The organism is Wolbachia endosymbiont strain TRS of Brugia malayi, from assembly GCF_000008385.1.
Taxonomy (GTDB): Bacteria; Pseudomonadota; Alphaproteobacteria; order Rickettsiales; family Anaplasmataceae; genus Wolbachia.
In genome coordinates, this window is record NC_006833.1 from 1 (window position 1) to 115,343 (window position 115,343).

At 34.4% G+C, this 115,343-nt stretch carries 111 protein-coding genes, 3 tRNA genes and 6 pseudogenes (1 of these 120 running past the window's edge); 65 read left to right on the forward strand and 55 right to left on the reverse strand.

From position 1 onward, the window contains the following. Positions 1–110: 110 nt before the first annotated feature. The 3 genes from hemE to WBM_RS05975 all read left to right on the forward strand — a co-directional run bounded on the left by hemE (position 111) and on the right by WBM_RS05975 (position 2,600). The gene (hemE, locus tag WBM_RS00005) at positions 111–1,154 is read left to right on the forward strand and encodes a uroporphyrinogen decarboxylase (RefSeq protein ID WP_011256203.1); all 1,044 of its coding nucleotides are present in this window, start codon (positions 111–113) and stop codon (positions 1,152–1,154) included. Positions 1,155–1,215: 61 nt separating this feature from the next. Next, a complete protein-coding gene (locus WBM_RS00010; RefSeq protein ID WP_011256204.1) occupies positions 1,216–2,409 on the forward strand; it encodes a pyridoxal phosphate-dependent aminotransferase in 1,194 nt (397 codons plus the stop codon). Between the two features lie 77 nt (positions 2,410–2,486). Continuing rightward, on the forward strand, positions 2,487–2,600 hold the full coding sequence (locus WBM_RS05975) for an SMR family transporter (RefSeq protein ID WP_225416123.1): 114 nt from the start codon (positions 2,487–2,489) through the stop codon (positions 2,598–2,600). A gap of 320 nt (positions 2,601–2,920) precedes the next feature. Here WBM_RS05975 and WBM_RS05980 read toward each other — a convergent pair whose 3' ends face one another. Then, on the reverse strand, positions 2,921–3,112 hold the full coding sequence (locus WBM_RS05980) for a hypothetical protein (protein ID WP_011256205.1): 192 nt from the start codon (positions 3,110–3,112) through the stop codon (positions 2,921–2,923). 713 nt (positions 3,113–3,825) lie between these two features. On the opposite strand from WBM_RS05980, the gene WBM_RS00020 reads away from it, so the two are divergent. The 3 genes from WBM_RS00020 (at position 3,826) to WBM_RS05985 (ending at position 7,056) form a co-directional block, all read left to right on the forward strand. After that, positions 3,826–5,037, forward strand: coding sequence for an MFS transporter (locus WBM_RS00020; protein WP_011256206.1), 1,212 nt, complete (start codon positions 3,826–3,828; stop codon positions 5,035–5,037). 49 nt (positions 5,038–5,086) lie between these two features. Further along, entirely contained in the window at positions 5,087–6,364 is a 1,278-nt protein-coding gene (gene glyA / locus WBM_RS00025; protein WP_011256207.1) for a serine hydroxymethyltransferase, read from the forward strand. Between the two features lie 551 nt (positions 6,365–6,915). After that, a complete protein-coding gene (locus tag WBM_RS05985) occupies positions 6,916–7,056 on the forward strand; it encodes an excinuclease ABC subunit C (RefSeq protein WP_167895696.1) in 141 nt (46 codons plus the stop codon). A 415-nt stretch (positions 7,057–7,471) separates the two neighbouring features. Here WBM_RS05985 and WBM_RS04970 read toward each other — a convergent pair whose 3' ends face one another. After that, entirely contained in the window at positions 7,472–8,665 is a 1,194-nt protein-coding gene (locus WBM_RS04970; protein ID WP_011256208.1) for a hypothetical protein, read from the reverse strand. 160 nt (positions 8,666–8,825) lie between these two features. Between WBM_RS04970 and era the strand changes: the two genes are divergently transcribed. Next, positions 8,826–9,710, forward strand: coding sequence for a GTPase Era (gene era, locus WBM_RS00035; RefSeq protein WP_011256209.1), 885 nt, complete (start codon positions 8,826–8,828; stop codon positions 9,708–9,710). Then, on the forward strand, positions 9,703–10,530 hold the full coding sequence (locus WBM_RS00040; protein ID WP_011256210.1) for a 3'-5' exonuclease: 828 nt from the start codon (positions 9,703–9,705) through the stop codon (positions 10,528–10,530). Before era ends, WBM_RS00040 begins: the two co-directional genes overlap by 8 nt. Positions 10,531–11,372: 842 nt before the next feature. On the opposite strand, the gene WBM_RS05990 is transcribed toward WBM_RS00040, so the two are convergent. Then, entirely contained in the window at positions 11,373–11,558 is a 186-nt protein-coding gene (locus WBM_RS05990; protein WP_011256211.1) for a hypothetical protein, read from the reverse strand. A gap of 569 nt (positions 11,559–12,127) precedes the next feature. Here WBM_RS05990 and WBM_RS00050 point away from each other — a divergent pair. The 6 genes from WBM_RS00050 (at position 12,128) to WBM_RS06005 (ending at position 16,134) form a co-directional block, all read left to right on the forward strand. Next, positions 12,128–14,086, forward strand: coding sequence for a WD0745 family porin (locus WBM_RS00050; RefSeq protein ID WP_011256212.1), 1,959 nt, complete (start codon positions 12,128–12,130; stop codon positions 14,084–14,086). A 425-nt stretch (positions 14,087–14,511) separates the two neighbouring features. After that, positions 14,512–14,733, forward strand: a complete 222-nt coding sequence (locus WBM_RS05995) for a baseplate hub protein (protein ID WP_225416125.1) — start codon at positions 14,512–14,514, stop codon at positions 14,731–14,733. 443 nt (positions 14,734–15,176) lie between these two features. Further along, positions 15,177–15,290 carry a phage BR0599 family protein gene (locus WBM_RS05905; protein WP_233417531.1) on the forward strand — a complete coding sequence of 38 codons (114 nt, stop codon included), beginning with the start codon at positions 15,177–15,179 and terminating at the stop codon, positions 15,288–15,290. 68 nt (positions 15,291–15,358) lie between these two features. Beyond that, positions 15,359–15,444 (forward strand) — tRNA-Ser (locus tag WBM_RS00060). A gap of 199 nt (positions 15,445–15,643) precedes the next feature. Continuing rightward, the gene (locus WBM_RS06000) at positions 15,644–15,910 is read left to right on the forward strand and encodes a hypothetical protein (protein WP_225416126.1); all 267 of its coding nucleotides are present in this window, start codon (positions 15,644–15,646) and stop codon (positions 15,908–15,910) included. Positions 15,911–16,083: 173 nt separating this feature from the next. Continuing rightward, positions 16,084–16,134, forward strand: coding sequence for a hypothetical protein (locus WBM_RS06005; RefSeq protein WP_233417532.1), 51 nt, complete (start codon positions 16,084–16,086; stop codon positions 16,132–16,134). Positions 16,135–16,617: 483 nt separating this feature from the next. Here WBM_RS06005 and WBM_RS00070 read toward each other — a convergent pair whose 3' ends face one another. Both WBM_RS00070 and aspS read right to left on the reverse strand, forming a co-directional pair. Continuing rightward, a complete protein-coding gene (locus tag WBM_RS00070) occupies positions 16,618–17,880 on the reverse strand; it encodes an MFS transporter (RefSeq protein WP_041571337.1) in 1,263 nt (420 codons plus the stop codon). 54 nt (positions 17,881–17,934) lie between these two features. Next, positions 17,935–19,737: an aspartate--tRNA ligase gene (aspS, locus tag WBM_RS00075; RefSeq protein WP_041571526.1), complete on the reverse strand. Its 1,803-nt coding sequence runs from the start codon at positions 19,735–19,737 to the stop codon at positions 17,935–17,937. A gap of 198 nt (positions 19,738–19,935) precedes the next feature. Between aspS and WBM_RS00080 the strand changes: the two genes are divergently transcribed. The 3 genes and pseudogenes from WBM_RS00080 to WBM_RS06010 all read left to right on the forward strand — a co-directional run. Further along, complete coding sequence (locus tag WBM_RS00080; protein WP_041571339.1) at positions 19,936–20,367, forward strand: hypothetical protein; 432 nt, start codon at positions 19,936–19,938, stop codon at positions 20,365–20,367. Between the two features lie 3 nt (positions 20,368–20,370). Next, positions 20,371–20,991 (forward strand): heme ABC exporter ATP-binding protein CcmA, encoded by a 621-nt coding sequence (gene ccmA, locus WBM_RS00085; RefSeq protein WP_011256216.1) that lies wholly within the window; start codon positions 20,371–20,373, stop codon positions 20,989–20,991. A 147-nt stretch (positions 20,992–21,138) separates the two neighbouring features. Next, positions 21,139–21,344 (forward strand): annotated as a pseudogene (locus WBM_RS06010) (transposase); the annotation flags it as partial. Between the two features lie 51 nt (positions 21,345–21,395). Here the strand turns inward: WBM_RS06010 and rodA are convergent. Both rodA and WBM_RS00095 read right to left on the reverse strand, forming a co-directional pair. Next, on the reverse strand, positions 21,396–22,517 hold the full coding sequence (gene rodA / locus WBM_RS00090) for a rod shape-determining protein RodA (RefSeq protein WP_011256217.1): 1,122 nt from the start codon (positions 22,515–22,517) through the stop codon (positions 21,396–21,398). A gap of 51 nt (positions 22,518–22,568) precedes the next feature. Then, a complete protein-coding gene (locus tag WBM_RS00095; protein ID WP_011256218.1) occupies positions 22,569–24,032 on the reverse strand; it encodes a proton-conducting transporter membrane subunit in 1,464 nt (487 codons plus the stop codon). Between the two features lie 64 nt (positions 24,033–24,096). Between WBM_RS00095 and WBM_RS00100 the strand changes: the two genes are divergently transcribed. Together WBM_RS00100 and mlaD are read left to right on the forward strand one after the other, a co-directional pair. Continuing rightward, a complete protein-coding gene (locus tag WBM_RS00100) occupies positions 24,097–24,411 on the forward strand; it encodes an NADH-ubiquinone oxidoreductase subunit NDUFA12 family protein (protein ID WP_011256219.1) in 315 nt (104 codons plus the stop codon). A 2-nt stretch (positions 24,412–24,413) separates the two neighbouring features. After that, the gene (gene mlaD, locus WBM_RS00105) at positions 24,414–24,869 is read left to right on the forward strand and encodes an outer membrane lipid asymmetry maintenance protein MlaD (RefSeq protein WP_011256220.1); all 456 of its coding nucleotides are present in this window, start codon (positions 24,414–24,416) and stop codon (positions 24,867–24,869) included. A 159-nt stretch (positions 24,870–25,028) separates the two neighbouring features. On the opposite strand, the pseudogene WBM_RS05220 reads toward mlaD, so the two are convergent. The 6 genes and pseudogenes from WBM_RS05220 to WBM_RS06020 all read right to left on the reverse strand — a co-directional run. Then, positions 25,029–25,543 (reverse strand): annotated as a pseudogene (locus WBM_RS05220) (phage portal protein); the annotation flags it as partial. Positions 25,544–25,804: 261 nt separating this feature from the next. Then, positions 25,805–28,072, reverse strand: a complete 2,268-nt coding sequence (pnp, locus tag WBM_RS00110; RefSeq protein WP_011256221.1) for a polyribonucleotide nucleotidyltransferase — start codon at positions 28,070–28,072, stop codon at positions 25,805–25,807. Between the two features lie 14 nt (positions 28,073–28,086). Further along, positions 28,087–28,359 (reverse strand): 30S ribosomal protein S15, encoded by a 273-nt coding sequence (gene rpsO / locus WBM_RS00115; RefSeq protein ID WP_011256222.1) that lies wholly within the window; start codon positions 28,357–28,359, stop codon positions 28,087–28,089. A 119-nt stretch (positions 28,360–28,478) separates the two neighbouring features. Continuing rightward, positions 28,479–28,634, reverse strand: coding sequence for a hypothetical protein (locus WBM_RS06015; protein WP_225416127.1), 156 nt, complete (start codon positions 28,632–28,634; stop codon positions 28,479–28,481). A gap of 69 nt (positions 28,635–28,703) precedes the next feature. Continuing rightward, positions 28,704–28,868 carry a hypothetical protein gene (locus WBM_RS06795; RefSeq protein ID WP_225416128.1) on the reverse strand — a complete coding sequence of 55 codons (165 nt, stop codon included), beginning with the start codon at positions 28,866–28,868 and terminating at the stop codon, positions 28,704–28,706. A 271-nt stretch (positions 28,869–29,139) separates the two neighbouring features. After that, complete coding sequence (locus tag WBM_RS06020; RefSeq protein WP_225416129.1) at positions 29,140–29,358, reverse strand: hypothetical protein; 219 nt, start codon at positions 29,356–29,358, stop codon at positions 29,140–29,142. 146 nt (positions 29,359–29,504) lie between these two features. On the opposite strand from WBM_RS06020, the gene WBM_RS05225 reads away from it, so the two are divergent. Further along, positions 29,505–30,155, forward strand: a complete 651-nt coding sequence (locus WBM_RS05225; protein WP_083750406.1) for a hypothetical protein — start codon at positions 29,505–29,507, stop codon at positions 30,153–30,155. Between the two features lie 584 nt (positions 30,156–30,739). Here the strand turns inward: WBM_RS05225 and WBM_RS00135 are convergent. Further along, positions 30,740–31,900 carry a cysteine desulfurase family protein gene (locus WBM_RS00135; protein ID WP_011256223.1) on the reverse strand — a complete coding sequence of 387 codons (1,161 nt, stop codon included), beginning with the start codon at positions 31,898–31,900 and terminating at the stop codon, positions 30,740–30,742. Positions 31,901–32,033: 133 nt separating this feature from the next. On the opposite strand from WBM_RS00135, the gene WBM_RS00140 reads away from it, so the two are divergent. Further along, positions 32,034–32,732, forward strand: coding sequence for an alpha/beta hydrolase (locus WBM_RS00140; RefSeq protein ID WP_011256224.1), 699 nt, complete (start codon positions 32,034–32,036; stop codon positions 32,730–32,732). A 200-nt stretch (positions 32,733–32,932) separates the two neighbouring features. Here WBM_RS00140 and WBM_RS00150 read toward each other — a convergent pair whose 3' ends face one another. Continuing rightward, positions 32,933–33,607 carry an ABC transporter ATP-binding protein gene (locus WBM_RS00150; protein ID WP_011256225.1) on the reverse strand — a complete coding sequence of 225 codons (675 nt, stop codon included), beginning with the start codon at positions 33,605–33,607 and terminating at the stop codon, positions 32,933–32,935. Between the two features lie 39 nt (positions 33,608–33,646). Next, positions 33,647–34,096 (reverse strand): HesB/IscA family protein, encoded by a 450-nt coding sequence (locus tag WBM_RS00155; RefSeq protein ID WP_011256226.1) that lies wholly within the window; start codon positions 34,094–34,096, stop codon positions 33,647–33,649. A 47-nt stretch (positions 34,097–34,143) separates the two neighbouring features. On the opposite strand from WBM_RS00155, the gene WBM_RS00160 reads away from it, so the two are divergent. Both WBM_RS00160 and ribD read left to right on the forward strand, forming a co-directional pair. Further along, positions 34,144–35,343: a deoxyguanosinetriphosphate triphosphohydrolase gene (locus WBM_RS00160; RefSeq protein ID WP_011256227.1), complete on the forward strand. Its 1,200-nt coding sequence runs from the start codon at positions 34,144–34,146 to the stop codon at positions 35,341–35,343. Continuing rightward, positions 35,343–36,479 carry a bifunctional diaminohydroxyphosphoribosylaminopyrimidine deaminase/5-amino-6-(5-phosphoribosylamino)uracil reductase RibD gene (ribD, locus tag WBM_RS00165; RefSeq protein WP_011256228.1) on the forward strand — a complete coding sequence of 379 codons (1,137 nt, stop codon included), beginning with the start codon at positions 35,343–35,345 and terminating at the stop codon, positions 36,477–36,479. The genes WBM_RS00160 and ribD overlap by 1 nt, the downstream gene beginning before the upstream one ends. Before the next feature lie 205 nt (positions 36,480–36,684). Here the strand turns inward: ribD and WBM_RS06690 are convergent, their stop codons facing one another. Together WBM_RS06690 and WBM_RS05650 are read right to left on the reverse strand one after the other, a co-directional pair. Continuing rightward, a complete protein-coding gene (locus WBM_RS06690) occupies positions 36,685–36,816 on the reverse strand; it encodes a hypothetical protein (protein ID WP_255324090.1) in 132 nt (43 codons plus the stop codon). 63 nt (positions 36,817–36,879) lie between these two features. Further along, entirely contained in the window at positions 36,880–37,053 is a 174-nt protein-coding gene (locus WBM_RS05650) for a hypothetical protein (protein WP_158676315.1), read from the reverse strand. 542 nt (positions 37,054–37,595) lie between these two features. Here WBM_RS05650 and WBM_RS00175 point away from each other — a divergent pair. From WBM_RS00175 to WBM_RS05655, 3 genes are all read left to right on the forward strand, one after another. Then, complete coding sequence (locus WBM_RS00175; RefSeq protein ID WP_041571528.1) at positions 37,596–38,837, forward strand: IscS subfamily cysteine desulfurase; 1,242 nt, start codon at positions 37,596–37,598, stop codon at positions 38,835–38,837. A 374-nt stretch (positions 38,838–39,211) separates the two neighbouring features. Beyond that, positions 39,212–39,460, forward strand: coding sequence for a hypothetical protein (locus WBM_RS00180; RefSeq protein WP_011256231.1), 249 nt, complete (start codon positions 39,212–39,214; stop codon positions 39,458–39,460). Positions 39,461–39,872: 412 nt separating this feature from the next. Then, complete coding sequence (locus WBM_RS05655) at positions 39,873–40,064, forward strand: hypothetical protein (RefSeq protein ID WP_136132025.1); 192 nt, start codon at positions 39,873–39,875, stop codon at positions 40,062–40,064. Positions 40,065–40,245: 181 nt separating this feature from the next. On the opposite strand, the gene WBM_RS00190 is transcribed toward WBM_RS05655, so the two are convergent. Further along, positions 40,246–41,400, reverse strand: coding sequence for a SurA N-terminal domain-containing protein (locus tag WBM_RS00190; protein WP_011256233.1), 1,155 nt, complete (start codon positions 41,398–41,400; stop codon positions 40,246–40,248). A 225-nt stretch (positions 41,401–41,625) separates the two neighbouring features. Between WBM_RS00190 and mnmE the strand changes: the two genes are divergently transcribed. Continuing rightward, the gene (mnmE, locus tag WBM_RS00195) at positions 41,626–42,954 is read left to right on the forward strand and encodes a tRNA uridine-5-carboxymethylaminomethyl(34) synthesis GTPase MnmE (RefSeq protein ID WP_011256234.1); all 1,329 of its coding nucleotides are present in this window, start codon (positions 41,626–41,628) and stop codon (positions 42,952–42,954) included. A 47-nt stretch (positions 42,955–43,001) separates the two neighbouring features. Continuing rightward, positions 43,002–43,089: transfer RNA gene (locus tag WBM_RS00200), tRNA-Ser, on the forward strand. Between the two features lie 390 nt (positions 43,090–43,479). On the opposite strand, the gene WBM_RS06025 is transcribed toward WBM_RS00200, so the two are convergent. Further along, the gene (locus WBM_RS06025) at positions 43,480–43,590 is read right to left on the reverse strand and encodes a DUF4143 domain-containing protein (RefSeq protein ID WP_233417512.1); all 111 of its coding nucleotides are present in this window, start codon (positions 43,588–43,590) and stop codon (positions 43,480–43,482) included. A gap of 1,285 nt (positions 43,591–44,875) precedes the next feature. On the opposite strand from WBM_RS06025, the gene WBM_RS00205 reads away from it, so the two are divergent. From WBM_RS00205 to topA, 5 genes are all read left to right on the forward strand, one after another. After that, complete coding sequence (locus WBM_RS00205) at positions 44,876–45,070, forward strand: hypothetical protein (RefSeq protein ID WP_011256235.1); 195 nt, start codon at positions 44,876–44,878, stop codon at positions 45,068–45,070. A 233-nt stretch (positions 45,071–45,303) separates the two neighbouring features. Continuing rightward, a complete protein-coding gene (locus WBM_RS05660) occupies positions 45,304–45,474 on the forward strand; it encodes a hypothetical protein (protein WP_158676316.1) in 171 nt (56 codons plus the stop codon). A gap of 516 nt (positions 45,475–45,990) precedes the next feature. Continuing rightward, positions 45,991–46,203: a hypothetical protein gene (locus WBM_RS00215; protein WP_011256237.1), complete on the forward strand. Its 213-nt coding sequence runs from the start codon at positions 45,991–45,993 to the stop codon at positions 46,201–46,203. Between the two features lie 392 nt (positions 46,204–46,595). After that, positions 46,596–46,871 carry a hypothetical protein gene (locus WBM_RS00220; RefSeq protein ID WP_011256238.1) on the forward strand — a complete coding sequence of 92 codons (276 nt, stop codon included), beginning with the start codon at positions 46,596–46,598 and terminating at the stop codon, positions 46,869–46,871. Between the two features lie 156 nt (positions 46,872–47,027). Continuing rightward, entirely contained in the window at positions 47,028–49,478 is a 2,451-nt protein-coding gene (gene topA / locus WBM_RS00225) for a type I DNA topoisomerase (protein WP_011256239.1), read from the forward strand. Between the two features lie 63 nt (positions 49,479–49,541). Here topA and WBM_RS00230 read toward each other — a convergent pair whose 3' ends face one another. Then, positions 49,542–50,351: a rhodanese-related sulfurtransferase gene (locus WBM_RS00230; RefSeq protein WP_011256240.1), complete on the reverse strand. Its 810-nt coding sequence runs from the start codon at positions 50,349–50,351 to the stop codon at positions 49,542–49,544. Between the two features lie 121 nt (positions 50,352–50,472). Between WBM_RS00230 and WBM_RS00235 the strand changes: the two genes are divergently transcribed. Next, on the forward strand, positions 50,473–52,071 hold the full coding sequence (locus WBM_RS00235; protein ID WP_011256241.1) for an ABC transporter permease: 1,599 nt from the start codon (positions 50,473–50,475) through the stop codon (positions 52,069–52,071). A 23-nt stretch (positions 52,072–52,094) separates the two neighbouring features. On the opposite strand, the gene apaG is transcribed toward WBM_RS00235, so the two are convergent. Continuing rightward, positions 52,095–52,499, reverse strand: a complete 405-nt coding sequence (gene apaG, locus WBM_RS00240; protein WP_011256242.1) for a Co2+/Mg2+ efflux protein ApaG — start codon at positions 52,497–52,499, stop codon at positions 52,095–52,097. 104 nt (positions 52,500–52,603) lie between these two features. Between apaG and WBM_RS00245 the strand changes: the two genes are divergently transcribed. Further along, complete coding sequence (locus WBM_RS00245) at positions 52,604–53,677, forward strand: 5-(carboxyamino)imidazole ribonucleotide synthase (protein WP_011256243.1); 1,074 nt, start codon at positions 52,604–52,606, stop codon at positions 53,675–53,677. Positions 53,678–54,208: 531 nt separating this feature from the next. On the opposite strand, the gene WBM_RS00250 is transcribed toward WBM_RS00245, so the two are convergent. Continuing rightward, the gene (locus tag WBM_RS00250; RefSeq protein WP_011256244.1) at positions 54,209–55,252 is read right to left on the reverse strand and encodes an aspartate-semialdehyde dehydrogenase; all 1,044 of its coding nucleotides are present in this window, start codon (positions 55,250–55,252) and stop codon (positions 54,209–54,211) included. A gap of 142 nt (positions 55,253–55,394) precedes the next feature. Here WBM_RS00250 and WBM_RS00255 point away from each other — a divergent pair, with 142 nt between their 5' ends. Further along, on the forward strand, positions 55,395–55,808 hold the full coding sequence (locus WBM_RS00255) for a hypothetical protein (protein ID WP_011256245.1): 414 nt from the start codon (positions 55,395–55,397) through the stop codon (positions 55,806–55,808). 34 nt (positions 55,809–55,842) lie between these two features. Here WBM_RS00255 and WBM_RS00260 read toward each other — a convergent pair whose 3' ends face one another. From WBM_RS00260 to ispH, 3 genes are all read right to left on the reverse strand, one after another. Then, positions 55,843–57,120 carry an APC family permease gene (locus tag WBM_RS00260; protein WP_011256246.1) on the reverse strand — a complete coding sequence of 426 codons (1,278 nt, stop codon included), beginning with the start codon at positions 57,118–57,120 and terminating at the stop codon, positions 55,843–55,845. Positions 57,121–57,221: 101 nt separating this feature from the next. Continuing rightward, a complete protein-coding gene (locus WBM_RS00265) occupies positions 57,222–58,496 on the reverse strand; it encodes an APC family permease (protein ID WP_041571348.1) in 1,275 nt (424 codons plus the stop codon). A gap of 312 nt (positions 58,497–58,808) precedes the next feature. Continuing rightward, positions 58,809–59,738 (reverse strand): 4-hydroxy-3-methylbut-2-enyl diphosphate reductase, encoded by a 930-nt coding sequence (ispH, locus tag WBM_RS00270; RefSeq protein ID WP_011256248.1) that lies wholly within the window; start codon positions 59,736–59,738, stop codon positions 58,809–58,811. A gap of 352 nt (positions 59,739–60,090) precedes the next feature. On the opposite strand from ispH, the gene WBM_RS06030 reads away from it, so the two are divergent. Together WBM_RS06030 and WBM_RS06695 are read left to right on the forward strand one after the other, a co-directional pair. Beyond that, entirely contained in the window at positions 60,091–60,342 is a 252-nt protein-coding gene (locus WBM_RS06030; RefSeq protein WP_225416131.1) for a hypothetical protein, read from the forward strand. Next, positions 60,343–60,465: a hypothetical protein gene (locus WBM_RS06695; RefSeq protein ID WP_255324091.1), complete on the forward strand. Its 123-nt coding sequence runs from the start codon at positions 60,343–60,345 to the stop codon at positions 60,463–60,465. It begins immediately after the preceding gene. 861 nt (positions 60,466–61,326) lie between these two features. Here the strand turns inward: WBM_RS06695 and WBM_RS00280 are convergent. Together WBM_RS00280 and elbB are read right to left on the reverse strand one after the other, a co-directional pair. Next, a complete protein-coding gene (locus WBM_RS00280) occupies positions 61,327–61,674 on the reverse strand; it encodes a hypothetical protein (protein ID WP_011256249.1) in 348 nt (115 codons plus the stop codon). Positions 61,675–61,802: 128 nt separating this feature from the next. Then, entirely contained in the window at positions 61,803–62,495 is a 693-nt protein-coding gene (elbB, locus tag WBM_RS00285; protein ID WP_011256250.1) for an isoprenoid biosynthesis glyoxalase ElbB, read from the reverse strand. A 395-nt stretch (positions 62,496–62,890) separates the two neighbouring features. Between elbB and WBM_RS06035 the strand changes: the two genes are divergently transcribed. Next, positions 62,891–63,058 (forward strand): hypothetical protein, encoded by a 168-nt coding sequence (locus tag WBM_RS06035; RefSeq protein WP_225416132.1) that lies wholly within the window; start codon positions 62,891–62,893, stop codon positions 63,056–63,058. Positions 63,059–63,446: 388 nt separating this feature from the next. Continuing rightward, positions 63,447–63,587, forward strand: a complete 141-nt coding sequence (locus WBM_RS06040) for a hypothetical protein (protein WP_225416133.1) — start codon at positions 63,447–63,449, stop codon at positions 63,585–63,587. Between the two features lie 123 nt (positions 63,588–63,710). On the opposite strand, the gene ffh is transcribed toward WBM_RS06040, so the two are convergent. The 9 genes from ffh to rseP all read right to left on the reverse strand — a co-directional run bounded on the left by ffh (position 63,711) and on the right by rseP (position 77,151). Further along, a complete protein-coding gene (gene ffh / locus WBM_RS00295) occupies positions 63,711–65,054 on the reverse strand; it encodes a signal recognition particle protein (protein WP_011256251.1) in 1,344 nt (447 codons plus the stop codon). Next, on the reverse strand, positions 65,039–66,589 hold the full coding sequence (locus tag WBM_RS00300; RefSeq protein WP_041571351.1) for a proton-conducting transporter membrane subunit: 1,551 nt from the start codon (positions 66,587–66,589) through the stop codon (positions 65,039–65,041). The genes ffh and WBM_RS00300 overlap by 16 nt, the downstream gene beginning before the upstream one ends. A 1,627-nt stretch (positions 66,590–68,216) precedes the next feature. After that, a complete protein-coding gene (locus WBM_RS05240; RefSeq protein ID WP_083750408.1) occupies positions 68,217–68,438 on the reverse strand; it encodes a DUF6444 domain-containing protein in 222 nt (73 codons plus the stop codon). A 591-nt stretch (positions 68,439–69,029) separates the two neighbouring features. Then, entirely contained in the window at positions 69,030–69,155 is a 126-nt protein-coding gene (locus WBM_RS06700) for a hypothetical protein (RefSeq protein WP_255324092.1), read from the reverse strand. 145 nt (positions 69,156–69,300) lie between these two features. After that, positions 69,301–72,618, reverse strand: a complete 3,318-nt coding sequence (locus WBM_RS00310) for an FAD-dependent oxidoreductase (protein ID WP_011256253.1) — start codon at positions 72,616–72,618, stop codon at positions 69,301–69,303. A gap of 45 nt (positions 72,619–72,663) precedes the next feature. Next, positions 72,664–73,104, reverse strand: coding sequence for a 3-hydroxyacyl-ACP dehydratase FabZ (fabZ, locus tag WBM_RS00315; protein WP_011256254.1), 441 nt, complete (start codon positions 73,102–73,104; stop codon positions 72,664–72,666). Positions 73,105–73,121: 17 nt separating this feature from the next. Next, complete coding sequence (locus WBM_RS00320; RefSeq protein ID WP_011256255.1) at positions 73,122–73,682, reverse strand: OmpH family outer membrane protein; 561 nt, start codon at positions 73,680–73,682, stop codon at positions 73,122–73,124. Beyond that, positions 73,683–76,019, reverse strand: a complete 2,337-nt coding sequence (gene bamA / locus WBM_RS00325; RefSeq protein WP_011256256.1) for an outer membrane protein assembly factor BamA — start codon at positions 76,017–76,019, stop codon at positions 73,683–73,685. A 7-nt stretch (positions 76,020–76,026) separates the two neighbouring features. Next, complete coding sequence (gene rseP / locus WBM_RS00330; RefSeq protein ID WP_011256257.1) at positions 76,027–77,151, reverse strand: RIP metalloprotease RseP; 1,125 nt, start codon at positions 77,149–77,151, stop codon at positions 76,027–76,029. A gap of 102 nt (positions 77,152–77,253) precedes the next feature. Here rseP and WBM_RS00335 point away from each other — a divergent pair, with 102 nt between their 5' ends. Further along, on the forward strand, positions 77,254–77,529 hold the full coding sequence (locus WBM_RS00335; RefSeq protein ID WP_041571530.1) for a succinate dehydrogenase assembly factor 2: 276 nt from the start codon (positions 77,254–77,256) through the stop codon (positions 77,527–77,529). Here the strand turns inward: WBM_RS00335 and WBM_RS00340 are convergent. The 3 genes from WBM_RS00340 to WBM_RS00350 all read right to left on the reverse strand — a co-directional run bounded on the left by WBM_RS00340 (position 77,507) and on the right by WBM_RS00350 (position 79,851). Further along, positions 77,507–77,824, reverse strand: coding sequence for a cell division protein ZapA (locus WBM_RS00340; protein WP_011256259.1), 318 nt, complete (start codon positions 77,822–77,824; stop codon positions 77,507–77,509). The genes WBM_RS00335 and WBM_RS00340 overlap by 23 nt on opposite strands. A gap of 72 nt (positions 77,825–77,896) precedes the next feature. Then, positions 77,897–78,175 carry an HU family DNA-binding protein gene (locus WBM_RS00345; RefSeq protein WP_011256260.1) on the reverse strand — a complete coding sequence of 93 codons (279 nt, stop codon included), beginning with the start codon at positions 78,173–78,175 and terminating at the stop codon, positions 77,897–77,899. Positions 78,176–78,198: 23 nt separating this feature from the next. Beyond that, on the reverse strand, positions 78,199–79,851 hold the full coding sequence (locus WBM_RS00350; protein ID WP_011256261.1) for a 30S ribosomal protein S1: 1,653 nt from the start codon (positions 79,849–79,851) through the stop codon (positions 78,199–78,201). Between the two features lie 315 nt (positions 79,852–80,166). Here WBM_RS00350 and WBM_RS00360 point away from each other — a divergent pair, with 315 nt between their 5' ends. Beyond that, positions 80,167–80,397, forward strand: coding sequence for a hypothetical protein (locus WBM_RS00360; protein WP_041571355.1), 231 nt, complete (start codon positions 80,167–80,169; stop codon positions 80,395–80,397). Positions 80,398–81,070: 673 nt separating this feature from the next. Here the strand turns inward: WBM_RS00360 and WBM_RS00365 are convergent. Continuing rightward, positions 81,071–81,143 (reverse strand) — tRNA-Ala (locus WBM_RS00365). A gap of 732 nt (positions 81,144–81,875) precedes the next feature. On the opposite strand from WBM_RS00365, the gene typA reads away from it, so the two are divergent. The 4 genes and pseudogenes from typA (at position 81,876) to ubiH (ending at position 86,817) form a co-directional block, all read left to right on the forward strand. Further along, on the forward strand, positions 81,876–83,705 hold the full coding sequence (gene typA, locus WBM_RS00370; RefSeq protein WP_011256263.1) for a translational GTPase TypA: 1,830 nt from the start codon (positions 81,876–81,878) through the stop codon (positions 83,703–83,705). A 64-nt stretch (positions 83,706–83,769) separates the two neighbouring features. After that, positions 83,770–84,572 (forward strand): annotated as a pseudogene (locus WBM_RS00375) (Rpn family recombination-promoting nuclease/putative transposase). A 9-nt stretch (positions 84,573–84,581) separates the two neighbouring features. After that, a complete protein-coding gene (locus WBM_RS00380) occupies positions 84,582–85,589 on the forward strand; it encodes an Mrp/NBP35 family ATP-binding protein (protein WP_011256265.1) in 1,008 nt (335 codons plus the stop codon). 70 nt (positions 85,590–85,659) lie between these two features. After that, entirely contained in the window at positions 85,660–86,817 is a 1,158-nt protein-coding gene (gene ubiH / locus WBM_RS00385) for a 2-octaprenyl-6-methoxyphenyl hydroxylase (protein WP_011256266.1), read from the forward strand. A gap of 51 nt (positions 86,818–86,868) precedes the next feature. On the opposite strand, the pseudogene WBM_RS00390 reads toward ubiH, so the two are convergent. The 6 genes and pseudogenes from WBM_RS00390 to WBM_RS00415 form a co-directional block, all read right to left on the reverse strand. Beyond that, positions 86,869–88,035, reverse strand: a pseudogene (locus WBM_RS00390) (IS66 family transposase). A 540-nt stretch (positions 88,036–88,575) separates the two neighbouring features. Beyond that, on the reverse strand, positions 88,576–88,923 hold the full coding sequence (locus WBM_RS00395; RefSeq protein ID WP_011256267.1) for a hypothetical protein: 348 nt from the start codon (positions 88,921–88,923) through the stop codon (positions 88,576–88,578). A 93-nt stretch (positions 88,924–89,016) separates the two neighbouring features. After that, positions 89,017–89,241 (reverse strand): hypothetical protein, encoded by a 225-nt coding sequence (locus WBM_RS00400; RefSeq protein WP_011256268.1) that lies wholly within the window; start codon positions 89,239–89,241, stop codon positions 89,017–89,019. After that, a complete protein-coding gene (locus tag WBM_RS00405; RefSeq protein ID WP_011256269.1) occupies positions 89,238–89,459 on the reverse strand; it encodes a hypothetical protein in 222 nt (73 codons plus the stop codon). Before WBM_RS00405 ends, WBM_RS00400 begins: the two co-directional genes overlap by 4 nt. A 624-nt stretch (positions 89,460–90,083) precedes the next feature. After that, positions 90,084–90,362 carry a hypothetical protein gene (locus WBM_RS00410; RefSeq protein WP_136132027.1) on the reverse strand — a complete coding sequence of 93 codons (279 nt, stop codon included), beginning with the start codon at positions 90,360–90,362 and terminating at the stop codon, positions 90,084–90,086. A 145-nt stretch (positions 90,363–90,507) separates the two neighbouring features. Beyond that, positions 90,508–90,753: a hypothetical protein gene (locus tag WBM_RS00415; RefSeq protein ID WP_011256271.1), complete on the reverse strand. Its 246-nt coding sequence runs from the start codon at positions 90,751–90,753 to the stop codon at positions 90,508–90,510. Positions 90,754–91,574: 821 nt separating this feature from the next. Between WBM_RS00415 and WBM_RS00420 the strand changes: the two are divergent. The 10 genes and pseudogenes from WBM_RS00420 to WBM_RS00465 all read left to right on the forward strand — a co-directional run bounded on the left by WBM_RS00420 (position 91,575) and on the right by WBM_RS00465 (position 101,318). Continuing rightward, a pseudogene (locus tag WBM_RS00420) lies at positions 91,575–92,753 on the forward strand (aspartate aminotransferase family protein). A gap of 106 nt (positions 92,754–92,859) precedes the next feature. Further along, positions 92,860–94,146, forward strand: a complete 1,287-nt coding sequence (locus tag WBM_RS00425) for an HlyC/CorC family transporter (RefSeq protein ID WP_011256272.1) — start codon at positions 92,860–92,862, stop codon at positions 94,144–94,146. Between the two features lie 9 nt (positions 94,147–94,155). Continuing rightward, on the forward strand, positions 94,156–94,413 hold the full coding sequence (locus WBM_RS00430; RefSeq protein WP_011256273.1) for a DUF2312 domain-containing protein: 258 nt from the start codon (positions 94,156–94,158) through the stop codon (positions 94,411–94,413). Then, positions 94,414–94,977: a UbiX family flavin prenyltransferase gene (locus WBM_RS00435; protein WP_011256274.1), complete on the forward strand. Its 564-nt coding sequence runs from the start codon at positions 94,414–94,416 to the stop codon at positions 94,975–94,977. 3 nt (positions 94,978–94,980) lie between these two features. Then, positions 94,981–95,868 (forward strand): bifunctional methylenetetrahydrofolate dehydrogenase/methenyltetrahydrofolate cyclohydrolase FolD, encoded by an 888-nt coding sequence (gene folD / locus WBM_RS00440; RefSeq protein WP_011256275.1) that lies wholly within the window; start codon positions 94,981–94,983, stop codon positions 95,866–95,868. Between the two features lie 50 nt (positions 95,869–95,918). Then, on the forward strand, positions 95,919–96,713 hold the full coding sequence (locus tag WBM_RS00445; RefSeq protein ID WP_011256276.1) for a polysaccharide deacetylase family protein: 795 nt from the start codon (positions 95,919–95,921) through the stop codon (positions 96,711–96,713). After that, positions 96,704–98,269: a penicillin-binding transpeptidase domain-containing protein gene (locus WBM_RS00450; protein WP_011256277.1), complete on the forward strand. Its 1,566-nt coding sequence runs from the start codon at positions 96,704–96,706 to the stop codon at positions 98,267–98,269. The genes WBM_RS00445 and WBM_RS00450 overlap by 10 nt, the downstream gene beginning before the upstream one ends. 120 nt (positions 98,270–98,389) lie before the next feature. Continuing rightward, complete coding sequence (locus WBM_RS00455) at positions 98,390–99,568, forward strand: WAS family protein (protein WP_011256278.1); 1,179 nt, start codon at positions 98,390–98,392, stop codon at positions 99,566–99,568. A gap of 98 nt (positions 99,569–99,666) precedes the next feature. After that, a complete protein-coding gene (gene proS, locus WBM_RS00460) occupies positions 99,667–100,944 on the forward strand; it encodes a proline--tRNA ligase (protein WP_011256279.1) in 1,278 nt (425 codons plus the stop codon). Beyond that, on the forward strand, positions 100,941–101,318 hold the full coding sequence (locus WBM_RS00465) for a holo-[acyl-carrier-protein] synthase (protein WP_011256280.1): 378 nt from the start codon (positions 100,941–100,943) through the stop codon (positions 101,316–101,318). Before proS ends, WBM_RS00465 begins: the two co-directional genes overlap by 4 nt. Before the next feature lie 22 nt (positions 101,319–101,340). Here WBM_RS00465 and lgt read toward each other — a convergent pair whose 3' ends face one another. Then, complete coding sequence (lgt, locus tag WBM_RS00470; RefSeq protein ID WP_011256281.1) at positions 101,341–102,132, reverse strand: prolipoprotein diacylglyceryl transferase; 792 nt, start codon at positions 102,130–102,132, stop codon at positions 101,341–101,343. A gap of 6 nt (positions 102,133–102,138) precedes the next feature. Further along, on the reverse strand, positions 102,139–102,588 hold the full coding sequence (gene smpB, locus WBM_RS00475) for an SsrA-binding protein SmpB (RefSeq protein WP_011256282.1): 450 nt from the start codon (positions 102,586–102,588) through the stop codon (positions 102,139–102,141). Positions 102,589–103,117: 529 nt separating this feature from the next. On the opposite strand from smpB, the gene WBM_RS00480 reads away from it, so the two are divergent. Beyond that, positions 103,118–103,330 carry a hypothetical protein gene (locus WBM_RS00480; protein ID WP_011256283.1) on the forward strand — a complete coding sequence of 71 codons (213 nt, stop codon included), beginning with the start codon at positions 103,118–103,120 and terminating at the stop codon, positions 103,328–103,330. 550 nt (positions 103,331–103,880) lie between these two features. Next, positions 103,881–104,030 (forward strand): hypothetical protein, encoded by a 150-nt coding sequence (locus WBM_RS05670; RefSeq protein ID WP_158676317.1) that lies wholly within the window; start codon positions 103,881–103,883, stop codon positions 104,028–104,030. 243 nt (positions 104,031–104,273) lie between these two features. On the opposite strand, the gene WBM_RS00490 is transcribed toward WBM_RS05670, so the two are convergent. The 3 genes from WBM_RS00490 to WBM_RS05910 form a co-directional block, all read right to left on the reverse strand. Continuing rightward, complete coding sequence (locus tag WBM_RS00490; RefSeq protein WP_011256284.1) at positions 104,274–104,864, reverse strand: CvpA family protein; 591 nt, start codon at positions 104,862–104,864, stop codon at positions 104,274–104,276. Between the two features lie 56 nt (positions 104,865–104,920). Further along, positions 104,921–105,517, reverse strand: coding sequence for a riboflavin synthase (locus WBM_RS00495; RefSeq protein ID WP_011256285.1), 597 nt, complete (start codon positions 105,515–105,517; stop codon positions 104,921–104,923). 1,464 nt (positions 105,518–106,981) lie between these two features. Further along, positions 106,982–107,209, reverse strand: coding sequence for a hypothetical protein (locus WBM_RS05910; protein ID WP_011256288.1), 228 nt, complete (start codon positions 107,207–107,209; stop codon positions 106,982–106,984). A gap of 144 nt (positions 107,210–107,353) precedes the next feature. Between WBM_RS05910 and pheS the strand changes: the two genes are divergently transcribed. The 3 genes and pseudogenes from pheS to WBM_RS06905 all read left to right on the forward strand — a co-directional run bounded on the left by pheS (position 107,354) and on the right by WBM_RS06905 (position 110,622). Next, on the forward strand, positions 107,354–108,397 hold the full coding sequence (pheS, locus tag WBM_RS00505) for a phenylalanine--tRNA ligase subunit alpha (RefSeq protein WP_011256289.1): 1,044 nt from the start codon (positions 107,354–107,356) through the stop codon (positions 108,395–108,397). A gap of 18 nt (positions 108,398–108,415) precedes the next feature. Continuing rightward, the gene (locus tag WBM_RS00510; protein ID WP_011256290.1) at positions 108,416–109,636 is read left to right on the forward strand and encodes an NTP transferase domain-containing protein; all 1,221 of its coding nucleotides are present in this window, start codon (positions 108,416–108,418) and stop codon (positions 109,634–109,636) included. Positions 109,637–110,223: 587 nt separating this feature from the next. After that, a pseudogene (locus WBM_RS06905) lies at positions 110,224–110,622 on the forward strand (transposase). Positions 110,623–111,714: 1,092 nt separating this feature from the next. Here WBM_RS06905 and WBM_RS00520 read toward each other — a convergent pair. The 3 genes from WBM_RS00520 to WBM_RS00530 form a co-directional block, all read right to left on the reverse strand. Continuing rightward, positions 111,715–112,176: a hypothetical protein gene (locus tag WBM_RS00520; RefSeq protein WP_083750426.1), complete on the reverse strand. Its 462-nt coding sequence runs from the start codon at positions 112,174–112,176 to the stop codon at positions 111,715–111,717. A gap of 490 nt (positions 112,177–112,666) precedes the next feature. After that, positions 112,667–112,864, reverse strand: a complete 198-nt coding sequence (locus WBM_RS00525; protein WP_011256292.1) for a hypothetical protein — start codon at positions 112,862–112,864, stop codon at positions 112,667–112,669. 231 nt (positions 112,865–113,095) lie between these two features. Beyond that, positions 113,096–113,338 carry a hypothetical protein gene (locus tag WBM_RS00530; protein WP_011256293.1) on the reverse strand — a complete coding sequence of 81 codons (243 nt, stop codon included), beginning with the start codon at positions 113,336–113,338 and terminating at the stop codon, positions 113,096–113,098. A gap of 140 nt (positions 113,339–113,478) precedes the next feature. On the opposite strand from WBM_RS00530, the gene WBM_RS00535 reads away from it, so the two are divergent. The 4 genes from WBM_RS00535 to WBM_RS06050 all read left to right on the forward strand — a co-directional run. Further along, positions 113,479–114,093 carry a 50S ribosomal protein L25/general stress protein Ctc gene (locus WBM_RS00535; protein WP_011256294.1) on the forward strand — a complete coding sequence of 205 codons (615 nt, stop codon included), beginning with the start codon at positions 113,479–113,481 and terminating at the stop codon, positions 114,091–114,093. Further along, positions 114,093–114,641: an aminoacyl-tRNA hydrolase gene (gene pth / locus WBM_RS00540; RefSeq protein ID WP_011256295.1), complete on the forward strand. Its 549-nt coding sequence runs from the start codon at positions 114,093–114,095 to the stop codon at positions 114,639–114,641. The genes WBM_RS00535 and pth overlap by 1 nt, the downstream gene beginning before the upstream one ends. 355 nt (positions 114,642–114,996) lie before the next feature. Continuing rightward, positions 114,997–115,314, forward strand: coding sequence for an ankyrin repeat domain-containing protein (locus WBM_RS06045; protein WP_225416150.1), 318 nt, complete (start codon positions 114,997–114,999; stop codon positions 115,312–115,314). A 21-nt stretch (positions 115,315–115,335) separates the two neighbouring features. After that, positions 115,336–115,343: the 5' portion of an ankyrin repeat domain-containing protein gene (locus WBM_RS06050; RefSeq protein WP_225416151.1), read on the forward strand. The gene runs 94 nt beyond the window's last position; the window shows 8 of its 102 coding nt (coding positions 1–8); its start codon is at positions 115,336–115,338; the stop codon falls past the right edge of the window.

The following is a 115,343-nucleotide window of genomic DNA, read 5'->3' on the forward strand; positions in this document are numbered from 1 at the left end:
AAGTTACTAACATATTTATTCACAAGTTAAGTAACAAGAATCTTAACCGAGTTTTAAGTCAATGACAAGTTGTTGACAAAACTACTACTACTATTATTATACCTTAATATATGAAAGAGGAGAGCGAGCTGGCTAGAATAAAGAGTAGTAAGGCAGTAGTATCAAAGACTATAAAGGAGGGAAAGCAGGGCAGGAAAATACCTATCTGGCTAATGCGGCAGGCTGGCAGGTCTCTTCCTGAATACCGCAGGGCAGTAAAGGACACAAGCAGTTTTATGGAAATATGCTACAACACAGACCTGGTAGTAGAGTTAACATTACAGCCAGTGGCAAGATTCAGCATGGACGCAGCAATAATTTTCTCAGATATTTTGATAGTGGCTGATGTTCTAGGTTGTGATGTAGACTTCATACGCGGTGTAGGCCCGACGATAAAACCTGTAAAGAATTTCAAAGAATTGAGAAATCCACAGAAAATTGAAACTAAGACCTTACCAATCCTAAATGCTATAAGAAAGGTTAGAGACAAATTGCCAGAAGAAAAGTCTCTTATAGGATTTGCTGGAGGGCCGTGGACGGTAGCTTCATACATAATAGAGGGCAGAAGCAGCAAAACCTTTTCTAAGGTGTTAAACCTACATCCCTCGAGTTTAGAGCAGATAATTGAACAGATAACGGAAGTGACGATTTCCTATCTGGTTAAGCAAATAGAATTTGGAGCAGATGTTATTCAGTTATTTGACAGTAATGCTGGTGTACTCTCAGGAGAACTATTTGAGGAGTGTGTTATCAAGCCAACAAAGAAAATTGTTTCAGCAATAAAAGGCAAGTTTCCTGATTTTCCGATAATAGGTTTCCCGAAATCTGCTGGAAGCCTTTACAAAGATTATTGTGAAAAAACTGGTGTGTCCGCGGTGAGTATAGACTATAACGTTCCAATAGAATGGGCAAAAGAAAACCTAAAAATTCCCTTACAAGGAAATCTTAATCCTAGCCTTTTGGCCTACAATAAAATGGAAGCAATTAAAGAAACGAAGCGCATAATAGATTGCTTTAGAGATTTACCTTTCATATTTAATCTTGGGCATGGAGTGCTTCCTAATACTCCGATTGAGAATATTGCTGCGCTAGTCGACTTAGTGAAGAGTCAGTAACAAAATTCCTGGCTTTTTTGTTGTACGAGGCTTATTATTTGAGTTTAGCTCTAGTAAAATTATGTCAGACCTTGCAAAAAGAATGCTCCTGATAAAGCCATCACCTACAATTGCTGTAACCGATAAGGCAAATAGGTTAAAAGATGAAGGAAAAAAAATCTGTATTTTAGCCGCGGGAGAACCAGATTTTGATACTCCTGACCACATAAAAAAAGTGGCCATTCAAGCGATAGATGAAGGTAAAACCAAGTATACTGCTGTGGATGGAACACGTGAACTTAAAGAGGCAATAATCAGCAAATTGAAAAGGGATAATAATCTTGAGTATGCACTTAGTCAGGTTTGTGTTGGTGCTGGTGCTAAACAGGTATTATTTAACTTGTTTATGGCAACAGTTAACCCTGGAGATGAAGCTATAATTCCTGCTCCTTATTGGGTCTCGTACGTTGATATGGTAAGCCTTTTTGGTGGCTTGCCAGTTGTGATAGAGTGTGGACAAGGCTTAAAACTGACACCGGAATTGTTGAAGAACAAGGTGACCAAAAAAACTAAGTGGTTGATTCTCAACTCACCAAATAATCCAGCAGGGGTTGTATATACGTACGGTGAGTTGGAAGGCATAGCACAAGTATTGCTTGAATATCCACATGTGAATATTATTACAGATGACATTTACGAACATATAATATATGACGAGAAGTTCTTCACCATAGCTCAGGTTGAACCGAAACTTTACAATAGGGTTTTTGTGGTCAATGGAGTGTCAAAGGCTTATGCGATGACAGGCTGGAGAATAGGTTACATTGCAGGTAGAAGTGATGTAGTGAAAGCTATTTCCACATTGCAGTCTCAGAGCACTTCTAACCCAAATTCGATAGCGCAAGCAGCAGCAGTTGAGGCATTGAATGGTGATCATAGCTTTTTGAAGGAAAGAATGGGAATCTTTAAAAGTCGTAGGGATTTTGTAATAGAGAAGCTAAATTCTGCTCCAGGGTTATTAGCATCCATTCCGCAAGGTGCGTTCTATTTGTTTGTCTCGTGTAAAGATTTGTTGGGCAAAAGCACAAAGAGCGGTAAAGTAATAAATAACGATCTTGATTTTGCTGAATACTTGCTGGAAGATCATCTGGTTGCTGTGATACCGGGAATTGCGTTTGGCCTGAAGAATTTTATTAGAATTTCTTATGCAACCTCTCAGGAACAACTGGAAATTGGGTGTAACAGCATTATTAAAGCGTGTAAAATGTTAAGTTAACTTTTTTACACTTTCATGTGTAATATCCTTACATATCAGTGAAGTGGAGTTAGTGTATAGCTTAAACGTATTTTTTGTTGGCTAGTCTATTTGAAATAGTATGGACTACAGCACTAAAATACAGCAGTAGTTCTACTCGCATTTTACCTGTAATAATAATTTTGGTTTGTACTCCTGTAAGTCTTTACTAGTTATCGGTAGCAATGAAATTCATTCCCTTGACACGTCTTTGCGGGTTGAACTGGCGCGGGTTCTATAGGCGCAGCAATAGTGGGAATGGCTTTTTTTATGATCCAGTAAATTTTTGGCATTCATTTTCCATTATTTTAGTGGTGATAGGCATTATAGGCTTGAAAGTGTTTACCAAATAAATAATTGAATACCAGATGTAAAAATATATATGCTAAAAATTAAGGTAAAGTAAACGGTTCATGAATGCATATTTTATAATGTCGAAGATGTTTACCTGAGTTATCTCGGATTCTTTTATTTGTGAAAAAGGCTTTGCTGACTAGGCAAGTACCTTTCCAATGTTTAATTCTTCACTTTCCTCGTTTTGTTGAATTAAGTTGATATTATTTATTTTATCTACTAAATCTTTTCCTTCCTCTAGGGTTTTTAAATCGCTTTCATTAATGTAATGTTCATTGTTGAATTCTGCAACGATCTCTTTCTTTTTTGGATGAGTGTTTAGGAATTCCAATACCTGATGTTTAGCGTAAGCTCGAATAAATTCCTTATTAAATCTTCGGTCGTTATGTAGATCTTCTAAACTTTCGTCATAGTGTTTTGCTTGATTGACAGTAAATTTATTATTTCTTCTATACCACTTAGAAGCTCCTTATAAAGTTTGCCGTATCTATTACCTACGTGTGCGGCAAGTATTTGTTCGATATATTTTGATATAATTTTACAGCGTGTTACCTGCTATGCTTATACTCATAACTTATTTTAACGTTACATTGGATATTTTACACGCGGAAAGGTTAATATTGAGCTAACTGAAGCGTTTCTGAAGCCAAACTTTACTAAAAATTGTGTTATTTTAGATATAATTTTCATTGTAGAATAAAAACATAAATAAAATGGATCTTGTAACAAAAGTAAAGCTTAAGATTAAAGATAAATAAGGGCAAAATTATAAATGTTTTTATCATCTGTGATGTAATTTTTTAATATATCTTATCCGTGAACTAGTAGCGGAAATGGTAGAAAAATCGTAAATGAGATAAAAAATCTCTATTTAAAATACCTTTTTCCGTTTAAGCAGCTAACACCAAAAATTTAGTTGATGTGTAATTACTTATTTGCTATGAATTTAGCTCTGTTAAATTTCGATAAATTAAACTAAGTGTTTATAAAAATATTGTTCTTTGTAAATAAAGTACCTATAATTCTAAGTTTGAGGTGAGGTTGATGCTACAGAGAAATTTTTTAATATGGTTATTAGCATCGCTATTCTACGCATACCAGTATATATTACGCGTAATCCCAAACATAATCGCACCTGAATTAATAACAAAGTTTAACATAAGCATTGCGGATATTGGTCAATTTGGTGGGCTATACTATATAGGCTACACATTTGCTCACATACCTGTTGGTTTTGCCCTTGATAGGTTCGGACCAAAATTTGTTTTGCCTATATGTGTTGTTTTAACGTTTGTTGGAACATTACCGCTCATATACTTTGATGAGTGGTATTACTTAACATTTAGTAGAATAATTGTTGGAGTTGGATCATCTGCTTCAGCAATTGGAATCTTCAAAATTGCAAGCACATATTTTTCGCAGAAAAAATCGGCAAAAATGGCCAGTTTATCTATAATAGTAGGATTGCTGGGAGCTATTTATGGCGGACTACCCCTGAATTTTTTGTTCAATAAGTTTGGTTGGGATTATGTTATATACGCTTTCTCAACGTTTGGTTGTTTACTTGCTCTGCTTCTATTCTTCATAACACCAAACAATAGTACAGAGAAGAATGTAAGTGGCAATGTATTTCAAGATTTAAAAACTGTGCTTTTCAACAAGCATATCATTCTAATCAGCTTTTTTAGTGGCTTAATGGTTGGTCCTTTAGAGGGTTTTGCTGATGGTTGGGCAAAGGCATTCTTATGTGAAGTATATCAAATGACCGGAGATCTAGCGTCCTTGCTTTCTTCTCTCATATTTATAGGCATGGGAGCTGGGTCGTTCTTTTTAGCTTACTTCCTGGAGAGGCATCCAAATAGGCACTACGAAGCAATTATTGCATGTTCTCTTGCAATGATTGCTAGTTTTCTCTTGCTTTTTGCACAAGCTGGCGGTCTATATGTTGTACTGCCTACACTTCTTATTATCGGCTTTGCATCTGGATACCAAGTGATTGCCATTTATAAAGCAATAAGTTATGTGGACAATAGCTTGGTAGGCCTGACTACAGCTGTGTCAAACATGATAATTATGGTTTTTGGCTATTTTTTTCACACTGGAATCGCAAAAATAGTAGATTTATGTTGGGATAGAACGGTAATACAAGGAAATCCTGTATATGGTTCTGAGCTGCTGATAAAAGCAATATCAATTATTCCTATATGTCTACTTTTGGCTGTTTTTTGGTTCGTTTGGTTAAAGAAAAGGTCTTGAAATTGCTTATGGTATTTTGGTATTATTAGATTGAAGTGGAGTTTTACCTATGACAAATGTTTCAGAGAGAATCTATGACTCTAAGAATAGTTTAAAGTTTCTTGATGACGAGATTTATCAATCTATAGAGAGAGAGTTGCAGCGTCAAAGATCGCAATTGCAACTGATTGCATCAGAGAATTTTGCAAGTAAAGCGGTAATGGAAGCACAAGGTTCTTTTCTGACTAATAAGTATGCAGAAGGTTATATAGGCAAAAGGTATTACTGTGGTTGTGAGTATGTGGATGAAGTTGAGAATTTGGCTATAGAAAGACTCTGTAAGCTGTTTAATGTTAGATTTGCAAATGTTCAACCTCACTCTGGCTCTCAAGCGAATCAAGCAGTATTTGCTTCACTACTCACTCCAGGAGATACAATACTTGGGTTATCAATAAGTTGTGGAGGACATTTAACTCATGGTGCGGCGCCGAACCTTTCTGGTAAGTGGTTTAAATCGATTCAATATGCAATTGACAGAGGTACCTGTCTGCTTGATATGGACGAAGTGGAAAGACTAGCACTCGAACATAAGCCAAAATTGATCATAGCTGGTGCTTCTGCTTACCCAAGAAGAATGGATTTCAAGCGCTTTCGCGAGATTGCAGATAAAGTTAGTGCATATTTACTTGCAGATATTGCTCACTATGCTGGACTTATTGCAGCGGGTGAGTATCCGTCCCCTGCTAAATATGCGCATATTATAACTTCCACGACTCACAAAACTCTGCGTGGTCCTCGCGGTGGAGTGGTAATAACAAATGATGAAGCACTACATAAAAAAGTTCAATCTGCAGTTTTCCCAGGGTTACAAGGTGGGCCGCTTATGCATGTGATAGCTGCAAAAGCTGTTGCATTTAAAGAGGCATTGGCGCCAGAGTTTAAAGCCTATATCAAAAGAGTTGTGGAGAATGCGAAAGTGCTAGCTCAAGCGTTGCAAAAGCATGGGCTGAGCGTTATAACCGGTGGCACTGACTCCCATATAGTGCTAGTTGACTTAAGACCGCAAAAATTGACTGGAAAAGGCGCTGTGGATAGCCTTGAAAGGGCTGGTATTACCTGCAATAAAAACTCTGTACCATTTGACATGGAAAAACCGACTATTACTTCAGGACTACGTTTTGGCACTGCTGCTGAGACAACACGTGGACTTAAGGCAGAGAACTTTAAAGAAATAGCTGACCTAATAAATGAAGTGATTCAAGGATTAATTAACGGAAACAACTCAGATGTTGAGAGAATAGTGAAAAATAAAGTTAAAAAGATTTGTGATGATTTTCCTATTTATTAGTAGTTGCTATAAGCCATGAGAGCTGCAAAAAATCACTTATAAACCTCGCTAGCCCATCCTATTAATCATGATGCTGAAGGTATTCAGTTATCTTCAATCTGTGCAGATTAAAATGACAAAGTATTACATAGTTGGCGTCTTGTGTTTTATTTTTTGCACTATATGTACCTTATGTCTTCATAACATTTTTAAGTTTTTACCTATATAAGCTGAAACTCGCTTGTAAAGCGTTTAAGACAGTATAATATGCCAATTTGCAGGATTAGAGGGTAAACACTATCTACCACTGGATATCTTTTGCTTTTTTTATTTATTAAATTTTTTAATATTTATAGCTACCGTCATTTTGCTGCTTGTTAGCAGCTGAGAGATACCACAGTTCTCACGGTATATGAAATAGGGGCTGCCGATACCTCAGTGTGTGACATTGGCTTCTCATACTGGAAAACCATGGGATGGTAGAAAATATTAAATTTATTTACTATATATGAAAAGTTATTATATTTGTATACTTGCAAGTAAACACAATAGAGCTCTATATATTAGGTGTCATGTCAAATTTAGTTAAACAGGTTTGGGAACATAAGAACAAGGTCACTCCTAGCTTTACATTGAAACATAATGTGCAAAAGTTAGTTTACTTTGAGGAATTTCAAGACGTTAAATTGTCTTTAATAGAGAAAAACTACTAAAAGCTAGAAAAGAGAATGGAAAATTGGTTTGATTGTGAAAAGAAATCCATATTAAGCTGATTTATATGAGGAAATCATAAAATAAAATTAAAATCCCAGTACCACGCACTGGAATAGTAGGAAAATAAGGTGTCATTCCAGCACGTGACCAGGAAAAAATACATAAATCCCAGTGGCATTGGAATGGCAAAGGTTAGTGCCATAAAAGTAGCTGGACTGTATAAGCATTACGATTTGAGCCTACCAAGAGGGTAAATCCCAGTGCGTGACACTGGAATTTATAACTAACGAAGGTTTGCTTCTATTATCCTGGAATCTATATCAAACGCGAGGGCAAAATCGACTAGATTCCAGCGTCACACGCTGAAATGACAAAAAAGTACAGGAATAACGTGGTGAACGTTATCCAAGTATCTTAAATCCAATCCCAAGAAAGTGGAGCATCATCACTTGTTGGAATCTCAAAAGACGGTTGTGATATTATTTCTCTCACAAAGCCTTGAAATGCTGGGTCTTTAGCGTCAACCTGGATTGTAATATCAGTTTTAAAATCTGTGTCACCTTTCAAATTATCTATCACTGTACCTCGTAACCCTGAGTTACTTGTTACAGCAGCGCGCAAACCTGGGTTCTGTGCAACTTCATCAGTTAAATCTTTTTTGTTATTAGCAAGTAGTTTAGTAACTACTTCTTCAGCTGTTGGTTTCGTTCCTTTTTCACCTGAGAAAACCTTTGCTGTTTGATTGCTATACTCTGTACTAGTGGTATCAAGAAATCTACCAAGTTTTTCCACTAGGATTGATTTTTGGCCGTCTTTTGCATCAAGTACTTTTCCTGCTACAGCTGGTGTTCCAAGGTCAGCGGTTTTAACAAACGTCTTAGCTAATTCAGTTTCAACTATCTTTACCTCTTTATTGCTAATGGGTTCTTTTGCATTAAGTATTGCTTCTACTAAAGCTTTTCCTTTGTCTGTTTGAGTTACAATGTTTGAACCATCAGTTTTGACAAGTGAGGCTTTTTCGGCTAAGAAATCCTTAGCTGTTATTTTGGGATTACTGTCGCCGTACACTGCACCAGGTTCACCAAGAAGTCCACCAAGTTTTTCCACTAGGATTGATTTTTGGCCGTCTTTTGCAGGAAGTATTTTCTCTGCAAAAGCTTTTTGGTTTACTGCATCTGTCAAATTGGAAGCGTCTTTTTTAACAAACTTGTCTTCTAGTTCAGTTTCAACAATGTTTTTATTCAAATTAACGAGATCTGTTGCTTTAAGTATAGTATCTACAACAGGCTTTTTTGATACTTCTTCTGCAAGGATTGATTCACCATCTACAGCTTTTTGTGTAGCAAGTAATGTACTTATAATATTACCAAGGCCTTTTATTTGGATTGCGTTACTATCTTTTTTCTGATATATAAATTTTACCTTTCCTTCCAGCAGATCGCTTAACTTGATATCATCAATATTAGTTAGAGTAGAAATACCTGAAGCATCTAGGGTATATTTGTTACCTCCACTATCTTCATAAACTATAATTTTAGCTTCATTTAGATTTAATGTCATTTCTGTGATTTTTACTGACCCCTTATAAAGATATAAATTATCTGCCATATCACTCTACGTTGATTATTAAACTCGTAAGATGCATGAAAAAAGTATAATTTCCGTAAATGTCAGATTTTATATAAGATCTTCTTGAAGTTTGTTATTTTAGAATTTTCCTCATTGTCATGCTTGACACTAGAATCCAGTTTTCTTTACAATCCCCTTTGTGAAAGAACAAAAATGCTTATTTGTCACCATAGCAGGTTTACCAAATGCAGGGAAGTCCACACTAATTAACAGCATCACTGGTAAGAAAATTGCAATCGTTACTCCCAAAGTGCAAACAACGAGAACGCAAATAAGGGGTATTGCAATATATAATGAGACACAAATTATCTTTACTGACTCTCCAGGGATATTTTCAGCGGAAACAAAACTTGAGAAAGCTCTGGTCAAATCTGCGTGGTCGGCAATCAAGGGCGATGACGTCATTTTGTTGCTTATTGATGCGAGCAGTTATTTAAAAAACATAGAAAGAATCAAAACCATATTCACACGGCTGCGGCACACGAAAACGAAGTGCATTTTTGTTATCAATAAAATTGATCTGGTAAAAAAACCTGAGCTAAAGATGACGTATAAACATCTGGATTTGCTTTATAAATTAAAAAAAATTTTTACAATATCAGCATTAAAGAGTGATGGACTTTCTGATCTGATGGATTACTTATCTGAAGTTGCACCGGTAAGTCCTTGGTTTTATGGAGAAGATCAGGTAACCGATTCCTCGACGAGTTTTTTGTCAGCGGAAATCACAAGGGAAAAATTGTTCTTGAATTTGCGTGAAGAATTGCCATATTCTACAGCTGTTATAACTGAACAATTTGAAGAGAAAAAAGATGAAAGTTTGGTCATAAAGCAGGTAATATTTGTGCTGAAAGATAGTCATAAAAAAATAGTGCTAGGGAAGGGTGGGAGTAATATTAAAAAAATTGGCATCGAAGCGCGCATTGAATTAGAAAAGTTATTTGAGCGTAAAGTTCATCTGTTTTTGTTTGTGAAAGTGCGACCTTGGACTGATCGCCCAGAGGAGTATATAGACGATGTTTAATTCTTTGTTGGTATTTGATATTGAGACTATACCAGATGTAAACTCCTGCAGGAATTTGCTCAATATTAGTGATGATAGTAGCTTAAAAGAGAAGAGAAACGCATTAACAAAATATCATCTTGAAATAACAAACGGACAAAACCCTTTTCTGCGTCAGCCCTTCCACCAAGTTATAGTTATCAGTTTTTTACTTTGTAGTGTAACCTATCAAAGTAATTATGAGGTATTTACCCTTCAGGAAATTAGATCTGAAGGCACACTAGATTCCAGTGAAAAGGAACTGGTAAAAGGATTTTTTAACTGCGTATCGGAGAAAAAACCAAGGCTAATTTCTTTTAATGGACGCACTTTTGACATACCGGTGCTAAAATATCGTGCTATGGTCCATGACGTTCAAGCGGAATATTTTCATAAAGCTGGTGATAAGTGGAATAGCTACAATCAAAGATATAGTAGTAATTGGCATTGTGATTTGCTTGAATCTCTCTCTGATTTTGGAGCCTTTGCTAGAGTAAAAATGAATGAAGTTTGTGCAGTGTTTAATCTTCCTGGTAAAATTGGAGTTGACGGGTCACAAGTTGTAGATTTGTATGATAGTGGTAGAATACAGGAAATTCGAGATTATTGTGAAACAGACGTAGTTAACACTTATTTGATTTACTTGAGATTTATGCATCATCAAGGGAGAATCACTACTCGAAGCTACAACAAAAATATAGAAGAGCTGCTTTTGGAATGTGAAAAAAAAGCGCACCTAAGAAAGTTTAAAGAGGAGTGGGAAATAACTTGTGGTGGAAGGTTTTGTGTTGAGTTTAAATGAGCGCAAGCATACGAAGCAGTTATTAGATTGCTCCTTAATAATAGCTGTCAACCTATTGTAATAGATAAAGAGTTTTCATGTTGCTTGACTTTTACTTACTCAATCTGAAAAGAAGTTTTATATTTGTTTTTTATTTCCTCAAAAAAGTTCGATCCATCTGAAATATAACTCCATGTATTGGCAGCATAGTGTTGAACCTTGCCAAGGGCCTTAGAGTTAATATGTTTAGTATCAATAGGATAGTAGAAAAGAGATACGTCATTATTTGACTGGAATTACTCTTGTCTGTTCTATAGATAGCTTCATGATGACCATCTATTGTATAAATGTGGTACTCTTCTGATGCTGATACTCTTAGTTGTACACCTACATAAGCGTAGCCAAGGAGACCAGATGACACTCTAGCACTGGACCTTGTCTGTGTTGAGTTATTCTAATGGTTTCATCCTGAAGAACTTTATTATAAAATTCACTAGCCAGTAAGGTCAAAAAACCTTGGGTTACCAAAAGTTGCAACGTGCGGCTATCTTAGTAACAGCCCCTTCCATACTGTAGCCTGTAAGATTAATTTTAAAATCTTTAATTTTTGATCCTTGCTTTTCAGCATGAGCTTTTAAAGCGCCATAAAGATTATGGCTATGAACTATAAATGAGTTGTAAAGACCGCGGTGAATTCCATCTTCATGTAGAAGTTCTGGAGTAATAAAAGATCCATTTAGATGAGTAATTACATCATTTAAGCTCCATAGGCCATATTTTAAACGAGTGCCGTTGGTAAGCTATAGTTATTTCATTATCTTTATAAAAACATGATCAACGTCTTTTTTAAAGCTATTACTAAGTTAAATAATTTTGTAACCTTCACTTTCAAATTCAGCTTTAGTTTTATACATTTTTTCATTTTCAAGAATTACAAAATCTTCCTCATTTCCATTAAAAAGATCATCATTACAAACTGAAGATTTATAACTTTTTTCGCTTAATTGATTATCGTTATTACCGTAAATTATTTTACAGAAATTACTCATTTCAATAATTTCTCTTTAATTGAACCCTGCAATTTCTACAATACTTTCATCTATTTGGTAAGAAGAAGATAAAGAATATATTTTATTTGAATTGCGAAGACTTATAAACTCATCAATAATCTCAAACTCATCATCATCTTCTATTATAGATTCTGTGATCCGATCGTTATTTTTTGAATTTGTACTGCCTGCAGTACTAAATCAATTGTGAGAGAAACTAAAATCCATACATTTAGAACTAAACAATATTACTTAACTATACTATAAATTGATATTGCTGTTAGTAACTATTATTACTATTCTAGTAAATAATAAAATATTTTATTGTCTAATCATAGAAAAATTTTACTTCCATGGAATGAATATTGGGGTTATAACATGGGTGACAAATGAAAAACCTCTATGCTAAATTTTAGTTAACGTGCATATTGGAAATATTAAAAAAGTTGTTTTTGAGGTATTGCATTTTGTTTTTGTTTTAGCTATAAGGTTGCTTTAAGTTGAGTTTTCAACGTTTTTGTACTATTTACGTTTAAGATAATGATTTTGAAATTTTTTGGGGGCACTTCATGAAAAAATTTACTTACACTAGAACTGCTCTAGCTTCTTTATTAACTTTATGTTCTTTCAGCGGTTTTGCTGCTGACTCTTTTAATGAAGGTATGAAGGGAGTAAAAAAGCAAGAGAACATAAAGTCAATCACAACTTCTGAAAAAATGGAAGTTATGAAGACATCAAACAAAAGGCTAAAAGAGAAAATGGACAGGATATGTAATGCTGATCCAAGAAAAAAAGCTGAAGAGCTTAAGAAGAAAGAGGAGCTCAAGTTAGCAGCTGAGAAAAAGAAAGAGGAACTAGCTGAGAAGAAAAGAAAGGAGACGAAGCTAGCAAGTGAAAAGAAAGCGAAACCTTTAGATGCTAAGAACTCTAATGTAGAGAGTTCAAAGACTAGGGGTACAGAAACTCAGAAAGCTAGAGATGTAAAGAAGAATTTTAAGAAAGATGTAAAAATTGTTGGTCAAAATGCAGAAAAAAAAGGTGAAGCAAGCCCTGTTATCTTGGTCGGTGGCGTTGATGTTATTGACACTAACCAAGGAACAAGTGGTTTGAAAATAACTTTTGGTGGTGTTGTTGATGCTCAAGGTTATGGTAAAGCTGGACCAAGTGGTGAAGATTATAAACATTATAATGTTATGTCGGGCAAATCTACAGGTTACTATGAGGATATTTCGGACAAGGTAAAAGGAGCAAATCCAATATTTCCTAGCGGGATAGGAAATATTGGTGATTATAGCGAAGACATAGATATGATTGCAGATGCAATATTACATTTAAGAGCAGAAGATAAAAATGAAGATAAAGGTCTTCTTTATGGTGCTGATGTGCAATTCCAAGTTCCAGTGACAGAAGGCAAAGGGGCTTCACAGGGTGTTCGTGCTACAAGGGGTAGAAGTGCACATGTGTTTTTAAGTTCGAGATATGGTGACTTGAAACTTGGTTATCAGTTTGGTCCTGAGGCCCTGATGAGGCTTGATGCAACAAGGATTGCAACTATTGACGGAGCTGCAGATAGTGACTGGTTCAGAAAAGTGAACTTGGAAGGAAGTGCTGCAAGCTTTCCATTTTATGTAACACCACGTCTTTACACTGAAAGTTTCTCAAGCGAAAGTGAAAAACTTTCTTTCCGTATGGCAGGGAAATATCATAAAAACGTTATGACTACATTACCATTTAGATTTGCTTACTACTCACCAAATTATATGGGGGCAAGATTTGGTGTTAGCTACTCACCTCGCTATGACAGTAATTTGTTTGTTATAAAGGATGGTGATAACATAAAACATGTTGGTCCAGACTATGAGCACATAGTAAGTGCTGGTGCATCATATGAATATGACTTTAGCGAACGTAAGGTAAAAGTTAAAGTTGCTGCAGTTGGTGAATATGGTCAAGCAAAAGAACCAGACAGTACTAAGTATGCTTATAAGGAATATGTGGAGTATAATGATCTGATGGGTGTTAATTTAGGTATAAGTGCTGACTGTAATATTAATGAAGATCAAGGTGTAAAATTTGCTGCCTCCTTTGCATATTTGGGCAAATCTGGTCAACCAAAGGGTATTGAAAAATTGGTTGGTAATGTCTATCAAAAAATTGATGGTAAAGGTGTTACTGATGATGACAAGAGAGTGAAAGAACTCGAAGATCAATTTAAAGGAGATGATAAAAATACTATGTATTGGACTGCAGGAGCTGGTTATCAACATGAGAATTTCTACATAAGCTTGACATACTTTGGTAGTAAGATGAGTGATGGAGATAAGCTTCACGATGTTGCATTTGGTATTCAGTATGATCTCTCTCCTGCTTCCAGTAAGGGCAAGTTTGTTCCTTATGCATCTCTCCATTATTTTAAAACTGATGAGAAGCAAGGTGGTGGGTATAAGATTACAAAAAAAGATAGTTCAGGCATAGCACCTTCTAACCAAGGGGTTCTCTTCCTTACTGGTATGAAATTTTCTTTCTAATTGAATAATACACACCACAGCTGTGGTGTGTATTTTCAGTGTCATCTATTTAGGCTTTCAGGGTTATTTATGTTGAAAAATTTTTCAATATATGTACAATAGGTTAAAATGAAAGTAACGATATCATGGATATAACAGTGGATCTTGATAGGGGGTTTGAGGAAATAGTACAATCTTGTTCCATGCTGCAACAAATCGAGCACTGGGCCAGAGTTAGTCAAAACCATGAACTAAGCTATAACGTCATTTAGGTATTAGGGGTGCTAACTCAAGGAAGTGTAACGTGTTATCATCTTAACAGCTCTTTTTAGCAGTTGTGAATTGCCATTCTAGTGGTTTTTTTATCAAGGTAGATGATATTGGAATCTGAAAAATAACAATAAGCTCGTTGGCGTAATTTTTTCATATGAAAACAAGAGGTAGCTATGCAACCCACATTAAAAAAACATTTAGCTGGAGGGTTACTTACCATCGCTACATGCTGGAAATTGACGCTTGTTGATGGAAAAGTAATGAGGTTCACTGGTTATGATGAGGGTTTAAATATCAGTAATATACTCTATAAATCTTCAAGTGGATTCACAACCAGTAGTATAGTATTAAACAGCGACTTAAAGACTGATAACCTGGGAATAAAGGAATGTTAAATGGTGATGATATTAAGGAAGGAGAGTTTTATCAGGAAAGTACGACTTTGCAAATATTGAGATATTTCTTGTAAATTACAAAGATGTGGGTCAAGGGAAATGAATCTACATTCGGAACTTTTGATAAAGTAACATTAGATAGTGGGTAATTTATTGTTGAAATAGAGAATTCTCAGCAAAGCTTGAGAGGGAACATAGCAAAGTTATATTCTCCTATGTGCAGAACGCAATTTTGTGATAGTAGCTGTAAAGCTGATGCTAGGAAATTTAGCAGAGTAAGTACGATTACTAAAGTGATAGACGAAAAAAGATTTGAAGACCTAATTTAACTGAGAGCAATGGGTGTTATAAGCATAGAATAGTGAAATTTTTTGGCTCAGTAGCATATACAGCATTTGAAGGTGCGATAAAGAGTATAGAAAAAAGTAGTTACATTGTTTGCTTTGCCTACATGCAAAATTTTTGCTGGTGATAAATGTTCGATACTTACAGATTGCGATAAAACATTTTCAACGTGCAAAAGCAGATTTAACAATGCTGTAAGTTTTTCGTGGTAAACCTTATATACCTGGTTTTTACAGTTAAACTTGTTCAGTGGCATAATTTTCACTATTATAAGTAGTGTGGAAAGGTGGCTGAGTGGTCTAAAGCACACGCTTGGAAAGCGTACACATATGAAATATGTCGGGGGTTCGAATCCCCCCTTTTCCGTTGACTTTTATCATATAATCTCACATAATATGCATGTGAGAAAAATATGGACTGGAAAAATTTTCATCTTAGTATGCCCCTTGACCTAGGGGCACCTGTAATGAGCAAGTATATGAGTTGATTACTGCAATTGACGGTGTTAAAAATAGCTGGTAAATAACAAAAAACACTACCACACGCTATTGAAAGATTAGTCCACTTGGTTATTGTTATATCTTCTGGTGCTTCTAACCGTATTGAAGGGGACAGCCTAACCGATAAAGAAGTTGAGGATCTGTATGAAAACCTACGTATTAGAAAATTTAAAAATAGGGATGAGCAAAAAGTTGCTGGCTACTTAGAAATGCTTAAACTAATATTTCATGATTATGTGAATATTCCAATTAGTAAGTCATTAATATTGCACGTCAACAACCAGATGGTACTCTATAGTGATAAGGACCTATACATAGGGGGGAAAATATAAAACAAGCCCTAATAGAGTTGAGGTAAAAAATCAGAATGAAAATATAGTTGGTATAGTTCTTGGCCCTACACCTCCTTATCTTGTTAAAAAAGAAGTACAGGGGTTTATTAATTAATATCACTGATCCTTAAATAATAGACTTTAAACATCCTCTTATTATTGTTGCTAACTTTATTTTTGAATATTTGGCAATACATCCTTTTCAAGATGGGAATGGTATATAACTAGTAGATTAATAACTAATTTAATGCTATTGCAGTAGGATTATGGCTTTGTATCTACTGTGCACATGAAAAGGTAATTGAAACTAACAAACTTGGTTACTATTTAGCGCTTAATAAAATATAAAGCGTTAGAAAAGTAATAAAAAAGATATCTTCCTATAGTTGATATTTTTTCTCAACATACTTAAAACTCAAGCAAGTGAGGCGCATTGTATTCTTGAGAGAGAAAATACTGAATATTTATTATCACAAAAACAATTGCTCTTCTGGAAATGGGCACTTGGTCTTGTAGATAAGAAATTTAGTAGAAAAATGCCATAGAAGCTCTAGGATTTCCTTCAAGAACAGTAGAGGAAATTATAAAAAGACTACTAGATATGAAATATTTGCAGTGCCTTGGAGAATGCAAAATTACTAGGTTTAGAGTAAAAGTTTTAGCTATTTAAAATTTCTAGTCTATTTATATTACTATGTGAAAAAACTTCACCAATCGACTTTTTTATCTTCGGTTTTAATTTGCAATACATATATTAAGCTAATCAATGCACACATGGTAAGGTAAAAACCTGCTGCAAGCTCTGTTTCAGTTTTTTCTATAAGCCACATACATATGGATGGAGAAATTCCGCCAAAAATTCCTGCAGATATATTATGTGCTAGGCTAAAGCCCGTACACCTAACTTTCGTTGGAAGTAACTCGCAAACAAGAGAATTGTATATTCCAAAAGATGCACCTATCGGTATGCTTATTAATAGAAAAGTGAGTGTTACAATATAGTGATTGTCATATGATAGTAGCGAAAACGCTGGTAACCCAGCGCAGGCTAAAGCTATTAATATAAGAACCATCACATTTTTTCTTCCGACTTTATCAGATAATATTGCGAACAGCACTGCAGATGTCCCAAATGTAATTTCAACTGTAATCCTTACTACATTTTTAATATCAATGCCTGAAAGGATAAGCTCTTTTACAGATATGTTGTAAAACATGATTGCTGAGTAGACAATTGCATTTTGGGCGATACCAAGCCCAATTGCTATCATAAATGCCTTTTTATAGCTCCTGATTAGTTCCAAAAATGGAGAATTAGATAAGCTTTTATTTTGGTCATGAGTCTTGTACGCTAAGCTTTCTTCCATTATGTATCTTGTTAAAAAACCTATTACACCCATAATAGAGCAGAAATAGAAAAGCAACCTCCATCCCCAAATTTCATAATTTTCACCTGTAAATTTTTTAACAATGGCTATCATTAAAAAGCATGTAATGGAACCAAGGGCGCCGCTGAAAGCTTTCATGCTACCTAAAAACCCTAGATCTTTTTTATCACTTGAATGTTCTATTAAAAAAGCTGAGTTAATACTTGTTTCTCCACCAGCTGCTGTTCCTTGTACTATTCTGCAAAGCAAAAGCAATATAGGGGAGAGTATTCCTATTTCTTTAAAATCTGGTATGACTGCAATTGCAGTAGATGATATCGAAACTAATATTACAGAAGTTAGCAAAACTTTCCTTCTACCGTACTTATCTCCGATGTAGCCAAAAATAAATGCACCGAGTGGCCTAAATCCAAACCCGACTGCAAAACTGCCAAGAAATTTGATTGTGCTTAAATAATCACTTTCCGAAGGAAAGAAAACATTGCTTATTATGTGTGTTAAGACTCCAAATAGAGTTAATTCATACCATACAATCATATTGCAGATTATACCTGATAGTATTGCTTTTTGAATATTATTCATGATTTTTAATTTGTTATAGTATATTGTTGATTGGTATACTTCGTTATGGAATTTTCATTCAACAACCTTTAAAGACAACTCACGTAAGTGCTTATTATCCACCTTAGAAGGGGCATCCATTAGAACATCTTCACCCTGCTGATTCATGGGAAAACAGGTTATCTCACGAATGTTTGGTGCATCGGCAAGCAACATAACTATTCTGTCAATTCCTGGTGCTATTCCACCATGAGGTGGTACTCCAAATCTAAATGCACGCACAAGTGCACCAAATTTCTTATTGACTTCTTCTTTATTATAGCCTGCAGTGGCAAAAGCCTTATACATGATATCCAGTTTGTTATTGCGAATTGCCCCGCTTGATAATTCTATTCCATTGCAAACAAGGTCATATTGGTAAGCAAGGATATCCAGTGGATTTTTTTCCTCTAGATCTTTCAAACCACCATGTGGCATGGAAAATGGGTTATGAAAGAAATCGATTTTTTTACTTTTATCGTCATACACGAAGTATGGAAAATCAACAACCCAACAGAACTTGAAGATATTGTTATCTATGAGGCCTAGTTCTGACCCTAAGAGAGTGCGTACTTTTCCTGCAATTGTTGCTGCTTCATTTTCTTTGTCAGAAGCAAAAAACACGCTGTCTCCAGGCTTTATGTTCGTTGCTTCTCTTATGTGATTTAGCCTATTGTCATCAAGAAATTTAGCAATCGGTCCTTTTGCAGTACCATCTTTATTAAATGTTATATATCCAAGACCTTTAGCACCAAATTCTTTTTGTGTGTGTTCTATCTTTTTATCAAAAAAACTACGAGGTTCCTCTGCTGTTTTAGGAGCAGGGATGGCTCTCACTACCATACCACGTTCGATGTTGCTCTTAAAAATATTGAATTCTGAGTCACGAAAGATTTCTGTAACATCGCTAATTAATAGTGGATTACGTAAATCTGGCTTGTCAGAGCCGTATTTAAGCATTGCCTCTTTGTAGGTAATACGTGAAAAACCTTTATCGACAGACTTGCGAGAAAATTTGGCAAACACTTTGTATAAGGTAGATTCAATAACTTGAAATACGTCCTCTTGAGTTACAAAAGACATTTCAAGATCTAGCTGGTAAAACTCTCCTGGGGAACGGTCAGCCCTTGCATCTTCATCGCGAAAACATGGTGCAATTTGAAAGTATTTATCAAACCCTGAGATCATTAATAACTGCTTAAAAATTTGCGGAGCTTGTGGCAATGCATAAAACTTACCAGGATTTAACCTACTTGGCACTAAATAGTCACGTGCTCCTTCAGGAGACGAAGCAGTAAGTATTGGAGTTTGAATTTCCAAAAATCCTTGCTCTATCATGAATTTGCGAAGCTCTGCAATGATTTGTGAGCGCAGAACGATATTGTTGCGGACTTTTTCACGCCTTAAGTCAAGAAACCGATATTTAAATCTCATATTTTCTGGGTATTCCTGATCATCTGCAATGCTTGCTAATATACTCCTTTCTTCTTTTGCTGTTTCTTCATTGTGATGAAACTCAACTTCTGACTCGATTTGTAAGTTGTTGACTGTAACTTCAATTTCTCCTGTCGAAATAGAAATGTTTATCGTATCTTCAGTTCTAGCTTTGACTATTCCTGTAACAGTAATTACGCTCTCCGGTTTTAGATCTGATATCTTACAAAAAAAATCTTTGTCGTTATTGAATACCAGCTGAGTAATTCCATAAAAGTCTCTTAAGTCAACAAAAATTAGGTTCCCATGGTCGCGTTTGCGGTACATCCATCCAGAAAGGGTAACTTCCTTTTCTACATCGTTCTTCCTTAATTCGTTGCACGTGTGGGTTTTATAATAGTTCATATCAGTGCGTCCTCCACTACGCAATTCTTAGAAGTATAAAAATAAACCTTATTGTATACAAGTCCATTCGTCGTATATTTAGGCGATTTGCGAGGTAGAGAAATACTGCTTTGTGCTGTCTTTGCTCACACAGAAGTTTGCAGAATTTCTATAATTGTGATATAATAATAAGGGTATTTTAAAATTTAAACACGGAGAATGCTATTTGTACAGATCATAATATATAGCATAACATTGCTTGCTGTAGCTGCGGTGTTTTTCTTTTTTAGAAAAATGTACAGGGATCGAATTAGAAAGATCATGTTTCCTAAGAAAGTTCTTGGAGAAGAATGGGAAGAAGGCAGGAAATTCAATAAATTATATCAAAAAGATAAGCAGAGAAAGCTAATAAAACGTCAGGGAATACTACGTGAGAGTCAAAATGGTATACAGGTTTACAAAGAGGATCCAGAAATAGTTGAAATTGCAAAGCCAATAGGTAAATGGACACAAATGGTTATGCAAGATGGTGGATTGATGCAGCGTTTGGCACAATTAATGAAAAGAGAAAGTGGTAGGAAAGGGTTTTGGGAGCTATTTGTAGAGGCTCAAGCTTCAACTCATGGTAAACATAAAGGGAAAGGCAGATAATTCATGCTCGAATGTGAAAATTTATCCTGTATTCATAATGACAAAGTGTTATTTAAAAATCTTAGTTTTAAAGCTAAGCCAAAGTCAAAGGTCTTAATTACCGGTCCAAATGGTAGTGGTAAAACCAGCTTAATTAGAAGTTTATCTGGACTATTGCCACCGGCATCAGGCAATATAAGATATTGCAAAAAAGATATATATGATGACCTAAAATCCTATATACCTTCTATGGTCTATATAGGGCATAAAAACGCCTGTAAGGATAGCTTAACTGTTGCTCAAAACATAGAATTCTGGGCAGGAATACGAAATACTAAGGAATTGATTATAGCTGCTATTTGTTGTTTGCAGTTACAGCCTGTATTTAATATTAAATATGGTGAACTTTCTGCAGGTTGGAAAAGGAGGGTTGCACTTGCTCGCCTCTTGGTTTCTGATGCAAGTGTTTGGCTAGTAGATGAACCATTTTGTAATCTTGATAGTGCAACGTGTGAATTAGTGCTAAATTTAATTTCAGTACGCTCTGAGCAAAATGGTATAGTAATTATTACAGGACACAGCTCTACAGAGCAATTGTGTAGTTTTACAACAATCGACGTGTGTAATTTCAATAGTTATAGCTGACATCCTCTCGCCATGTATATCAAGTTAATGATAACTACTCAAAGTTGTAAGTTAAAAATAAAATTGAATATTTGTGAGAAATAATTTATTATTGTTAATACTTTTTTAGTTAATTTGTTATAGCTTTTTCTAAATTCCTCGATTCAAAATGAGCATGATTTGAAAAATTTTTATTCTACATTTGTTAAATTGCCAAAATTTCCCAAAACGAAGGAAGACCAACTAGAAAGTATAGTCGAAAAGTGGGTCTACTTTTCGATTATGCAGAGGAAACCAGTAAAATGGAGTTGGAAAGAATAATAGGAAGTGATATAATAATCAAGAAAGTATATGAAGAACTAAATAAATTCAATTAGTCAGAAAAAGAATTCATATTAAAGCAGTGTATCAATTGATATTATATCTCAGACTACAGGCCTTTCTATAGATGAAATTGAAAGTTTTAGTTTTAAGTCCTTCATAGACGCTACAGAACTGAGTAGTAACCCTATACATATTGAGCTTGCAGCGGTTGTACTTCCTCCATAAGATAAGAATGGCAATGGATCTCCTATTACAGGTAAAAGGCCTATTGTCATTCCGATATTTATAAAGAAGTGAACACCGAAAAAAGCAAAAATTCCAATAGATACTAACTTAGAAAAATAGTTTTTTGACCTGTAAGCAATAGAGAATATTATAGCAAGTAATGTTGTATAGAGTACAATCAAAGTCATGCTACCTAAAAATCCCCATTCCTCGCTAAGCACTGCAAAAGCAAAATCTGTATGCTTTTCTGGCAAAAATCCAAGTTGAGTTTGACTGCCGCTAACAAAACTCTTACCAAATAGACCCCCTGAACCAATGGCTATTTGAGATTGCTGTGCATTATAACCTATTCCAAGCGGATCCACCGATGAATCCAGAAATGATAATATCCTTTGCTTGTGGTAAGAACGTAAAGAAGGCCAAATAGCTGGTATTACAAGAATGCTAATTATTCCATAAATTATTAAATGAGCTCTTTTTATTATTGCTGTGAATATAATTGATGCCCCTATGAATAACATTATCACAGCTGTGCCTAAGTTAGGTTGCTTTAATACCAAGAATACGGGTAAGAAAATAAATATCAGTGCTTTAAGCAGCCTTTGGAATTCCATCATTTTATACACACTTTGCTTATTAAAATAACGAGCAAGAGCAAGTATTAAACCAACTTTTGCAAATTCTGATGGTTGCAAACTAATTGGTCCAATTCTTATCCACCTTGTCGCTCCCATTGTGTACAAGCCAAAAAAGTTTACTACTAGCAGCGAAATCACTGCTGCTATATAAAAAAAATAAGCATGCTTCAAATAGAAATCTAGCTCTATGAATGACATAGCTATAGCTAGTAAAAAGAAGAAGGAAAATATGACTAACTGGTGAATTGCAAATGGTGCCCACTTTCCTCCAGCAGAAGAATATTGAACAACTATACCAATGCAAAACAGAGCTATTACATTAGTGACTAATAACCAGTGAATTTTCTTTAGTCTATCCACAACAAAAATCTTATGACCTTGAAGTATAGTAAAATATGAAAAAAATGAAGATTAAAAAACCAGCTTTTCAACTACTAGCCGAATTGGATTACTATATACTCCAACTACTAACGTTAAAGTTGCCATAAATAGTGGACAGAAAAGCATAGGAAATGGTACATCGGTTTTGCCCGATGTCATTTCAACGCATGATACTGCATCACTTTCAAAATACATTTTCTCAACTGCCTTCCACATGTATATCAATGCAAGGAAAGAACCGACAACAAAAACTATAAGAGAAATCCGTGCATGAGATTCAATAATTACGTTTATTATATACCACTTGCTTATAAAACCATTTGTTAAAGGTACACCGACTAGTGCTAGGCTGAGTAGAGTAAACGCAAAAGCTATATAAGGCATTGATTTCTTGAGCCCTGATAAATTCTCTATTTTTGTCGTGCCAAATTTATAAGAAATACATCCTGCAACCATAAATAAAGATGTTTTTATTATACTATGATTTATTATGTGGAGAATTGCTGCGGATAAAGCTATTTTTGAGTTTAGGCTCAGTACTAAGATTATATAACCAATTTGGCTAACACTAGAGTGAGCAAATAGTCTTCTTATATCTTTTGCAGTTATTGCAAAAATTGACCCAAATACGATAGCGCAAAGTGCAAGGATAATTATCACATTGCTCAATGGCAATTTGAGCAAGAAGAAGTTTTGATGGAAGACAGTATAAAAGATTCTAATAAAAACATATATCATCACTTTGGTCACTGTACCTGAAAAGAATATGCTAACGAAACTTGGTGCCTCACTGTATGAGTTAACTAACCACCTGCTTAGTGGAAATAGTGCCATCTTGTTTGAGAGACCAACAAAAATAAACAATGTACCAAGCTTTACGATGTTGTTATTATATAACGGCACTATTCTTTCAGCCATGTCAGACATATTGAGCGTTCCTGTCGTGGAATACAAAAGCCCGATACCAAGTAAGTAAAATGTTGCACCTATTGTTCCGCTAATCAGATATTCAAATGCTGCAACCAGGGCTTTTTTATCCTTTCCCATTGAAACTAGCACGTAGGACGAAAGAGATGAAATTTCCAGAAAAACATAGAGATTAAATATGTCGTTTGTTACTAAAATCCCAAGTAGTCCGCTTAAGCACAATAGAAACAAGGAATAAAGACCTGTGATTTTGTTTTTGCTAATCTCTTTTTCATTAATATAAAAGCTATAGAGTACACTTATCAGCGCTACAAAATTTACTAGAGTTAAAATTAAGGAATTTAACACGTCGATTCTTAACTCTATTCCGTATGGAGGAGCCCAATTTCCAAGGTGATAAGTTATAGTTTCGCCGTTGTATGTTTTTATGAGCAGCACCGATGAAATAAAAAGGGTGACTATTGTTGTAGTAAAAGAAATAAACCAAGACACTTTGTGTTTTCTAGTAAAAAAACAAAGCATCGATGCAATTATTGGTATAATAACTTGTAAAATTGGTAATTGCATTAAGTTGTTGTTAATAAGCTGTTAAAGTATTAGTATATATAATACTTTTTGTTTTAATACCCTTATGTTATCTAAAACTTGTAATGCAATAAAGCGCCTGTTACAAAAGGAAAGTAGTTTTGTAGGGAAAGATGAAAATGGAAATTCTTACTATGAATCAAGTGAAGGAAAAAGGTGGGTTATGTATAGCAATGTCTCTGAACCCACGACGGTATCACCTGAATGGCATGTATGGCTTCACTACACTGATGATGCAATGCCAGTTAATAGTAAAAAAAGAAAAATAAAGCGTATCCCCAATTTAACGGGTACAAAGGATGCATATTATCCAAACCAAAAAATAAAGAATTATTATGAAAGATGGAATCCTAATAACTGAAGATGCAAAGGTCAAACATACTTGAAATAACTGCCGGATTATTTGTATTGGTCTTTACTATTTTTCTGGCTTTCTTTGCTATAAATAAGCTGTCTGACATAAAAAAAAGCTATAAGGGTTGCTATAAAATATACGGCTTTTTTTCTAACGCCAACGGTATAGAAGTTGGTGACAGTGTCAAGATTTCTGGTGTAAATATTGGAAGTATAACTGGTATATCACTTGATAAGGCTACCTATGTGGCGCGGCTTGATATGTGCATAAGTAAAGACATAAAATTGCCAATTGATAGCTCGGCTCTAATCACTAGCAGTGGAGTTGTTGGTAGTAAGTTTGTTAATATATCGCCTGGGTCAGGCATAAAACTAATTTCAAATGGTGGTAAGATAGAGTATACCCAATCTGAAGCAAATGTAGGTGGAATAATAGATAAAATCCTTAATATGTTTTCAAAATGAAAATGACTAACTAAAGTTAGTACACTTTGCACATAGGTCTACTGAGGCCTATCTGCGTTGCTTTGGTTAAAAGTCTCTGGGTAACTGCTTGGTGTTGTTTAGCGTTTAGATTGTCAAGATTGCTGTCCAATACGTTGTTCCCATAACAGTTGACTTCCTTTAAGAGTGGTGTAAAGCCCTTAATCTATCACCACCCGGCAGTGGTGATAAGCCAAATGCTTCCCTTTTTTCGTTGAGCATCATGAAGCTTGCGTTTTCTACGTGTTTCCACAACTTTTGTCTTTTTTCTATGAGATCTCTATTACATCTTTGTCGTATGATAAGCGTAAATCCTCGCAAAATTTCAGTATTAGCCAAGAATTTAGGTGATAGACAATATTCTCTTGTGTCGGTAAAACTGTCTATTCCCAGAAGAATAGGCGGCTTCAATCAAATTGCTGTAAGTGTTATCATCTGGTATACTAAGCAGCTATGGTGGAACACCAAAAGCCAAAGCAACATCGCAAGCTGAGCTGTGTTTGGATTCAATAAATCCATATCCCTAGGTGTCAGACTCATCTCCTTCTATTTTTCAAGCCTCCTTCGAGCAATATTGATCTTCCAGCGTTTATGGAACCTGAATAATGATAGTTTATCTGTTCTTTCAGGTGTTGATACTGCTCTTGACTTAAATTTCTACTATGTGTTTTTCTTCTTTGAAAAATATTAAGACTTATGTTTTCCTCCTATTTGTTAAAAAAAATTGAATTTATTGAGAATTTGAAATTGCGGTGGAGTCAATGTAAGGTATTTAGTGTGAAGATATCATTCCAACGCATGACACTGGAATCCAGCCTATGAACATTATTTTGCTATTGCATAGTTCACAAACACTTTAATCCTAAATCCAATGCCAGTGTACTGGAACAATAGGAAACAGTGCAAAAAGTCTACTCTTAATAAAAACTTGATGATGAGTCATCATTACCAAATTTTGGTCTATTATTCCTATTACTGAAGCTAGAACGAGAATGAACAGGCCTCTTGCGGTGCCCAGATTTTCTATTAAATGGACTATTATAATAATCCCTGTCGTTTGAACTATCTTTCTTTTCTTCGTTATAAAGCTCGCCTTCAAAAAAATCACCTGTTTCTTGATCAACGCGGCGTCTTGACAGTTTTGGGCACCCACCTTTTTCAAAATCAATCACCAATGCTTTAAAAGTGTCACCCTGTTTAAGTATGCTCTCAATAGATTCTATGTGCTGATTGGCTACTTCACTTATGTGCATTTTTCCTTTTCTTCCATTGAAAAGCTCAAGTTCTACAATAGACTTATCTATTTTTACAACCTTAACATCAACTATAGCACCTTGCTCTAATTCTGTGATTGAGTCGATCATCATATTTTTTGCAATTTCAGCTTCAGCACTACTCATGGCAAATACAGAAACTTTACCATCATCTCCTATTTCAATTTTTGCATTACTTCTTTCACATACACTGCGTATATTTTTCCCTTTAGCACCAATAGCTGCAGAAATTTTATCTTTATCTATGTAAAATGATACCATTCTTGGCGCGTGACCCTTCACGTCATCACTATGTTCTGAAATCACTGAATTCATTTTTTCTAAGATATGTAATCTTCCAGCTTTTGCTTGTTCTAAAGATTTTTCAACAATTTCGAAACTTATACCGGAAATTTTCATGTCCATTTGTAGTGCCGTGATTCCTTCACTGGTTCCTGCTACTTTAAAATCCATGTCACCAAGATAATCTTCATCACCTAATATGTCGGAAAGTATTACATAATCGTTTTTATCTTTAATGAGGCCCATAGCAATTCCAGCGACAGGAGACTTTATTGGTACGCCTGTATCCATTAACGCGAGGGAAGTTCCACAAACTGTTGCCATAGAAGAAGAGCCGTCTGATTCCATGATTTCAGATACTACTCTTATTGTATAAGGAAATTCAGATTTATCAGGTAAAACAGGATGAATTGCTTTCCAAGCAAGTTTACCATGACCAATTTCTCTTCTTCCTGGTGCGCGTATGGCAGAAGCATCTCCAACGGCAAATGAAGGAAAATTATAATGTAACATAAAATGTTCACGTCTATCCCCTTCAATGTCATCTACAATTTGCTCATCTTGTGTAGTACCAAGAGCAGTAACAACCAATGCCTGAGTACTACCTCTCGTAAATAGTGCAGACCCATGAGTTCTAGATAGAATATCAACTTCAACTTCTATTTGACGTATTTCATCATACTTACGACCATCTATCCTTGTACCTTTCTCTCTAATTATTTTACGCAGTAAAGACCTTTCAAAGTTTTTTACCGCTTGTGTAATTAATTTCTCATCTTTTCCAGCTTCCTTGAGAGGATTCAATATATTATTTCTGATCGTTTCTAAAGTTTGAGCTCGCTCTTGTTTTACTGTTTGTGAATATGCTTCTTCAAAATCTTTACTGTGCTTTTCAAGATCTTGCATTATGTCTGATATGTCGATAGGAGCGAAACTATCGAATTTATTGCCAATTGTGTCAGCAAACTCTTTTATGAGCTTAATAACAGGTTGAAGGTGTTCATGGCCAAATTTTATTGCGTTCAAAATATTTTCTTCAGGGAGCTCTTTCGCCTCTGATTCAACCATCAAAATTGAACGCTCATCACCAGATAAAAACAGATCTAAACTGCTGACTTTCATCTCTTGAACAGAAGGGTTGAGTATATAGTTATTATTTCCATCACATCCAACTAAAACTCCAGCTATAATAAAGTGAAAAGGAACACCGGAGATTGCGAGAGCTGCAACAGCACCAATCAATGCTGGCACTTCAGGAGGGTTAACTGTATCATAAGTTAATAAATTGCACACTATACTGATTTCATCATGGAAACCTTCTAAAAATAGTGGTCTTATACTTCTATCTATTACTCTTGAAATCAAGGTTTCTCTATCAGATGGCTTGCCTTCTCTTTTGAAAAAGCCACCAGGAATCCTACCCATAGCATAGCTTTTTGCGATAAATTGCACATTTAAAGGCAAGAAATCAACGATTTCTTCCTTCTTTTTACGTACAACAGTTACTAAAATAGAAGTGTCACCATAATTTACAACAACTGAGCCATCAGCTTGACGTGCTATTTTTCCTGTTTCTAAAGATAAGGTACGACCACCCCATTCTATAGATTTCTTTATAATTTCAAACATACAAAATTCCTCGATTATTTTCTGATGCCTAACTTCTCTATTAATTGCTGGTAGGCCTCGTCACCAAATTTACGCTTTATGTAATTTAAGTGCTTGCGTCTTCTACCTATTAATATAAGTAAACCACGCTTAGAATGATGGTCATGCTTGTGCACCTTAAAGTGCTCAGTTAAGTTACTGATCCTCTCGGTTAAAATTGCGCATTGTACAAAAGATGAACCTGTATCGTCTTCTTTAATTGCGTAAGTGTTTATTAAATTCTTTTTCTTTTCGGATGTTATTGACATCTAAACCTCATTTCAAAATATTAAAAACACGAATAGGCTTTACACAACCATAAATAAAGCTGCGGATTACAATGGGTACATTACCCACTATTGTATAATAAATATCATAATTTTTTAAATTACGCAAGTTGTTTAATATGATTTTCTGACCTTTTCTGATTTTCTTTGCCTCTTCTTGCGGAAATTTCAATTTTAAACATTGCTTTTAAAGCTGATTCAATAGGGATGACGAAACTTTTTGTATTACTCACTATCACTCCATTACCTTCTGTCATCCCAGTGGTTGACAATATAATCCATTCTTCTTTTTTTTCTGTATTTCAGCGTCACGCGCTGGAATGATGCTAAAAAGCAAATTTTTCAATAAGTTGTTCAATTGTCACTGATTCGACTCCTCTAAAATGATATACCATAGTTCTTCTTAGTTTTGTAATGTGTCCAAAGCAATTTAATGCAATTCCAAGATCCCAAGCAATTGACCTCACATATACGCCACTACCACATATCATAAAAAATTAGCACTATTGTTTAGTGTCAGCAGAAATCAATTTTAGTTCATATATTTGCACTTAGCGGAGTTTTATATTTACTTTTTGCCCGCTCCTCTGCTAATCTATGTGTCCTTGTTCCGTTGATTTTTATTGCTGAAAATTAAGAAGGACTCTGTGTTATCTCACTAACAGAATTCTTGATTGTACTATTTATTTGATTATATTTAGGTTTTATGTTGCTAGCTTTGATGATATTACCTTTTAAATCATCTGTGGTTCTTTGCTTTCCCTATTTTATTGTGAAATTGTGTACCTTTGAATTGTAGGATAAATATGGTATAGTCTTTGTTGCTTTACCAAGAGTAATTGGCAACACACCCGAAGCTAAAGGGTTAAGTGTTCCTAAATGACCAGCTTTTTTAATTCCAAAAGTCTTTTTAACCTGGGCTATAGCTTGTGCAGAACTAATTCCTGTTGGTTTGTCAAGATTCAGCCAACCGTATGTCATATATCAATTATATACAATTGAACAATTGACGATGTAGGAAGTAGCTAGAGATATAATTATATTAAATTATTATAAATAAAGCTTGACTAGTATGTGTTTTAATATATAATTAAATTTTTGTTAATTTTAATTAGGAGGGAGTTATTATGACTGCAGAACTAAACATATGGAAAAAGGAAGACATAGCACTTATAACAAAAATGAGTATTGAAGGTACAGTTGCACTTGCATCTTTAGCGGCAGCAATAACAACAATATTAATTGCTAATAGTGTGATTGTTGGACCTGCATTTTTAATGTCTGTTGCTAGTCCTGTTGGAATTGCAGCTCTATTCATTGCAGCTATATATTTTGCTGTACAGGCTTATTCTTCATATCAGCAAATGTATAAGAGTGAAGAAGCTGAGGGAGCAGTTAAACAAGCTATAGCTGATGCAAAAATAGTGGACCAAGTTACCCAGGCTGTAAACAATGCTGTAGCTGGTGCTAATATAGCAGATCAAGTTACTCAGGCTGTAAATAAGGCTAATATAGCAAGTCAGGCTGAAATAGCAGCTCAAAAAGTAATTGAAGAAAAAACTAAAGATTTAGCTACTAAAACTGAGCTGGGTAAAAAGGCTGATGCAGCTACACTAGATGCAAAAGCTGACAAGGATTACGTTGACGCTGAATTGAATGCAAAACTGAATTCAAGTGATCTTCAAGAAAAAGTTAAAGAAGTGTTACCTACTCTCTTACAAAATCCTGAAGTTATGAGAATATTTGAAAGCAAGTTTCGAGCAAGAACAGGCGCATAAGCTAAATGGAATGGGAGGTGGAGGCATCTCTACCTCTTTCCTTCCACCTCAGCATATAAAATTCATTAAATTATTCCAAGTTTTAACTATATCTCCATCTAATGTTCACGCTTAAAGCATTAGATACTTTTTTTAAGATATAAGCTAATTTTATGTTAAAATAACGTTCTTGACTGGATTGCGGAAAGTCTGGACTCCAGCATCACGTGCTGGGTGCAGTTCATTGTACCGCGATTCATTTGTGGTATCTCTGAATTCCGCTAGCAAGCAGCGGGATGACGGTAGCCACAAAATATTTAAGAAATTTACTAAATAAAAAAAGGTAAAAAGAACCCTAGTCACTATCTATTTTCTGTATTGACGTTTTTTGAGTCTTAAACACTTTATAAGTGAGTTTCAACTTATATAGGTAAAAACCTAGGGATGTTGTGTGAAGACATAAGATGCATATAGTGCAAAAAATTAAACATAAAGTGCCAACTACGTGATACTTCGTCATTCAATCTGCACAGATTGAAGATAACTGAGTACCTTCTAGTGCTATGGGGCTGACGAGGCTATCAAGTAGTTTTTATGCCAGTCAACTACTTGCGCATATCCAAGATATTCTTTTCGTAAATATTATACCAACAATCCACTATTTTTCTTATGTCTCGTGGCTTGGTTTGCGGACCTATACTAACTCTAATTGAACACTCTGCTTGTTCTCTTGTTGCCCCCATTGCAAGCAAAACATGGGAAGGCTCAACTTTTCCAGAAGAACAGGCAGAGCCATTGCTAACAGCAATGTTATTTAAGTCAAAATTCATGAGCTGCACATCACTTTTCACTCCTGGCATGTAAATAAGGCTCGTATTTGGTAGTCTTTTAGAGTTTTTGCCAAAGATTTTGATGCCACTGGCAAGATTCAATAACTCATACTCCAATTGATCACGTAGCTCCTTTATTTCATCCATTTTTGATAGGAGATTTGAGATACTTTGCAATGCAGCAGAAAGACCTGCAATTGCAACAATATTTTCTGTGCCACCACGCAATCCTTTTTCTTGTCCACCACCTACTATGATAGGTTCTATTACGAGGTCTTTATTAAATATTAAAACTCCGCTGCCCGCTATACCGCCAAATTTGTGGGCAGATAAAGTTAGTAAGTCCATTCCTAAATCTTCCATATTAACCTTAATTTTTCCAACACTTTGAGCAGCATCAGTATGATAGATTGTCTCGAATTTATGTGCTATTTCAGCTATTTCTTTAACAGGCTGAACAACTCCAGTCTCGTTATTGGCCATCATAACCGAAACTATTACTCTATTTCCTTTAAGTTCACTTAAAATTCTTTCTAGCGCCAAAAGATCGACAATACCCCCCTGATTGACGGGTATTATATGTGGATTGCACGCAGAATTAAGAATTGAGGGATGTTCTACAGCTGAAATCACATGTTGAAAGCCTGCTATCCCTTTCATAACAAGACTATTTGCTTCAGTTGCACCAGACGTAAAAACTATTTCTTTATTACTTGGAACGCCAATAGCACTACGAATGTTATCCCTTGCATCCTGAAGAATCCTTCTTGCTTCTTGTCCCTTTCTATGTAACGATGAAGGATTTAAAACCTGTTTTGATAGGACTTCAAGTATACTCTCTTTTACACTGTCACTAACTGGAAAAGTTGCATTATAGTCAGCGTATATATAATCACTATTTTCTAAAGAAAATAGATTCAAATGTTCATTTGCCACTTAATTAGCCTACTATTAACTATATATTAGCTTTAACACGGTAAAAAGCTTGTTGCAAAAACAGTAAAATTAATACATAATTAATATATGCACAATTTATATATCTGTTAACAGGTTTTCATTAGGAGCTGCCGTGGTAGAAGTTTTTTTAAATAATGCAACAAAAAAAATAGAAGGTGAGTACCACCAGAGCAAAGAGACCAACGCACCAGTTGTGTTAATTTTACATCATCACCCTCAATATGGTGGCAGTATGGATAGTAAAATGATACATAGTATATACACATCTTTTATAGATAACAATTTTTCTGCATTGAAAATTAACTTCCGTGGTGTTGGAAAATCCACTGGAACTTTCGATAAGGGTATAGGGGAGTTAACTGACGCCGCAATAGCCATTGATTGGCTTCAAGAACACAACCCTAGTAATGTTCCAATTTGGATCGTTGGTTTTTCCTTTGGAGCATGGGTAGCTATGCAATTGACAATGCGCAGACCTGAGATAGTAGGCTTTATTGCTCTTTCCCTTCCAGCAACAAAGTATGATTTCTCTTTTCTCTCCCCCTGTCCGGTTCCTGGGCTTATCATACAAAGCAGTAATGACACAATTTCAGAAGAAAGTGATGTAACAGAATTAGCAAACAGGCTGATAAACTCAGTAAAAAGCGATCACATGGAGTACCACATTATAGGCGACACTAACCACTTCTTAAGAGATAAAGAAGAGGAGGTGACTCAAATTATAGACAATTATGTAAAATTGCGCTTGAATAGTGCAGCTATCTCTTCTCAAATGGTTAAAAAAGAGATAAGAATAAAAGAGTACGCTTAATCGGAGAAAGGTTTGATTATGTTTAAGAAATTATTGTTATGTGTTTTAGTTACTTTTGCCCTACAAGGGGGTTGTCCTAAGCCACGCAAGTTAAAAAGCCCATGTATAAAAGGCAATGAAAGCACTTCGTGCAAATTATACTCTGTCAATGATCACTGGCTGGGTAAGCACAAGTTAGTAGCTAAATAGATTCTACCTATTTATAATTTCACTAACGATCCATCTTTTAATTGTAGAATATAGTCTGCCTTTTCTGCAAGAAGATGGCTATGTGTTACTATAAGCATAGAGCTATTATTTTCCTTTACGTACGAATACAATAGTAAAAACACATTCAAAGAATTTGTTGGATCCAAATTTCCTGTAGGTTCATCCGCAAGTAAAAGTCTTGGAGAATTCACGATGCTTCTTGCAATTGCAACTCTTTGCCTTTCTCCGCCAGAAATCTCAGATATCATACTGCTTGCTTTGTTTTCCAGCCCAAATTTCTCTAACACTGCTTGTGCATTGTTTATTGCTTCAGCTTTGCCTTTTCTTGCAATTAGTTGAGGAAGAATAACATTCTCCAACACCGATAACTCTTGTAACAAATAGTGAAATTGATAAACAAAGCTAAGAAAACTCCTTCTCATGTGGGTTTTGTGCTTATTACTGGCTTGTGTGCAATTTACTCCATCTATTGTAACTATTCCTGAAGTTGGCTTATCTAATAAGCCTGCAATTTGCAATATAGTTGTTTTTCCTGACCCTGAACTGCCAATTAATGCAACTACTTGTCCTTTTGCAACACTTAGATTGATACCTTTTATAATAGCAGAATTTCTTTTGAAGCTCTTACTTATAGAAGTTAGCTCGAGTGCTATATTACCACCCATGTTAAAAAAACTCAAGAGGCACTCAAACTCTGGTAATAATTAAACTGAGAAGCTATTACCACATCCACACTGAGACTTAGCAAGAGCATTCTTTACTTGAAAACCAGAACCACTTAAGTTTTCAGTATAATCTATAATTGAGTTATTTAAAAATTTTACCGAACAATTATCAACCATTAATACAGGATTTCCATCTTTATCATTAATTACTATATCTTTGCTTTTTCTACTAAAGCTAGAGCGGCTTCTATAGTCCTCACTTTCATCATCATCATCATCTTCGTCATCAAATTCATCATCATCATCATCGTCACTCAAAGATAGGTTTTTATCTATTTGATCCATAAGAAAATTGTACTTGAAGCCAGAACATCCACCACCTGAAACTGCAACTCGCAAAATAGAACTCTTATCTTCTTCCTGCTCTACAAGAGAGTGGATTTTCTTTAATGCACTGTCAGTTAAGTTAATATTGTAATCTGTTGACATAGTCACCACCTTTTATTATTGATAACTTATTATAGTAAAAATTTTACATGTCAAACAATAATTTTCTATTAAGTTACGCGTGCTTTCCAAACAAAACAAGGGGAAGATACTTTAAAGAGCAAGAAGATGAAAACCGCAGCTGTTTTCAGCGTGATAGAGATCGCATTATTCATTCTAATGCATTTAGAAAATTGGAATACAAAACACAAGTTTTCATTAATTATGAGCACGACTACTATCGCACTCGGCTTACCCATAGCCTTGAAGTTGCACAAATTGCAAGATCTATCGCACGTAGGCTTGGCTTAGATGAGGATATTACTGAATGCATAGCGCTCGCACACGATCTCGGTCACCCTCCATTTGGCCATACAGGCGAAAACGCTCTAAAGAGAGCAGTTCAAGATCTGAATCTTGATAACGAGAAATATGAATTTGACCATAATGTTCAGGCTATAAGGATTCTAACTTATCTTGAACAAAAACATGCTGATTTTGATGGCATGAATTTAAGTTGGGAAGTGGTTGAAGGAGTTGCAAAGCATAATGGTCCCTTGCTTGGTCGAAATGCAGTATCTTACACAAATAATCAACTATTACTAGAATATAATGAAAAATATAATCTAAAACTTGAAGAATTTTCAAGCATTGAAGCACAAGTTGCCTCAATTGCTGATGATATTGCTTACAGTGTTCATGACCTTGATGATGAATTGAGAGCGAATTTAGTAACTATTGAAGATTTGCTTAATATTCCTTTAATTGGAAAAACGTTTAAAGACGTAGAAAGTAGATATTCAGAATTACCTCAGAACAAACTTATACATGAATCATTGAGTAGGACCATAGGAATGATGATAAGTGATGTTGTTTCTCAGACGGAAAAAAATATTGAAGATTACAAAATAAAAAGTGTAGAAGACGTAAGAAGTCTAAATAAAATGCTAGTCACATTTTCACCAGAAGTTGCAAATGCCACGAAAGAAGTGAAGAAATTCAACATGGAAAAAATATATAGAAGTTACAAACTTAACAGAACAATGAACAAAGCAAAACGTATAGTAGAAGAACTTTTTCAATGTTTTTATGAAAATCCAAGGTTATTGCCCATAGAGTGGAACAAGCTCGCTCATAAATTCCAGCGTTCGGTAGTAATATGCGACTATATCTCGGGTATGACAGATAGATTTGCTATACACGAGCACAGAAGAATTTTTGATACCTCATACGAAATGACTTCTTTCTAATGATTGACAACCATTTCATGTCAATTGCATTAAGTCTTGCAGAAAAAACTCTAGGGAATGTTGCGCCAAACCCTGCTGTCGGGTGTATCATTGTAAAAGATGGAGTAGTAGTTGGTGAGGGCCATACAGGAATCGGTGGGCGCCCACATGCAGAAGTAGCCGCTTTGCAAAGCGCTAAAGGTTCAACCCATGGTGCAACTATGTATGTCACTCTTGAGCCATGCTGCCATTATGGGGTTACAGAACCCTGCATTATAGAAATAATAAGATCAGGAATAAAAAAGGTAGTAGTTGCAGCAATTGACCCTGATAAAAGAGTTTCAGGTGGCGGTATTAAAGCTTTAGAAGAAGCAGGAATTACAGTGGAACAAGGGATTATGCAAGAGGAAGCAGAAAAACTGAATATCGGCTTTTTCACTACCAGGAAATTACATAGACCATTTATAGCTTGCAAAATCGCAACAACTCTTGATGGAAAAATCGCAACATTTAAAGGTGATAGCAAATGGATAACAAGTGGAAGCACAAGAAATTGGGTACACGAGCTCAGAGCAAAATATGATGCAATTATGATTGGCAGTAATACTCTCATTAATGATGATCCACTCTTAACTTGCAGATTACCAGGACTTGAAAGCAGATCACCAATAAGACTAATTATAGACAGCCAGGAAAAATTGAAGGAAAAGCATAATGTTGTAAAGACTGCAGATAAAGTAACAACTTGGGTAATAATAAATAAAAAAATAGAGAAAAAAATAAAAAATATTAACTATCTAATAGTCAACTCAAATGATAAACCTATTCCAGCTTCACATACTGGAATGACATCGAATCAAGGGGAATATAGTACAGATAAAGTTTGCCTAAAAGACATGGCATTAAAACTTGTTTCAGAGATTGGCATAACAAGGTTACTAGTCGAAGGTGGAAGAGTATTAACCACAGAGTTATTAAAGCATGATTTAATCGACAGATTGATAATCTGCCGTAGTGGTAAAATTCTAGGCAATGACGCCATTCCTTTTATAGGAAATTTAGAAATTCAATCCATTAACAACTGCTACCAATTCAAGAAAGCCGAGATAATAGACTTTGATGAGGATATAGTTGAAGTTTGGGACAAATTACAGTAGTTTTTATATTCTTGAATAAAAGAAAGAGGTAAAAAATCTACCTCTAGTTAGTGGATTATTGACTTCCAACTAAAACTATAGGAGACTAGAGCTTATTATCAACACTCAGGCTATCTAGTTTTGTTTGTATAGTCTCAATCTTCTCATCAACGTAAGTCGTGTCAGCTTTTGTGCCTGGTACATTTGTTAGTTGAGTGTTAGTAACCTAAACCCCTAGTTTTTGTTTCAACTGCTTTTTTAGTTGCTTCAGCCCTTCTAGCTGCGTTTTCACTATTTCTTTAACTTCCTCAGCATTCCTAGATGTCTTGGCTTCACTTATTTCTTCATTTTTATGCATTTGCTGATATGAAAAAATATGTGGCAATGACAGATAGAACTGCAACTCCAACAAGATTGACAATTATGCTAATAAGCACCAAAGGCTTGGTACAACAATTACATTAGTCGCAATTAATACTGTTGTTATTGCTACTGCTAAAGATGCAAGTGCAATCATGTATTCAATACCTGTTTTCATTATATGTACGGTGTTTTTCCCTCTCCATATGCTTAGCTTATTTCCATTACCTGGCATAATAACTTTCCCCTAATAAAGTTAATAATAAATTTGGCGTACACGATCAAGTTATTTTTTTAGGCATAATTTCGAGCTGAAAACCTGCTTTTTAACTGCCAACAACTGTATGCAGCTAGCTAAATTCGATAAACCAACAGCTGACCAGGTAAATTAAATAAAGATTTTTAGAATTATGGCCTTGGCCTACAATTTTATAAACATCGTAATTTAAAAACAGGGAAAGCAGAACTAAAAAACTACTTGACAAACTTTACAGCCCACTTATTATAATAGTGGGATTATTTTATAACTTTCCAATCTGTGCGGATAAAAATGACAAGAAGATCTTGTATTTAGTGTACTATTGTTTAGTTTTATTATGAAGCCAAATGCACAACTTGTAGACTAGGAACCAGGTGTTCCTTCCTCATCATCCCTCTGGTAACGACGTTCGTGCACTGGATTTTGTACTTGAGACAATTATATCTTGAAAAAATTAAGTTTTAGTGCTACGAAAAACTGTAACTTCTATGCTCAAAACTTTTATACTGATTATGAATATGGAAAATGAGAAAGCACATATTACTAAAGTAAAATTACCGATATTTCTTGATTATCAATCTACTACTAAAGTAGATCCTCGTGTTCTAGAGATGATGATACCTTATTTTAGTGAGTTCAGTAATGCGCACTCTCGTAGCCATTCGTTTGGCTGGGCTGCTGAGGAAGTAGTGGAGAAGGCAAGGAGGCACATTGCCGATCTAGTAAATGCAGATAGCAAGGAAATTATTTTTACCTCAGGTGCGACCGAGTCAAATAACATGGCGATCAAGGGCGTTGCTCACTTTTATAAAAATAAAGGAGATCATATAATAACTGTTTGCACGGAGCATAAGTGCGTTCTGGATTCTTGTCGGCATCTGGAAAATGAAGGCTTTAAGGTTACATATTTGCCTGTTAAGCGAAATGGAATTATAGATTTATCTAAGCTTGAGGAGGCAATAACTGATAGAACAATTCTGGTTTCAGTGATGATGGTAAATAATGAAATCGGAGTAATTCAACCTGTAAAAGAAATTGGTGCAATATGCAGGAGACATAACGTATTTTTTCACACAGATGCTGCTCAAAGTTTTGGAAAAGTTCCAGTAGATGTAAATGGAATGAACATTGATCTCATGAGTCTTACTAGTCACAAAGTTTATGGACCTATGGGAATAGGTGCGTTATATGTTCGTAGAAAAAGTCCTCGTGTTAGGCTAACACCATTGATTAGTGGTGGGGGACAGGAAAGGGGTATGCGTTCTGGAACAGTTCCAACTCCTCTTGCAGTTGGTTTTGGTGAAGCAGCACGTATTGCTAAAGAAGAAATGAAAAAGGAGGCAAGCAAATTAGAAGAATTGAGGGATATTTTGTACAATAAGATAAAAGAAGCGTTTCCTGATGTTGTTTTAAATGGTGATTATAATAATAGAATTCCAGGCAATCTAAACTTAAGTTTTCCCTATGTTGAAGGTGAGTCTCTCATCATGGCAATCAAGGATTTGGCAGTAAGTTCTGGTTCTGCATGCACATCTGCATCTCTTGAGCCTTCCTATGTTATACGATCACTAAACAGTGGCTATGACCTTGAGCATTCATCAATTAGATTTGGCCTTGGCCGGTTTACGACTAAAGACGAAATTTTATATGCGGCAGATCTTATTGCTAAAAATGTAGGGCGGCTAAGAGAAATGAGCCCACTTTGGGAAATGGTACAAGAAGGGATAGATTTAAACACTGTAAAATGGGACTCTCATTAAATTTTGTGGTGGGTACCCATTCAGTCAGGTGGACAAGAAAAGGTAAGCTATATTGTAATAGTAATCTTTTACATGCATATAAATAACCTTTCTGAAAAAGTTTTATGAGATTAGCTATTTTTTTAATATTTTCTTATTGAGCACAAATTGTGTTATTGCAAAAGATGAGATATAGCCTGGCTTACAAATAAAAGATAAATATAGGTGTTACCTGTAGAATAACCCAAGTAAAGAGTCTTCTCAAGGTTATTATAGAACTAATCCCATTACACGAAAGCTGTGATCTAGTTACTGGTAGTGATGGTGTATTATATTACCCAGGATGGGAGGATAAAAAACTGGATTTATCTGATAGTTATAAAACAATTGGTAGGGTGGGTGCTGCTTGCAGAGGCTATTGTCGTAAAATTTACTTAGCAATAGATAATGTACTATATGCAATAAATGAAACTATGGTTATGTGGAAAAAAGAGTTAAAGTCTTTGGTGAAAGGAAACCCTACAATTTTTAATGATAAACTGGCAATTTCAACTTTAGATGACTGTTTGTACATGCTGGATATGAGAATGATAGTACAATCTGGTCCTATCATAAGCCCTGTCATAATGATAGTAACCAAATGACAAGGTCAGATTATGTATTTCCTGTGGTTATACACGATAAGCTAATAGTTCTATTTTCAAATTGGAGAGTTAGTAGCTTTTTTGACAAAGATAGGAAAAGTTGTGGTTTTATAAGTTACCTTCTACTAATATTTTAGACACTCAACTTACAGATGTTACAACTGCTCCAGTAGTAAAGCTTAACATATTAATAATAACAAGTAACTCTACTGTTGTTCCAGTTGACGTAGAATTAGGAAATCTTTTGTGTTTACAGGTCATGCAAGCAAGAAATATCAGTGATGGGATTATGTGGGGCTACACCGGAGCGGTTATCCTACATGTCATATAAGGATATTAATAGTAACGAATTTTTTATGATAAATACAAAAAATGAGATTATGAAAATCGTATTTACTAGTAGTCAGGTAATTTGGGATACTACTTAGTGGTGAATGATGAACTAAATAATAAACTAAGAAATGCGTATTATGTTAGTCCAGTAATAGAAAATGGAAAGTTATTTATTATGAGTAATAAAGAAATCATGTTTCTATTAGGTCAAGGGCCTGGCGTGATGAAGGAAGTAATCAGCATTCCTAAGGTGTGTACCATCCTTCTGTAACTCGATTCTTGTAGTTGGAGACTACTGCTTTGCGACTGAGAAAAAAAGCTGTGTATAGATGTATTGATTTAAGTATCAGCAGATGAAATATCGCAGGTGATAAGAGGATGTTTTGTCGGTATAGCTAGTACAATCCTACACTGTGTCGCTAACAGATATCATAAGTTACTTTAGTTATGTCTTAACTGTATTGATAACTGACAGCTGCATTTTTGCGCAAGTTATCCAATAGCAAGTTGCTTTGTGTCATAATCTTTTGTTGATATATTTGCTGTTTAGTTGCTTCTGCGTCTACCACATTATTCTTGATATCACACAACATCATTAACCTTGCAGTACTATTTTCTCTGGATTCTATTATTTCATTTACACTTGTTTTGCTAAATAAAGCCTGTAAATCAGGGTTTAAATCCCGCATCTTTATTTCAAATTCTTTTGCGTTTGGCAAATTAAAGTTATCTGCCAATTCATCAAAGTTTAAGCAGTTAACTTTTTGTTCCTTGAGATTGTCTAATAGACTTTCTGAGTCTTTAACCACAATCTGTTTTAATTTTAGAGTGCTTTCCAGCATTGCATGATCAAGTTGTACTTTATCTATTACTTTTACGATAGAGTAATCTTCACTGGAACTGACTGGACCTGCTATGTCGCCGGTTTTTAATCCTTCTAAAATGCTCTTGAGGTTGCCTTTTAGTTGGTTTAAATTAACAGTTACTTTACGCATCTTTATTGGAGCTTCTGGAATGAAGTCGTTATTATTATTGCGTAATTTTTCTACTAAATCTTCAGCTATACCGTAAACATCTGCATCTTTCTGATTGGGAATTATAAACTCTTGGAATGTGATAAGATAATCCGGCTTTTCTATTTGTCCTTTTGCGTTGTTTACTTCCTTGTCGCTTATGTTAATAAATGGCACAATTCTTACTTCAATAATTTTGTCCCACAAAAGCTGACATTCTATTTGCCTCTTTAAAATGTTAAGGCCTATATTGTGCTCTTTTGCGTATTGATCAACTTCATTGTCCTTAAGTTTAAAGCTTTGAGTTAGGAATAACACGACAGCATTGCTTAACTCTTCATCACTTAATTTTATGTTTAATCTTTGTGCTTCGTTGATAATGATAATTTCGTCTATTAGCTGCTTTAAAATTTGAAGCTTTAGTTCATTTTTATCAATACTCTGGGTGCCAAACAATGAATGTGTCAAATTAATGCGTTTTTCAATATCTAGATTTGAGATTGGCTCGCCATTTACATCTGCAATAATTTCAATCTCGACTGCAAGCAACTTGATTGGCAATATTATCAATAATAAAATTAGTATTTTATGCATAAGCAAGGCTATTTAGTTCATAATCAATTCTATAATAAATATTAAGTTAATGCTAGCCAATAGGTGACCTTTAAAGATTTTTGTGGAATAGATATATTTGATTTCCTAATATAGTATTATTATTTTACTATAAATTAACAAAGTAAATAAAAATTTTTAACATTTTCAGATTAGGTATTTTGGTCCCTTAGGTGTAACATTGTTGAGAGATAAACTAGTTTATATATGATGAACACGGATGAAACTATTTTTGCCTTATCAACCGTATTTGGTAAGTCAGGAGTTGCAGTAATTAGGATTTCAGGTAATCATGCACTTAAAGCTTTAAATCACTTTCATGTTAATAAAGATATGAAACCAAGGTTTGCTACTTTGGTTGATCTGTATGATAGTTCCGATCAGTTGATTGATAATGGAATAGCAATTTATTTTCCTGCTCCAAACAGCTTCACTGGCGAAGATGTTATAGAATTACAAGTGCACGGAGGAAAAGCAGTCATAAAGATCGTTTTGGAGGAATTGTCAAGAATCTTTGTCATGGCTAAGCCTGGGGAATTCTTACTTAGGGCTTTTCTGAATGGCAAGTTTGACTTAACGCAGATAGAAGGGATTGCAGATTTAATCGATGCTGAAACAAAGATGCAAGCTAAACAAGCAATTAAGCAGATGTCAGGAGAATTGGAAAAGCTATACAGTAGTTGGAGGCAGAGATTAATAGCAGTGCAGTCCAAAATTGAAGCATATATAGACTTTCCAGAGGATGTTGCAACAGAAAAAAACGAACTGGAAAAAATCAATGATGAAGTGCAAACTCTTGTGCAGTCAATACAAGAGCATTTGAATGATAATAGGCGGGGCGAAAGATTGCGTGAGGGTTTGCATATTGTAATAACTGGTGAGCCAAATGTTGGTAAATCAACACTATTTAATTTCTTGGCCAGGCGCGATATTGCTATTGTTTCTGAATATGTAGGCACAACAAGGGACATACTTGAAGCTCATATTGACATTGGCGGATACCCAATCATTCTTTCTGATACTGCTGGAATTCGTGAGAGTTCAGATCCGGTGGAATCAGAAGGTATAAGTCGAGCAAAAAAGAGGTCTTGTGAAGCTGATTTGAGAATAGAGCTATTTCCTTTTGAGCAGCGTTATAACATCAATTGCAATGTTATAAGTAGTAACACTATTTACGTGTTGAGCAAAGCTGACGATGTTATCAATGATCACGATATAAAAATTAGCGACATAGATTTTTTACCTGTTTCTATTTTAAAAGGAATAGGCACAGAGAAACTAGTCTCTGTGATTAAAGAAAAAGTAGAGGAAAAATTTGTCTATGATAGAGATGTTCCTGTAATTACCCGGCAAAGGCATAGGAATTGCATGCAGAAAGCTATAGAACATTTACGACGTTTTAATATGAACAATCCAATTGAGTTGGTATCTGAAGACTTAAGGCTTGCCGCATCTGAACTTGGTGTAGTAACCGGGATTATTAATGTTGAAGAAGTATTGGATGATATATTCAATAACTTCTGTGTAGGCAAGTGAAACTTTTATGGATTGCTTGAAGTCGAATATTGTGATAAAAAAGAAGTGGACGGATGGCCGAGCGGTTTAAGGCACCAGTCTTGAAAACTGACGTACGTGATGAGCGTACCATGGGTTCGAATCCCATTCCGTCCGCGTGCCACGTATAGTATGCTTTAAGCAAGCATTGTTAGCCTGTTTTTCCCATTTAAACGTATACGCTTAGTTTTATTGCAATGATTTAAAGATCTTCCGGAATATCCGATCTATTTCATTTATTGGCACAAGTTTAACTTTCGCATGTGAGCCATTCTGCTGACCTATATAAGATTAAATACCCCTTAGCTATTTGGGAAAGTTTGCGGAAATATTGTGCATTTTTAATAAAATTGCTCTAAAACATGAACCTAGCCTTAGTTTTAATAGCATAAATGTTACTATCCCAATCTGCTAATAAATCTACCTTATGTCCAGTTCAGTTACGCCAAAAGTATAGATTAGCAGGCAACCCCTGATTGAGACGCCTCTTAAAAATCTCCAAAACAGTCAAGTTTTCAAACAGAGCTCTTTAAGATAGTGTGTTTCTAATTGACTCTCCTTTTCAAAGTTGAGGAGTGTACAGATAAGGCTGGTGTCATAAAAGTATAATTTTGACATCTTGATTAGGCGATTGCTGAAACTTTGATGGAATGGCTGAAGAAAAAATATTAATTAGCTTCCAAGACATTCAGCCACTGTCATAAGGTTGTATGAGAAATACCACAGTCTTGGGCAAGGGATGATAGATTAAGAATCTGACCTACTCGCCTGCACACAATTTGAGGAAAGTTTGGAGTCTACCAATATTTTCAATATTTTTAAGTTGTCGAACATTTTGCTCAATGTAAATTTGGGTGTAACTGGGATAAAAATCTAATGGATACATGTTAAAACTATGTAACCTAAGATGCCCCCTTAAAAATAGCTGAGTTAATGTTTATTGGCATACCAAGCTCAGATAAGCTCAAAAGGTAATAGTGTTGTTATGTCTATGCGCCCTGGGAAAAGATCGGGAAACGTGATGACTAGAAACAAGTTTTTGAGGACCTGTTAATACATATCGACCTTTTACAGGAAACTTGTCAACTATTTCTGAAGGTACGATAATAGCTCAGGAACATGCTTTACTTTGCCAAAACAGCACCCTGCTATAATTAGCTAAAAACGCCCTAGGATCATTTTGCGCCTAAAAACTGATATCGATATTTTCTAAAGATATGTATGGCAGGTGCTTAAACAATATTTTAGTGATAGTTATTTTACCATACTGTCTTGGTCCTATAATACTTAAAATAGAATGAAGCTTGAAAAACCTTTCTGAAACTGAAATTATAGCACGCAAATATATAAATTGAATTTTATAGTTTCAATATGCAAATGTACTATAAAAGGTTAAAAACAGCAAGCACTTGAACAAATATTATGATTTGAAAACAGGGAGTCAGGACTGAAAACTACTTGACAAACTCTCTGCCACCTTGTTACTATAGCACTGAAGCTAATTATTTATTTTCTCTGTACGGATTAAACGGCAAAAAGACTTAATGTATCTATTGTCTCATGTTTAATTTTTTGCGCTATATACATCTCATTACCAACTAATGCTGTAATTCGCGCCTATCAGGTGCTTAAAAACAAAAAAAACGCCAACTGATTAAATGATAGTGAATAACTAGCTGTCACGGGGTTTCTTTTGCCTTTTTTCTTTACTTAGTAAATATCTTAATATTTATAACTAAAGATTTACTAACAATCTCTGCCTGTTAACGGTAGCGGTATTACGTAGGAGCTGCACTAGCTATAGTATATAGAATTCCAACATGTCTACATCTCTGGATGAGATCGCTTGGCTTTTTGCCATATAATATTAATATATTATTGTTATTTTTGAGTTGGGGTACATATGGCTAGAAACTACTATGAAATACTAGAATATGTTGCTCCAGAAGAAATAAACAAAGCTTATAAAAGATTAGGATTGAAATGTCATCCTGATAAACTTCTACCTAAAAAAAGAAAGATATCAAGAATTGTTAAAAAAGCGATTAATGGTGCTGCTTTATCTAAGCTTGAGTTGGAAGAGATGCAAAGTCTGTAATGTTGTTCCTAGAAGTTCAAGGGGCATATAAGGTGTTATCTAATCTAAAGAAAAAAAAGATATGATAAAATAATTATAAAAGAAAAATATAGTAACACCTGGTGATTTATTTTCAGGTTATATAAGGAAACAGCCATACGATTTCTTGTATCAACCAATTCTTGAGAATAATCTAGGATCTGTATGTATGGTAGTAGAAGAATTTAGCATCGATATTAACGTTAAATATGATTATGTATATTAGCATTACTTCAATTGATTATGTGATTAAGAAAAATCATGTGCAAATTATTGATTGTTTGATCAGCAAAGGAACGAAAGTATCTCTTATTGACACTTTACGCCTTGCTATCAAATTAAATTCTTATGAAACTGCGGGCTTGCTGTTAGAAAGTGTGATGTAAACGATATTAATATGCAAAATAGTGACAGAAATACGATTTTCATTATTTTTTTAAATATTTTAATAACCCTGGTTCTGGTGGTTTTGTTTTTAAGCAAACGTCGTTTAACTTTGGTGCTTTTAATTTTTTTATCGACCTTCTTCCAAAACATCTTCTTTCAAAAACAGTAGTGACACTAATGTTAAGAAGAAATGCAAGATAGTAACGCCAGTTGTAATACAGGTCCTTTCTATAAGGGTGTGATTAAATTTCTTAATCAGTTTCAGTCCCGAGTAAACTCAGAACAATCTAGAGAAGACTATGTAAAAGAGAGTATAATTATATCCCTTGAGGATGCTATTTCCCCTTTTTACTCACTAGTAGATAAAGGTGTATGTTACACTATTCCAAATAGTGAACGTATAACGCTGCTTGATATATGTGTTAACCAGCTTGTAGATAATCATAGAAAAATAGTTCATGGAGTGATTCTCCTTTTATCGCGGTTGCGTAGAAACAGAAAAAGCATGCTATTCAATGATAAGTATTTTTGTTGAGAAAGGAATTGTGGAATTAAAGGATGAAAACGGTACTCCTATATCACACAAAATTATAAAACATAATATTTATCCGCACATAGAAAATAAAATAAATGTTAGCTTAATGGAAGAGGATAGCAATGGCAAAAACTTGTTAGTTAAAGGATGTTGTGATATTTCTACTATAGAATCTTTAATTAAAATGGAGTAGAATAAATACTCCTGATTCTCTAGGATAAACTTTGCTGCATCAAGTTATTTTGGAATATTGTGACAGTGTTGAGGGAATAGATTAAGTTTTGAACCTAAAGAGATAAATGAACGTTTTTATCCCAAGTTAGAGGCATTAATAAAAGGTGGGACAAAAATTAATGCTAAGGACAGTAATGGCAAATCTCCAATAGCTCTATTGGTAGATGTGAAAGTATGAAGAAAGGTGTTGCTTATTCTGCTAGGAAAAATCAGATGTACTTAAGAATTCATTAGAAGTTTTAGGGGTAAAACAAGAAGAGGAAAATACCTGAAGGTAAATAGGAGCAGCGTGAAATACCAGTTTCAGATCAAGCAAATAATATCCAAAATGGTGATGTATAGCCAAGTGACGTGAAAGAAGAAAAAATACCTAAAAATAAGCAGGAGCAGTTAGGTCAACCTAAAATACCGGTTTCAAGTCAAGTGAGTAACACTCAAAACAATAATCAGCAGCCAAATCTGCAAAGTGAAAATGGGAGCAAGCTGCCTATTGCGGCTGCTTCTATGCTAGCAATAACCGGAATTGCTTTTAGGGGTAGCTATTGCAGTTTACCTAGAAATGTTAGCAGTAGAAATAGCAATCGGGGTTTATTATCTTGTTGCTACTACAATCCCATATCATTGTAATGGGCCCTCAAAGTCGCTTAGAAATAGCAAGATCCAGGAGGTTTCTGGAAACATTCCACAACCCACTTCATAGAATCAAAAGGACTCATTAAAACATTTTTTTACTTTTCATCGTATATTTCTCAACATATTATCTTTAAGTACTAATATAATAATATGGCATTATTGATAGTTGAGTCACCTGCGAAGGCAAGGACGATAAGTAAATATTTAAGTAAAGAGTTTAAAGTTGCTGCATCTTTTGGACATGTGAGAGATCTTCCAGTGAAGAACGGTTCTGTTGATCCGGATAATGATTTTGCTATAAAGTATGAAATTATTGAGAAGGCAGAGAAATATGTAAAAGAGCTAGTAAAGGAGGCAAGTCAAACATCAGATATATATCTTGCAACAGACCCAGATAGAGAAGGGGAAGCAATAGCCTGGAATGTAATAGAGGCACTGAAGGAGAGGAAAGCAATCAATGATAAAAGCAACATTTATAGAGTGGTCTTTAATGAGATAACAAAAAGGGCGGTGCAAGAGGCAGTAAAGAATCCACGTGAAATAAATATGGACTTAGTGCGCGCGCAGCAAGCACGGAGAGCTTTGGATTATCTAGTTGGATTTAGCTTGTCACCACTGCTGTGGACAAAATTGTCTGGAAGCAAATCTGCAGGGCGAGTGCAGTCTGTTGCATTAAAGCTTATATGCGAACGAGAAGATGAAATTAGTAAATTTGTATCACAAGAGTATTGGAGCATAAGGGCAGAAATAAAAGATAGCAAAGGCGAGACGTTTTTTGCTATGCTCAGCCACTATGATAATAAAAAGCTAGAAAAATTTGATATTAAGAACGAAGAAGAAGCAAAAGGCTTAGTTAAGCAAATTGAATCAAGGCAATATGCTGTAAGCACAGTAGAACGCAAGCAAGTTAAGAGAAATCCACTGCCTCCATTCATTACTTCAAGTCTTCAGCAAGATGCAGTAAATAAGCTGTATTTTAATGTGAAAAATGTTATGCGCATAGCGCAAGATTTGTATGAAGGTATTGATATTGGTGGCGAAACTGTAGGGTTGATAACCTACATGCGTACAGATGGGTTTTATATTGCAGATGAAGCTGTAAACTCAATCAGAAGGTCAATTAAGTCATTGTATGGTAATAAATATTTACCGAAGTCTTCTCGTCAGTATGTAAAAAAGGTTAAAAATGCTCAGGAAGCGCATGAAGCAATTCGTCCAACTGATATAGATAGAACGCCAGACAGCATTAAGGATTACTTAACGCCAGAACAATTTAAATTGTATGGTTTGATTTGGAAAAGAACCATTGCAAGTCAGATGGAATCGGCAATCCTTGATCAAGTGGTAGTTGAAATTAGTTCTACTGATCAGAAAGTAATTCTGCGAGCAAGTGGATCGATCATATTCTTTGATGGTTTCTATAAGGTTTATAAAAATAACGTGGATGGTGAGGACGAGAGCATGATACCTACTATGAAAGAAGGTGAGGAATGCAAGCTAATTTCTGTTGACCCAGAACAACATTTTACTCAACCTCCATCACGTTATAGTGAAGCAAGTATCGTCAAGAAAATGGAAGAAATTGGTATAGGACGTCCATCGACTTATGCAGCAATTATTTCAGTGTTACAGGATCGTGAGTACGTTACGTTGGATAATAAAAGATTTATTCCAAGCAGCCGCGGCAAGATTGTTACCATATTTTTAGAAACTTTTTTTCAGCGTTGTGTAGAGTATGATTTCACAGCACAAATGGAAGAAAAGCTCGATTTAATCTCAAACGGGCGTGCAGATTGGAAAAAGGAACTAGGTTATTTTTGGGTGCCATTTTTTAATCATGTAAACTCTGTCAAGCAAATGACGCATGATGAAATTTTTAACGGCATTCGTGATTTAGTAGTTGATTGGTTTTGTTCAGAAGAAGGAAAAAAAGAAGTAAATAAGAAATGTCCAGATTGCCCCGATGGTATATTAAAATTAAACTTTGGAAAAGCTGGGGTATTTCTTGGATGTTCTAACTATCCTACATGTACCCATACAAAAGAAATTACTGGCAGTAATGACAACTCAGAATATCCAAAAAGCTTGGGTATAGATGGTGTAACGGAACAGGAGGTGGTAATCAAAAAAGGTCCTTTTGGCCTTTACCTGGAGTTTAATAGTGAGTCAGAAAAGAAAAAAACGGTTTCCATACCAAAAGATATAAATGTTAATGATATTGATCTTAGTACCGCTACCAGGCTGCTCTCCTTACCAAAAGTAATTGGGGAACACCCTGAAACCGGAAAAGAGGTAAAAATAGGCCTTGGACGGTTTGGATACTATATTTTTTATGATAGTAAATACTTTTCTCTTAAAAAAAGTTTCAAAGAGGTATTGGAGATACAATTAGATGAAGCTGTGCAAATTATTGCAAACAGCCCACGCAAGGAGCTAAAGTCCCTTGGTTTTAATGAAAAGGGAAAAGAAGTTTTCATCTGCAATGGTAGGTATGGATTCTATATAAAATGCGGTAAAACAAATGTTGCTTTAGGCAAAAATGCAGATATTGAAAGTGTAGATCTGAGGAGAGCTCTGGAATTGATTAAAAGTAAGAAGTAAAGGCATGCATGATTTAAATTTACTGAGACTTCATTCAATTCTAACACAGGAACTTTTCTTATATTATGAAGGGTTACAATCAGAACAAACCACTTGGCCACGTGAGACTGATTTCAGCTCGTCCGCTGAAACTTGATTTGAGCAAAATATGCATTTTATTTTATTGCTTGGGGCAAGTGAGCTGTTAATGGCAATTCTATCATCAAAAACAAAACACTCACCTTCCCAGTTACCATTTTTGTTGTGAGTTCTTTCAAGGTAAGAAAGAATGCCACCTTTAAGATGGTACACATCGTTAAACCCGAGACTTTTCATATACGCTGTAGATTTTTCGCATCTAATCCCACCCGTGCAATACATGGCCACTTTCAAGTTTTTATTCTTAGAGAAAGACTTTGCCCACTGAGGAAACTCGCGAAAATATTGAATATATGGGTTGATTGCATTTTTAAACTTGCCTAACTTCACTTCGTATTCATTTCGTGTATCTATCACTAGAACGTCAGGTTGAGAGATAAAATCATCCCAATGATCTGGGTCAATATATTTGCCCCTAAGAGAAGTATCAAGATTGCTTACACCAAGATTCACAATTTCTCTTTTTAACCTCACCTTCATCTTACTAAATGGTTGATATTTTGCTGCACTTTCTTTCCATGTAAGATCTTTCAGCCTATAATCAGAGCATAGAAAATTAAATATTTTATTAATTGCATTTCTTTCACCAGATATAGTTGCATTAATGCCTTCTTCTGCAAGTAGTATGGTGCCCTTTAGCTCAAAGTTGTCACATGCAGCTTTTATTTCATCTTTCATGTCATAATAATTAGAGAGTTTTACAAAATGGTAAAAAGTTGCTATGACAAAACTCATGATTATTAACTTATCAACTTAGAACATAATATACAAAATTATAAAGATATTCAATAGATCAGCTCTGGATATCTTCAGCTTTTATATATAACATTTTAATATTAAATATGGATTTAATTTAATGTTTTTAAAAGTATTTAAAAGTATATTCTTATTTCTAGTAAGTATATTATTTGTCTGCCCTATACTATCATTAGTGTCGATTCTATTTACAGAATCGACAAATTCTGAGTGGGTAATCAGCACACTTTTTCCTGAATATATACTTAATACGTTAATTTTGATGATAGGGGTTGGAAGTATATCTTTTATATTTGGAGTGATTCCAGCTTGGCTCACCACATTTTTTTCATTCCCTGGGAGTAGAATTTTTGAGGTTGCTTTATTTTTTCCAATATCAATTCCCGGATATATAATATCGTTTGTTTACGTCAACTCATTAGAATTTTCAGGTCCAACACAAAGTTTATTAAGAGAAATTTTTCACTGGGGTAAAGGTGATTATTGGTTTCCTGAGATAAAGTCTCTAGGCGGTGGAATATTAGTGATGGGATTCAGTTTATATACATACGTTTACATATTAGTCCGCTCAAATCTAAAGAATGTTAGCAACTCAGTTACTGTTGCATCAACACTTGGGTTCTCTTCTTTACAGAGCTTATTTTCTGTCGTTATTCCCTCTATACGTCCGTCAATTATAGCTGGGATATCCTTGGTGTTAATGGAGGTAATTACAGATTTTGGTACACCACAATTTCTTGCGATTGACACCTTTACCACAGGAATATATCGCACCTGGTTTTTACTGCATGATAAATATTCAGCTGCTGTTTTAGCAGTTGCAGAATTGGTCTTCATTACAGCACTGATAGCTGTCGAGAAAATTCTACAAAAAAAGGAAATATCCTACTCTGCCATTAATACTAATTCAGATTATCATAACAAACGGAGTATAAGTGGTGCTATACCATTAGTTTTCGCTTATGCTATGTGTATATTGCCGATATTAGTAGGTTTTGCTTTGCCGATTATTCCACTCATATATTGGAGCATAGAGAAGGGATTTTTCATATACGGAGCAAGATTCTATAACATAATAGCAAATAGCATTGGCTTATCGTTTATCACTGCAATGATCTCAGTTAGTATTGCAATAATGATAGGATGTACGGCACGTAAGAATAAGGTGATCAACAATATAGCGCGTCTAATTTCTTTAGGCTATGCGATTCCAAATGCAGTTATTGCTATTAGTATAATAATATTTTTAAGCAAGATATCTTCTTTTATTACTCAATACTTTACAGAAATAAGCTTGGTAGGAACTGTTGGTGCTTTGATTTACTCATATTTATTTCGTTTTTTTGCCATATCTTTCAAAGCAATAGAATCAGGGCTTAAAAAAACACCTAATGAAATTGAGTGGATCGCATATACTATGGGCCATGGACCCATTTCCACGTGTCTGAATATTCATATTCCTCTCATAAAGAAAAGTATATTATCAGGATTTTTGCTTGTATTTATGGATACTATTAAAGAGCTTACAGCAACACTCATTATCAGGCCATTTAATTTTGAAACTATATCAACTAGAATATATGAACTTGTAAGCGATGAACGTTATAGAGAAGCTGCCCCATTTTCGTTAATGATAGTTATAACTGGCTTAATCTCTACAATAATCTTATTTAAGCTTGATGATGAAAATAAAAAATAGATTTATGATGGCAATCAGTTGGTTTAATGTGGCCTAATGTTTGTGTATGGGCTATCTAAAGAAAAAGACGGTATTGTGACCTCGAAAACTTTTGTGTTTTCTTCATTTAGAAATTCGTACTTACCTTGCATTATTCCTGACGGTGCATTCAAGTATGTTCCGCTTGTGTATTTAAATACCTCTCCAGGTTTTATCACAGGCTGCTCTCCAATAACACCAGCCCCAACAATTTCATTTATCTTTCCTTTGTAGTCTATTATTTGCCAATGGCGGCTCAGCAATTGAATAGTTGATAGGCTTTTATTTTTTATCTTGACATTGTACATCCATACATAGCAATTTTCATAAGGAATAGATTGCTCCTCAATATAGACTGGCAAAACTGTAACTTCAACAGAGTTAGTAGTAAGTGTATATTCTAAAGTCATGACAGAGTATTCATGATAGAAAAGTAATACTTTAATTATACACTGTTTTCGTAGATTCTTCAAGCATATTGTAGTATTCTGATTAAGAATTGTTTATCAATTATATGAGCAAATCAGACATACTTTGTAAAAGAGTGATAGGAATAGTGGGTAGTGGACAATTAGGTAAAATGACCGCTATTGCTGCGACAAAGCTTGGGCAAGAAACACATATTTTCGCTAATGCTAAAGATGATCCTGCTTGCTCTGTTGCTAATAATTTAACAATAGCAGATTTTTCTGATAAGAAGGCGCTTGAATCTTTTGCACAGAGTGTGAGTTTAGTTACTATTGAATCTGAAAATATTCCATGTGACGCAATTGATATTATGTCACAATATGTAGATTTTTATCCAGGTAAAAGAGCATTACACATTTCACAAAATAGGCTTAGAGAGAAAGATTTTATTAGAAATTTAGGTATAAGAACCGCTGATTATAAAAGTATACAAGATCATAACGATCTATTAGAAGTCACTAGAGCTTTTGGCTATCCAACAAGGCTAAAAACAACAGAAATGGGTTACGATGGGAAGGGACAATATATGATTGGGAATGATTCTCAAGTAGAGCGATTTGCTTCCTTTGATTGGAATGCACAGTACATTCTCGAGGCAAGTGTTGACTTACTAAAAGAGGTTTCAATTGTTGTTACAAGGGATAAAAATGGTAAAGTAGCTTTTTTTCCTGTGGCAGAAAATCACCATGTCGATGGAATACTTGATACTTCAATAGTGCCAGCTAAAGTAGATAGCAAATTAGTTCAAGAGATACAACAAACCGCGGAGAAAATAGCAGATGCACTTGATGTAGTGGGAATTCTAGCTATTGAGTTTTTCATTACTAAAAATAGTGAACTGCTAGTCAATGAACTAGCTCCAAGACCTCACAATTCTTGCCACTGGAGCTTGGATGCATGTAATGTTAGTCAATTCGAGCAACTGATTAGGGTAATATGTAAGTTACCTATGCAAGAAGTGGTGTTGCGCTTTCCTTGTATGACGAAAAACATAATAGGTAATGATGTATATAATACTTACAAGTATTTGAGTGACAAAAGAGCCAATTTGACTATATATGGAAAAAAAGAGGTTAGAGGTAGGCGTAAAATGGGGCATGTTAATATAGATTTAAGTTAGCATGCTATACCTCTCACGATTACACAAACGTTTGTTTTCGAAAACGGTGCATTAAGTTTCATAGCCAGTTTTGCCTTAAACACAAGAATCACTGGCATCCAGAAAAGTTTGCTTATGAGCAAACTGATAATAGCACCATTTATTGGCTTCATAAATTGCAACTAACCTTTATTATAAATATTTAAGAAATTTACCAAGGAGAAAAAAGGCAAAAGAAACCCTATGTTAGATAGTGTTTACTCTCTAATCCTGCAAATTGGCATACTATATTGTCTTTATAAGCACGTTTCAGCTTATATAGGTAGAACATAGAAATGTTGTGAAGACATAAAGTACACATGGTATAAAGAATTAAACATAAGATGTCAACTACATGATACTTCGTCATTTAATCTGCACAGACTAGGGATAACTGAATACCTTCAGCTCTGTGGTGAGGGGTCTGGCAGAATTTGTCAAGTATTTTTTTCGTTTCACTTGAATGACACCATTGGTATGCAAATTTTCTTCGAACTACAGCGCACGTGTACTCTATATGCACTTGATTGATAAATGCTCCCTCGTCAAGATCTCCAAAATTTGTACTATATTCAGTGCCGCACCTTTGCGTAGATTATCAGCCACTATCCACATATTTAATCCATGTTCAACAGTATTGTCTTTTCTAATACGTGATACGTATACTGCATTCTCCTGTACGACATCAATTTGGGTTATATATTTGCCGTCTTTTCGCCTATCATACACTAAAATTCCGGTATCTTCAACTTCACTTAGCATTTCACGAGCTTGTTCTTCAGTTATGTGCTGGTAAAACTCTACATTTACTGCTATAGCATGACCAATAAAAACGGGCACCCTTACACAAGTTGCAGTAACTTTTATATCTGCCTCTAGGATTTTTTTTGTTTCCTCTTGCATTTTCCATTCCTCTTTTGTAGAACCATCTTCCATAAACTCTCCTATATGAGGAATGCAATTGAATGCTATTTGCTTAGGGAATATTTCAGGCTTTTTGGCTTCATTTGTGAAGATTTTTTTTGTCTGATTATAGAGTTCATCCATTGCTGCTTTGCCTGCACCAGAGGTTGATTGATAAGTTGAAGCAACGATTCTCTTTATTTTTGCTTTTTGGTATAATAAATGTAGCACTAACAGCATCTGTATTATAGTACAGTTTGGATTGGATATTATGTTGTGGTTTTTGTATTCCATGATTTTTTCTTTGTTAATTTCTGGAATGATTAGTGGTACACCTTCTTTCATCCTAAAATAAGAGCTGTTATCTATTACGATACATCCAGCTTCAGTTGCAATCGGTACGTACTTTTCCGAAACATGGTACCCAGCACAGAAGATGGCTATATCAATATCAGCAAAGTCATAATTTTCAAGGCATAAAACAGTTAATTCTTCGTTACCAAAACTCACCTTTTTTCCCTTTGATTTTTTTGATGCAAATGTAATAACAGAATCTATCGAAATTTTTCCCTCGTCTTGGAACTCAGCAAGTATGCTTAGTACTTCGTGTCCTACTCTACCGGTTGCTCCAACAACAGCAATTTTTTGTCCCATATAAATTAAAATTCTCACTTCAAAATTATATTATATTTTTACTGGCAGGAATTTACAATTATTTTAATATTTTTACCTTGCAATTAATTGTAATTTAGTTATTATTATGCAATATTAATAATATTACATAATAAAGTGAGAGATGAGCAAAAAATATGATGAAACTAAGGTGAAACCTGCAATATCTACATCTCAAGAACCTAAGAGAATTAATGGGTCAAAGTTTCAAAGTGTTCTCTCAAAAAGAAGATATGATATAAATTTTGATGATAAAAAGTATGCTGTAAAAACTGTTAAAACACGGTTTCTAGAAACGGAACAACAGTCTTCGAAGCTAAGAGATTTATTGGAATCAATACCTGTGATAGGAAGATTTTTAGCAAAAATTTTCACATCTGAAAAAGAGACATATAAAAAGCTACAATTGCAAATAGATCGCTCTAGTAAGATAAGAAATGAGTCTCGCATAGATGATAAATATACAGAAGAAATAAGCAGCAAGCTTAAGAAGAGTAATATTGAACAAGTGGATGACAAAAAAAGTCGTAGTCCATAAATATCAAATATTTCAAGAGCATCTGGTATAATATTTATTGTGCGGAAGCTCTTCGGTACCAAAATAAATAAAGAGGTATACCACTCGTGGTAAATAAGCTTGCAATTAACAAGGTATTTATAGAAGTTTCAAGTATCACCCAGCAACAAAAGGTTGTTGCTATACTGCCAGTTAAAAGCTTGTGATAATTTCTCTCCTTTATAACAACCTTTAGAAAAGCAAGACTGCATGCAAGGTAGACGAATAAAAATGAAACTACAGAGAAGTCGATAATCGATGTAATCTGCTGAGCAAAATTGTTATTTGAAGTGAGGATTAGTAAAATTGCAGTTCCAGATGAGCTAGTTGTTATTCCCCAAAAAGGGGATCCATGTTCATTCCTTTTAGCAAAGAGTTGTGGCATCAGTCTATCTTTTGCAAGACCAAAAGCAACTTGTCCGCTAGATAAGACCCAGGCGTTTAAACTGCCAACACAGAAAACGAATGCAACTATAGAAATAATCAAATGCCAGTTACCAGAAAACATAATTTTTATCGCATCAACGTATGGTGCTCTTGAGTTTGCTAGGTCATTACCGTTTATTAAACCCATGATTGCAAAGTTGTTGATAAAATATATGATAGCAACACAGATTGTTCCAAGTACTACAGCTCTTGGTATAGTTTTTGCTGGATTGTTGACTGATCCTGCAGGTGCTGTTGCCAATTCAACTCCAACGAAACACCATAAAGTCAGGAGTGTAGAACGAGCGAGGATCTGTGATATTGTAAGGCTTGACATTTCTTTACTTATGATGAAATTGTTTCTATTGAAAAAAAACAATGCCATTACAGGTATTGCAAGCAATACGGCAATTTTTATAACCGTCAATAGAAACTCAACGCGTCCAGCGGTCGCTACTCCTCTTAAGTTTATTAATGTAATAATTGTAAATAATAACAGTTCTAAGAACAAATGTATATTTTTGATCTCCTCATGGAGAAATGGCGTAAGGTAGCCAACACCTACAACTATCAAAGCTGTTGTGCTAACCCATGAGATTACCCAATACGTCCAACCAACAAAGAAGGCTGCAGTAGGGCCAAAAGCATGTTTTACATAAACGTGGGGACCTCCAGTTTCTGGAAACTTTGCACATAGTGTAGCAAAAACTAAAGCAAGAGACACAGCACCAAATCCTGATATCGCCCAGCTTATGAGGCTATAAGTGCTGTATGGTGCGAGGCTAATCGGCAGCATAAAAATCCCAGAGCCAATTTGACTACTGATTACTAAAGCAAAAACAGCCAAAAAACCTATTTTATTTGACATAATACCTCTTAATTCTATTAGTGTAAGTCAGTAGTATAATCTGATTCCCAAGAATTTTAATAAATAAAAAATTATGTTTTTAAGTTAAGCTTTTAGGAAGGTCACTTTGTAGGCTTGCGGTACCAAAGTAGATAGGTAGGTGTGCCGCTTAAAGGGAATAAGCTTGCAATTAACAAGGTATTCATAGGAGTCTCATATATTATCCAACAGCAAAAAAGTACAGCCATGCCCCCAATTAGAAATTTATAGTAGTTTTTTTCCTGTATGATGACCTTGAGGAAAGCAAGACAACATGTTAAGTAGACGAATAAAAATGAAACTACAGAGACATCAATTATTGAAGTTACTTGCTTGGCAAAATTTTTGCTCGATATTAGAACGAGTAAAGCTAATATTCCCAGTGTATTGATTATGATTCCACAAAAGGGGGCACCATACTTGTTTCTTTTAGCAAAAAATTGCGGCATTAATTTATCTTTTGCAAGGCCTAAAGCAACTTGTCCGTCGGCTAAGAACCAAGCGTTTAGACTACTTACAGAAACAATGAAAGCAACAATGGAAATGATTAAGTACCAATTGCCAGGTAAAATTATTTTTATCACATCAGCGTATGGTGCTTTTGAGTTAGCTAAGTGATTGCCATTAATCAATCCCATAATTGCAAGGCTATTAATGAAGTATATGATAGCAACAAAGACCGTACCAAATACTATGGCTCTTGGAATTGTTTTGCTTGGATTTTCAACTGATCCTGCAGATGCTGTTACTATTTCAAGTCCAATAAAGCACCATAAAGTAAGAAGTGTGGAACGGGCAAAAGCTTGAGATATTGTGAGGTTTGATATTTCCTCGCTTACGACAAAGTTATTTCTATCAAAAAGAAGTAATGCCGCTATGGGTACTGCAAACAGCACGGTAATTTTGACAGTCATCAATAGAAGCTCAACATGTCCGACGGTAGTTATCCCTCTTAAGTTTATTAGCATGATAGCTAAGATTAATGCTATTTCTAAAAATAGGCGTATATTTTGTATATTATTATGAAAGAGCGGAGCTAGGTAGCCAATACTTGCAACTATTACCGCTGTTGAACTAACCCACGAACTCGCCCAATATGTCCAGCCAACAAAAAAAGCTGCTGTAGGACCAAAAGCATGCTTCACATAAACATGAGGACCACCAGTTTCTGGAAATTTCGCACAGAGCAATGCAAAAACTAAAGCAAGAAGTATAGCACCGAGCCCTGATACTGCCCAACTTATAAGGCTGTAAGTACCGTATGGTGCAAGACTGATTGGAAGCATGAAAATTCCAGAGCCGATTTGACTACTAATCACTAAGGCAAAAATAGCCAGGAAACCTATTTTGTTTGACACAATAACTTTTAACTTTTTTATCTAAATATATTAATAATATAACTGAAGCTCAGAAACTTCAATCGATCTTTTATGAAAGCTTGCATTTTTCAATTACTATAATTAGGTACGGCCAAAAAGTTGGGAGGATACCTATAAAGCAGAAATTTAAGGGAGTTAATTACAAGTGATGATATAAGAGAAGCAGTAAATGTTGTGATAGATAGAATTCTTCATGTAGAGGGGTCTATACCTATAGCTAAGTGTGTAGCTCCCTATTTGGGTAGCCTATATTATTCGAGGCTGTAACCAATCTTGTAAGTAAGATATACTTTAAACTAAATGCGGTATTTTAAACTGAACATTTTCGGTGACTCCATCTGACATAACTGAAACTTTTGTATTCACGTTTATTTTCAAATGGTTTATTAATTCGTCAACTAATATGTCAGGGGCGGAAGCACCTGCAGTAATTCCTATCTTTTCTATGCCCTGCAACCAACTTTTGTCCATATAGCTGTAATTATCGATTAAGTAAGCTCTTTTTCCTCTGGCAGTGCATAGATCTAACAAGCGATTTGAGTTCGAACTATTTTTACTTCCTATAATTAGCACTATGTCTACAATTTCAGTTAATTTTTTGACAGCATTCTGCCTATTTTGTGTTGCATAACATATATCTTTTAAGTTGGGGCCTGTAATGTTTGGAAATCTGAGCTTTAGGGCAGTAATGATTTCGCGGGTGTCATCGGTGCTTAACGTGGTTTGTGTAACATAAGATAAATTATCTGGATTTTTAACCTTTAAATCGCGTACATTCTGTAGGGTTTGCACTAAAACTATGGGATTATTCACTCTTCCTCTGATTCCCTTAACTTCTGGGTGGTTTTTATGTCCAATTAGGATTAATTCTTTACCACTATCTTCATACCTTTTTGCTTCTTTATGTACTTTACTAACCAGTGGGCATGTTGCATCAATCACTTGAATGCCCTTTCTTTTTGCTTTGTCTTCTATATTTTTTGACACTCCGTGCGCACTGAAGATCAATATTCCTCTATTGTCCTTGATGTCCCTGATGCTATTCACAAAAATCACGCCTTGTCTCTTAAAGTCCTCTACTATATATTTATTATGAACGATTTCATGCAGCACATAGACTTTGCGTTTGTTTCGATATTTTTTTAAAGTGATGGCTAATATATCTACAGCTCTTTTGACTCCTGCACAAAAACCACGCGGTTCAGCTAAAATGATTTCCATTTTTTTAAATCGAGTAAGTATGCAAACATTGCTTAAAAATAGGCTCTGCTCACTGTACTTTATAGTACCATTATTTATATTTTATATAATAATTAATTTTCATATATTCTCTTTAATTTTTGGTCAGTTTAGTGCTGTAGAGGATTTAAAAAAGGGTACTAAGGCATACAGGCAACCTAATATTTTAGATAGGAATGGAGTGGTAATAGCAACAAATGTGCCACAACATCACTATATATAGATCCAACCAAAGTGAAAAATCTGGAAGGTATAGTAGCACAACTGCGTTCTATTTTTAATGACCTTGAGTACGAAAACCTGTGTAAAATACTCACTTAAAAAAGAAACTTACTTGGATAAAACGGCATTTAATTTCAAAAGGGTGCTAGCGGTCAAAAGTGCCGGTGTGCCGGAAGTAAATTTTTGCGACAATGTAAGATGTGTATATCCACACAATAATTTGTTTTCACATGTGCTTGGCTACACTGATATAGATGGCAAGGGCATTGCTGGAGTTGAGGTATACATAAATAAGACTGGAATCCAGCCTCACGCTACTCGAATGACACCTGGTGAATATGTTCAACTATCCTTAGATACATGAGTGCAAGGTATAGTACATGAAGAACTAACTAAGGCTGTAAATGGATGTCAGGTACTTGGTGGAGTAGGACTTGTTTTAAATGTGAAAAATAAGCAAGATCATTTCAGTGGTCAGCTTGCCTGATTTTGATTCCGATCTGCAAAATAAAGCGAAAAAGAAGTATAAGAGTTTAGTCTCGTTAGTCTTGGAGTGTATGAGATGGGATCAGTGTTAAAATTTTTTACAATAGCTGCAACGCTTGATGCAAACGTTGTAAAAACTAGTGATTTGTATGACGTATCAAAGCCAATCACAATTGGAAAGTGTAAAATTTAGGATTTTCATAAATCTGAAGTCAAAAAAATTACCAAGATATATTTGTGAAATTATACAACATTAGTGCAGCAAAAGTTGCAGCCGAGTTAGGTACTGAGAAGCAAGTAGAATACTTTAAAACTATGAAACTTTTTTCTACTTTGAAAATGAAATACTAGAGAAATCTACACCAATAACCCCGTATAAATAGAGTGAAAGCACTTTAATAACGGCATCTTGCGGTTATGGAAAGATGTAACCCAGATCCATCTTGTATAGACTGCAGCCGCATTAATCAGCAGTGGGATATTTCACAATGCAACTTTGATGTTAAATAAAGGAAGTATAGGAGAGCAGATTATTGCAAGAAGCGCTTACTGAGAAGTAAGAAAATTATTATGTGCAGCAGTAACAAATAGGATAGGTAGGAGAACAAGCATAAAAGCGTATTTGATAGGAGATAAAACTGTATCAGCAGAAAAAGTTGTAAACGATAAATACAACAAGAATGCAAACATAACATCATTTATAGGAGTGCTAACTACAGTTAACCCAGATATATAGTGCTAATTGTTATTAATGAACCTCAGGTCATACACCACACCTGAGGAATAATCACTACACCTATAGCTAAGAATATTATAAATAAAATAGCACCTATACTTAAATGTTACACCTGAGATGCAAGAATTATGATTTCTTTATTAAAATTTTAAGTTTATAATCTTGTTCATTTTTATCAATACAAAGAAACCCATCTTTTGTTGCACTGCAATTTTCAGGGGCGATGTCTAAATTAATTTTTTTGCCACTGTCATCCATACTCAAATGAACTCTTGGTTCAAAAAAGTCAATTATGTTAGCCTCAAATTTCTTTGTTATCTTTCTATCCGGAGAAACCAGATTAAATTCCCGAATATTGCTTAGGTCAATATTTCCTATATAATTACTACACCCACTGTCTGTGCAATATGAACTCTCAACTATATAGCCTTCACTTGGAACTTCTGTAAAAAAATTCCATAAATCACTTGACATACAAAATACCCTTAATATTTACCACTTGAAGAAGTATATATACTTTTTAAGTATATGTAACCATAATACATCTCAAAATACAAAGTTCAACAGTTAATTGTGTGAAAGATAAAATTGCTAATGGCTACTTAAATCCTTTTATTAGTTTTTTTCACCATGCTGTCAATCATGTGTTTTATTCCTTGATATACAGAATATGTACTTTCGTCTCTACGCATATAAGCAGAACAGGAAAACACATTATGTTCTTCGTCTTCTATTGATAACCCTGTGTCACATTTTATGTGCTCACCACCTAGCTTTTCTATCAACTTTTCTCTGTCATCTCCTATAGTAACCTTAATCTTACTTTCTCCTTTACTTGTTTTACTACTTAAAATAGAAACAATTATTGCTGGAGATATACATATAGCTCCTATTGGTTTTTTTGTAGCAAAAAATTCTGAAACTAATCTCTCAAATTCGGGTATTACTGTTACCACTTCTTTATCTTCAGCTAAGTCAGATAGATTTTTTGCAACTCCATATCCACCAGGTACAACTAACATGTCAAAATCTTCGGCTTTGGCTTCTTTTAGGTCACATATTTCGCTTCTTGCAACTCTTGCTGCTTCCACGAGTACATTTCTTTTTTCTTTTACTGCTTCTGTTGTTTTATGGTTCACAACTTGTGTAATATTGATATCAGGTGCAAAGCATTTGACCTCCACTTCCTGCTGATCAAGTACAAGCAGACTTAAAACCACTTCTCTCACTTCTGCACCATCAAGATGACCGCATCCTGATAAAACCACAGCAGCTTTTAATTTTTTTTCACCCATAGAGTACCTTGATTTCATATAATTTAGGTATTGTAATACAAATTCTATGTTTGGAAAGGGGTAATTATATTAATTATTTTGTATTAGTTATAATACAATTAATATGTATAATTAGACATACTTATAATTGATGGAGTTTGGTATGGCGCCTAAAAAGGGAGAAGAACCTCTATTAGAGTAAGATAAATTAGAAGAAACTGTTTCGAGTGTAGTAAAAATAATTGCGCAATCCTCACAGGGGAAAAAAGCAGTTTATTTGAAGCTCTATCAGAACAAGTTGGAAAGATGGATTTTAATGGTTTGGGTTTAGCAATTGATTGCCAAGGTTTGCAAAAGGAAGTGAATAAAGAATTGTTTATAAAATTGATTGAAGGAGCACTTATAAAATCCAACTTTTGAAAAGCCACTTAGAGGTAATAGAGGGTATTCTAAAATCTGTTGAACATGAGACGATAAGTAATATTATAAATAGTAATAAAGGCCCGTTAGGTAATCTTAACTATTTTAAATCAGCATCTGCAAATGAAAAAATTGCAATGGCTTCTGCTGGGGTGGTATTGTGAAAGTGACGTTTTCTCCACTTATTATGTTTGCCACATTAATGATGCTTGTAGCTGTTAGAGCGGATTATACAGGGATAAGGATAAGAAAAGCTGTGAAAAAATAAAGGAATGGGTGATTGAAGTAGGGAAAGCGATGAAAAATTTACTTAAAGATTTTATCAATCAATTACCTGAAGTTCGAGCAAGAGAGAATAATTTCGGTAGGTTATATAGGAAGTTGTCTAAATCTATTTATAGATACTGGTAAGTCAGAGAAAGAAGGTGAGGTAAAGAATGCTCGAAATAAGGCAAAGGTAATAGAAATGCTTCAAAACAAGGGACAACAGTCGGCTATAAAAGAGTTAATAAAGGATGGAACATTGATTTTCCAAAGGAAGAAGAGAATATTATGGACAGACTTGTAAAAAAGGGTTACAGTACTCATGAGAAGAATAATATGGCAGTACTTAAGGAGCTTATGGAGAAATTTCTACCTGCAATTATGGCCATTATTAACAACATAGAAGAGGTAAAAGAAAAAGTTAATTAGAAGGTAAGAAAGAAGCCACTTTCTACAATAGAGAGTCTAAGTTCTAAGTGAGTGGGTACAAGAGGACAATTCAAGCACCAATGGCTTTGTTGCATACTCATTAACACCAAAAAAAAAGCTGTTCTACTTCCTGCTTAACATATCCATTAAGTCAGATTCTTTGAATTTGCTATGGTCAACTTTGCTGAATTTATTAACCATTGCGCTCATTTGATCATATTGCTTAATTAAAAGATTGACATCTGGTACTCTTGTACCAGAGCCCTTCGCGATTCTAAGCCTCCTCTTGCCATTTAAAATATTCGGATCTTGCCTTTCTTTTTCAGTCATCGAATTTATGATAGCTATATATTTTTTCACTTTACTATCATCGGGCACTCCGCTACTTAGCTTTTTTGTAAATGAGCTTGGAATGAATTTCATTATATTGCTGATACCGTCCATTTTTTTTAGCGTTTTTAGCATTCTTACCAAGTCATTTAAGTCAAGTCTGCCTTTTTTTACTTTCTTTTGTAGTTTGTCAAATTCTTCCTGACCAACGATTTCGGCAGCTCTTTCAACCAATGAGATAACATCACCCATATCGAGTATCCTTTTTGCAATTCTATCGGGGTAAAAATCATCAAGGTCGCTTAGCTTTTCACCACAGGCAATGAACTTAATTGGGCAGTTAGTTACCATTTTCATAGAAAGGGCAGCGCCGCCACGTGCGTCACCATCAACACGGGTGAGAATAATACCGGTTACACCTATTGTTTCGTTAAATGATTTGGCTATGTTTACTGCATCCTGGCCAATCATCGCATCGGCTACTAAAATAACTTCTGCAGGTGAAGCTATTTTCTTCACAGTTTTCAACTCATTCATCATATTGTCGTCTATGTGAAGTCTACCCGCGGTATCTAGTATCAGCACATCATAATTATCGTTTTTTGCTGCCGCCAGTGCCCTTTTTGTAATTGCAGTAGGCTTCTCATCCGTTACTGTAGATAAAGTTTGTATGTCTATTTGTTTTCCAAGCACTTCAAGTTGTTTCTGGGCAGCAGGCCTGTAAATGTCCAAAGAGGCAAGCATCACTTTTTTCTTTTGTTTTTTTAGCTTTAAAGCAAGCTTTCCTGAGGTGGTTGTTTTACCTGCACCTTGCAAGCCTACCATCATGATTACAGCAGGAGGGTTGGCTCCTAGATTTAGATCACTTTTCTCCAGTCCAAGAATTGTAATTAAATTATCCTGCACGACTTTGATTATCATTTGTGCGGGAGAAACGCTTTTTATGACTTTTTCTCCTATTACTTTATCTTTAATGTCGTTGATAAATTTTTTTGCGACTTCAAGAGAAACATCAGCTTCAATTAAAGCTATGCGTATTTCACGTATAGCAAGGTTGAAGTCATCTTCAGAAATGATAGACTTTCCCTTGAGCTTATTAAATACAGAATTTAAACTTTCGGTTAATGATTTAAACATAGCAGCACTAACAAAATACTCATCAAAAAAAGAGAAGAAGCTGAAATAAAACTCACTGAATCATAACTTAGCGCTTCTTTAAGTTTATTAGCATTATTAAAGTATAAATTAGTGAGTGAATTAGTCAAGTTTTGCAGTGCACCAGCAGATATTTTCCTCATTTTGAAAATTAATTTATTGAACAGTGAAACAACATAGGGTATGAGAGCTCTAAAAATCCAATCGATATCCATTTTAAGATTTATTCTTGGCAAAAATAACTTACGTAAAGGAATAAATAGCAAAGTAACACATAGTAGTAAATTAAGTTGTGACCAGATGTTTTTTGTGTTATACGCAAGGTTAAAAATCGAGGGCTTGTTGTAAATAGGCAGGTAAGGATTGCCAGCGATCACGCATATAGATGCTAAAATAATCATAGCTACTCCTCCCCCCTTCTCTGCTAAAAGTTTGGACCTGCTTTTGGTAATAAATATATAATAAAGAAACTTGAGCCCCACACTTAAATAAAGTGATAAATTCAAAATCTTGTGTAAGTTTTTATACAATTCTAAGTTAGTACCATTCATTTTAATTTCGACTGCAATGTATGATTTGCTGATAAATCCAGCAGTTCCTGGAAATGCAGCCATTGTTAGTATTGCGATCAAAGCATATATTCCTTCCGCTGACATGAATTTACCCACTCTATTAAAATTTACTGCTTTTGTCCGCAAGATAATCGAGTTAGCAACAGCGGTGAGCAATAATTGATAGACAATGGAGAAAATTATGTTAAGTATAAGTAGTGGTATGGCATTTTTTGAATGGCTAAGCAGACTCCCTGTCATAATTAGTATGCCCATTTGTCCTACGACGTTGTAGGCTAAAAATCTACGGATATTTTGTTCAAGGGAAGTAAATATAATACCATAAATTGCAGTGATAGTACCCAAGAATGCTAATATTTCAGCGTGATCTTGCCAAAGGTTGTAGGTATGTAAAAGTGCTATTAAAAAAGAAATCTTAGTAGTAAATAGGGAAAGGTATGATGCACCGTGCAATGACGCAGCAGGGTATGCGTCAACAACCCAGAATGAAAAAGGAAAACAAGCACAAATTATTAATAAACCCATGATTATTAAATTAGGATTTTGAATCGCTAACCCTGCTGTTAGTATAATCCCGACAAAAAAGTGTACGCAAGCGTATCTTATTGCAGGTCCATTATCTTTGCAGCCGGCTGCAATAATAAAAGATGCGCTGATGGCCATTAATTCACAGAATATTATAACCGATATTATCTGCTTAGATAATATTGCACATAGTGAACTAATAGTGTAGGCAAAAAAAGATAGCATTTCTGAAAAGCTAAAATTTTTTGCTGGTAAGACAATTAAAAATGCAACTGATAAAAAAGATATTAGTATGATGCGAAAGGATAAATCAAAATTTAGAACTGGATAAGACCAATTTACTGTGACTTCAGGTAGTTTTAGAACTATAACCATTAATATAGTCAGCAGAAATAACAGTGAAGATTTGTAAAGTTGCACGATGATTTAAACTAATGTAGTTTATACTACCTTAATGTATAAGCAAAATCAATTTGCTTGTAGTTACTCTTAACTACTAATTAAACTAATTATCATATAATTATATCAGGGTTAAGGGGTTATAGGAGAACGGTCAGATTAGGTTTGTAATCTAACCTGACCGATAGCTTTAATAGTGAGGTAAGCTTTAATATAGCATCCTCGATTTGTAGTGCTACACTCGTGTACAATTCGTTTTAAATTTGTGCAGGAGTGTTAGTAGATTATTTACTTTTTGAAATAAAATTTAGCATTAATTTTTTATGGCTAACATAAAATCCTTGCTGTTTTCTGTGTTGCCTATATTAAAATAATTATTATAGCATGAAGTTATTAATAATATATATTTTAGCATAGCAGATACAGAAAAGGATGGTGAAATAGCAGCAGTTTGACAGTGTCATTCCAGTGCGTGACTCACAACTGTACGAACATTGGGTTTGATAGACTAGGATTCAAGTAGCTGATATAGGAACGAAAAATTTACTTAACACACTTTGCCAGCTCTCTTAATTATGGTAATAGGGCTATTTTATATAACTTCTAATTTGTGCAGATTAAATGACAAGAAGATTTTACATTTGGTGTACTGTTGTTTAATTTTTGCACTATATATACTGTAAGATTTCTAAATTAAAAAGCTTTTTAGACATCATCCAACATCAAGTTTTTAAAATTAAAGAGTTAGTGACTAGCTACTACTGGTCTTTTTACTTTTTTTCTGCTTAGTAAATTTCTTAAATATTTAAGCTAAGGTTAGTTACGGGTTAAAAGCAGCTAAAAAGATGTTCTACCCTTTTTCAAAATTTTTACATTAGTTGATAAAATCGTAAATCATCTACCAAATTTTATTTTTTTGCTTTTGTACCACAAATACTCTGTTATTGAGTGACTTGAGCGCCTGGCCAATTTTGCTCACTTCAATATTTTTACTATACGCAAATCTTTGAAAATCTCTTGTCAAATGTGTCCAACATATCTATCTATTTTCAAACTAAAATAATTGTACGCAGCGTATTGTTGCTTACAACTATGCCATTGTATTCTGGCAGTAAACTTTGCAACACCTTCTTGCCACGAGACTCGGTCATCTTTAGAAGTGTCAGAGCGCTTTGTTGTTATTACCCAACCCAGCCTCTTTCTCCTTGATTTCTGTGCTATGTTTCATCTATATGCAGGTTTCTTTCAATTCTTCCTTCATTTTCTCATATTCAGATGCGCATCTTTTGATACTCTGTGCTCAGTCTTTGATACTAAACTAAGACTTATATTGAGGTTAAATATACTGCTTAAAATTTGTTGTACTTTTCTTTTCGAGTTAATAAAAAAGCCACTTAGGCTGCTAATTGTTGTTTTAGCATTGAACCCTAGAGGACCTCTTGAAACCCCCATGGTTAAACTAGCTGAACCCTTCCTATCACAAGCTCTGTAATAGTTTCTTTGCAACCTGTACTCAGTTACGATTGGTTTGATTTCTGGTAATTCTACCTTTTAATGGACAATTTCATCTTCTAAAACAACCTTATTTCCACACACACAAACCTGATAAAATTGTATAGTCTACTACTATATTTGCTACCATCAAATCTCACTTATATACCTTATGCCCTGGCTGACCTCCTGGTTTTTTATCACTTTTCTTTTTTGTTTTTTTGCGATATATATCTTGCGATGGTGGTAGAGATGAACTTTTTGAGTTCAGACCCAGTTTATCTTCTAGCTCAATTATTTTTGCTTTTAAGCCATCATTTTCTATAATCAGAGCCTTTATTTCTTCTTTGAGATTAGCGTTTTTTGATTTGTACGCCACAATCTTTTCTGCAGCCCTGTTATCATACCCACTCTATACTTAGCTTCTCATGTCTTTACACTTTTACAATCACTTTGTAAATCCCTTATCTCCGTGAACGGTTATAAATTTCTTAAACATTTTTAGCTAAAGGCTAGTTATAACTATGAACCCAAATTTGCTTTTGTTAAGGTAATCCGCACAACAAATGGTATTATGCCAGCCTTGATACCCTCTCGGTGGAGCAAAATTACAATGTTCGTACAATTATGAACTTAGCCCACATTAGTTATAGACTCCAGTATCAAGTGTGTAGTGACAGGAGAGTAGTACATTTGAGTAACAGGTGCTGAAATCAGTAAGCTCTTAAGTAACAGATAGTTGTATAATGAAGATTAAATTGTAGACCCTGTAAGGAACTGTACTGTATATCAATATCTTCCTGTGTCTTATTTTTATAATCATCCACTAGTGTGTAATTAATATTAAACTTATTTAGTCTACGTTAATATTCATTGTAGAGATATTTTTCACCATAATCTTCCACTATGATATTTACGTAGTCAGCACTGTCAATATCAGAAAGCTTGTTACATATTTTTGAATCTTTAACTACATAGTGTTGTGTAAACTTGCATTCACTGCTGTCGTCTTTACAAAAAGAGAATTTTCTTTTTTAATCACTATCTGTGGTAATGATAAATCTATTGCCTTCTTTATCTTTTGCTGAAAACTCATTACTGCTCTTATTTATAGAATATTGTTCCTTTGGAAATGTAAATGTTAAATGATATGTAATAATACTACCTTAATAAAAAGAGCTATTATAGTGTAGATTTATTATAAATAATATATATTATAGTATAATTAATCTAGAATAAACTTAATAAACCTCAGTAGGCCTACCAGTTGGACCCATAAGAATGATTTGCTCACCTTCTCTTAAGTATCTGCATAAATTAGTAGAGCCTCCGGTTTCCAGCACAATAGTGGAAATAAGTCCTTTTTTTTTGTTTACTTCAGTGCCGGTTACAGCTATACCTTCCATAGCAAAAGTTGTATTATTGATTTTTCTACTATTGGTTTCGAAATTTTGTAACCTAAAGAATTGTCCAGGTTGAAAGTTTTTTGCAGCAAGTGGTGCTTTAATTACTACTTCCACAACTTTATCTGTTAAATATTGGACTTTTACTACTTTCGCAGTAAATTGTTCTTTAATCCTGTTAAAGAATTCTTCATTAGTTCGGTGACTTAGTGTCATTCCAGTACGTAACACTGGGGTCCAATTCTTTGTTAATTTCGCCGAAAATGTTGCATATTGCGTTTGTTTATAACCGATTTTGCTGAACCCCAGTGTCACGCACTGGGGTGACAAGAAAGAAGAACTGGAATGATACCCTTTCTGGTGGAGGTTGCTTTTAAGCCATAATGTTTGTATGGCTGTGTGTCTGGGCACTGAGATGACATCCTTTGTGATGAAAGTTACCCTTATATTATAACATTCATATAGTTGCGTATGTGACGCTGAGATTCCAGTATTAAGTACTGAGGTAATAGGAGAAGATATTGGAATGACAGTAGCGGTGTTAGCTCCACTCAAAAGCTGGGAAATAATAGGGTAACCGTTCTTGGCGCTTGCCATAGCTTTCACGACGCTGCCACTATACGAAGGGTGAAGGTCGCCAAAAAAACTAATTGTTCTACCACCTTGTTTATACACTAATATTCTATCTTTGTTTTGCATTTTAGGAGAGAGTATTGGATCTATTTCCTCTCCTAGTGAGTTTAGGTGGGTGAAATATCCATTGCTTAATTTAAAGTGCTTTTTATCTTCTGTTGCAATAACCGTGTTTGGCTCAGTGCCTGCTGCTATGAGGATAGAGCGTGCTTTTATATACTTAATTTCATGAGATTTTGTGTCGATCAGTTTTATTGACTCAATATGGCTATATTTATCCGTCATAATTTCAACTGGCTCTGAGTTTTCGATGAAGTAGATTCCTTCTGACAATGCATTTTGCACCTCTTCGCTATTTAATCGATAACTTGGCGAATCTTTTAGCTCTTTTCTGTATACAACTTTCACTCCCCCTAAGCTCTGCATTAGCTCCAATATTTTTGCTTCTCTATTCTCTTTTTTCGCTAATTCTTTCTCTTTGCAGATCAGCTGTGCGTGTGATATAAACTCGTCCGCAATTTCGCGTTCTTCTTCTGTCCAGTCTTTTTCAACATAGTCTTTTCCATATTTATCAACCAATACTTCGTAACGAAGAAGAAATTTTTCTGCTTGAATTGGATAGTACGCTAAAGCTTCGGTTGCAGTGTCAATTGCGGTGAGTCCCGCACCTATGATAACTATCGGCATACGGACTTGCAGGTTTGCTAAGGAATCAAGTTTGAGAGCACCAGTGAGTTGTAATGACATCAGAAAATCGGAAGCCATACGCACTCCACGAGCTAGTATATTCTTTATTTTTATCATTCTTGGTTTGCCAGAACCAAGTGCTAGGGCTATGTGATTAAAACCCAAATTGAACGCATCATCAACGGTTACTGTGCCACAGAAGCGAATACCTCCATAGATTGCAAAATTCTCACGTCTTTCCAGTAATAATCTAATGATCTTTAAGTAATTTTTATCCCACCGAGAGGTAATGCCGTATTCTGCTACTCCACCAAACCCGTCAGCTATACGTTCACTCAATTTTTCATGTTTAAAATCTTTAATTGGCTGGAGATCATCGTTCAAAGGCTCTATTTTTAATCCATCAATAGCGATAACATTGTGTCCATCATTTAATAAATGATGAGCTAAGTTAAAACCTGCAGGACCGAGCCCAACAACTAAGACGTTTTTTCCAGTATTTTCTTTTGGCAATGGCTGCTGAAAGTTTAAGGGGTTCCAGCGGCTAAGTAGAGAATATATTTCAAATCCATACGGCAAACTGAGCACATCATCCAAAATTCTTGTTTCAACCATTGGCACATTCACGGGTTCTTGTTTTTGATATATGCATGAATTCATGCAGTCATTGCATATTTTATATCCGGTAGCTGCACATAGCGGATTATCTATCATCGCAATTGCAAGGCTTGCTATGTTGTACCCTTCACTTTTCACCAGATTCATTTCTGATATTTTCTGTTCCAGTGGGCAGCCGTGCAGTTCAACCTTGAGTGGTGATCTTTTAAAGGTATTGTAGTTATTCAATAGACTTTTTATGCATCCCTCTGACATCTGAGTGCATTTCCCTGTCATCCCGGTGCTTGATACCGGGATCCACTCTTCTTTTTTTTTGGATTTCAGTGTCATATGCTGGAATGACAACGAAGTTTCCAATAACCCTTTTGAACAGCTATCCTTATTTTGTTTATGACAGAATATGCAATAGTGAGCATTATCTAATGCTTTATCTAAACTTACCTTTTCACTTGTTAGATCAAAGCCATATCGTCTTTTTATTTTGTTTGAATACAGCACTTCAACTTTATCCACTTCTTTTTTAGAAAATGATATCAGATTTTCGTGATCAATTTTTCTGTGAATGTTAAAGAGTATACTTCGTTTATTTTTCACTCTCCACGCTGCATATTGTGCTGCAAGTTCTATTTCATCTTTATGGTTTTCTCTGTCTTCAAACCAGTGCATCACCTGCTCGGCAAAAATTTTTTCTGTTGTTGGTAAAGTAAGAAAGCAATTTAGTTCACTGGTAACATAATCAATATCTATATTCTCTGTATCGGCATATTTCTTCAATGCGTAGCGCTGAACAAATAACCTTTTACATTTGTATATTACAGCAAAGTCGTTGTGCTTTTTCTTTAACTCTTCTATTTCTTTTTCAACATTGAAAAGTTTTGCAATAAACCCATCGAGTAAATACGCAAGATCTATAATCAACTGGCTATCTGTCATTTGACTAGCTGACATTGGGTGTTTCCTGGATTCTAGTGTCGCGCACTGGAATGACACCGAAGAAGAAGCTGTGTTTTTGCTTGACACTGGTTCTTTTTTTCTAGATTCTGATGTCCAATACTGAAATGATGCTGAAGAAGGGGTTGTTTCTTCTCTCGCTTCAATCAATGAGCAAAATAAATCTTCATCGCATGATTTGATATAATCTAAAAATGCCTCGTCTAATTTTATTAATCCATTGCGAGTGTATAAATTCGAAAATGAGGCATTAAAATTCAGCAGCATTACTATATTATACAGCACATATACTGTTTTTCACAGATAAAAATTTTATATGTTTTGCAGCATAGCTAAAATTGTTGCTTCTGCAACTTTTTCCTCGCCAACATATGCGAAACACTCAAATTTACAAACGCTTAAGCGTGCATTTTTAAAGTCAGCTTGGAGAATCAATGTATCTCCTGGGGTAACTGGCTTCCTGAATTTTGCATTTTCAATGGACATAAGGTAAACAACTTTATTTTCCATCGTACTTTTACTGCCTTTGCCAAGAATACATATTGCAGATGCCTGGGCCAAGGATTCAACTATTAAAACTCCTGGCATTATTGGATGATTGGGAAAGTGGCCAATAAAAAACGGCTCATTGAAAGTCACATTTTTAATTGCTTTTATACTTTTACTTGGATCGCATTCTATCACTCTATCTACTAAGAGAAATGGATAAGAGTGTGGTAATATTTTTATAATATCACTGATATTAAACTGCATGATACCTTAGAGTAAGCCTAGTTAACTCCTTTCAAAGTAAATTCTGGTATTTCCTTATTTATATTTTTTAATACTACATCTGATAAATCAATTTCATTCATGGAGTATAAAACTTGATTTTTCTTTGAAATAAATAATACTAAGTCTATGTTGTTTTTTTCTGCTGTTTTTTTAGCAACTTCTTTTATCTTGTTAAAAACACTATCTACTGCGTCCCTATAACTTTCTTCCAGGTATGACATTTTTTTAGTGTAATTATCTCTAGCATTTAAAGCTAGCTTGTTAAATTGCTCAGCCCTTTCTTTTTTTGCTTCTTCTGACAAAAGTTCAAGTTCTTCTTTGGAAGGCTTAAGTTTGTCTAGCTCATTTTCGAACTCCTGCTGCAGCTTAGAGTTTTGCTCTTTTATTTGCTGTTGTATATTGTGCAAAGCAAGAGATTCATTGATAACTTTGTCACTATCAATAATTGCAACTTTTATGTTAAGCACACTCTGAGGTTGGTGTTTTACAACCTTGTAACCTGCAAATAAGGAAATAACTAAGGCAATAACTGATATAAACAATTGTGTATATTTCATTTAAATCCCCACTTCAATAGAAAATTTAATATTTGATGATGGTATTATATCATAGGGCTCCTTAGCTAAAGGAAATCCAAAATCTAACCTAAATCTACCACCAAAAGGAGAAGGCATTGAAAAACCAAAGCCTGGTGAAACTCTCACGAGCTTACTATCGTGATATTTCCCCTCATACTCCTTTTTAATATCTAAGCCAAAAAGTGTTGCATAGTCAACAAATAATGAGCCTTTGATACCAACGTAATCGTATAATTTTGGTAGTGGAAAATCCACTTGTTGTGTTAGATTAAAATAAGTTTTGCCTCCTAACGAACTTTTATTTTTATCTTTTGCTCTTGGCCCAATACCAGAAAGGTCAAACCCCCTAATCTCATTACCGCCTTTAAAAAAGCGCTGGCCAATGTTTAGCTCTTTATCAGTATAGGAAAAAATATAACCTGCTGCCATTTTAAAACGCAGTATTATATCATCATCAATTTTACTTAATATAGGATGCGTATAAAAAGATAAGAATTCAGATTTTAGGAAATTCATATTTCCTCCAAGCCCAGAGATATCCTGACTTAAACGCAACAAATACCCCTCTCTTGGAGCATAAAGATTGTCCAGTTTATTATATGCTAATGTATATCCTACTGATGAAATTTGGTATTCACCTTGTTGACTCCGTATTATCTCAGAGATATCTTCATCTTTTCCACCCTTATTGTCCATGTGTATATGGTTATACTTATAAGAATAACGAATAGAATTAGTTAAGTTTTCTATAATTTTATGTAATAATTGTGCTATCCCTCCCCAGTCACAGCTATCAAAAGTAGTGTTTGGTTTATCTTGTCTTTCATAAAATACATCTACACCTAGTGATGTATCAGAATCATTAAAGTTATTTTCAACAACTTCTACATTGGTAGAAAATACATATTGACTTTTCTCAAGGGCGAAGGAGAGCTCTTTTCCAGTACCAAATAGATTACGGTCTTTGAAATCAGTTTTTATAAATGCTCCACCAGGAAAAGATACACCTCCTCCTAAATACAACGAAGTAGTATTTTTTTCTTTAACATTTAAGTCAAGATTTACTGCATTATCATTAATTGCATAACTATTTATTTTTACTGTTTCGAAGAAATCACTACCAATTAGTCTTCTACGTGACTTTTGAACCTCAGATGTATTGTACGCGTCACCTTCTGCTACACTGAGCTTGCTTCTAATTACTTTATCTAAAGTACGATCATTACCGTCGATTGTAATCTGATTTATATAAATTTTTTTACCTGGCAACACTCTATAAGTTACATCTACAACATTACCGTGCTGTGTGTATTCTGGATTAACTTTTGCAAATATATATCCTATCTCGTTTAAATACTTGTTTATTTTTTCTACTGCATTGCTCACTTTAACCCTATCGAATACTTTATTGTCTTCTTTAGTTATCAGTTCCAATACTTTCTCTTTTAAGTCTGGATCTTGAATTTCAGCTTCAACATTAACTTTGTTACTTCCAAATAAATATTGTTGTCCTTCATCGATTAAAAAAGTTAACTCTATTTGATTATTATTATCAATTTCGGCAATTGGCTGAATACTATTATTAATATACCCCTTGGATGAATAAAAGCGATCGAGTAATTCTTCATTAGTTAACAAATACTGTGGCGAATAATGATTTCCACCTTTAAAAATGGCTCTAAACAACTTATTAAATATATCATTACTTTGCACTTTTATAGCTCGCTCTAGCTCATTTTCAGAAAAGTTTTTATTACCTATAAATCTTACACTCTTAACTCTAGAGGTTTTACCTTCCTTTACTTTAAAGATTAAATTAACCCTATTACCATCAAGCTTGTCCAGCTCATATTCAACTTTAACACCAATCTTACCATTATGTCTGTAGAGAGTGACTAAATTCACTAAATCACTCTGCAATTTTGTCTCAGTGAAAATAGTTAAAGGTTTTGATTGGATAACATTATTTAGTAGTTCTTTGCTTTTAAATTGCTTATTACCTTTTAATATTACCTTGTTAATCAACGGATTTTCTTGGACTTTTATTACCAATTTTTTTTCATTATCGATATAGGCATGAACACTAGCAAATAACTTTGTTTTATATAAGCTTTTTATAATCGAATCTATGTCGTCGTCATTTACATAACTATCGGGCTCTAATTTGATATAAAACTTTATTGTTTGATCGCCAACCCGCTCATTGCCAATGCATTTGATATCCTTTATTTGTGTTTTTTCATTATTTTCTGAAGCGGCAAGTAGGATAGGAAAAGAGATAAAAATTACTATTAGTATATAAGATAGTTTTCTCATATTTATCTTAAAAAAGATGCCTTATATCATTTGAGATTGCGATTGCCATTAGCAAGAACAAAACGGAAGCACCAAAAGTAGCTGCATATTTTTGATACTTCAAACTCAAATCTCTACGTATAACTGCTTCTATAATGTAGTGAAATAAATGTCCACCATCGAGTAATGGAATTGGCAGCAAGTTAATCGCAGCTAAATTAGCTGAGATAATTGCCATAAAGTATAAAACCATAATAAATCCTTTTTTAGCTGATTGCCCTGAATATTTTGCGATTTTTATCGGTCCACCTATTTCATTTACACTCCTCTTACCAACGATAATTTGAAAGAGAGCTTTGATTGTTAAGCACATAGTATGATAAGTTTCGCTTACTGACAAGCTCACAGCTCCAAAAAAAGATGACTGCCTTAACTCCTTTATGTTAACTGAAGTAATTCCTATGGTTTTTCTTTCTATTATGTTGCCAAAAATATCCTTATCTTCAATTGTCAATGGGGTAAGACTAGTGCTATACTCCTCATTATTCCTACTATATTTAATTTCTATTTTCGTTTCAGGGTTTGACATCATTACACGTGAAATATCTTCAAAGTATTTTATTTTATACTCATTAATCTGTGTAATAGTGTCACCTGGTAATAGGCCAGCCTGCTTTGCTGCACTGCCTTCAATCACCTTTCCAATTACTGGTGGAGTGTGATAATAACCTACTACACTAAAAAATACCGTCAGGGCTATAATGGCAAATATCATATTTGCAAATGGTCCTGCAAAAACTATTGCTGCTTTTTGATATCGAGGTTTTGTATGGAGTGAATATGACTTTTCCTCTTCGGTTAATTCTTGTTGATCAATTGGGGTGTTCGCTGCATTGTTGTCTCCTAGCATTTTAACATAGCCGCCAAGTGGAATAGCACTTAATTTCCATCTGGTTCCAGACTTATCGTAAAAACCAAAAATTCCTGGACCGAAGCCTATAGAAAAAGACTCAACTTTAACTTTGTATGCTTTGGCAATAATGTAATGTCCATATTCGTGCACAAATACTATGACAGAGATAATTAAGGAAAATGACAAAAAATTATATATTCCACCGCCAAGTTGATGGATAAGATTAGAAATTAGTTCCACCTATGTTTTTTTTAGATCTTAACCAAGTGTTAAGTATATTAAAACATGCCTCGCTTGACAAATGCTTAATTTAATCTTTTAATTAAAAAAAATTCAATGACAATGACAGATATCTCTTTACTAAGAAGAAAATTGATATATAGAAGCTGGCATAGAGGCTGCAAAGAAACCGATATCCTTTTAGGATACTTTGCGCTGAATTATCTTGATAAATTTTCCCTGAACGAACTAATTGAGTATGAAAAAATAGTTGATCTTGATGACTATGAGTTATATTGCTATATAACTTGCAAGACAAATCTTCCTTCTAACTTAAGTAGTGATATAGTCAATTTGATTACTCATTTTATTAAAGCTAATCCTTTATGCACTCAATGATCTTATTTACCCTATCTAATACTTCAGTATATTCTGTTCTTTTTTCGTTTTTATAGTTTTCACGTTTTTGATTTATTTCATCCAACTTTTTTGTTAGCTCTAAAACTTTATCTTCAAGAATCAATGCTGCAAGCAGGAAATTTAATGTATCCGAGCCCTTACCTCCAGTTTTGTGAGATATAGAACTAACTAGTTTGTTAAAACTATTAGCAAGATGTAGTAAATGATCCTTCTTTCCACTTTCACAAGATATTTTATATGTACTATTACGTATAACTATTTCTACTACTTGCATATAATGCTGAAAGTTTTTATTGTACAGTGTTAACTTAAACCTCTGCTTTTATCTTGTTTGCAGTATAAACTTTTATTCGTTTATTAAATCGGATAATTTTTTACTGCTACGAAAATATGTTTTAAAGTATTGATTTTTTGCAAACTTCTGTAACATCAAATGACTCGTTTCTTTTAGGTTATAACTCCTAATTGAAAAGGAACCAAACCCCCTAATTTCAACTCTGTTATGATGCTCCAATGTACTTGAAAGTATCTCAAAAAATCTGTTAACTATGGCTGCTATAACTATCCTATCCAAAAGAGGATGCCTTTTTGCCACTTTCATTATTATATTAGATTTCGTTGCCATTTATACAAAGCTAAAATTATACATTATTTAGCGGATAGTATCACATTATATTCTTCAACACCTAATACTTCAACTTCTATTTTGTCTGATATAGAAAACTTTTTACTTTCCGGTAGATGTTCTTGATCTATTAAGAGAGCTACATCATTTTCAACTTCAACAACTAGCCCGCTATCTTCTCTTTTACCTACAGTAACCTGCATTTTATCGCCTACCTTAACTTTCTTTATTAGCTCTATAAGTGGGTCATACTCTATTTGTTTTATGCCAAGATAAATTCTTGTTCGATTCACGTTAGCCCTTATTACTTTTGCTTCTATTGTATCACCCACATTGTACTTTTTTATCTCATCTGAACCATTTTTAGACCAGCTTAGATCTTGTGCATAAATTGTCCCTTCTACGTTTTCATCTATTTCATCATCGTTAAAAGTAATAGACATGTATGAGATGGTATTATTTTTAACTTTACCAGAAACAATAGAACCAGGAGGATATTTATTGACAAATACTTGCCAAGGATTATCTACACATCTTTTCATGCTCAAGCTCATCCTGTTCTTAGTGATGTCAACATTGAGAATTTTGACAGATACCTCTTGTCCCCTAGTTACAAGACTGTTAACTGGCAGATTACTTTTAACCCAAGTTATTTCCGATGAGTGCACTAAACCTTCAATTCCAGGTTTAAGTTCAACAAACAATCCATAATCTTCTATACTTGTTATATGACCTTTATGTATGCTATCAACCTGGTATTTTGACTCTACGTCTTGCCAAGGATTATCCTCTAGCTGCTTTATACCCAGAGAAACTTTTGCGTTTTCCTTATCTATTTTTATAATTTTAACTTTTATGATCTGACCACAAGCAAAGGCTGCGGATGGATGACTTACTCTGCTCCAAGAGATGTCTGTGATATGTAGCAGTCCATCTATCACTCCTACTGCATCTGATTCATGAATACCGACAAATACACCGTAGTGAGTAATACTCTTTATTTTCCCTTCTATTATATCACCCTCATTTAAAAATTCTAAGAACTTAGTTTTTTCACCAGCATGCAATTTCTCTAATACTAGCTTTCTCGATACTACAATGTTACCCTGTTTCTTATCCATTTTAAGCACAATAAACTTTTGTTCAGTTTCAATAAGGTGCCTAGCATCTTTTACTTGCTTCAAATCTACATGGCTTAGCGGTAAAAAGGCACTTATTCCGTCACCAAGATCAACAATAAAGCCACATTTAATTGAACGTTTAATCACTCCACTTACTTCAGCTTTTGTAACTGCATCTTCTTCTAGCTTATTCCATTTTTCATCCCTAATTGCTTTTTCACGGCTAAGAACTACATTACCATGATAATCTTCAATTCTTTCTACATAAACTCTGATTTTAGAACCAACAACAATTTTATCATTACAACCAAGTTCCTTGATTGGAATCCTTCCATCAGACTTTAGCCCAATGTGAACTACGATATCGTTAGGATTCACTCTCGTAATTATACCTTCTACTACATCTCCTTCCTTGATTTTATTAATGAAAGAATCTTCAAATAAAGCATTATCTTGATCTTCAAATTGGTCTTGACATATCTCCTCTATAAACTTGTTTGATGATAGTTTCCTGATACTGATAGGTAGATTTACAGTTGGATCATTATTATTCATGCAATGTGACCTTTAATTTAAGCTTTATTAGAAATCATATATTATATAATATTAACAACTATTTACAAGCAGTTTTTTTATTAAGGCCTTCTCAAGGCTTGTTTAAACTATATAGAGTATGGCTGATTAAAATAGGTTGCTACAGTAGGTTTTGTGGCATGTCAAAACCAATATCTGTAGAGGCAGGGAAGTACATAATTCATAGAGGTTTGCTTGTAAATTCTTGTGCAGCTTGTTAATATCATATTAAGCAGTTGACAGTTACTAAAATGCCTAGCTATGGTGTTCCTATAATATATTAATTGGTGGAGTAAAGTGGACTTTAGAAAAGCTACTATGGAAAGCAGAAGAGGTAGAATAAGACCTGAAAATAGTGCAAGGGAATTAAGGCTAAGACAAAATAGAAGAAATACAGGTAGAATGATGATGAAAGAAGTAACGGAAGGTCTTAGACAATTTGAACTTAAGAGTGAAATTGAAAGAAGAGAACGTGAGCCAGAAACATTCGAAGATGGTACAAGGAAGTTATTAATGGGATTAACGTAGGATTAGAAGTAAGTCTAGGACAAAGTAGAAAAGAAGAAAGACAAAGTAGAGAAAATATAGAAAGAGAGTTGGAAAAAATGTACCTAGGTAGAAAGTTGTAAAGTACAGCCAATATCACGTTACTGGTCACTGGGCTCTTCACGTTTTGACGATAGTAGCAGTTCATAAATTAGTTTCTGGCAGGCTTTGTTGAACAGCCAATTGTTATGCAGACTGGATATGAAAAAGTAAAAACGTAAGGTAGTGCGCTGCAGGTATGCTACTCTGCGCTCTTGGATAACTCAAGCGTTCTATGAAGACAGGCTCTTTCTTGGTCAGCTGTAAATTACATAATTTTCTGCAATTAAACAAGTAAAAGTCACTAGAATTCATTTTTTCTTGCATTAAATATTGAATGAAAATCTTAGTTAGATCAACTATGTTCATGTAGAAAACAAGTCCTCTTTAGCGTCACAACAAATTCGTTTATTTACTTTTCTCAAAATTGCAAAAAAGTACCTACCTTTTTAAGAAGAATATTAAAAATTAACAAATTATGAAAAGAAAATAGGAAATTTGAACAAATCATTAGAGGCAAAGGGCTATATTATAGTAAGTGGTTAAAGTAGGTTATTGCATCAGGTTTTGCGTTATGCTGAATTATTATAGAGAAAGATTTGAACAAGCAAGGGAATGGAGGCAAGCGGGATCGAACCGCTGACCTTCTGCGTGCAAAACAGATGCTCTACCAGCTGAGCTATACCCCCCACTTAAAGAATAAACTAACCAGAGCTAAAGCACAAGAAGTATTTATCTATAGGCTCCTTACGAAACGCAGTATATTAAATTTTTTATACAACCTAAACCAAATGAAAACAGGGCAAATTAGTATTTTAAAAGTTTTAAACGCTGGATACTTTTAAATTGCTTTAGCTGTAAATGTTTAAGGAACTCACCAAGCAGGAAAAAAAGCAAAAGAAACCCTAGTGATATCTCTTGTAGGAACTTGACATTAATGTCTTATATGCTTGGTAAGTAGTCAACCTTGGAATTATAAATATCCATAACGTCACGATAAGGGTAATGCAGAAGTTTTTCAAATAATTTCTTTATAAAAAAAGAAGATTAGTTGATTTTTGAACTAATTCTTAAATAAAGACAAAAAGAACAATGCAATGTGAGTTGTTTACTGTTCTCTCAAAAACTTGGCGCTTATTACATTACTTAATAAGCGAGATTCAGCTAACGTAGATAAAAATTTATAAAGACATGGAGTGTCTATATAAGAAAAATTAAACATAACACACCTAGTTTAATAATGTGCTTTTGTCACTTAAATAAAGATTAAGGATAAATTTTAGGTCTAAAACATCCCCATATAAGGGTTCTTAAGGCCTGTAAAATGGGTTTTTCAACGTGCTGCCAAATGCAAGAGTTCTATTTACTCCAAGTATATTACATGTATACTTATTACTAAATTAATTTTGGAATGATAGAAAATGAATGAATTTAAATCAATCCGTAATATTGCAATAATTGCACACGTTGACCACGGGAAAACTACTTTACTTGATAACATGTTAAAACAAAGTGGCACGTTTCGTGAGAATCAAGAAGTTCAAGAGCGGGTAATGGATAGTGGTAATCAAGAGCGCGAACGTGGAATTACGATACTTGCAAAATGCACATCGATAATGTGGGGTGACGAAAAGATCAACATTATTGATACACCAGGACATGCAGATTTTGGTGGAGAAGTAGAAAGGGTATTATGCATGGTAGATGGCGTGCTGCTGCTGGTTGACGCTGCAGAAGGTCCCATGCCACAAACTAAGTTTGTATTGTCAAAAGCACTAAAAGCAGATTTGAAGTCAATTGTGATAATCAATAAGGTTGATCGGCCAGATAGCAGGATTGATGAAGTGCTGAACGAGATATATGAGCTATTTTTTAATCTTGATGCAACTAACGAGCAGCTAGATTTTCCAGTATTGTATGCCTCTGGTAGAAACGGCTGGTGTATTAAAGAGCTTTCTGATAAAAGAAAAGATTTAAGTCCGTTATTTTCAACAGTTATAGATTACATAAAACCTGCCAATTATGATCGAAATGCACCTTTTGCTATGCTAGTTACTCTGCTTGAATCTGATAAATTTCTTGGCAGAATATTGACAGGAAAAATTTATCAAGGAATTGCAAAAGTTAATTCAGATCTTAAGGTACTTGATCTTGATGGTAAAGTAATCAAACGAGGAAGATTAACTAAGTTGCTTTCATTTTCTGGCTTGAAACGCATTCCAGTAGAGCAAGCTGTAGCGGGTGATATAATTGCGATTGCAGGACTTGAAAAAGCTTCAGTTTCAGCCACTATAGTGGCGCCAGAAGTTACAACTGCAATAAGCTCAACTCCGGTTGATCCACCGACGATGGCAATTACTCTCAGCGTCAATGATTCACCTTTTGCTGGACAAGAAGGAACAAAACTTACTTCTGCTATTATAAAGGATCGTTTATATGCGGAAGCGGAAATAAACGTTGCAATTACCGTGACTCCAACACCGAATGATGAAGCATTTGAAGTAGGTGGACGTGGTGAGCTGCAGCTTGGAGTGTTGATCGAAAATATGAGAAGAGAAGGTTTTGAACTCTCAGTTTCGCGTCCTCGAGTATTATTTAAAGAAGAAGGCGGTAAAAAGCTTGAACCTATAGAGGAAGTAGTAATTGATGTAGATGATGAATATAGTGGAATCATCATGAAAAAACTCAGCTTCCGAAAAGGTGAAGTAACTGACATGAGGCCTTCTGGTAGTGGCAGAACAAGGTTGATATTTTTAGTACCATCAAGGGGGTTGATTGGTTATCAAGGAGAGTTTTTAACTGATTCTCGCGGTACTGGTATAATCAACCGTCTATTTCACAGTTATGCTCCATATAAGGGTCCAATTTCTAGAAGGCGTAATGGGGTTTTAATTTCTACGGATAAAGGTGAAGCCGTGGCGTATGCAATTTTCAACTTGCAAGACAGAGGAATCATGTTTATTAAACCACAAGACAGGGTATATTGTGGCATGGTTGTTGGTCAGCATAGTCGTGACAATGATTTGGAGATAAATGTACTAAAAGGTAAGCAATTAACAAATGTGAGAGCTGCAGGTAGTGATGAAGCTATAAAACTTACCCCACCAAAAACAATGACTCTAGAAGATATGATAGCGTATATAGATGATGATGAATTAGTGGAAGTCACTCCAAAATCTATACGCCTACGCAAGAAGTTTCTTGATCCAAATGAACGTAGACGTGCAGAAAAGGCAAAGAATAAAGAGTAGATAGAGGTTGAAAAATTGCTAATAGTAGTGTATAATTATTAACATTTCTTAATTGTATTTAATTATGGCTTTTTCTAAATTTCTAGATCCAAAAAATGATGTAGCCTTTTGGTGTATCTTTGGTACTGAAAAAAATAAGGACATAGAGTTTTTAATCACCATAATGGACGTTGAGATTGCCTCTAAAAAGCAAAATATTGTCGATGTACTCTATAAAGATGAAAATGAGGTGCAAGTAATTGTCAAAATACAAGCTGCTAAAACTAAAGGCTTCAAGAAACGTGCACAACTACATGCTGCTAAAGCTTACTCAAGACAATCAAACAATTACATAAATTTAAAGAAAGTCTTCTTTATTGCTATTTCCAATAGTGCGCTATTTCCTGAGGAGGTTGAGTATATTTCTGCCCATAGTATACGAGATATAAAAACCAATGGATATCACTTAAAAGACTTTCAATTTGTCTTTATTGAGTTGCCAAAGTTTACAAAAAGCAAGGTAGAACAGCTAGAGAGTACAATAGAGAGATGGTACTTCTTTTTTAAGTATGCAGAGAACACTACTGATAAAGACCTAAGAGATATAGTAGAAAAATTCCTAATGCTAAAGCTAACATATGATGAATTGGACAAATTTAGCTGGAATGAAAAAGATCTAGTAGTCTATGAAGAAAGAGTAATGGATTTGCAAAAAGAGGCAGCCATCCTTGAATACAAACTTGATCTTGCTAAAGGGGAAGGTATCAAAATTGGGCAATGAAGATAGCAAAAAACCTACTTAAAACTGGCGTTTCTATTAATATTATCTCTCAAATAACTGGCCTTTCTCAGGCTCAGATTAAACAACTTCAGGAAGGAATCGTCTAAAAGACTTATATGATCAATGAAGAAGTTGTAAAAGAGAACTTGAAAGAAGTCATAGAGCGAAAAAGTGGTAAAGATGTGATCGCTCTTGGCATAATATCCTCAATCGTTATTAAAGGTAAAGATATTGGCTTTGTGCTTGAGATTTCTGGTGACACACAAGCAAATGAGGAATTAAGAAAAAATTGTGAAAAAGCTGTTAAAGCTATACCAGGAGTGGGAAAAGTGACCGTGGTTGCTGCTGGACGAAAACAAGCTGGACAACAAAGAGCTAAGCTGCATATCGAAGGAGTGAAAAATATAATTGTCGTTGCTTCCGGTAAAGGAGGTGTTGGCAAGTCCACGGTTGCACTAAACCTTGCTTTCTCGTTGGCAAAATTAAAACATAAGGTTGCACTGGTTGATGCAGATATATATGGTCCTTCAATTCCCAAAATGCTTGGCGCTGAAAAATTAAAGCCAAAGATACAGGGTAGTAGGATAATACCTATAGAGAAGTATGGACTGCATACTATTTCAATTGGCTATTTTATCGATAAGGACTGTGCAGCAATGTGGCGTGGGCCTATGATCACGAAGGCGCTTTACAATTTGCTAATGGGAACGAAATGGTCAGATATAGAGTATTTAGTAGTTGATACACCACCTGGAACTGGTGATGTGCACCTAAGTTTGATGGAAAATTTTAACTTAACTGGAGGAATAATAGTTTCAACTCCACAGGAGCTTGCCTTGGTTGATGCACGCAAAATTTATAATATGTTTACAAAGCTCAGCGTACCGATCTTTGGCATTGTAGAAAATATGAGCTATTTTATTCAAGACAACTCAAAGATATATATATTTGGGAAAGATGGTACAAAAGTAATGTCCGAGGAACTGGGAATCAAACTCTTAGGCAGAATTCCTCTAGATCCAAAGATATGTTACGCTTCAGATTGTGGAAACCCTTTAATGCTAAGTGAAGATTTAGCAGGAATTTACGAAGACTTTGCTAAAGATATTAGGTCTTTCATATAGAGTTCTATAAGGTTTGTTTAAACTATTTTCAAAATAGATAAAATATAATTTTAGGATTGGTATAAATAAAATGAGTTACGACGTAATCATTTCAGGTGGTGGGTTACTTGGCCTTATTACTGCTGTTGGCCTGAGTAATAACTCTGTATCCGTAGCCGTGATTGAAAAAAACAATTTGCCGCGTATAATTGACGATAATCGAGCATTTGCTATTTCCCAAGGCTCAAGAAAAATACTGGAAAAGTTAGGGATTTGGCAATTTATAGAAAGCGAGGCTGAGCCAATACTTGATATATGTATATTAGATGAAAATAGCCCAATCACTGTGCATTATAACCATAAGATGGTTAGTGAAGAACCGATGGGTTATGTTATCAACAGCACTGTTATATGGAACGCGATCAATAACAATTTTTTAAATAAACTAAATATATATTCTCTGCACTCTTATAGAACAATTACTTGTGATGCAGGATACGTGGAAGTTACCCTTGGCAATAACCAGAAATTAATATCATCGCTACTTATCTGTGCTGAAGGCAAAAACTCCAAACTACCAGGGTTATTTTCTATGTCAATAATAAAATTTGATTATAAACAAAGTAGTATAGTATTTAATGTAAAGCACGAGCTGCACCACCAAAACTTAGCTGTGGAGCAGTTTTTTCCTGGCGGTCCGTTTGCAATTCTGCCGATGAAAAGTGGCTATACTTCTTCAATAGTTTGGACAGAAAAATCTGAAATTTCAAAAATGCTAATGAATCTATCTGAGGAAGAATTCATCATAGAACTTAAGAAAAGGTTTGGCTCTTATTTAGGAGAGGTTAAACTAGATGGTGAAAGAAAATCTTATCCTCTGAGTTTTGCTTCTGCAAAAAAGCTGTATAAAAGCAGAGTTTTGCTTATTGGTGATGCAGCACATTCAATCCATCCAGTTGCAGGTCAAGGGCTTAATCTTGGCATTAGAGATGCAGAGAGCGTTGTAAGGCAAATAACTGCTGCAAAAGCATTTGGTATTGATGTTGGTAGTAGTTACTTACTAAAGAAAATTTCACGTGATAGATGTCTTGATAATTTTACGATGGCGCTTGCAACTGATGGATTAAATAGGATATTTTCCAACAGAATATTCTGCGCTAAAACACTAAGAAATTTTGGCTTAATGGCAGTTGAAAATTCAAAATTCCTTAAAAAACGCTTCATCCGGCACGCTATGGGATTTGTGTAAACTAGTTTTGGACGTCAAATTAACCCTGGGGTGTAATTCGTATCCATTCAGCTAAGCGGTGTGAGAGACGATAGATAGGAGATTATGGAAAGGATTTAGCTCCTTTTGTTTCCATGTTAAGTATAATGAAATTACCCATTCAAAAAATGCATTTCTTTGTCCCGATTATGTAAAATATGGATTTTTGTATAAACGATATAATGCAGTGTTTGCCGTTCAGTATGGTTGTTCGTTAGCAGAATGTTTCCTGGTTCATCCAAAAATTTCCACATCGTCCTTTCAACTTCAAAATATTTTTTGCAACTCGAGAGGCTCCAATTGTTTTAGGTAACTGGGATATCTCCTTCAAGTAATACCTTGTGCACTTTCACAATTTTCTGGTACGCCTGACAAATCTTAAAATATCTATCTCATTCTTTAGTAAGGCTCTTTTAGTGCAAATAACTCAGCAGCAACGTTTCTTAAATAACAGGCGAGAACTTTGACTTCTCTGTTACAACTATAGGCTAATCTTTCAAAATCTCTTGATAAATGAGTCCAACAAATCTGTCTCTTTTTATCAGTAAAATAACCGTATGCTGCATACCTGTTAGTTATTACTAAGCTATGACAATTGCAGAATTTACTATTTTTTTAAACTTTCATTCCTCTTAACTCTGTCAACTTTACAAAACTTGCCGTATTACTTGTAAACATCCAGCACTAACTAAGCTTACCTTTATTGTAATGGCTGGTTTCGTCAATATAAAGAACTTTGCTTGTACTTACTTCTTGTTTAATCTGCTAATACATTTCTTCACATTTTGAAGCTATTCTATGTTCACTGTTTGATATGCTACCAACACTTATGTTCACATTGAAAATGTCATTATAATATTCGCTATTCCATATTTCGAATTTTTATAAAACTTGCTGAATGCTGCAATTATCAACTTAACCCTTGGCCTAAATGTGTCTGGTATAACACCTTCCGGTAAGTTGATATTCCATTACATAAGACTCGATCTTCGGAAGATCAACTTGGTGGATGTATGGTTTATCACATAATGAATTTTTTGAATTTAAACCGAGCTTTTCCTTTAACTCAGCATTTTCTATCTTCAAAGTCTTGTTCTCTGCCTTTAGACTTTCATTCTCTCTTTCCAATCTTTCTATTTTTGTTTCTAACTTTGCTATTTTCTGCTCCAGACTTCTGTAAAGTTCTAAAAGATTTACCATATTACCTCACTTTTGCTCTATCGTTATCTTTTATACTACCTTGTCTATCTTATTTTGCTACTCCGCTGAATGGATACTTTTAACTTCACGTCTAAATGGCCGAAATCCCTTTCAAAAGTTACAGAATCTGGTAACTGTCGCTGCTTAGTTCTTTACCCATTCCTATAATCTGTAAACAGTTACAGCTTCTTAATTTGTAGCTAAAAGTTATGTCAAGATCTTCTACAATTCGATGGATATAACTCTGGAATAGTATGAAGAATCAAATTATTATCTCCTAGAGAGAACTTGCTATTTGTATTTGTTACTATGTATTCTTTTTCTATATTCATGTCGGAAGAATTATAAATGTTGCACCTATTCCTTCATGGTAATTGCAATGCTTAAACTGAATATTTTTACTGAAATAATCAAATTCATTAATTAGTTTAACTATTTTTAACTTTTTTACTACTTGTTAATTCGAACACATTAGCTAAATGATAACCATGAAAAACTGGTTCAGCGGATCCTTCCTTAATAAAAAACGGTGGTCGGTGACTAAATAACTCGCCGAGATTCAAACTGTATTTTTTTCGCACAATTTAAACCTATGAATTTATTCTTATCCGAAATGTTTGAATACTGTAGGTCGTATTTTTTATATTCAAAGAACTCATTTCCCAGCGCATTGTAAAAGGTCAGTTTATAATCATCACTAAATTTAACGGCTTTTAAAAAATGGAAATCCCTGCTAATAACTACCTTCTCTTCTGTAACATGATTATGCATAACTAATTGGTCATTGAGCATGTGGTAACCTATTTTTGGTAAAGTAGCCATTGTCTTATCATTCAAAACAATATTTGCTTCATAGACATCAGAAGATAGTTCTTTTCCTTTTTGCAAAGTAAATTTCTGCTGTGATTTCCAGCCTTGATTAAGCTATCTATTGCTGTAAATGCATCACTTTGTTATATTGACACTGTGATAGGACCGTTATCACCATACATTGTGACATAAGCACCATCCTTGTTTGATATGCAGATAGTTTGAGAACAATCGTCCCCTGTCAAGTAAAGCCTGCCTGTTTCTTCTTTGATCTTTTTGCAACACTAGATTATTTTCATCATAAAAATTAATGAATTTTAGTACTCCAGTTAATGGGTTTCCAGAATTGTAAAATAATAACCCAACACCAAAATCTTGACCTTCTATGTTTTTCAATACAGGGCTGAACTTCCTTTATGTAAAACTATTTTATCGTTTTCCCACCTTAATTTTACACCATTAGTATTGTTTCCTATTTCCAATATGACATTATTGTTTGAATGGATATTATGCTTGTTGCCATCATGCTTTAACCTGTAGTATGCAGTAGGAAGTTTAATCAGCTTTTTATAGAGTGGATCTTTGTTATCTATTCTAAATGTGTATTGTTTCATACTATTTTACCAAAATTTACTTTAACAGTTTTTCACCTTAAATAGCCAGCAGTCTCCCGGATAATGGCACTGAGACTACTTAGAGGAGTAACATCATCCATAAAATTTTTGGTTACTTGTTGCTATTTTTTTAGCGTTAACAAAACCTCTTTACTGTTCGTTGCTTTCTAAGTCCTTTCCATGCAATCTTTTAAAATAGCCAAAAATCTATCAGTTTGTTTGTAATGAGGTCATGGTTTTTTTGCAACTGAGCATGAGAGTTTCAACAGTTTGTTACGGGTCTTCATCATTAGATAATGACTTACTCACAATAGTTGACTGTAGTTCTATTGGATCAAAGTTTAAACTTTTTTTGAAATGCTGCATTTTGGAGCTGTTTCTGCCAATACTTTTGCATCTATCATTTTGCCACTTGATTGAGCTCCTGTATTTTATTTTCTATTTTATATTCATCTTGTTTTACAGAAGGATAAGAGAAATTTATTACTTGAGATATAAGTGAGATTGGTCTACTTGCCACACTTGCTACTAGGCTGTTAAAATTTTCAGCTTTTCTCCTTCTTCTACATGCAATACAAACTTGATCTGTAGGTTTTGTCTTACAAAATATATCTTTTTCTTTATTTAAAGTTCCTTTGTTTCTTGTTTAAGGGTTTTAGTACTTTGTTTTGATAGAAATGCTTCTCTAGCAAAATCTTCGGCATTTTCGCTTGCGGTTTCAGCTTTTTTTGTAAAATTCACTACTTTATCGTGTAGTTCTGTATTCTTATCTTTAGCATTTTGAGCGAAGCTTTTAGAAACATTTCTAGCTGTCTCTGTTGCTTCTTTAGCATCCTGAATTTTAATTTTCGTTTGATTCATCTCACTCAAAAACTGATCAGCCACTTCAGCACCTAATTCCATCTTCTTCCTTTGGACTTTGATAGACATAACCTGGTTCACCTTTAGGACCAGCTGGACCTGGATAACCTGTGAACCAGAAAGTCCACTTGGTCTACATCTAGCCGTAAAGTATCAACCATATTTCCCAAAGGGTTTAACTCACTTTCTAGTCTTTCAACCCTTTCTTCAAACCTATAAGTTCTCTCAGTTTCACATCAACCTCTAAAAAGTTACCGAAATTTTCTAAGTTATAATAATAAGGATATAAACTTGAGTTATTACCAGAGTTATATTTTACAAAATTGAGTTTTAAATCATAAAAGTTTTTACATTCACCATTTTCACTTGATATGCAGCCAACGTAGTTATTACCTGGCTTTTCCATTGCAAAATTACTATCTTTTTCTTCCAAGCTCTCTATTTTATGAGAAGGGAATAGTTTGAAGTTACCATCTCTCCTGTCGAATGTTGGGACAGCATTGTTCAGTATATCAATCTTATGCCAATATAATCATGTATTTCAACGTTCTTATAAGCTTTGTATACAAATTGCGATTCTTTAAAAAAGTTCTCTCCAATTCGTACCTCAAGTCTATTATTAGGCAAAAATTTAAGATTTTTAAAAATAGAGCTTATATTTTCACTACTCGTTATATTGTTTGAATCTATTAAAATCTTACTGTTTTCCAGTAATTCGTAGGAACATTACACCTTTCATGATCGAATATATAAACATATTAACTATTTATCTATTTTCAGATATACGACCAATAGTAGCTATATTATTAAGAGATTATACCATTACAACTTTCATTATAGTAATAATAGTAAGGTTCATCTGAGCTAGTAACTAAAGCTAACTTATTATTATTTTTTATTGTTTTTAGCTTTAGTTGTAGCCCTTGAGAAAATGATTCAGTACCTTATGTACCCCGCGACTATAGTCAATCATAATAAAACGCTGATCTGTAAGCTCACCGATAGTAACATAAGATACAGTAGGAAAACTAAGTGTCGTTTTACTATTTACTCTTACTTTAGTAGTTATCACATAACAATTTGCGTTACTGCAGACATTACCTTGGAGCATCTTCTTTTTCTAATTCAAAACGCACTTTTACCTCCTTCCACGTTCTATATTTTAGATGTAGTTAATTTACAAATACTAATTATTTGTTGATAATGATGTATAGCTATAGTTACGAGATTGTGGATAATACTATAACACTTAAAATGAGTTATATTATTAACGCATATAGCAGACTTGAAACCCCTATGGTTAGAGGGGAAGGAGTATATCTTTTTGATAGAGACGGTAAGAAATATTTAGATTTTGCTGCGGGTATTTCTACAACCTCTTTAGGACACTGCCATCCGTACATTGCAGACAAGCTAGAAGAGCAATTGGGTTAATTGTGACACTGCTCTAATATTTTCACTATTCCTAAGCAAGAAAAGCTTGCTGAGTGTTTAGCAGCACTTACTTTTGCAGACAAAGTTTTTTTTTACTCAAGTGGGCTTGAAGCAACAGAAGCCGCAATTAAATTTATTCGCCATTATTTTTATTCAAAGGGACAAGAAAAGCGTAATCTTATCATTACAATCGAAGGAGGGTTTCATGGTCGCAGTATTGCTGCGATTTCTGCTGGGGGAAATAAAAAATCACGCGAAGGTTTCGCTCCGCTTCTTTCTGGCTTTGATAAAGTGCCAAGGAATGACGTCAGAACACTAGAGGGAAAAATCAGCAATGAAACAGCTGCTGTGTTTTTAGAGCCCATACAAAGCAAAGGTGGAGTGTATACACTTGATGTAAGGTATCTTCAAAAAGTAAGAGAAATAACAAAAGCTCAAGAAATAATTCTATGCTTTGATGAAGTGCAATGTGGATATGGACGTATCGGTTCTTTATTTCATTATCAAAATATAAAATTTGAACCTGACATGTTAACTTGTACAAAGGCTATGGGTAATGGGTTTCCTCTAGCTGCATGTTTAGTAGAAGATTATATAGCGGAGGCGATTACTCCAGGAACACATGGATCAACATATGGTGGTAATCCACTTGCTATGACTGTTGGTAATGCAGTGCTCAATATAATGCTGGGAAAAAGCTTTTTTAATCATGTTTAAGAAATTAGTAAATATCTAAAAGAAAAACTGTTGCTTTTAGCTGAAGAGTTTTCAAAGATAATTTCCGAAGTTCGTGGAAAAGGTTTGTTAGCAGGAATAGAACTTAAGGACCCTTTGGCTGATAAAATTGTCAGTCGATCTCTTGATCAAGGTTTAACAATGACTAAAGTTTTGAATGATAGGGTAATAAAAATAACCCCTCCACTTATCGTTGAGGATAAACATATGGACGCAGCATATGATATACTCTATAATTTATTTTTTAAGATTAAAGCTATATAAGCATTTTAAACATATAAAATCCACCATATAAAACTTCAAACTTGCAAATGCTTCTTGTAATATATAAAATTAGCTCTGTTTTTAGTCTCAATAACATCATACTTTAATGGATTGGTTATTGGTTTCAATATTATCGATAATTTTTGTTTTGTTGATTTTATCGTTTTTATTTTCAGGAGCAGAAATAGGTTTAACCTCTGTTAGTCGTTCTCGAGTCAATAAGCTAAAACTAGACGGCAATAAAAGGGCCAAGATAATAGACCACTTATTAAATAAAAAAGAATTAACAATAGGGACAATATTACTTGGGAATACGATTATTAATATTACTTGTTCCGTTTTATTTACAGCAATATTTATAAATCTCTTTGGAAATGAAAGTGTTTTTCTATCAACAATTGTAATGACGTTTTGTATCTTACTGTTCTGTGAGGTGCTACCAAAAACTTATGCTATGCAAAATCCTGAAAAGTTTACGTCATTCTCTGCTTATTTTGTACTGTTTTTTGTCAAGATTTTTTCCCCATTGACGTTAGGCATTCAGTTTATTGTTAATTTCATTTTAAAATTATGTGGGTTTCATAAAAACAGGGAGGCAATATCTGCAGCGGATGCAATGCGTAACATGATTGCCCTTCACCGCAGTGAAGGAACAATGTTACAACAAGATTTGGATATGTTAAGCAGCATACTTGATTTAGCTGAGACAGAAATATCAGAAATTATGACCCATAGGAGAAACCTATTTTCTCTTGATATAGATCGAAATAAAGAAGAATTAATAAAAGAAATTTTAACCAGCAGTCATAGTAGAGTGCCTTTATGGCAAAAGGAACTAGATAACATTGTCGGAGTAGTTCATGTGAAAAATCTAATAAATGCCTTGCGTGAAAAGGATAATAAAATAGAGGAGGTTGACATTGCCCAAGTTATGTCAAAACCTTGTTTCTTACCGGAAAGTACACCGCTCAGTGTACAACTTCATAACTTCCGTAAAAATAGGAAACACCTTGCATTTGTTATTGATGAGTATGGAGCGCTGCAAGGAATTGTAACCCTTGAAGATATACTGGAAGAAATAGTTGGAGAAATTTCCGATGAACATGACCTGATCACGGAGAATTTTATAAAGAAGATGTCTGATAATGTGTATCACATAGAAGGGAAATCTACTATTAGGGATATTAACAGACAGTTACACTGGGATCTTCCTGACGAAGAAGCTACAACTTTGGCTGGTATGATTGTAAATGAGATAGAGCGTATTCCTGACGAGGGCGAGGAATTTTCCATGTTTGGTTTTTACTTTAGGATTTTAAAAAAAGATAAAAATATTATTACTGTCATTGAAGTACAAGTAAAAACTGATAATACTGTAACAGCAATTGATTAATTGGATTTTATGGGAGACGCAGTAAAAGTAATAGCTGAGGAGTTAAAGGGTTATATAGAGAGGATTGAAAAACTTGAACAAGAAAAGAAGAATGTGCAAGATCAGATTCATGATGTATATGCAAAAGCCGCAGATAAAGGTTGGAATATAAAAGTGATGAAACAAATTATTAGGCTGAGAAAAATGGAAGATGGTGACAGAGCAGAACAAGAAATATTGCTTAATACTTATAAACGTGCATTGGGAATGAGTTGCGAAGAAAACTAAGTGAATAACAGAATTGTAATTGGAATAAGTGGAGCATCTGGTTCTATTTATGGTATGCATATTTTGAAGGCACTAAAAGGTGCTGATTGCGAAACTCATTTAGTAATAAGCCGTGCTGGAAAAACAACTATAGCTCATGAAATTACAGAAAGACTTGAAGATATTACATCACTTGCAGATTTTTACTATTCTGAAGAAAAAATAGGAGAAAAAATAGCAAGTGGCTCATTTAAGACTTCAGGGATGATTGTTGCTCCATGTTCTATGAAAACAATGTCCGAAATTGCATCAGGTGTTACTTCCAATCTGTTAACAAGAGCTGCAGATGTAACGCTAAAGGAAAGAAGAAAATTAGTTCTCATAGTGCGAGAGTCACCGCTACACCTTGGTCATTTACAAAACATGCTGAAATTAACGGAGATGGGAGCAATAATTGCTCCACCAATGCCTGCTTTCTATACTAAACCAAAATCATTGGAGGATATTATAAGTCACTCTATTAGCAAAGTATTGAGTTTGTTTGATATCAAATTACCTGACTTCAAAGAATGGCAAGGAGTATAGCAAGTGACAATTATCATTGACGGTAAAAAAATAGCAAGTGGCCTGTGTGAGAAGTTATCGCAAAGAATTGATGTTTTAAAAAGAGAGCACAGCATTTTTCCTTGCCTTAAAGTAATTTTCGTGGGCAACAATCCAGCAAGTCAGGTTTATGTTCGTAATAAACAAAAAAAAGCAGAATCAATAGGTATAAGTTCTGAGACTATTGTCTTGCCTGATAATATTTTGGAAAATGAATTAATTGAAAAAATTAATGAATTAAATAATGATCGATTTGTAAATGGCATTTTAGTACAGCTACCTTTACCAAATCACATTAATGCAAGCAAAGTGATTAACACAGTAAGTGTTGAAAAAGACGTAGATGCCTTTCATCGTGAAAACGTTGGTAAATTAGTTAAAGGTGAAAAAAATTGCCTTGTACCTTGCACTCCTAAAGGTGCTTTACATTTAATTAAGTTGGTTGAAACTAATCTTTCAGGTAAAAATGCAGTGGTGATTGGCAGATCAAACATCGTGGGTAAGCCAATGTTTCATCTATTGTTGCAAGAAAACTGCACTGTTACCATCTTGCACTCACAGAGTAAAGATTTAGCTGAATATTGCTCTAAAGCGGATGTAGTAGTTACAGCAGTTGGAAAGCCAAATTTTGTCCAAGAAGGCTGGATAAAGGAAGGAGCAATAGTGATTGACGTTGGCATAAATAGTGTAAGTATAGAGGGAAAGACAAAACTTATAGGTGATGTTGACTTTGATAGAGTGAAAGAAAAAACCAAAGCTATTACACCAGTACCCGGGGGCGTTGGCCCGATGACCATTGCATTCTTGATGATAAATACTGTTATTGCTGCTTGCTTGCAGAAGAAAGTTGATGCTTCTGATTTTGTAAGCTAAGGTCTATAGTTACAATAATGTGATTAGGTGGGATTAAAGTTATTGAGATGATGGGGCTGAAAGCATGGTTAATAACAACTTTTCTTTTGCTATACCCGAGCGCAACTTTCTGCGATGATTGTAATTTTAATTTACCATACCGTGGACTCAGTTGTAATTTGGATCTATCACATAAAAATTTAAGTAATATAAAAAAATTGCTAAATAACAGTGACAAGTTTGTCGCGCTTACATTTGATGATGGGCCATCTAGCAATAGAGTGAATAATATTATTAATATTTTAGAGAACTATAAAGCAAAAGCAACATTTTTTCTTCTTGGTGAACGCATAAATAAAAAAACATCTGAGATAGTAAAGAAAATCTATAATGCTGGTCATGAGCTAGGCAATCACTCCTGGTCACATAAGAAATTGACATCACTCTCAAGTGAGAAACAATTGCAAGAACTGGAAAAGACAAATATGGTAATTAAAAATGCAATAGAACGGGATGTGAAATGGTTTCGTTCACCTTATGGATGTCATGACGATAATCTAATCAAAAATACTAATCAATTGAACATGTGTTCAATATTATGGACGGTTGATTCTCTGGATTGGCAGGGCGATAAACCAGAGATCTTAGTTGATAGGGTTGTGGGTAACGTACATAATGGAGCAATCATACTGTTCCATGATCACGATAATAAATCAAATACAGTTGAGGCTTTGCCTCAGATTATTAAAATACTAAAAAAATTGGGTTATGAATTTGTTACCTTAAGTGAATGGGAGGAAAGAGTTTGTAAAGCTAAAGGTGTATCAATGGGAGAGGGTGTATTTAAAAAAATTTTATGTGGATAAAAAACAAAGTCTTTAATCGTAGGGCATTTATATTAGGCGGTATTCAGCTTACCATTTCCACAATTTTTAGTTGTAGGTTATATAGTTTACAAATACGAAACAGACAAAAATACGAAAAGCTGGCTGACAATAACAGGATACGAGTTGCTGCTATTATGCCTAAGCGTGGCAGAATTTTAGATAGGAATGGCATTGAACTTGCAGTAGACAAAATTTCGTACATTGTTTTGTTCGATAAGCAAAAAATTTCTAGTGAAGAAGTTGATTGGGAAACATTATCAGAAATTGAATCTAATGTAACAAAATCGTCAGAAACAAAAATAACCGCTCTTTATAAACGTCACTATCCGTTCGGTTCAATATGTTCTCATACACTAGGATATACGAAAAAACAGCAAGGCATAAACGAAGCAGGAATCAGTGGTATTGAATATACATATGATCATATATTGAAAGGCAAGCCAGGGAGATCTGAGCAGGAAATAAATTCTAAAAAACGCATCGTGAGAGAATTATCAAGCATACCACAACAGGACGGACAAGATGTACAGCTAACAATTGATATTGATCTGCAAGAGAAAATTGCAGAGATATTTAAAGGTCACAAAGGTTCTGTAACGGCGATTGATGTAGGTAACGGAGAAATTTTAACATTATATAATTCACCTTCTTACGATAATAACCTTTTTGCTAACAAACTATCAAATGAGGCTTGGGAAGGTTTAAATACTCCTTCATTACCACTTGTAAATCGTGCATTATCGTATCAAATTCCACCTGGTTCGATATTTAAAATAATAGTTGCACTTGCGGGTCTAAAGGATGGAATAATCACTCCAGAAGAGAAATTTTCATGTGTAGGCTATATGAAAATAGGTGAGCGGAGGTTTTGTTGCTTGAAAAGCAAAGTCCATGGATATGTATCTTTAAATGAAGCAATGGCTTTATCATGTAACACTTACTTTTATAATATAGGAAAAAAAATAAGTGTAGACTCTCTAGTAGAAATGGCAAGAAAATTTGGTATCGGAAGTGGGCCACTAATTGGAGCATTTAAAGAAGAAGCTCCAGGATTGTTGCCTGATAAAGATTGGCGTACACGAAAGCTATATTCGGAGTGGTATTTAGGTGACACTGTCAACTTAGTTATAGGGCAAGGGTATGTGCTTACAACACCACTGCAGCTTGCAGTTCTTGCGGCAAGAATTGCAACAGGAAAGGAGGTGATTCCCCGCATTGAAATGAGTAAAACGATGCAAGATTTTCCTGATATTGATATAGCTCATGAGCATCTCAGTATAGTTCGAAAAGCTATGTTTAACATGGTGAATATTAAAGCTGGAACCTATAGAAAAGGGCTAAGCAGTATACGAATTGCCGGCAAAACCGGTACACCAGAGATAAACTCTAAGGGTGAAAGTCATAAATTATTCATCGCTTATGGCCCTTACCATGACCCGCGCTATGCAATCTCTGTATTCATAGAGTACGGCAAAGCCCCACGCCAAGATGTTGCTATGGCCAATGAAATATTGCGGTATATGCTTAAAGGGTGAATATTGTATGGGCTATTGCTGGTCATATATTATCTTACACGAATGTTAATTTATCTATAAATTGTTGACAATCATTGATAATTTACTATTATTAATGCTATATTAATAGTGAGGAAAAAAATGCGTATATCTAATTTTGGACCTTTAATTGCTATTTTATCATCATCTGTATTGAGCTTCACGGCTGGTCAATATTTTTCTTATGTTATTGCAGCAGTTTCTAGTTCCAGTGCTGTTACAGCAGCTCCGTTAGCAATTTTTGCTGTTTCTATGGTTATTGCACTGGTTTCAGCAGCATACCTTATTAAACTTGCCGTTTCTATAGCTGGTAATAAGAAAGAAGCAGGTCCCAGTAGAGAAGCACTTGATCGATCTGGCCAGCAGTGTACTGTATCTTATGGGCTAACACAAGAATCTGTGTGTAAGGATGGTGCTCTGAAAAATGAACTAAATAAACATATTTCTTTTTCATCATCTTCGCCAATATGTGGTACAAAAACTTTCTCATTGTCTGCTCCGCTTCTATTAAATAATGCACTACCTCCGCTACTATCACTTCCATTATCACAAGATGCAGGTGCTGCACCACCCCCCCCGCCACCTCCTCTGTTTTCTCAAATTTCATTAACTCAACCGAGTAGTGCTGGTTTATTTGCAGGGGTGAAAAATACAAAACTAAAAAAAATTAGTGGTCCTGTAAAGACACCTGAGTATGATGATAGCCGTAATGCTATGCTTAAGCAGATAAGGCAAGGGACAAAACTCTTAACCAAGGAAGAACGCGATGAGAAGTTAAAAAAACAGGCAGCAATGAAAGATGATAAAAAAGAGCAATCAAGCGATAACGTAGGTGGATATTCTAGTACTGCATTGTTTGAAAAACTTAAATATCGAAGATTAGCAATTGAGTTCTCAGATAGTGAAAGCGATCGTTCTAACTACAGTGATAATGGTGATTGGAGTGATAGGAGTGTTGATAAACAGAAAGAATTGAGAGAGAAAAAGCTGACAAAACGCAGGGGAAAATCTACGTCTTCAAATTCTCAGCCATACGATGAAAAAAGCAGTGCAACTCCTAGCAGTGGTTATATATCTGATGATGATGCAGATCAACAAGAGCCTGAAACTGCAACTTCTTCAAGTTGCTGGTCAAACAAAAAGGAACCACCACCGGTGCCGCCTAAACCAAATTTAAAGTGTGTTAATTTACAAAAGGAACCACCACCGGTGCCGCCTAAGCCAAATTTAAAGTGTGTTAATTTACAAAAAGAATCTAGAGCTTTTCTTATAAAACAATAGCTAAAAGATAAGCACCGCAAACTTTCCTCCTTTTTCAAAATAAGTTTACCTATAAGTCTGATTGTATTAAGATTGCTTAATACAATCAGATTTATTAAATGCGTCTATCTCAATATTATCTGCCAACTTTAAAGGAGAAACCTGCTCATGCTAGAATTATCTCCCATCAATATTCTTTACGTGCAGGTTTAATAAAACAGATAGCATCTGGCATCTATACGTGGTTACCGCTCGGTCTGCGTGTGCTAAAGAATATTGAAGGCATCATCAGGGATGAGATGAATAAGTCTGGTGCAATTGAAGCGTTAATGCCTTGCGTACAGCCGGCAAGTCTTTGGCGGGAATCAGGACGTTATGACGATTACGGTAAGACAATGTTGCGTATAAGGGATAGGCATGAAGAAGACATGCTTTTTGGTCCAACGCATGAGGAAGTGGCAACTGATTTAATTAGAGATATAGTAAAGAGTTACAAGAATTTACCACTTTGTTTATATCAAATTCAATGGAAATTTCGTGATGAGGTAAGGCCACGTTATGGTGTTATGAGAGGTAGGGAATTTCTGATGAAGGATGCGTATAGTTTCAACGTAAATTATGAAAGCGCACTGAATTCATATAATTTGATGTACAAAACTTATATAAAAATCTTCAAACGCATGGGGCTTATTCCAATTGGAGTGAGAGCGGATACAGGGCTAATCGGAGGAAATTTGAGTCACGAGTTTCATATATTGGCAAGCACTGGCGAAAGCACTTTATATTATGACAACAAATTTTTTGAATTACTAGAAAGTGAGGATGTTAAAAGTTTAAAGAGTATATATGCAGTTGCAGATGATATACATGATCCTAAAACTTGCCCTGTACCGCAAGAGCAGCTAAATGTTAGTAAGGGCATTGAAATAGGGCACATTTTTTATTTCGGCGATAAATATTCAAAGCCAATGAATGCAAAGGTTACTGCGCAGGATGGAAAAAATGTCAATATACATATGGGTTCGTATGGTATTGGGGTTTCAAGGCTCGTTGGTGCAATAATAGAAGCTTTCCATGATGATAAAGGAATTACCTGGCCAGAAGCAGTGGCTCCTTTCAGGGTTGGGTTAATCAACTTACAGACAAAAACGGCTGAATATGTAGAGATTGCAAATAAAATATACAGTACTTTAAAAAGTGACGAAGTGCTTTATGATGATACAGAAGGAAGTATAGGAGTAAAATTTGCTAAGATGGACCTCATAGGCTTGCCATGGCAAATAATTGTTGGGAAGAAAGCAGTAAGTGAAAATATAATTGAAATAAAAAATAGAGCAACTGGAAAGGTAGAGGAAGTGCAGATTGAAGAAGCAATAAACTACTTTAACGTAAAATGATACGTGGTATCGGTACTGACATAGTATATATACCAAGAATACTAAGAATATTACAAAAATATGGGAAAAAATTCCTCAATAAAATCTATACCGAGCAGGAAATAGAGATAAGCAGAAAATACAACAGCCAAGAAATGCAAGCAAAGTATCTTGCTAAACGCTTTGCAGCAAAGGAAGCCTTTGTTAAGGCACTAGGTGGATTCAGCCATGGCATTATAATGAAAGATATAGAAATATACAATGACGTAAGAGGAAAGCCGCATCTTACTGTTAGCAAGAATTTCATCTTCAAAGACCACATGATTCATCTTTCTCTCAGTGACGATGGAGATTGCGCTACTGCGTTTGTTATAATTTGCAGCTCACTTCCGTAACTGCGCAAATATTTGCTTTTCCCTATGCGACAGATTTAGTATTAAATTTCGAATTTAATGCACTCAAATACACGATTATTCCTAGCAGAGTCATAAATATTGAAAGCAACTGTCCCATGGTTAAATCAAGCCACAAATAACCAACTTGATAATCTGGTTCACGAAAAAACTCAACCACAAAACGCACTGTTCCGTACCATATAACTGCAATACCAGTTAATGTACCGTGATATAGTCTTATTCTAGTCAAAAAAAACAGTGAATTTGCAATTGCGAAAAACAACAATCCTTCAAAAAACGCCTCGTAAAGCTGACTTGGATGGCGCAGTAAATTATCACCACTCTCTGGAAATACCATGCCCCATGGCATAGTTGTAACCCTGCCAAACAACTCTCCGTTTACAAAATTGCCTATGCGGCCTAAAAACAAACCTATGGGAACTCCACAAGAAATTAGATCCAGTGTGTAAAATATAGGAATATTATATCTTCTACATGAAATTATCACCGCACACAAAACTCCTATAGCACCACCGTGAAATGACATTCCTCCTTTCCAAGTCTTCAATATCTCAATAGGGTTGTTTATGTAGGAGATTGGATCGTATATTAATACAAAGCCAAGTCTGCCTCCAAGAATAATACCTATAATAGTGGCTGTTAACAGTGAATCATAAAAATTCTTAGTAAATATTTTTTGCTCGTCCAACTTATGTAAATGCCAATATGCAAAGACTATACCTAAAACATATGCTAAAGAATACCAATGTATAGAGACAGGACCGATGCTAAAAATTGCTGGACTTAAAGACATATTTTACTATAGGTTATTTTTAGACAATCTACTTTTTGCACGATTCCACTCTCTCTGCTTTATGGTTGCTCTTTTGTCATAAAGTTTTTTTCCTTTCACAATAGCAATTCTAGTTTTTACTAATCCTTTGTCATTAAAATAAATTGAAAGTGGCACAATAGTAACTCCAGCAGTCTTGATCTGACTGATTAATTTATTTATCTCTTTTTTATGCAGAAGCAATTTACGTTCCCTTTTCGGCTTATGTTTTTTTTTGTTTGCAGCTTTATATTCTGCAATGTGCATATTGTGCAGCCATATTTCACCATTTTTTTCAGTGACATAAGCATCAGAAATATTTACTTTTCTTTCTCTAAGAGATTTAACTTCACTACTTAAAAGGACCATACCTGCTTCAAACTCTTCTAGGATAAAGTATTCAAACCTTGCTTTTCTATTTTCTGCAATAACTTCCATATTTAAAAACATTCCTCAGACTTTAATATATACAGGATTTTTAGCTCTTGCAGCAATGTTAAAAAAATAATATTCTAAAATTCAAAACTCGTACGTTCAAGGCCTATCGGATAGGCTAGTGTAATCCGATATTTTTTGAGGTACAAGACATAGTTGATCTTTAGTATAACTTTTAGCTGCAAATATTTAAGGAACTTACCAAGCAGAAAAAAAGGCAAAAAAAATCCAGAGTAGCTAGTTATCAACTCTTTACTTTAAAAATTTTGACGTTGGGTAATGCCTTAAGTGCTTTATAAGCGAGTTTCAGCTTATTAATCTGCTAAGATTAGAAAATTATATAAAATAACTCCATTTTCATGATAAGAGAACTAGCAAAATGTGTCAAGTAATTTTTGCATTTCTATGAGCTACTTGGATTCCTGAAATTACAATATTCATATAGTTGTGGGATCAGTGCTCTAATTGACATCCATAGGTTATTAACATAATCAATTTATAGAAGCGGATGTTATAGAAAAGGAAATATGTTATGGAAAAAATAGAAAATCCTAGAGAGAATATAGCTTATGAGTTAGTAAATAATGGGAGTAAATTAACAAATGAAAATAAACAAAAAATTCTTGAGCTAGCAAAAAAAATAAAAAAAGAAGAAAATATTGCTAGTATATTAAAGAAATCTGGTAACAACGCAAAGAAAATTTTAACAATTACGGTATCTTTCAATGATCAAGAAGAAAAGTAGGGGTTTTCTCTGCTGTACCCTGTCATATGCCATAAAAATATCAGGCTGTTAAAGATCTTTTAGAAGAAGCTAAAAAACAAGAGCTTTTAAAGGAAGTGCTGAGCGAGAAAATGACCGTAAAATTTTCAGGTGGTACCAATAGGAACTTATACTCCGCTTAATTGTACCGGGAGAGAATGGTTATGCTCGAGATAAAATTTTTAATAGCAGCTAAAGATGAAAATATTTTGTTAATATTTTTAGTATAAAAATAACTGTAGAGCAGCAAACCGTTTCCACTATTACCAAAAAAACTGCTACCAATACTGTAACTATTCCAGCTAATAACCCAGCTTCACACGAAAACGATAAAGATAGTCTTGATACAGCAACTGTAAAACATGACTGCATTCCGACTACTTCGCAATTGATAATACCGAAACTACTGATACGTCAGCTTGTGAAAATATTAAAGAAGTTCTTGAAGAACATGAAAATAGCCTGAATGCAACAAAAGGTACTGCTGATCCTGTACTTCCAATAGAAAATATTAGTGATATTTGAGCTACTAATGAAGAAAGTAAAAAAGATAATATCACTTACTTCAACAGAAACTGCTGATCAAGAGCTAAACACTTTCAAGGTCTCCTCTTCTACTGGAATAAAGCCATGTTTTGATAGTGGATCTAGCAAAGGGAATCCCACAGATGAAGAACCATAAACAAAAGCGACTCAGTAAAGACAGATGCCTCAGGTTGGTAGTATTGGCGCAGTACTGTTATAGTAGTCAGCGGTGTTGTATCTTATATTCTAGAAATGCTTATAATAGCAGTAATTGGGGAAATTATTGGATTAGTTTGTATGGATTTTGCATTGTATAATGTTATAAAGTCTAGTACCAAACTCGAGAGTAGATGGTATAGAACATCCTCCAAAAGTCGCCAATTACCCCTAAAACGTGGTATTACTCTTCTTTCTTGTCACCTTTAAGCTTTTCTTGATTAGCCATTCCTTCGCCAATCTCTTTTATTTTTAGTATCAACGACTCTGGTACATACACATCAACTATGTCTTCTACTGTTGCAAATAAAGCCTGATAAGAATACGAATTTATTATCCAATTAGGCAGTATATCTTCCGCTTCTATTTTGGACTGTTCTTCTTTTTTGTCATGCACTGTGTAGCAATATAAGTGCATAGCAAAGAATAGTACATAGGAAAGCAGTACTCCTCTGAGTGCTCCAACAAAAGTTCCAGTAACTCTATCAATTAATCCCAGCCTTATAGGTGTTAATATGTACATTAGCCAGTTATTTACTATCATAAATATAAGATTGAATATGATAAATACAGAAATTGTAGAAAATATGTTCTGCATAGCTTTAGAGTTAAAATACTTACTATAATTTATAGTGAAGAAATCATAATGATTAGCTGTAAGAAAGGCCGACAAAAATAAAAACATTAGCGCGCATAGTTCTTTTATAAAACCTCTAGTTATTGAGATTATTATGCATACAACGATAATGAAGATAATGAGACAATCGAAAAGCATATTATACACTATATGATTTTCAAAATATAATAATTGCAAACAACAAAATTGTAAAATTAATTGTATTTATACTGTATCAGCTGGTCTAAATACCGAGCAATCATGTCAACCTCTAAATTCAGATAATCATTTACTTTGTTATATTGAAAGGTTGTATTTTGCCATGTGTAGGGAATAATGTTTACGGTAAACTCTCGACCAATAACTGAATTTACTGTGAGGGAGACTCCATCTAGAGTTACAGATCCCTTTTTTGCAACGAATTTAATTAATTCCTGTGGGCACGATAGCTTGATTTCATGAGAACCCAAATTTTGATTAATTGTTAGAATTTTCGCTGTTTCATCCACATGACCATGAACCAGGTGGCCATCAATCTTATCACTCAATCTCATTGCTTGTTCTAGGTTTATTTTTTTTCCTACCTTCCACGCACCCAGGTTAGAAACCTTCATAGTTTCTTGAGAAATTTGGACTGTAAATATATCATTAATTATGTCAACAACAGTTAAACACACGCCAGAGCAAGCTATTGAATCTCCCTCATGTATAGAGGATAAATTTTGTGCTTTAATATGAAAGATTTGGTCAGAATTAGAACGGATGGTAGTATTAATTATAGTCCCAATATTCGTAATAATCCCTTTAAACATATAGTGAAAATAAAATCATCTTATCATGAAAAATCTTTTAAACAGCTTATTTCTGTTTTTTAAAGCGCGAGAAAAAGGATCGTTTTTACTTATCTTTTTAGTAAATTCTACTGAATATTCAGAATATATAAAGTAAGCCACACTCAAGATACATAATATGATTAATATTGGTGATTCTATGTTCAACACTAATCCAGTACTTTCTGTTTTTTCTGGTTGCACTAATCCCTTTAAGTTGACACTATTTCCTAATGATAAATGACATGATAAGCAGAGCATTGAAATAGAAGGCGCTATCAAAAACAAACAAAAATAAGCCTCTTTTGAGGAAAAGACAATTTTTAGTGGTGATTTGAGAGCGGTATTAGTAACTAGAGAGTTTCAACTTTGTTTGTTTCCGGTAAAGGATTTATGGTTTTTGTTTGGTAAAGAGTTCTTATTTTCATGAGAAATGTTTGTAAGTTGTGGAAAAAATTGTTGTGTGGAAATGCCTGAAACTATTTTGAGTAATTGCTCTTTTTTTTCTACATACTTGCTTTTGTAGGTATTCTTTTAGAAAAAAGGACTTACCAGATGGGTGTGGTATTTCTAGTATTTCTAATACTTTTGATATCTCACCAGAATCTAATATTTCATGTAATTGTTTATCTTGAAAATAAACAATCTTGAACACTGAGTCGAAAATATCGTCAAATGTTTCTAGATCATGATTTTTATATCCACTTATCACTTCAACAAATATTTTATCAAGTTTTTTTCCCTACACTCAGTCAAGTTATCTATCATAGTTAACCTGATATTAATTTGAGCTTGCTTTATGATAGATTGTTTTGCCTCTTCTGATAGTTCTTCGGTCTGCTTTTTCGACTTCTTCTATTAGCCTTAAAATATTCTGTGTGTAACCTAATTTGATCTATATCAGAAAGCTCTGTAGTTTCATCTGTTTCTCGTTTGTTGATTTCGTCTTTTTGTATTATCTCATTCCTTTTTGTCTCTTAAGGTATTAGGCAGTAAGTCAAAGCCTTCTGCTTTCGTGTAAGAGGTTTTAGTGATTGCCGAAAGAAGAATTGTATTGTGTTTAAAAATTAGGTATGTGAAGAAAAGGCCTAAACCAAGAGACGTGTCACACATTGCAGCGATAACTACTGGTGCATGTGTAATTTGCTTTCTGTGGCTTGCTACACCTTAGCCAGAAGAACCTTTACTTATACTTACCACAGTTTACTCAGTTTTACTCTATTTCGTGCAAGTTATTCTGGTTAATGTTTTTTAACTTCTGTTTGTAGAGTTATTCCCTGTAGGAGGAATTAATGCAGAGCATTACTTATAAATTCTTTTACAGTTTCATAATTATTAGTTTCGCAGCGGTTGTCACATAATTCACTATTTTCTTTTGGTATTTTTATGTTAACTGTAAAGTTCTTTTCTTGAGAAAGGCAGATTTAAAAAAATCAATTAGATGCCTTACCTTAAAATCCATATACTATGGGTGTCTTTATCCACTATAGTTAATAGTCTTAGTTTAAACGAAAATTCTTGCTCGTCACTTGTAACACTTATTGAGCGAATAATACTGATCTCCACTACCTTATTAGAAAAAGCTTTACCTATCTCTTTAGATTTCTCCTTAAAGAATTTAGGTAAATCATCTATTTCATGCTTTTTCTTAGTTTCATCATTACTACTGTGCATATTTTACTTATTAATTTTTTAATGTAAAATCAAATAAAAAGAATAATTAGTTAATAGGTTAATAATTAAGATAGAGTAGTTTTTCGGATTGTTGATAATATTTGAGATCTTACTATAATTAAAGTTTAAGCTAGCGTTTCTAAGATGAATGAAGAGCTACTGAATGAAATACCTTTACTTGAAGATAAGGCTGTCTTCGAAATTGAGAGTGCTTCTTCTTTGCAAGATTTGGAAAAAGTTAGACTGTCATATTTGGGAAGAAAGGGCGTAATTAAAGCTTACTTTGATGACTTAAGAAAGGTGGAAGACACAGAAAAGAAGCGTGATTTAGGTGCAATTATCAACGTTTTGCGCAATAAGCTAGATCAGCTTATAATGAATAAGGAAAGTATACTAAAGGCAGAAGAAGTTAATTTTAAATTGCAAAATGAAGCAATTGATATCACGCTGCCTGTTAGACCAGAAAAAATTGGTAGGGCTCACCCATTGAGTAAAGTCATGAATGAAGTGAAACTCATTTTTGCGCATATGGGCTTCAGGGCAGTTAATGGTCCTGACATTGAAGATGAGTTTCATGTATTTGATGCACTGAATACTCCGAGTCATCATCCTGCGCGAGAGGAGCAAGATACCTTCTACTTAAAGAACAAAATAAACGATAAAAGAATGATGCTGCGCACTCATACCTCATCTATGCAGATTAGAGCCATGAAAAAAGCAAAAACTTTCCCAATTAAAATAGTAGCTGCCGGCAGGGTATACAGAAACGACTTTGATGCAACTCACACTCCTATGTTCCATCAGATGGAAGGATTATATGTCAATGAAAATGTCAATATGGGCCAGTTAAAATTTACTATTCATCACTTCCTCAATAAGTTTTTTGGAGATAAAGAGCTAAAGATACGTTTTCGTAATAGTTTTTTCCCTTTTACTGAGCCTTCTGCAGAAGTGGACATAAGTTACAAAGAGAGTAAATGGATAGAAGTACTTGGATGTGGTATAGTGCACCCAAATGTCTTTCAAAATGTTGGGATAGACCATACTAAATACAGCGGTTTTGCGTTTGGTATTGGCATAGAAAGGCTTGCAATGTTGAAATATCAAATTAGTGACTTAAGGAACTTTTACGATAATAAAATCAGCTGGCTTAGCCACTATGGCTTTCATTTTTCATCTTTAAGATAAGTGATAAATAAAGCTTGCATGTTCATTATACTTGCTGCCGGACATGGCAAGAGAATGAATTCTGGTTTGCCTAAAGTTCTGCATAAAATAGGTAATTTTTCCATGCTTCAACATATCATTTATAATGCGAGACAGTTAAATCCTGAAAATATATCTGTTGTAGCCAATTTGCCTTTAATTGAGAGATTGAAGTGCCTTGAGGATATACAATTAATTACACAAGAATCAACGCTCGGCACAGGAGATGCGGTCAAGACTGCGGTGAGAAATATGAAAGAATTATCAGATTCGAACATAATTGTTGTGCAGTATGGAGATACTCCACTTATAAAAAACAGCACAATAACCCAAATGGTTAGTTGTTTAGAAGGTAAGGCTCTGGTCTGTCTTGGTTTTAAAACCAGCAACAAAGAATATGGTAGGTTAATTATTGAAAATGGTTCCTTGAGAGAAATTGTAGAGACGCAAGATGATGAAAATAGTGATGAAGAGTTTCTTGCTAACGCTGGAATAATGGTTGCATATGCAAAGAATCTGCGTGAATTAGTGGAAAAAATAGAGTGTAACGGCTCAACTTATGAGTATTACTTAACCGATATAGTTTCCATTGCAGTAAAGAGTAATTTAAATGTCGGCTACGTTACCACTGATGAAGAGGAGGCAACTGGCATAAATAGTAGAAATGACCTTGCAAAAGCCGAGTTTTACTTTCAAGAAAACAGGAGAAAATTTTTCACCGATTCTGGAGTGACACTTGTTGCTCCAGAAACTGTTTTCTTTTCTCTTGATACACAAATTGGCATGGATTCGATTATTTACCCATATGTTTTTTTCGGCCCTGGAGTAAGAATAGGACCTGGTGCTAAAATCGGTCCATTTACCAAATGCGAGGACACAACAATTGGCGATGGTGCAATCGTGGGAAACTTTGTCGAAGCAAAAGCAAGTGATATAGGTACAAATACTAAAATAAAGCACTTAAGTTACATAGGAAATACCGAAGTAGGGCGGGAAAGTAACATAGGTGCAGGTACTGTTGTTTGTAATTACGATGGGAAAAAGAAACATAGAACGAATATAGGAAGTAATTGCTTTGTTGGTGCCAACAGCTCATTGATTGCACCACTTAATGTTCACGATGAATCTGTCATTGCGGCTGGTAGTATTATAGTGAAGGATGTACCAAAGAAAAGACTTGTAATAACAAGAAGAAAACAAATGGTTAAGAAAATAAAGTAATTTAATCTTGCTCGGGAATGTTTAAAAAAGTGTGTCAAACGAGAAGTAAAAATATAACAGAAGTAAAAAATGGAAGTTTGATAAATGAATCAAAAAATAGGGAACAGAACTACTGGACTGGTAGATTATAAAGGACTAGAAACAAATATCCTGTCATCTATTAAGAGAAGGCAGGCCATTGACTGGAAGAGATAGGGTATTAACATCATTGAGAAAAAGTTGCTGGAAGCAAGCCTGGAAGGTGAAATAAAAAATCACTTATCCTCTGAAAGTGAAGAGAACAATCGAAAGAATGGGAAAATTCAAAGACTTTACGGACAAGTGCAGGTTCATTTGAGCTGTTAACACCAATAGATAGAGAGAAAAGCTTTGAACCTCAAAAAGTCAAACAAGCCTGTATCCAGAACTTGAAGCAAAGGTCTTAAGTACATACGCCAGTAGCATGAGGTACAGAGATATAGCATTGCATGTAGAGGAAATTGGTATGATCGCAAAATATCTGCAGCGGAGGTATCAGTATTACTGACAAATTATTACCTATAATCAATGAATAGCGTAGTTGTCCACTACAATCTATATATCCAATAGTGTTTATAGATGGCCTATTTTTTGAGGTCAAGGAGGATGAACATTGCGTGAGTAAATGTGTGTACAACATATTAGGAATAGACCAAAATGGCAGAAAAGAAGTTTTGGGCTTTTATTTGGCTGAAAGCAAGAAGCTAGCTTCCGGTTGGGAGTACTAAATGACCTAATAAAGAGAGAGGTGTAGAGGATATTCTAATAGCTTGTGTTTTGATGGTCTAAAAAGCTTTTCTACAGCCATGAGTAGCGTATTTCCTAACGCAGAAGTACAGTTATGTGCAGTACATCGGATAAGAAATTCACTGAAATATGTATCGAGCAAAGATGTGAAGATTTCCATGAATGATCTAAAAAAGTATATCAGGCTTCAGGTGGAGAAATCACGAGAATTATTTGCTTAAGCTAGAAGAGAAATGGGGAGAAAAGTACCCGTTAGTTGTGAAGTCTTGGCAAAATAATTGAGAAAATTTATCTAATTATTTCAAGTATTCTGGTCTAGTAAGGAAGTTGATTTATACCATAAATCCTATTGAGAGATTGCACAGACAGATCAAAAAATTTACTAAAGTCAAGGATTCATTTACGGCACAAATGCCTTGTACAAACAGGTATATTATGCTATAAAGAAGGCAGAGTAAGATTGGACTATAGCTATACCTAATTGAGTTTAACTATATTTCAACTTGATATCTTTTTCTTTGGTGGATTAAAAATCGAGTTGAATTAAAAAATGTGGTTTAATATACTTCTTTGAACATTACCTCTTGTTCTTTAATTATCTTTTAACTTTTATATGTTATTTAATATAGATTGATACCTTAAGTTCAAGGTGAGAAGATTATTTATTTTAGTTGTATTGTCTAACTTTTCTTCAGTATAACCGTGTTTTGGAGTTAATTGGATTAAAGATGGATCTTACTACACTTTATTGTCTTATTACTCTGGCAGTGAAAAATACGTAGGCCATCGCACCGGCTATCACTATACAGACAACATTAAAATTTTAGCTGCGTATATGATGTTATCACTTCCTGGGTACTCTTTTACAGAAGGAAAAAAAGTGGACTTCTTATAGAACTCCATTACCATCACAGAATTGAGTACATAGATATCACTCTCTATCACTTATAATATGGGTGTTTCTGATACTGCGTCTATCAAATATCCTGGCATGGAAGAAATTGAACTTTGTAATCATATAACGATTATACAAATGTTTATCTACCGCTTGAGAGAAGAGAAATTGAGTATTTTGGTTTCTCTTTCTCTTGTCAGATGAGTTTTGGTATTGATCTCCGCTTTCTTCAAGAACAAGCCTCTTTGCTGGTTGCAGATTATAATGATTTCAAAAATTCTCTCACGTAGTCGAATTTGGAATAAAGATTTAACCTGTAAGAAGGTGTTACAATTATGCAACACCTTCTCAAGAAGAGTATTATTTAGTTTACTGTCATTAACGTCCCGTTCAGTGGTTTTGCAGTACTAGCTAACATCTACATAAAGTTTTGTGCCTGGTGTGTTTGATTCATCAAGTTTTGTGCTGATATATCTGACAAGCTCCTTTGTCTCTCCCTTCCACTTTTAACTCCCTGATAGATACAAAATGTAATAAAACTAATCGCCGCTAATGTAATAACACTTGCTATGATACAACAAGTCAACATTATTTTTTCTTGTTCTCCTACTGTTTCTATGAGTGTTCCCGCTTTTTCTTCCAAACCTGTAAATTTCTTCTGCAAGCCATTTAAGTACTCCTGCATACTTTGAAACTGCTCAGTGCCGATCTTTTCCTCTAATGCACTAAATACCTTTTCAAACTGCTCAGTGTTAACCTTTTGAGCTTCTTGCCATTTTTTTAATGCACTGAATATCCTTTGAAACTGTTCAGCATCGATTTTTTGACTTTCCTGCAATTCTGTTACACCTAACCAATCGCATAAAATTCCTTTTACCATTTTCATCCCCTAGCTAATTAATATACTATAATTTTACATTTCAAATGTTTAAATTATTATTAAATTGACTATTTACAAAATATAAAGATCTTTATATCAAGAAACGTCATTATGACCAACTCTTTGATTATCGATTTCCTGTCCCTGGATAAGGTACTCACTTCCATTTTTAATAAAATTAACATCACATGATTGAAACATATCTCTTAATTCACAGTTAAAAGTAAGTTAAGCGATGTTCTGTTCGAAGAGATAAGATTTATCAGGCTTAAAATAGAATACTATACACATTGTGTCTTTATCAGGTCTAGCTTAGATTAGTCTTCGATCTTTTCTTTCCCTAGCTTCTTCAAATCTTGCTTTTATTTCGTTCTGATTAAGTATATTCTGCTTATACTTATCACAGATCTTTTTAATATAAGCGAATCTATAATAGCAATTATATCATTGCCATTTTTATTAGCTAAAACCCCATTTAGGTAGTGTTATATCACTTCCTATTGCCTTTTTGTTCCTCATCTTTTCCATAAAGTTTTTTTCTCTGTTCTTTATATTTATCATTATGAACTACTCCTTCTTCCGTTTGAGATCCTTTTTGCTCACATAGCATATAATAAGTTGCAATATACCTAAAGATGTCAACCTCAATTGCAAAATATATCCTTCCCTCAGACTTCTTACTGTGCATATCATGAAAATAATCTTGAATGCTTATTATATCCTTTCCACCTATCTTTCACCCTTGATCAATTTCTTTCCAATAAGAGTCATATTCAAGGGCATATAGATCAATGACATTTATTCTCATCTACCCCTTTAAATTTATCCATCAATTCCTTGATTTGGCCTGATTTAAACCCTGGTCCGTTTATAACCGAAAAAATATCTCTATCTTTGCTAGTTCCTTATTTATATTTAATTAATATATTAACATAATGAATTTGCTATTCTTGTCATCCTGCAACATTTTTTCGGTGTCTTTTGGAACCAACGTTACAATAATTAGCACTTTGTTAGGTAAAATTTTTAATTTTTTATCTATGCTCATAAAATTTCTAATAATACTTACTATACTATATAATATAATAAAATTATTAATAGTTAGATGTCCAAGAAAAACAATAAGGCGTAAGTCTTTGGGAGCAGTATTGTATGCTCCCATACTTGCTTTCAGAAGCAAGTTTTGAGAGAATTCTAGTTTGCTTTCTTACTCAATACAAAAGAATGAAGTTTGAAATAAATATTTTTGTGTTATATTATTACTAAATCATCCTAAAAGGATTGGCTGAATAGGAGTAATCAATGACGCAACAAGAAATGATAACAATTAACGCAGAATTGCGTGATGTAACAAAAACAAAAGCAATACGTTCTCTAAGAAAGAAAGGGAACATACCTGCAGTTGTATATGGTAAAGGGCATAATAATGTGAATTTAACATTGTCTGCAAAGGAATTCACGAAGCAATATAAGTTAGGTTTCCTTTCTGCACATGTGATAGAACTTGATATTTCAGGCAAAAAGGAATATGCCCTCGTTCGTGATATTCAATGGCATGTAGTAAAAGATACTATACAGCATGTTGATTTTCAATTTGTTGATAAAGGTAGTGAAATTAAAATAGACATACCTCTATCATTTGTGAATGAAAGCAAATCTCCAGGAATCAAACTGGGCGGAGTACTCAACGTTTTATGTCGCTCTATCACTGTTAAATGTTCTCCTGACAAAATACCTCAGGCTATAGAAGTAGATTTATCGGGTAAAATGATTGGCCAGTCTGTACATATAAGTGATGTAAAATTGCCAGGAGGTGTTAAACTTGCAGCGCACGAAGAAGAAAACTTTACCGTTGTCACAATTTCTGCTGCTGATAGTGGCGTTGAGGAGTCTCAGGTGGAAACAACAGAGGAATAGTGCATCTGATAGTTGGGCTTGGTAACCCCGGTAGTCAATATGAGCTGACTTATCACAACATTGGTTTTATCATTGTTGATGCAATTTGCAAGCATTGGAATTTTCAGTCTTTCTCTAAGAAAGCAGATTGCCTGATAACCTCTAGCGTAATTAATGATAATAAAATTATGTTAATGAAGCCTTATTCGTTTATGAATAATTCAGGCATTCCTGTTGCAAGAATACGAAACTTTTACAAATTTTCGCTAGATAACGTCATTGTTATACATGATGATGCTGATCTAGAACCTGGCAGAATAAAAATAAAGAAGGGTGGTGGTTCTGCTGGACATAATGGACTTAAATCTATAGATAGTTCTATTGGTAACGATTATTGGCGCTTGAGATTTGGGATAGGCAGATCTGACAGTCAAAGAAGTCTAGCAGATTACGTATTATCAAAATTTTCCAATCTTGATGATGTTATTCCCTTAGTAGAAAGAATAGCTCAAAACATACACTTAATGCTGCAAGGAAATAATATAGCTTTTACCAACTCAATTGTATGATATGACAAGGTTGTTTTGTGTAATTTAAACAACACTTTATTGTATCAGGCTCATTTCAAGTATAGATACTTTCATCTAATTAAAATCTTAATTATTATTAATATTATATTAATAAAAACTTAATAGTAATTCTTAATAATATAAGAATTAATAAGAATTAACATGTTCACAATTTTATATTATAGAGGAAACAGAAGAGTATTTTCTTAGAATAGGAGTGCAAAGAAATAGAGCTAAGTTCAGAGTAACTTAGAGATTCTAACTATATGTCAGGTTTACTTTCTGATATTATAGGAAGGGAGAAGGAATGGCGAAACTAGGTAAAACTATGCAATTATAGGTAACTGGAGAGTTAATTAAGAAATTAGTTGATTTAGAAGTAACCCTTAATGCCCGTGGTCAAGATGGGCATACCCCTTTATATGTTGCAATTTGGGAGGGCAATGTCAAAGTTACAAAACCACTGGTAAAGTACAGTGTAAACGTTAATAGTAAGGATGAACGTAATTGTACGCTACTTCATATTGGAATCGGGTGTAAACAGCTAGAGATAGTGAAGTTGCTAATAGAAAATGGAGCAAACGTTAATGCAAAAACTAAAAATCATGGTAAAGATGATTTAACACCAATACACCTTGCAATCTTTGTAAATACGCTGGAGTTTATAGAATGACTAAGCAACAATGGTGCAATAATTAGTGA

What these genes read in the sequence shown, in the direction of transcription:
- WBM_RS00175 (WP_041571528.1), top strand. Translation starts at nt 37,596, where the DNA reads ATGGAAAATGAGAAAGCACATATTACTAAAGTAAAATTACCGATATTT.
- WBM_RS00235 (WP_011256241.1), top strand. Translation starts at nt 50,473, where the DNA reads ATGTTTTTAAAAGTATTTAAAAGTATATTCTTATTTCTAGTAAGTATA.
- rpsO (WP_011256222.1), bottom strand. Translation starts at nt 28,359, where the DNA reads ATGTCAATAACATCCGAAAAGAAAAAGAATTTAATAAACACTTACGCA.
- WBM_RS05650 (WP_158676315.1), bottom strand. Translation starts at nt 37,053, where the DNA reads ATGCCAGGTAATGGAAATAAGCTAAGCATATGGAGAGGGAAAAACACC.
- WBM_RS06040 (WP_225416133.1), top strand. Translation starts at nt 63,447, where the DNA reads ATGGACAGACTTGTAAAAAAGGGTTACAGTACTCATGAGAAGAATAAT.
- WBM_RS00310 (WP_011256253.1), bottom strand. Translation starts at nt 72,618, where the DNA reads ATGCTGCTGAATTTTAATGCCTCATTTTCGAATTTATACACTCGCAAT.
- WBM_RS00100 (WP_011256219.1), top strand. Translation starts at nt 24,097, where the DNA reads ATGTTATCTAAAACTTGTAATGCAATAAAGCGCCTGTTACAAAAGGAA.
- WBM_RS05660 (WP_158676316.1), top strand. Translation starts at nt 45,304, where the DNA reads ATGTATATTAGCATTACTTCAATTGATTATGTGATTAAGAAAAATCAT.
- WBM_RS05995 (WP_225416125.1), top strand. Translation starts at nt 14,512, where the DNA reads ATGCAACCCACATTAAAAAAACATTTAGCTGGAGGGTTACTTACCATC.
- ffh (WP_011256251.1), bottom strand. Translation starts at nt 65,054, where the DNA reads ATGTTTAAATCATTAACCGAAAGTTTAAATTCTGTATTTAATAAGCTC.
- bamA (WP_011256256.1), bottom strand. Translation starts at nt 76,019, where the DNA reads ATGAGAAAACTATCTTATATACTAATAGTAATTTTTATCTCTTTTCCT.
- fabZ (WP_011256254.1), bottom strand. Translation starts at nt 73,104, where the DNA reads ATGCAGTTTAATATCAGTGATATTATAAAAATATTACCACACTCTTAT.
- WBM_RS00215 (WP_011256237.1), top strand. Translation starts at nt 45,991, where the DNA reads ATGATAAGTATTTTTGTTGAGAAAGGAATTGTGGAATTAAAGGATGAA.
- WBM_RS06020 (WP_225416129.1), bottom strand. Translation starts at nt 29,358, where the DNA reads ATGACATACGGTTGGCTGAATCTTGACAAACCAACAGGAATTAGTTCT.
- smpB (WP_011256282.1), bottom strand. Translation starts at nt 102,588, where the DNA reads ATGGAAGTTATTGCAGAAAATAGAAAAGCAAGGTTTGAATACTTTATC.
- WBM_RS00380 (WP_011256265.1), top strand. Translation starts at nt 84,582, where the DNA reads ATGATCAATGAAGAAGTTGTAAAAGAGAACTTGAAAGAAGTCATAGAG.
- WBM_RS00480 (WP_011256283.1), top strand. Translation starts at nt 103,118, where the DNA reads ATGGAAAAAATAGAAAATCCTAGAGAGAATATAGCTTATGAGTTAGTA.
- WBM_RS00425 (WP_011256272.1), top strand. Translation starts at nt 92,860, where the DNA reads ATGGATTGGTTATTGGTTTCAATATTATCGATAATTTTTGTTTTGTTG.
- WBM_RS00455 (WP_011256278.1), top strand. Translation starts at nt 98,390, where the DNA reads ATGCGTATATCTAATTTTGGACCTTTAATTGCTATTTTATCATCATCT.
- glyA (WP_011256207.1), top strand. Translation starts at nt 5,087, where the DNA reads ATGACAAATGTTTCAGAGAGAATCTATGACTCTAAGAATAGTTTAAAG.
- lgt (WP_011256281.1), bottom strand. Translation starts at nt 102,132, where the DNA reads ATGTCTTTAAGTCCAGCAATTTTTAGCATCGGTCCTGTCTCTATACAT.
- WBM_RS00535 (WP_011256294.1), top strand. Translation starts at nt 113,479, where the DNA reads ATGACGCAACAAGAAATGATAACAATTAACGCAGAATTGCGTGATGTA.
- WBM_RS00495 (WP_011256285.1), bottom strand. Translation starts at nt 105,517, where the DNA reads ATGTTTAAAGGGATTATTACGAATATTGGGACTATAATTAATACTACC.
- WBM_RS06700 (WP_255324092.1), bottom strand. Translation starts at nt 69,155, where the DNA reads ATGAGTTTTCAGCAAAAGATAAAGAAGGCAATAGATTTATCATTACCA.
- proS (WP_011256279.1), top strand. Translation starts at nt 99,667, where the DNA reads ATGCGTCTATCTCAATATTATCTGCCAACTTTAAAGGAGAAACCTGCT.
- WBM_RS00150 (WP_011256225.1), bottom strand. Translation starts at nt 33,607, where the DNA reads ATGGGTGGTAATATAGCACTCGAGCTAACTTCTATAAGTAAGAGCTTC.
- WBM_RS00040 (WP_011256210.1), top strand. Translation starts at nt 9,703, where the DNA reads ATGTTTAATTCTTTGTTGGTATTTGATATTGAGACTATACCAGATGTA.
- WBM_RS05910 (WP_011256288.1), bottom strand. Translation starts at nt 107,209, where the DNA reads ATGCACAGTAGTAATGATGAAACTAAGAAAAAGCATGAAATAGATGAT.
- WBM_RS00520 (WP_083750426.1), bottom strand. Translation starts at nt 112,176, where the DNA reads ATGGTAAAAGGAATTTTATGCGATTGGTTAGGTGTAACAGAATTGCAG.
- WBM_RS06015 (WP_225416127.1), bottom strand. Translation starts at nt 28,634, where the DNA reads ATGACAGAAGGTAATGGAGTGATAGTGAGTAATACAAAAAGTTTCGTC.
- WBM_RS00205 (WP_011256235.1), top strand. Translation starts at nt 44,876, where the DNA reads ATGGCTAGAAACTACTATGAAATACTAGAATATGTTGCTCCAGAAGAA.
- WBM_RS00345 (WP_011256260.1), bottom strand. Translation starts at nt 78,175, where the DNA reads ATGGCAACGAAATCTAATATAATAATGAAAGTGGCAAAAAGGCATCCT.
- WBM_RS06025 (WP_233417512.1), bottom strand. Translation starts at nt 43,590, where the DNA reads ATGTCAAAATTATACTTTTATGACACCAGCCTTATCTGTACACTCCTC.
- WBM_RS05985 (WP_167895696.1), top strand. Translation starts at nt 6,916, where the DNA reads ATGTCAAATTTAGTTAAACAGGTTTGGGAACATAAGAACAAGGTCACT.
- typA (WP_011256263.1), top strand. Translation starts at nt 81,876, where the DNA reads ATGAATGAATTTAAATCAATCCGTAATATTGCAATAATTGCACACGTT.
- WBM_RS00320 (WP_011256255.1), bottom strand. Translation starts at nt 73,682, where the DNA reads ATGAAATATACACAATTGTTTATATCAGTTATTGCCTTAGTTATTTCC.
- WBM_RS00095 (WP_011256218.1), bottom strand. Translation starts at nt 24,032, where the DNA reads ATGCAATTACCAATTTTACAAGTTATTATACCAATAATTGCATCGATG.
- WBM_RS04970 (WP_011256208.1), bottom strand. Translation starts at nt 8,665, where the DNA reads ATGGCAGATAATTTATATCTTTATAAGGGGTCAGTAAAAATCACAGAA.
- WBM_RS00250 (WP_011256244.1), bottom strand. Translation starts at nt 55,252, where the DNA reads ATGGGACAAAAAATTGCTGTTGTTGGAGCAACCGGTAGAGTAGGACAC.
- WBM_RS00465 (WP_011256280.1), top strand. Translation starts at nt 100,941, where the DNA reads ATGATACGTGGTATCGGTACTGACATAGTATATATACCAAGAATACTA.
- elbB (WP_011256250.1), bottom strand. Translation starts at nt 62,495, where the DNA reads ATGGGTGAAAAAAAATTAAAAGCTGCTGTGGTTTTATCAGGATGCGGT.
- apaG (WP_011256242.1), bottom strand. Translation starts at nt 52,499, where the DNA reads ATGACTTTAGAATATACACTTACTACTAACTCTGTTGAAGTTACAGTT.
- WBM_RS00050 (WP_011256212.1), top strand. Translation starts at nt 12,128, where the DNA reads ATGAAAAAATTTACTTACACTAGAACTGCTCTAGCTTCTTTATTAACT.
- aspS (WP_041571526.1), bottom strand. Translation starts at nt 19,737, where the DNA reads ATGAACTATTATAAAACCCACACGTGCAACGAATTAAGGAAGAACGAT.
- WBM_RS00335 (WP_041571530.1), top strand. Translation starts at nt 77,254, where the DNA reads ATGACAGATATCTCTTTACTAAGAAGAAAATTGATATATAGAAGCTGG.
- WBM_RS00340 (WP_011256259.1), bottom strand. Translation starts at nt 77,824, where the DNA reads ATGCAAGTAGTAGAAATAGTTATACGTAATAGTACATATAAAATATCT.
- WBM_RS00430 (WP_011256273.1), top strand. Translation starts at nt 94,156, where the DNA reads ATGGGAGACGCAGTAAAAGTAATAGCTGAGGAGTTAAAGGGTTATATA.
- WBM_RS00080 (WP_041571339.1), top strand. Translation starts at nt 19,936, where the DNA reads ATGCTATTTGTACAGATCATAATATATAGCATAACATTGCTTGCTGTA.
- hemE (WP_011256203.1), top strand. Translation starts at nt 111, where the DNA reads ATGAAAGAGGAGAGCGAGCTGGCTAGAATAAAGAGTAGTAAGGCAGTA.
- topA (WP_011256239.1), top strand. Translation starts at nt 47,028, where the DNA reads ATGGCATTATTGATAGTTGAGTCACCTGCGAAGGCAAGGACGATAAGT.
- WBM_RS00260 (WP_011256246.1), bottom strand. Translation starts at nt 57,120, where the DNA reads ATGTCAAATAAAATAGGTTTTTTGGCTGTTTTTGCTTTAGTAATCAGT.
- WBM_RS00245 (WP_011256243.1), top strand. Translation starts at nt 52,604, where the DNA reads ATGAGCAAATCAGACATACTTTGTAAAAGAGTGATAGGAATAGTGGGT.
- mnmE (WP_011256234.1), top strand. Translation starts at nt 41,626, where the DNA reads ATGATGAACACGGATGAAACTATTTTTGCCTTATCAACCGTATTTGGT.
- WBM_RS05225 (WP_083750406.1), top strand. Translation starts at nt 29,505, where the DNA reads ATGACTGCAGAACTAAACATATGGAAAAAGGAAGACATAGCACTTATA.
- WBM_RS06795 (WP_225416128.1), bottom strand. Translation starts at nt 28,868, where the DNA reads ATGATATGTGGTAGTGGCGTATATGTGAGGTCAATTGCTTGGGATCTT.
- WBM_RS00525 (WP_011256292.1), bottom strand. Translation starts at nt 112,864, where the DNA reads ATGCACAGTAAGAAGTCTGAGGGAAGGATATATTTTGCAATTGAGGTT.
- WBM_RS00405 (WP_011256269.1), bottom strand. Translation starts at nt 89,459, where the DNA reads ATGAAACAATACACATTTAGAATAGATAACAAAGATCCACTCTATAAA.
- WBM_RS00190 (WP_011256233.1), bottom strand. Translation starts at nt 41,400, where the DNA reads ATGCATAAAATACTAATTTTATTATTGATAATATTGCCAATCAAGTTG.
- ubiH (WP_011256266.1), top strand. Translation starts at nt 85,660, where the DNA reads ATGAGTTACGACGTAATCATTTCAGGTGGTGGGTTACTTGGCCTTATT.
- WBM_RS00445 (WP_011256276.1), top strand. Translation starts at nt 95,919, where the DNA reads ATGGGGCTGAAAGCATGGTTAATAACAACTTTTCTTTTGCTATACCCG.
- WBM_RS00070 (WP_041571337.1), bottom strand. Translation starts at nt 17,880, where the DNA reads ATGAATAATATTCAAAAAGCAATACTATCAGGTATAATCTGCAATATG.
- WBM_RS00410 (WP_136132027.1), bottom strand. Translation starts at nt 90,362, where the DNA reads ATGGAATTAGGTGCTGAAGTGGCTGATCAGTTTTTGAGTGAGATGAAT.
- WBM_RS00490 (WP_011256284.1), bottom strand. Translation starts at nt 104,864, where the DNA reads ATGCTTTTCGATTGTCTCATTATCTTCATTATCGTTGTATGCATAATA.
- WBM_RS00280 (WP_011256249.1), bottom strand. Translation starts at nt 61,674, where the DNA reads ATGTCAAGTGATTTATGGAATTTTTTTACAGAAGTTCCAAGTGAAGGC.
- ccmA (WP_011256216.1), top strand. Translation starts at nt 20,371, where the DNA reads ATGCTCGAATGTGAAAATTTATCCTGTATTCATAATGACAAAGTGTTA.
- WBM_RS00510 (WP_011256290.1), top strand. Translation starts at nt 108,416, where the DNA reads ATGTTCATTATACTTGCTGCCGGACATGGCAAGAGAATGAATTCTGGT.
- ribD (WP_011256228.1), top strand. Translation starts at nt 35,343, where the DNA reads ATGATTGACAACCATTTCATGTCAATTGCATTAAGTCTTGCAGAAAAA.
- pheS (WP_011256289.1), top strand. Translation starts at nt 107,354, where the DNA reads ATGAATGAAGAGCTACTGAATGAAATACCTTTACTTGAAGATAAGGCT.
- pnp (WP_011256221.1), bottom strand. Translation starts at nt 28,072, where the DNA reads ATGTTTGAAATTATAAAGAAATCTATAGAATGGGGTGGTCGTACCTTA.
- WBM_RS00255 (WP_011256245.1), top strand. Translation starts at nt 55,395, where the DNA reads ATGAGCAAAAAATATGATGAAACTAAGGTGAAACCTGCAATATCTACA.
- WBM_RS00020 (WP_011256206.1), top strand. Translation starts at nt 3,826, where the DNA reads ATGCTACAGAGAAATTTTTTAATATGGTTATTAGCATCGCTATTCTAC.
- WBM_RS00350 (WP_011256261.1), bottom strand. Translation starts at nt 79,851, where the DNA reads ATGAATAATAATGATCCAACTGTAAATCTACCTATCAGTATCAGGAAA.
- WBM_RS05670 (WP_158676317.1), top strand. Translation starts at nt 103,881, where the DNA reads ATGAAGAAAGTAAAAAAGATAATATCACTTACTTCAACAGAAACTGCT.
- WBM_RS00155 (WP_011256226.1), bottom strand. Translation starts at nt 34,096, where the DNA reads ATGTCAACAGATTACAATATTAACTTAACTGACAGTGCATTAAAGAAA.
- mlaD (WP_011256220.1), top strand. Translation starts at nt 24,414, where the DNA reads ATGCAAAGGTCAAACATACTTGAAATAACTGCCGGATTATTTGTATTG.
- ispH (WP_011256248.1), bottom strand. Translation starts at nt 59,738, where the DNA reads ATGGAAATCATTTTAGCTGAACCGCGTGGTTTTTGTGCAGGAGTCAAA.
- WBM_RS00010 (WP_011256204.1), top strand. Translation starts at nt 1,216, where the DNA reads ATGTCAGACCTTGCAAAAAGAATGCTCCTGATAAAGCCATCACCTACA.
- WBM_RS00450 (WP_011256277.1), top strand. Translation starts at nt 96,704, where the DNA reads ATGTGGATAAAAAACAAAGTCTTTAATCGTAGGGCATTTATATTAGGC.
- WBM_RS00530 (WP_011256293.1), bottom strand. Translation starts at nt 113,338, where the DNA reads ATGGGAGCATACAATACTGCTCCCAAAGACTTACGCCTTATTGTTTTT.
- WBM_RS00230 (WP_011256240.1), bottom strand. Translation starts at nt 50,351, where the DNA reads ATGAGTTTTGTCATAGCAACTTTTTACCATTTTGTAAAACTCTCTAAT.
- WBM_RS00160 (WP_011256227.1), top strand. Translation starts at nt 34,144, where the DNA reads ATGTCAAACAATAATTTTCTATTAAGTTACGCGTGCTTTCCAAACAAA.
- WBM_RS06690 (WP_255324090.1), bottom strand. Translation starts at nt 36,816, where the DNA reads ATGCATAAAAATGAAGAAATAAGTGAAGCCAAGACATCTAGGAATGCT.
- WBM_RS05990 (WP_011256211.1), bottom strand. Translation starts at nt 11,558, where the DNA reads ATGAGTAATTTCTGTAAAATAATTTACGGTAATAACGATAATCAATTA.